The organism is Kitasatospora sp. NPDC056273 (assembly GCF_042268845.1).
Lineage (GTDB): Bacteria > Actinomycetota > Actinomycetes > Streptomycetales > Streptomycetaceae > Kitasatospora.
Window position 1 is genome coordinate 27,557 of the sequence record NZ_JBHJSJ010000008.1, and the last position, 113,458, is coordinate 141,014.

Here is a 113,458-nt window from a genome sequence, read left to right on the forward strand (position 1 = left end):
TTGGGGGGGGGGCCCCCCCCTTGGGTGGCGGTTTGGGGGGTGGCGGGGGGGGGGGCGGCACTCCCCGGGCGCGGGGGGGGGGGGGGCCCCCGGGAGGGGGGGGGCCTGGGCCCCCCGCTGCCCCCGGGGTGAGGAACGGAGGAGGAGAAGAAGAACGAGTCTGACGGGAGCAGGCCCGGCGGCTGCACGGCTCGGCAGCCTCCGGCCTCCCCGCGGGACCACGGGCACCCACCCGGCCGTACGAGCCGATGGCCGGGGTGGGCCCGCCGTCCCGACGAACCCCCGGCCGGGGCCGACAAGCCCCACGGGCGGGTGCGAGGCCTCCCATGGCCTGTGCCCTGCCCCGGGCAAGGCACAGGCCATGGCACGGCACGGGCACGGGCGCGGACCGGCAGAGAGGACGGGGCGCCACCGCTCGGGGTACGAGGTGGGTGGGTGGGTTGTGGGTGCGGTGGACGGTGGACGGTGGGTGGTGGGTGGGGTGGGGGGAGGGGCCCCGGGGAAGAGGGAAGCGAGCAGCATCACAACACTGCGCAGGAAGTCGGCCGAGCCGACTTCCTGCGCAGCAACCACCTGCCCCCACCCCCCACCCTCCCCGGACCAAGCCGCCCAACTCCCCGCAAAGGGAGGCCACTCTCCGCCCCGCCCCACGGAATTCCGAGGGGCACGCAGCAGGGAGCGGGCACAATGGCGTAGAGATGGTCGGCCGTCCGGAACCGGGGGGCCAGGGAATGGAGGCCCGGGGTGAGCGATCTTCCGCGCAAGGCAGTGACCCGCACGGCACGGCTCGCCGCCCTGCCGCTGGGGATAGCCGGTCGCGCCACGCTCGGCCTGGGCAAGCGGATCGGCGGCCGCTCCGCCGAGGTGGTCACCGCCGAGCTCCAACAGGCCACCGCGGACCAGCTGTTCAAGGTCCTCGGCGAACTCAAGGGCGGGGCGATGAAGTTCGGGCAGGTGCTGTCCGTCTTCGAGGCCGCGCTGCCCGAGGAGGTCGCCGGGCCGTACCGGGCGGCGCTCACCAAGCTCCAGGACGCCGCTCCCCCGATGCCCGACGCCAAGGTGCACACCGCGCTCGCCCAGCGGCTCGGTGACGACTGGCGCGGGCTGTTCCGGGAGTTCGACGACCGGCCCGCGGCCGCCGCCTCGATCGGCCAGGTGCACAAGGCGGTCTGGCACGACGGCCGCACGGTCGCCGTCAAGGTGCAGTACCCGGGCGCGGGGGACGCGCTGCTCGCGGACCTCTCGCAGCTGAGCCGGGTGGCCTGGCTGCTGGGCCCGCTGATCCCCGGGCTGGACATCAAGCCGCTGATCACCGAGCTGCGCGAGCGCGTCTCGGAGGAGCTGGACTACGAGCTGGAGGCGCAGGCCCAGCGCCGCCACGCCGAGGAGTTCACGGACGACCCGGACATCGTGGTGCCGGGCGTGGTGGCCCAGGCCGACCAGGTGCTGGTCACCGAGTGGATGGGCGGCACCCCGCTGGCCGAGGTGATCGCGGGCGGCACCCAGGAGGAGCGCGACCGTGCCGGGCAGCTGCTGGCCCGGTTCCTGTTCGCCGGCCCGTCCCGGACCGGCCTGCTGCACGCGGACCCGCACCCGGGCAACTTCCGGCTGCTGAAGGACGACGGCCCGGTGTCGGGCTGGCGGCTGGGCGTGCTGGACTTCGGCACGGTGGACCGCCTGCCCGGCGGGCTGCCGGCCCCGATCGGGGCCTCGCTGCGGATGGCGCTGGCCGGGGACGCGGCGGGCGTGCTCCGGATGCTGCGCGAGGAGGGCTTCGTGAAGCCCTCGGTCCGGCTGGACCCGGACGCGGTGCTGGACTACCTGCTGCCGATCATCGAGCCGGCCGCGGTGGAGAACTTCCACTTCACCCGGACCTGGATGCGGGCCCAGGCGGCCCGGATCGCCGACCCGCGCTCGCCCGCCTACAACCTGGGCAAGCAGCTGAACCTGCCGCCCGCGTACCTGCTGATCCACCGGGTGACGCTGAGCACCATCGGGGTGCTCTGCCAGCTGGGCGCCAAGGCGCCGTTCCGCGCGGAGATGCTGGAGTGGCTGCCCGATTTCGCCGGGCGGCCGTCGGCAGAGCGCGCGGAACCCGCCAACCCCGCCAACCCCGCCACCCCCGCGAAGCCCGTGAAGCCCGCCAGGACCGCCGAACCCGCCCGGGTCCGCAAGGACTGACCCCCACACCGCGACAACGGCCGCAGGCCGCTCCCCCGATGACGGGGAGCGGCCTGCGGCACGACGGGGGTGGTTCAAGGTCCGACGGCGAACCGGCGGCCGGCCGTGGACCGGAGCCGGCGGGGGCCTGTCGAGGACGGGCCCTCCGGGCCGGCGGGGCCCTTCTTCAGCGCTGTATCAGCGCTACATCAGCGCGACGGCGAGCGCCTTGCGGGCGCGCATCGAGGCCCGCTCGGCCCGCTGCCTGAGCTTGCGGGCCCGGGCGACCCGGCTGACGAGCCGTTGGTTCTCGGCCTCGTGCAGCCTGTCTTGCATATGGGCACGGGCCAGGGATTCGTGGAGGAGTTGCATCTCGAGGATCCTGTTCTGGGTCTGACGTTCGGTGGCCTGCTCGGCGCGGGCGGTGGGATCGACGGCGGCGGGGTTCATGTCGTGGTCCTGCTCGTGGTGCTTGCTCGGGGACGTGATGCGGGCTGCGGCGTCGGCCTTGGCGGCGGCGATCCGCACGGATCGGCGGAGGGCGCTGTCCAGCGGGGGCTGCTCTCCCCGGCGGACGACCCTGGCCTCGTGGGCGGGGTTCATGCCATGACCTCGGTCTTGCGCGGACGGCCACGGGGACGCTTGCGCGCCACCACGACGCCCTGGACGAACAGCTCGCCACCCCAGACGCCCCACGGCTCGCGCCGCTCCAGGGCGCCGGCCAGGCAGGCCTCCTTCACCGGGCAGGTGCCGCAGAGCGACTTCGCGTACTCGACGTCGGCCGGCGTCTCCGCGAAGAAGACCTCGGGGTCGAAGGCGCGGCAGGGGATGGGGAGACCGAGGGACTCGGCCTGCTCGATCGAGCTGAGCTGCATGGAAGGAACCTCCGGGGGGTCGGCCTGGTCGGCCTTGGTGATCTGGCTTGTCGGCGGTACGGACGGGGTGGGCGGTGTGATGACCGTGGACACTGTGGGCGTCTTCCTCGTCTTTTCTCAGTGGTTCCGGCCCAGGTGACTGGTGGTGCTGGGCCGGAGGCCCCGGAGGGCCTGGGTGGTCTTGCGTACCGGACAAAACAGAAGGGCCGCGGATCCCGGTGTGACGGGTTCCGCGGCCCTGGAGGTGCCGACCTGAGGCTGGCTCAGGTTCGTTCTCTCCAGGGTTCAGGGCCGCGGAAGGCCTGCATCCGGATGGCCTCGGCGCCCGTGAAGGCGGCCATGGCCTGGTTAATCTGCTGCTCGTTCTGCTTCTGGGCGTTTCCGGCACCGACGACCTGCGCATAGCCGCCATGCATGGCGGCGGCTACTGCTGCCTTCGGTGCCTGGGTCGGTCGCTCGTCGCGCAGGGAGCACGACGTACCGAACGACGCCCAGTCACGGGACAGACCGGTCTCGACAAAGGTGCCTTCGAAGCTCCTGCCGCCCGTGAGGCACAGATCAGTGTGTCCAAGACCACTGACAACGGGAGCGGAGACACCGGTGGTGTCGAGACCCAGACCGGTTCCACCGAGCTCGGCGAGCGCCCGCAGACGGGCGGCACGCAGGGAGGCAGCGACAACGGTCTGGCCAGTCATTTTGGTGATCATGATGTTTCCCACTGTCTTCGCCTCCTCTCGGCGTCTCGCGGAGCCTGGTCTCCCTGGCTCCGAATGTTCGGATGTCTGTCTCGGTAAAGCTCTCGGGCGAGGGGCATCGGCACAGGTTTCACCCCGTGCGACCGCGTCCCCTTGACCGCTCCGGCAGGCTATTGCGCTCCCGGTACGCGGCGCAAACTATTTTTCACGCGAGTTCTTCGGCACGTCACACGACGGGTTCCGAAACCCTCGGAGCGGCCCCTGGGACCGCGCTCGGACCTGCTCAGGCCTGATCGGCCGGACCGCCGTCCTCGACGTCGTCCGGATCCTCCTCGGGCTCCTCCCCCGCACACAACGAGAGCACGGCGGCCCCGTACTTGTCCAGCTTCATCGCGCCGACCCCGGAGATGGCCGCCAGCTCACCGCGGCCGGCGGGCACGTCCTCGGCGATCGCCATCAGCGTGGCGTCGGTGAACACCACGTAGGCCGGCGCGCCCTGCTTCTTCGCCTGCCGGGCCCGCCACTCGCGCAGCCGCTCGTACAGCCCCTCGTCCATCGTGGACGGGCAGCTCTCGCAGCGGCGCAGCTTGCGCTCGACGGCCTCGGTGAGCACCTTGTCGCAGACCCGGCACTTGACCGGTCCGCGGGCCCGCCGCCCGGCGGAGCGCTCGCCGGGCTCGACGCCCCCCCGCCCGCCGCGCGCGCCGGTGCGCGCGCCCGGGGCGGCGGAGCCGGGGCGCAGCCCGTCCAGGAAGCGGGTCGGCTTGCGGCTGGCCCGGCCGCCCGGGGAGCGGGAGAGCGCCCAGGAGAGGCTGAGGTGCTTGCGGGCCCGGGTGACGCCGACGTAGAGGAGGCGGCGTTCCTCCTCGACCTGCTCGTCGGTCTTGGCGTAGATGATCGGCAGGGTGCCCTCGGTGAGGCCGACGAGGAAGACGGCGTCCCATTCGAGGCCCTTGGCGGCGTGCAGCGAGGCGAGCGTGACGCCCTCGACGGCCGGGGCGTGCTGGGCCGCGGCCCGGGCGTCCAGCTCGGCGACGTAGGCGGCGAGGTCGGTGGTCTGGCCGGCCGCGGTGCGGGTGCGCTCGAACTCCTCGGCCAGCCGGACCAGGGCGGCCAGCGACTCCCAGCGGTCCCGGACGGCGCCGGAGCCGGCCGGGGGCTCGGCGGTGAAGCCGCGGGTGGCCAGGACCGCGCGGACCTGGCCGGCCAGGTCGGGGGCGTCGTCGGTGAGCGGGTCGGAGGCGGCCCGGGCGGCGCCGCGCAGCAGCACGCCGGCGTCCCGGACCTCGGGGCGCTCGAAGAACCGTTCCGCGCCCTTGAGCTGGTAGGGCACGCCGAGGTCGGCGAGGGCCTGCTCGTAGACCTCGGACTGGCCGTTGGTGCGGAACAGCACGGCGATCTCGCTGGCGCGCACCCCGGCGGCGAGCAGGTCCTTGATCCGGCGGCCGGTGGTCTCGGCCTCGGTGGGCTCGTCCTCGTACTCGGTGTAGACCGGCTCGGGGCCGGCCTCGCGCTGGGAGACGAGCTCCAGGCGGTGCCGGGCGGCCTCGCCGCGCGCCTGGGCGAGCAGTCCGTTGGCGAGGTGGACGACCTGGGGGGTGGAGCGGTAGTCGCGGACCAGCTTGACCACCGTCGCCTCGGGGTGCCGGGTGCGGAAGTTGAGCAGGTAGTCGGGGGTGGCGCCGGTGAAGGAGTAGATGGTCTGGCTGGCGTCGCCGACGACGCAGAGGCTGGCGCCGCCGTCGGGGCCGGTCCACCGGTCGAGCAGGCGCTGCTGGAGCGGGGAGACGTCCTGGTACTCGTCGACGGTGAAGTGCCGGTACTGGGAGCGGACCTGGTCGGCGATGTCCGGGCGGTCCTCCAGGATGGCGGCGGTGAGCAGCAGGACGTCCTCGAAGTCCATGCTGCCGCGGCGGCTCTTGGCCTCCTCGTAGACGCGGTAGACCTGGGCGGTCTCGGCCGGGTCGCGGGGGGCCTCGCGGCCGGACTTGGCGACGGCCGCGGGGTAGTCCTCGGGGGCGATCTGGGTGACCTTGGCCCATTCGATCTCGGCGGTGAGGTCGCGCAGTTCGGTGCGCTGGACGCGCAGGCCGCAGCGGCCGGCGGCCTCGGCGACGAGCTGGACCTTGCGTTCCAGGAGCTGGGGGACGGGCCCGCCGACGGCGCGCGGCCAGAAGTACTGGAGCTGGCGCAGCGCGGCGGCGTGGAAGGTGCGGGCCTGGACGCCGTCGGCGCCGAGCTGGCGCAGCCGGCCGCGCATCTCGCCGGCGGCGCGGGCGGTGAAGGTGACGGCGAGGACCTGCTGGGGGTGGTAGACGCCGCTGCGCACGCCGTAGGCGATCCGGTGGGTGATGGCGCGGGTCTTGCCGGTGCCGGCGCCGGCCAGGACGCAGACGGGACCGTGCAGGGCGGTGGCGACGGCGCGCTGCTCGGGGTCGAGCCCGGCGAGCACCGCGTCCGGGCCCGTGTCGGCACCGGGGTCGGCCCAGGGGGAGCCGTGGGGGCCGTCGTAGGGGCTGCCGCTCAAGAGGTCTTCCTGCATGCGTTCCATCCTCTCAGCCCGGGGGGACATCGCGGACGGGGTTGTCCACAGGCCCGGTGCGATCGCAGGATGATCACTCCGCGCGACGGTCGACGGCGCTCCGGAATGTCCGCCGCCCGGTGGGCGTTCCTGCCGGTGACCGTACGCCCCCCTCTTTCGAAGGAGCCCCCTCGATGTCCGGCACCGTGACGATGTACAGCACGACCTGGTGTGGGTACTGCAACCGACTCAAGAGCCAGCTGGACCGTGAAGGCATCGGCTACACCGAGATCAACATCGAGGAGGACCCGGCGTCGGCGTCCTTCGTCGAGTCGGTGAACAACGGGAACCAGACCGTCCCGACGGTGCTGGTGACGCCGGTGGGCGGCGGCGAGCGGGTCGTGATGACCAACCCGAGCCTGCTGCAGGTCAAGAAGGCCCTGGCGTCCTGACCCCACCGGGTCCACACCCGCCGGGCGCGAACCCGCCGGGCCCGGGCCCGACCGGCCCCGACCCGGGCCCCGCGGGCCCGGGCCGCCGGGGCCGGCGCGCGCCTCACGGCGCGTCGGCCCGGGCCGGGTCGACGGGCGCGGCGGGCGCGGGCAGGGTGGTGCGGGCGCCGAGGTCGCCGACGCCGTAGACGAGCCGGCTGCGGTCGGCCGAGTAGCGGGTCTCGATGACCCGCACCGGCCCGCGCCGGTCGTAGGTGACGCGGGTCTGCACCATCAGCGGCACGCCGGGGCCGCCCTGGAACCACTGGGCCTCCTCGGGGCCCGGCATCCGCGCGACCAGGTGGTCCACCGCGCCGATCTCGGTGCGTCCGAGGGTGGCGAGCACCGCCTCGTCGCCGCCCTCGACGGGGTCGGGCTCCATCAGCGGGGTGCCGGCGGCGAGGCCGGCCCGGTAGTGGCTCTCCTCGATGGAGTACGGCTCGCGGTCGAGCAGCCGCAGCTGGCGGCGGACCACGATGGCCTCGCCGGGGCGCAGCCCGAGCCGTTCGGCGATGTCCACCCGGGCCCGGACGATCATCATCTCGAAGTCGGTGCCGAGTTCCCGCCCGGCTTCGGCGGCCTCGCCGAGGTAGACGTCGGAGGGCGCGGCGAGGCAGTCGCGCGGCGCGGGGGTCAGGCCGGGACCGTAGGCGCGGTGGTCCAGGACGGGGTGTTCGCGCAGGTACGTGCCCTTGCCCTGGAGGCGGACCAGGCGGCCCTCGTTGACCAGGACGTCGACGGCGAGCCGGACGGTGTTGCGGGCGACGCCGTACTGGCGCTCCAGTTCGCTCTCGACCGGCAGGGCGGCGTCGGCGGTGAACTCGCCCTCGGCGATCCGGCGGCGCAGGTCGGCGGCGAGGCGCTGGTATTTGGGGGATTGGGCGGTGCCCCGGGGGATTGTCACCCTCGTGAATGTAGCGAGCGCGGTGAGCCGGTATCAGCCGTTTCCGGCAATATCGTCCGAGCGGGTTGAATGCGCCCCCGCGCCGACCCCTCCCGGTAGCAGAACTGGCCCGTCCGGATACGAACAGCTGGTCGTGGTGAATTCGGGAAGGGGTTGGAGAGAAAAAGGGGGGCGCATGGAATTGACCACGCGCCCCCCTTTCGTCCTGGATTACCAGCGCGCCGCCGAGGGCAGCGGCTCCCCGTACCAGAGCTCGACCAGGTGCCGGGCGATCGAGATGCCGGACGGCGGCAGGATCTCGCCCGCCTCCATCCCGGCGCGCAGCTCCTCGCGGGAGAACCAGCGCGCCTCGGCCAGCTCCTCGCCGTCCACGGTGATCTCGGTGCCGCCGGGCAGCGCCCGGCCCAGGAAGCCGAGCATCAGGCTGGACGGGAACGGCCAGGGCTGGCTGGCCACGTAGCGCACCTCGCCGACCTTGACGCCCGCCTCCTCGTGCACCTCGCGGGCCACCGCCTGCTCGATCGACTCCCCCGGCTCGACGAAGCCGGCCAGCGTCGACCAGCGGCCCTCCGGCCACAGCGCCTGGCGGCCGAGCAGGCAGCGGTCCTGCTCGTCGGTGATCACCATGATCACCGCCGGGTCGGTGCGCGGGTAGTGCTCGGCCGCGCAGGAGGTGCAGCGCCGCACGTGCCCGGCGCCGGCCTTCTCGGTCGGGTGCCCGCAGCGCGAGCAGAAGCTGTGCAGCCGGTGCCAGTGCTCCAGCGCCACGGCGTGCACCAGCAGCCCGGCGTCCCGGTCGGACAGCAGCCCGCCGACCTCGCGCAGCCCGGCCGGCCGGGCGTCGCCGTCCAGCCGCCCGGGCAGGCTCTCGCCGGCCAGCGCGAAGTACGAGACGCCGTCCTGGTCGGTGCCGAGGAAGTACCGGTCGCCGGTCTGCGGGGCCTCGAAGGAGGGCATCAGCACGAGTTCGGTGCCCTGCGCGGTGTCGACCACGAACGCCTCGCCGCCGGCGATCGGCAGGACCCGGGTGTTCGGGTGGCTCCAGGCGGCCGCCAGCCAGGGCTCGTCGAGGCGGTGCTCGGCCGCCCGGTCCACCCCGGACCGGGCCAGGGCCAGGGGCAACGGGCGCTCGGTCTCAGGCACGGTGCTCACGTCTGTTCCATCCCCACGTGGTGAATCATCCGGATGAGTGATCTGGCTGCCATGGTGCGCGCGGTGGGCGTCATGCCCCCGGCCGGAAGTTCTCGGCCAGGTCGCCCCAGAGGTACGCGGCCGTCTCCACGCCCTTGGCCAGCAGGTCCAGCTCGACCTTCTCGTTGACCGAGTGCCAGCCGTCCGAGGGCACCGAGATGCCGAGGAACAGCACCGGCGCGCCCAGCGCGTCCTGGAGGTCGGCGGCCGGGCCGGAGCCGCCCTCGCGGGTGAAGAGGATCTTCTGCTCGAAGGCCCGCCCCATCGCCCGGACGGTGGACTGGAGCGCCGGGTGGTCCAGCGGGGTCAGGCAGGGCCGGGTCGCGCCGGGGAAGACCAGCTCGTACCGGACGCCCTCGGGCACCCGCCCGGCCACCCAGTCCCGCACCGCCTCGCGGACCTGCTCCACCTCCTGCCCGGCGACCAGCCGGAAGGACAGCTTGAGGTGCGCCGAGGCGGGGACGATGGTCTTGCCGCCGGGGCCGGTGTAGCCGCCCCAGATGCCGTTGACCTCGGCGGTCGGGCGGGCCCAGATCCGCTCCAGGGTGGAGTAGCCGGCCTCGCCGCGGGTGCCGTACGACTTGGCGACCCGCAGCCACTGCTCCTCGTCGAAGGGCAGCTCGGCGAACAGCTCGCGCTCGGTCTCGGTCAGCTCGACGACGCCGTCGTAGAAGCCCGGGATCGCGACCCTGCGGTCGGCGTCGTGCAGGGCGGCGGCCAGCTCGGCCGCGACCTGGGCCGGGTTGGGGACGGCCCCGCCGAAGGAGCCGGAGTGGATGTCGGTGTCCGGCCCGTACAGGTCGATCTGGGCGTCGGCCAGGCCGCGCATGCCGGTGCAGACGGTCGGCGTGGTCGCGGACCACATGCCGGTGTCCGAGATGACGACCACGTCGGCGGCCAGCCGCCCGGCCTCGCGCCGGACCAGGTCGGCGAAGTTCGGCGAGCCGGACTCCTCCTCGCCCTCGATCAGCAGCTTGAGGTTGACGGCCGGCGCGGTGCGGCCGGTGGCGGCCAGGTGGGCGCGCACCCCCAGGGTGTGGAAGAACACCTGGCCCTTGTCGTCGGCGGCGCCGCGCGCGTACAGCCGGCCGTCGACCACGGTCGGGGTGAACGGCTCGGTGTCCCAGCCGTCCTCCCGGGCCGCGGGCTGCACGTCGTGGTGCCCGTAGACCAGGACGGTCGGCGCGGACGGGTCCCCGGAAGGCCACTCGGCGAACACCGCCGGCAGTCCGTCGGTCTCCCACACCTCGGCGACCGGGAAGCCGGTCTCCCCCAGCTTGGCGGCCAGCCACTCGGCCGAGCGCCGCACCTCGCCGGCCCGGGCCGGGTCGGCGGAGACGGAGGGGATGGCCAGCCACTCGGAGAGGTCGGCGAGGAACGTGGCCTGGTGCTGGTCGATGTAGGAGCGGACGACGCTGTCCGGGGTTCTCGTCATACCGACGACTGTAGTTCGCCCGTGCGGGTGCCCGCCCCGGCCGTCCGGCTGCCGGGCGTTCCCGGCTCTGTAACATGCGTCACCCCCGCCGCGACAGGGGTGCGCGACGGGGGTGACGGACGGGTGCGCCGGGCTCAGCCCGAGCGGCGCAGCAGGGTGATCCGCGAGCGGGTCATCACGGCGGCCAGGCCGGCCGCGAGCAGCGGCAGCAGCACCACGGTGGCGGCGATGGTGGGCCACGGGAAGACCACGATCGCCTTGTTGGCCAGCTCGGCGGCGCTCATCCCGGGGTAGCCGCCCGTCGCGGCCTCGACCTTGCGCAGCGCCACCCCCGGCACCACGCCGCAGACCGCGCCGAGTAGGGCGCCCATGGCGGCGATCACCCCGCACTGGAAGCCGGACAGCGAGCGCCGGATGCGGGGTTCGGCGCCGACCGCCGCGAGGGTGGTCAGGTCGCGCTGGGAGTCGGCGGCGGCCAGTCCGGTGGCGATGCCGGCCGCGCCGAGGGCGACGATGGCGGCGAAGACGTTCAGGCCGAGCTGGACCAGTCCGGCCCGGGACTCGTAGCCGCGTTCGATCTTGAGCATCGTGTGGTCGGTGAGCTTGGCCATCGCGCCGTCGGCCTTCTGCTGGGCGCCGTCGGAGGGCATCGCGGCGGGCAGCCAGACCGAGCCGGCCGGAGCGGTGGCGAAGCCGAGCCGGGCCGCGGTGGCCGGGCTGACCACGGCCTGGCCCGGGGCCGGCACCGAGGAGTCGACGAGGACGGCGTCCACGGCGATCTCGGTGGTGACCGGCTTCTCCCGGGAGTTGCCGCTCGAATCGGGGTGGACCGGCAGGGTGTACTGGAGGGCGAGCTTGCCGTCCTTGAGGTACCGGGGGTCGAAGACCACGGCCTTGCCGGCCGCGAGGGCCTGGCCGGCCCCCTGGTCGGTGACGCCGTAGAGGTTGCGCAGCAGGGTGGCGTCGCCGGCGACCAGCGCGGTGTACGGGGTGCTGCGGCGGTTGTCCGACTTGCAGCGCGGGTCCGTCCCCATGATCCGGTAGTGCTCCGCGGGGTCGAGCTCGTTGGTCGGGTCGAGGGCGGGGCAGCGGTCCGCCTTGGGCACCTCGACCCTGATGTAGCCGCAGAAGCTGCCGTCGGGGCAGTTGCCCTTGGGCTCGACGCGCTGGACGTCGGCGCGCTGGCCGAGGTCGGGGATGCTGCGTTCGACGGCCTCGCGCGCCTGCGGCAGCAGCTTGCTGTCGGCGTCGGTCATCCAGCCGCTGCCGAGCATGACGGCCTTGGAGGGCCCGGAGGCGACGTAGTCGCGCCGGTTCTGCTCCTCGTAGCTGGCCATGTAGACGCTGACCGCGACGGAGCCGGCGACGGCGGCCATCACGGCGGCCACGGCGGGCGCGGTGCGGCCGCGGTGGCGCACCGAGTCGCGCAGGGCGAGCCGGGGGCCGAGCGAGAGCCAGCGGCCGAGCCGGCCGAAGAGCCCGACCAGGTAGGGCGTCAGGACGACCATGCCGAGCTCCGCGACGACCGAGCCGCCGAGGACGGCGACGCTGCGGTTGCCGATGCCGCTGGTCGCGCCGAACAGGGCGAGGGCGGCGCCGCCGCCGAGCATCAGCAGACCGAGGACGGCGAGCTTGCGGCTCGGCGGCTTGAGCGTGTCGCGGCCGGTCAGCGCGGCGACGACGTCCTGGCGGGAGGCCTGGACGGCGGGCACGACGGCGGCCAGCAGGCCGGTGACGAGGCCGACCAGGAGGATGCCGAGCAGGTCGAGCGGCTGCAGGTTGAAGTGGCCGAAGCGCTTGCCGGAGTAGTCCTCGGCGCTGGTGCGCAGCAGGGCGACCAGGCCGACGCCCAGGCCGAGGCCGACCAGGGCGCCGGTGACGCCGAGGACGATGCCGCCGCCGAGCACGACCGAGCGGACGTTGGCGCGTTCACCGCCGGCCGCGGCCAGCAGCCCGAGCTGCCGCCGCGAGCGCCGTGCGCCGACGGCGAAGGCGGGGCCCGCGAGGAGGACGATCTCCAGCAGGGCCATGCCGACGACGGTGGCGAGGATGACGACGTCGGTCCGGTTGAGGTAGGAGGTCTCCTCGCCGCCGCGCGACTTCTGCTCGACGTAGTAGGGGACGTCGGCGCGGGCCGGCGGGTCGAGCAGGACGGCGCGGGAGGTCACGGTGAAGCCGTACTCGTTGACCTCCTTGACCTTGTTCCAGTCGAGCGCGGCCCCGGCCGGGAGCTTGACGAGCCAGCGGGAGGTCTCGGTGCCGGCCTCGCGGGCGTTGTCCGTCCTGGTGGTCTTGGCGAGCCGCTCCAGCAGGGTGCCGGGGCGGGCGGTCAGTTCGGTGGCCCGCAGCTCACCGGGGTACTCGTAGACACCGCTGATGGTGAAGGGGGTGGACTCCAGGCCGCGGACGGCGGTCTTGTCGCCGACCTTGAGGCCGGAGCGCTTGAGGAAGTCCGTGGTGACGGCGGCCTCGGTGTCGGCGGCCGGGGCGCGGCCCTGGACCAGGTTCACCCGGCCCCGCCAGACCGGGTCGGTCAGGTCGGCCTCGCCGACCCGGGTGCTGAGCAGGCCCTGGGCGCTGCTCGCGGCGGTGTACGGGCCCGAGAGCTCCGGCACCAGGACGGCGCCGGCCGGGAGCAGCTGGCGGGCCAGCTCGGCGGGGGCGGTGTCCAGGGAGCGCCGCTGGACGGGGGTGTACGCGGGGGCTTCGCCCTCCTTGGCGTCGTCCTTGGGGTCCTTGACGGTGAAGCCCTTGTCGGGGTCCGGCGCCTGCTTGACGGTGGAGCCGGCTTGGACCACGCTCAGCTCGCCGGCGGCCTGGCCGATGAGCCGCGCCACCTGTTCGGTGGGCGTGAGCTCGGCGCTGCGGAAGACGACGTCGGCGCCGGTGACGCCGAGGACGGGCAGGGCGACCATCGCGATGACGAGGGCGCTGCGGCCCTTGGCGCGCAGGGCGTCGCGGCGGGCTATGCGCAGGGCGACCCGCCAGGCGCTGAGCTTCACTCGTCCACCTTCAGGCTGTTGCCGGCGGCGGTGACGAGCAGGCTGGCGGCGTCCTGGCTGACGGACTCGTCGACCATCCGGCCGTCGCGCAGGAAGACGACCCGGTCGGCCCAGGCGGCGTGCCGGGCCTCGTGGGTGACCATCATGGCGGCGGCGCCGGCGTCGCAGCGGGCGCGCAGGACGGCGAGCACGGCTTCGCCGGTGGTGGAGTCGAGGGCGCCGGTGGGCTCGTCGGCGAGGACGAGGCGGCGGTCGCCGATCAGGGCGCGGGCGATGGCGACGCGCTGCTGCTGGCCGCCGGACATGTCGTCGGGGAACCGGTCGGCGAGCTCGGGGATGCCGAGCTCCTCCAGGGCGACGAGGGCCTCGCGGCGGGCGGCGCGGGTGGACAGCCCGTCGAGTTCGCGCGGCAGCGAGATGTTCTCGGCGGCGGTGAGCGCCGGGATCAGGTTGTAGTCCTGGAAGACGTAGCCGACGGAGCGGCGGCGGACCTGGGCGAGCTTCTTGCGGTTGAGGCCGCCGAGGGCGACGCCCTCGACCAGGACCTGGCCGCCGCTCGGGGTGTCCAGGCCGCCGGCCAGGGTGAGCAGGGTCGACTTGCCGGACCCGGAGGGGCCCATGACGGCGACGAACTCGCCGGGGTGGACCTTGAGGTCGACGCCGCGCAGGGCCTGGACCTCGGCGGCGCCGTGGCCGTGGACCCGGGTGACGTTCTCCAGGTGGAGCACCGGCATCTGCCGGGCCTCTTGGGTGTGGGACACGAATTCCCCCCTTGTGCTGGGTGTGGGCTCGGAGTCGGGCCGAGCCTGGTGGTTCGGGTGGCGCGCGGACTCACACGCGCGGACTCAGGCGGTGGGCTCGAGCGGTGGGCTCGAGCGGTGGACTCGGGCGGTGGGCTCAAGCGATGCGCTCGGGCGGTGGGCTCAGGCCCGCAGGCGGCGGCCGCGTTTCGCGGGCGCGCCGTCGTCGCGGGCGGCCTCGGCGGTGCGGGCCTGCAGGAGCTCGGCCTGCTGGGCGAGCCGGGTCTCGCAGTGGTCGAGCCAACGGATCTCCGCTTCGGTCTGGAAGATCAGCTGGTCGAGGACGAGCAGCCAGGCGAGGTCGTTGCTGGCGGAGGGCACCACGCCGGGGCGCTTCTCGCCGGCGAGGGCGCGGCCCTTGAGCCGGGTGTAGTCCTGGAGCGCCTTGATGCTGTGCCGGCGCTGGCCCTGGACGACGGCGGAGACGTCCACTCCGGGGACGGTGACCGCCATGGCGAGCTTGATCGCCAGTTCGTCGCGCGGGGGGTTGGTCCGGGGCACCGGGGTGTCGAACCAGGACCGCAGCTCCTCCCGGCCGGCGTCGGTGGCGGCGTAGAACTGGTGGCCCTCGCCGTCCTCCCCCGCCGGCTCGACCAGCCCGTCGCGCTCCAGTCGCGACAGCGTGGTGTAGACCTGCCCGACGTTGAGCGGCCAGGTGGCGCCGGTGCGCGCCTCGAACTCGGTGCGCAGCTGGTAGCCGTAGCGCGGGCCCTGGTCGAGCAGGGCGAGCAGACCGTGACGGATGGACATACCGAGTATGTATACCCGGTATGCCCTACCGCCTCAAGCCGGGCCCCCCTCCCCCGGGGACCGGGTACCGTCGTGCGGTGTGAGCCAGTTGCGCATCGCCACCTTCAATCTGTTGCACGGACAGCCGCTCGCCCCGGACGGCGCGCCGCGGCCCTACCCGTCCGACCCCGGCGGGCCGTTGGCCGAGGCGGTGGCCGCGCTGGACGCCGACGTGCTGGCGCTCCAGGAGGTGGACCGCCACCAGGCGCGCTCCGGCCTCACCGACCAGGCGGCGGTGGCCGCCGCGGCGATGGGCGCCAAGGACTGGCGCTTCGCCGCCGCGCTGCACGGCCGCCCGGCGCCGGTGGCGGGCTGGGTGCCGGAGCCGTCCGGTCCGGTCGGCCTGCGGGTGTACGGGCCGGACGAGGTCGGCGACGGCGCCGCGCCCTCGTACGGGACGGCGCTGCTGACGAGGCTTCCGGTGCGGCACTGGCGGGCCCGCCGGTTCGCCCCGGCCCCGTTCGGGCTGCCGCTGCGGGTGGCCGGGCGGCGCGGGCTGACCCCGGTGCCGGACGAGCCGCGGGCGGCGCTGGCGGCCGTCCTGGAGGGCGAGCACGGGCCGTTCACCGTGGTGGCGGCGCACCTGTCCTTCGTCCCCGGCTGGAACATGGCGCAGCTGGCCGGCATCCGGCGCTGGATCGCCGACCTGCCCCGGCCGTACCTGGTGCTGGGCGACTTCAACCTGGTCGGCGCCGTGCCGCGGACGGTGCTCGGCGGGGCGACGGCGCTGGAGCGCACCGCGCCGCGGGCGCGGGTGCGCGAGCTGCGGGCGGCCCGGCGGGCCCGGCCCGCGCTGGCCGAGCCGCGCCGGCGCCGGGTGCGCGAGCCGCGGCCGCGCCTGCAGGGCTGGTACGACCTGGCGCGCACGCCGACCTACCCCTCGCACCGGCCCGCGGTGCAGTTCGACCACGTGCTGGCGATCGGTGTGCCGCGGACGGCGGTCGGCCCGGCGGCGGCGCCGCGCGCGGTGGTGTCGGACCACCGCCCGCTGCTGGTCGAGGTGTCCCTGTAGGGCCTCTGGGTCCTCAGTGGCGCGCCAGGACCCCGGCCTGCTGCGGGAGGTGGACGGTGGCCGCGCCCTGGGGCACTCCGGGCCCGAGCGCGGGCGGCGGGTCGAACTGGAGCAGCAGCATGGCCGCGTCGTCGCCGAGCTGGCGCCCGACGTGGCGCACCACGTCCTCGTGCAGGCGCTGCAGGACGTCGGCCGGGCGGCCGGCGGCGCAGCGCGGGAGGCGTTCGGCGAGCGGGTAGAAGACGCCGGCCCGGTCGCGGGCCTCGATCACCCCGTCGGTGAACAGCAGGACCCGGTCCTCGCCCTGGAGCAGCAGCCGGTGCACCGGCGGGCGGACGTCGGCCGGGTCGAGGACGCCCAGCGGCGGTACGGTCTCGGCGAGTTCGAGCGGGCTGACCTCGCCGCCGCGCAGCAGCAGCGGGGCCGGGTGGCCGCAGTTGACGATCTCCGCGGCGCCGTCGGGGCGGACGCCGATCAGCACCAGGGTGACGAACTCCTCCTCCACGCCCGGGTGGTCGTTCTCGTGCAGGGCGCGGTCGAGGCTGACGGCCAGCCAGCCGGCCACCCGGTCCAGGGCGGCCTCCTGGTGGGCGGCCTCGCGGAAGGCGCCGAGCACGGCGGCGGCCGTCTCCACCGCGCCGAGGCCCTTGCCGCGGACGTCCCCGACCACGGCCCGCACCCCGTGCCGGGTGTTGACCACCTCGTAGAGGTCGCCGCCGATCCGGGCGTGCGCGGCGGCGGCCTCGTAGTGGACGGCCGCCCGGACGGTGCCGACCCGTTCGGGGACGGGCCGCAGCAGCACCCGGCGGGCGATCGAGGCGACCAGCTGGGCGTCGGCCAACGCCTGTTCCTGGCGCAGTCTCAGGGTGGCGCTGACCCAGCCGATCGCGGCGACGAGCAGGATCGCGAAGACGCTGGCGGCGTGCACGGATTCGCCGAGCGTGTCGCTGCGGAAGGCCATCAGGAAGGCCGCCGCCTCGGTGCCCAGACCGATGGCGAGCGGGTACCAGGTTCGGCGGCTGACCACGGCGGCCAGCGCGGGTACGGCGGTGAGGGCCGGTTCGACCGTCACCTCGGTGCCGCTGAGGTAGTCGAGGGCGACGATCAGCACCATGCCGATGAACGGCAGCGCCAGCGCCGTCCTCGGCCAGGTGCCGGTCGCGCGCGGAGCGGGCCCCGGTGTCGGCCCGGTGAACCGCTCTCTGATCCATCCGGTCGCGCTCAACTTCGGTCTCTCCAGCAGAAGACGCCGATGCCCGAGGGCACCTGCGGTGATGACTGAGGGTCAGGGAATACGGGCCTCGCTGGCGGCCGGAGCACGGGGGTTGACCGGTTACCGACCCCACAATAGGCGCGAAACGTGCATGACGCACAGGTTTCGGGCACTGGCGTGATGACTTGGATGCTCTGTGTGACTCAATAGTCACTGTTCCCGATCAGGAGCCGTTCCAACTCTTTTCGGTCGGGAAGTCCTGCGGGACGGACGATCCGTCCGCTGCGGACGTACAGGAAGGAAGCCGTGACCTGCTCGGGATCGACGCCCGCGTGCTCGGCCCAGGCCAGCCGGTAGACCGCGAGCTGCAACGGGTCGGCGGTCTCCTCCCGGTGGGTCTTCCAGTCCACCACTTCGTAGCGTGACGCACCACCGGATTCCGACAACGCGTCATCTTCCCGGTAGACCGCGTCGATCCGTCCCCGCACCACCCGTCCCGCCAGCACCAGCTGGAACGGCGCCTCCACCCGGTGGGGCTTGCGCTGCGCGTACGGGGTGCGCAGGAACGCCTCCTTGAGCCGCTCCAGGTCCTGCTCGTCCTCGATGCCGTCGTCGTCGGCGCCGGGCAGCGCGCCGGGCTCGACCAGCAGCAGCGGCTCGATCCGGGACTGCACCCAGGCGTGGAAGCGGGTGCCGCGCCGGGCCGCCGGCTGCGGGGGGCGCGGCATCGGACGGGCCAGCTCGTGCGCGAAGCCGTCCGGGTCGGCGGCGAGGCGCAGCAGCTGGGTGGCGGACAGCGAGGCGGGCAGCGGCACGTCCCGCGCGGTGCGCCGGGAGCGCTCCAACTCGCCCAGCAGCGCGGTCAGATCGCGGTCCCAGGAGGCGACCTGGCGCTGGTCCTCGGAGGTCAGCTCCTCGGCTTCGGGGGCCGCCGCGCCCGCCACCCGCGCGCGCACCACCTCGGCGACCCGGCGGCGGGCGTGCTGGGCGGCCGGGTCCAGCGGCAGCGGCCAGGGGCGCTCGACCGGGGAGGCCAACGCCGGGTTCTCGGCGCCCTTCTCCGGCTGCTCGGCCCAGTGCTCGACCTCACCGGCGCCGGGCCGCTCGCAGTGCTCGCGCAGCCGCTCCAGGAAGTCGGACGGGCCGCGGACGGTCTTCTGGCTCGGCCCCCACCAGTGCCCGGAGGCCAGCAGCAGCGACCGGGGGCGGGTGAACGCCACGTAGCCCAGGCGCAGTTCCTCGACGGCGGAGTGGTCGGCCAGCTCCTTCTTGAACGCCGTCATCGACTTCCCGTTCCACCCGCCGCGCACGTCGGGCAGCGTTTCGGCGTCGCCGCGCAGGGCGTGCGGGAGCACGCGCTTGGTGCTCGTCCAGCGTTCGCGCGGGCTGGATGACGGGAACGCGCCCCGTACCAGGCCGGGGACGGCGACCACGTCCCACTCCAGGCCCTTGGACTTGTGCGCGGTGAGCACCTTCACGGTGTCCTCGCCGCCGGGCAGGCTGCTGTCCAGGCCGCGCTCGTACTCCTGGGCGGCGCGCAGGAAGCCGAGGAAGGCGGCGAGGCCCGGGTCGCCGTCGAGGTCGGCGAAGGAGGCGGCGACGTCCAGGAAGGCGTGCAGGGTCTCCCGCCGCCGGGCGGCCAGGGCCTGTGGGGAGGCGGCGAGTTCGACCTCCAGGCCGGTGACGGACAGCACCCGGTGCAGCACGTCCATCAGCGGGTCGGCGAGCGAGCGGCGCAGGTCGCGCAGCTCGGCGGCGAGCCGGGCGAAGCGCACCCGCGCCTCGGCGGAGAACGGCAGGTCGTCGGGCTTCCCCTCGTCGCCGGCCGAGGCGTCGAGGAAGGTCTCCACCGCGTCGGCCAGCGAGACCACCTCGGTCGGGTCGGCCTCGGCGACGGCCGCGGCCAGCGCCTCGACGCCCTCGGGGTGGTCGGTGCGCACCAGGTCGGCGGCCCGGCGGCCGAGCAGGGCGAGGTCGCGCGGGCCGATCCGCCAGCGCGGGCCGATCAGCAGGCGCACCAGCGCGGCGTTGGCGGTCGGGTCCTGCAGCACCTCGCAGACCGCCACCAGGTCGGCCACCTCGGGCAGCTGCAGCAGCCCGCCGAGGCCGACCACCTCGACCGGCACCTCCCGGGCGACCAGCGCGGCGTGGATGTCCGGGAAGGCCGCGCCGCCGCGGCACAGCACGGCGATCCGGCCGGGCGCGGTGCCGGTGCGCACCAGGTGGGCGATCGAGTCGGCCAGCCAGTCGACCTCCTCGGCGTGGGTGGGCAGCAGCGCCGCGCGCACGTAGCCGTCCCGCTCGGCGCCGGGGGCCGGGCGCAGCGCCTCCACGCCCTCGTGCATCTCCCGCAGCGGGGCGGCGAGTTCGTTGGCGAAGTCGAGCAGGCGGCCGCCGCTGCGGCGGTTCTCGCTGAGCGCGTAGCGGTCGGCGGGGCGGCCGTCGGCCTTCGGGAAGTGCCGGGGGAACTCGTCGAGGTTGGCCACCGAGGCGCCGCGCCAGCCGTAGATCGCCTGGCAGGGGTCGCCGACGGCGGTCACCGGGTGGCCGCTGCCGGTGCCGGCGCCGTCGGAGGGGGCGCCGAACAGGCCGGCGAGCATCAGCCGCTGGGCGACCGAGGTGTCCTGGTACTCGTCCAGCAGCACCACCTTGAACTGGCCGCGCAGCAGCTCGCCGACCTCCGGGCGCTGCTGGGCGAGGCGGGCGGCGGCGGCGATCTGGTCGCCGAAGTCCATCAGCCCGGCGGAGCGCTTGCGGCGCCGGTAGTCCTCGACGAGGCGCAGCAGCTCCAGCCGGGCCCGGGCGGTGGCCGGGACGGCCCGCAGGTCGTCGTTGGTGAGCTTGACGGTGGCGAGGGTGTCCAGCAGCCGCTCGTCGAACTCGCGCAGGGTCTGCGGCTCGACCAGGTGCTCGGCGAGCTCGCCGTCCAGTGCGGTCAGGTCGGCGACCAGGTTGGCGAAGGTGCCGGTGAGGGCGGGGAACGGGCCGCGGGCGGTGCGCAGCACCTTGGCGGCGAGCTGGAAGCGGGTGGCGTCGGCGAGCAGCCGGACGTCCGGCTCGATGCCGATCCGCAGGCCGTGCTCCTTGAGCAGGCGGCCGGCGAAGGCGTGGTAGGTGGAGATCTCCGGGTCGCCGAGCGGCTCGGCGCCGTCCCGGTCGACGACCCCGGCCCGCAGGAGGGAGGCGCGCACCCGCTCGGAGAGCTCGCCGGCGGCCTTGTTGGTGAAGGTGAGGCCGAGCACCTCCTCGGGCCGGACGGCGCCGGAGCCGACCAGCCAGACCACCCGGGCGGCCATCACCGTGGTCTTGCCGGAGCCCGCGCCGGCGACGATCACGGCCGGCTCCAGGGGGGCTGCGACGGCCGCCATCTGCTCCCGGTTGAACGGGATGCCGAGCAGCTCCTTGAGCTGGTCGGGATGGCTGAGCACGGCGGTCACCCCGCAACCGTAACCGGAGCGTCGGACAGGATTCACTCCACGAGCTGCGCCCCGTCGCGCTGGGCGGAGCAGCTGCGGCGGAAGGTGCAGCGGTCGCAGCCGCCGCCGGTCTGCGGGACGAAGCGCTCGGCGAGGACCTTCCCGGCCGCCTCGGCGAGCAGGTTCTCGATCCAGGGCTCGCCCTGCGGCGGCTCCTGGTGCTGCACCTTGGGGGTGTCCTGGGCGGCCTTGGCGGCGGGCTCGCGCAGGTGGACGAGTTCGGCGCCGCCGGTGTCCGGCGGGTGCCCGGGGAAGCCGGGCAGCTCATTGAGGGCGCCGGCCCGGACGGCGAGCTGGTAGACGGCGAGCTGCTTGTGCTCGGGCAGCGACCTGTCGGTGGGTATCTGCTTGCCGGTCTTGAAGTCGACCACGTAGGCGCGCCCGGCGGAGTCCTTCTCCACCCGGTCCATCGAGCCGCGGATGCGCACCGAGACGCCGCCGACGTCGAGGGTGACGTCGAAGCCGTGCTCGGTGGCGACGAGGTCCCGGCCGCGCTCCAGGACGTGCCAGTTGAGGAAGCGCTCCAGGGCGGCGCGGGCCTCGGTCTTCTCCTGCTGGGACTTCCAGGGCGCGTCGAAGGCCAGCGCGTCCCAGACGGTGTCCAGCCGCTCCATGAGCACGGCGAGGTCGGCGGGGGTGCGGCCGGAGCCGACCTCGTCGGCGAGGGCGTGCACCACGTTGCCGAAGCCCTGGGCGGCCGAGCCGGCGCCGCGCGCCTTGACCTCCTTGTCCAGGAACCACTGCAGGGAGCAGCTCTCCAGCTGTTCCAGTCCGCTGCCGGACAGCCGGACGGGCGCGTCGGCGCTGCGCAGCGGCTCGGCGGCGGCGGTCGGGTCGTCCAGGCCCCACCAGCGTTCGGGGCGGGCGGCGGGGACCAGCGGCTGCCCCTCCTCGTCGGTGGCGGCGGCGAGGGTGGCGAGGCGTTCGGCGGCGGCGCGGCGCAGTTCGGGCGAGCGGGCGGGGTCGACGGTGACGGCGCGCAGTTCGGCGACCAGCGCGGCGACGGACAGCGGGCGGCGCGGCCGGTGGGTGACGTCCTCGACGGTGACCGGCGGGGTGCGGCGGACGACCCTGCCGGTCCTGGGGTCGACGTCCTCGCGGTAGAGCTCGCGCAGGAAGCGGGACGGTTCGTCGCCGTCGTCGGCGGGGGCCTTGACGGCGGTGACGATCAGCCGTTCCTTGGCGCGGGTCGCGGCGACGTAGAAGAGCCGGCGCTCCTCGCCGAGCAGCGCGCCCGGGGAGAGCGGTTCGGCGAGGCCGTCGCGGCCGATCCGGTCGGCCTCCAGCAGGGAGCCGCGGCGGCGCAGGTCGGGCCAGAGGCCGTCCTGGACGCCGGCCACCACGACCAGGCGCCACTCCAGGCCCTTGGAGCGGTGGGCGGTCATCAGCCGCACCGCCTCGGGGCGCACGGTCCGGACGGTGAGGGTGTCGGCGGCGATGTCCTGGGCTTCGAGTTCGGCGAGCAGGTCGAGGGCGCTGCGGTGGCCGGTGACCTGTTCCTCGGCGCGGGCGGCGGTCTCGAACAGGGCGCAGAGCGCGTCCAGGTCGCGGTCGGCGTTGCGGCCGGCCGCGCCGCCGCGCAGGGCGGCCCGTTCCAGTCGCTCGCGCCAGCGGCGGCTGCCGTCCCACAGCTCCCAGAGCGCCTCCTCGGCGGTGCAGCCGCCGGCCAGCAGTTCGCGGACCTTGCGCAGCAGGGTGCCGAGGTCGCGGGCGCGGCGGGCGTGCGCGGGGTCGAGGGCGACAAGGCGCTCGGGTTCGGCGAGGGCCTCGCGGATCAGTTCGCCGGCCGGGCGGGGGGCGGCGGCGTGGCCGGGGCCGGGGTCCGTCGTCACGCTCCCGTCGTCCGCCCCGCCCTCGGGGGTCCGGAGGCGGGCCCTGGCCTCGGCGCGCAGCGCGGCGCGTTCCTCCTCGCGCAGGGCGCGGCCGAGGCGGCGCAGGTCGGAGCCGTCGAGGCCGCCGAGCGGGCCGGTGAGCAGGGCGTGCGCCAGGTCGGTGGTGAGCGGGTCGGGGGCGTCCGGGTCGCCCTGCTTGTCGCGGGCGGCCTGTTCGGCGCAGACCCGCAGGGCGAGCAGCAGCTGGGCGACGGCCGGCTCCTCGCGCAGCGGCAGGTCGTCGCCGTCGATCTCCAGCGGGACGCCGGCCGCGCCGAGGGCCCGCCGTACGCCGGGGATGGAGCGGGCGCCGGCCCGGACGAGCACGGCCATCTCGCCCCAGGGCACGCCGTCCTCCAGGTGGGCGCGGCGCAGCAGGTCGGCGATCGAGTCGAGTTCGGCGCCGGGGGTCGGGTAGGTGTAGACCTCGACCCTGCCGCCTTCGCGGGAGGGCAGCAGGGCGCGGTGCTGGGCGAGCTTGTCGGCGGGCAGCCGGCCCATCGGCATCCGGCGGGCGACTTCCCGGGAGGCGGCGAGCAGCAGGGCGCCGGAGCGGCGGGAGACCCGCAGCACCTTGACCTCGGCGGGGCTGCCGTCGGCCTGTCGGAAGGTCTGGGGGAAGTCGAGGATGCCGTTGATGTCGGCGCCGCGGAAGGCGTAGATCGACTGGTCCGGGTCGCCGACCGCGACGAGGTCGCGTCCGCCGCCGGCGAGCCGGCGCAGCAGCCGGACCTGGGAGGGGTCGGTGTCCTGGTACTCGTCGACGAAGACGACGTCGTAGCGCCGCCGCAGCTGCTCGGCGACGTCGGGGCGCTCGGCGAGCAGCACGGCGCGGTGGACGAGTTCGGCGTAGTCGAGGACGCCGCGCAGGTCGAGCACGTCGAGGTAGTCGGCGAGGAAGTGCGCGGCGGCGGCCCAGTCGGGGCGCTGGACGCCCTGGGCGAAGCGCTCGAGTTCGGCCTCGCCGAGGCCGAGTTCGCGGCTGCGGGCGAGGACGGCGCGGACCTCGTCGGCGAAGCCGCGGGTGGTCAGGCAGGCCCGCAGGTCCAGCGGCCAGGCGATCCGGCCGAGGCCGAGCTTGGCGTCCTCGGCGCCGCCGGCCAGCAGTTCGCGGACCATGACGTCCTGTTCGGGGCCGGAGAGCAGCCGCAGCGGCTCGGCGTAGTCCTCCGGGTCCTGGTGGGCGCGCAGCAGGGCGTAGCAGTAGGAGTGGAAGGTGGTGGCCTGGGGGGCGGCGGCGGTGCCGCCGAGCCGTCCGGACATCCGGTCGCGCAGTTCCGTCGCGGCCTTGCGGCTGAAGGTGAGGACGAGGATCCGCTCGGGGTCGGTGCCGTCCTCGATCCGCCGGGCGACCGCCTCGACCAGGGTGGTGGTCTTGCCGGTGCCCGGCCCGGCCAGCACCAGCAGCGGCCCGCCGGGGTGCTCGACCACGGCGCGCTGGTAGGCGTCCAGCACGGGTGGGTCGGGCTGGACGAGCGGGCTGCGCACGAGCCGGTACGGGGAGGTCACGAACGGGTCCTGGGGTCGAACAGGGGGCATGGCGGGGCGGGCCCGCGTCGGACCCGCCCGTATCGAGCCTACGGTCCCGCGCTGTCAGTCCGGTCCGTGCGGCGGCCGTCGGTCAAGCCCCCCTAGGGAATCGGCCGACCGTCCCAGCGGGCCCGCTTGAGGTCGACCCGGGGCGGGTCGGCGAGTTCGCGCAGCGGGGTGCCCTCCTCGCCGTAGTGGTCGAGGGCGCGGTGCTCGTGCCCGGGCAGCAGCCGGCCGTCCGCGCGGACGACCCGCCACCAGGGCACCGGGCCGCCGTACAGGGCCATCACCCGGCCGACCTGTCGGGGGCCGCCCTGGCCGAGGTACTCGGCGACGTCGCCGTAGGTCATCACCCGGCCGGGTGGAATCCGCTCGGTCAGGTCGAGCACCAGTTCGGCGAACGGCGGCAGGGCGTCCGGAGGGCCGTCGTGTGTTGCGTCCGTCACCTGCGGCATTCTTCCCTACGGGGGCGCGCCCGCGGCCCCGTCCGTACGATCCGCCGCGCCCGATCCGCCCCCTGTCCCGCACGGGGCGCCGGGGCATGCCACCATCTTCCGGGGCGGTGAGTGGTGATACGAGGACAAGACCAGATGACCGGGACGGCTGACGTGGGCGTGGACAAGGACTCCGACGAGTCCGCTGCCGCCGTGCCGTCGGCGCCCGGGAGCGGGGGCGAGGGCCGGCCCGAACCCGGGCCGACGCCGGAAGTCTCCCTGATCAAGGACCGGACGATCAAGACCCCCGCACCCGCGAAGACCCCCGAGCAGCCCGGCCCGCCCCCGGCCGAGACCACCGGCGCCCCGGCGCCCGCGGCCCCCGCCGCCCCGCCCGGGGAGCCCGAGCCGCCGGACGAGGCCCCGCACCTGGACGTCGACGAGCCGCTGCTCGCCGCCCGCGCGCACCGCCCGTCCGACCTGATCCGCTTCCTGGCCGGCGTCCTCGGGATCGTCGCCGTCTTCGTGCTGGCCGGCATCGCCACCTCGACCACCACCGGCATCGAGCAGGACATCGCCTCCAACGCACCGCACTTCTCCGCGGTGTTCTCCACCATCACCGGCCTGCTCTCCAGCGTCGCGGTGCTCGCCGTGCCGCTGGCCTTCGCGGTCGAGCGGCTGATCAAACGCGACGGCCTGCGGGTCGCCGACGGCGTGCTCGCCTCGGTGCTGGCGTACGGCGTCTCGCTCGGCATCGACTGGTGGGTGGCCGAAGGCGCCTCCGACCACATCCGGGACGCGCTGACCCAGCTGCCGCTGGACAGCACCGGCACCCTCACCGACCCGGTGCACGGCTACCTCGCCCCGGTGATCGCCTACATGACCGCCGTCGGCATGTCGAGCAGACCGCGCTGGCGGGTCGCCCTGTGGGTGGTGGTGGTCTTCAGCGGGGTCACCGAGCTGCTCGGCGGCTACACCACCCCGCTGTCGCTGCTGCTCACCGTGCTGACCGGCTGGTCCGTCGCGTACGGCACGCTGTACGCGATCGGCTCGCCCAACATCCGGCCCACCGGCCAGCACCTGATGATCGGCCTGCGCAAGGTCGGCTTCACCCCGGCCGGTGCCATGCGCGCCCCCGACGCCCCCGGCGGCACCCGCCGCTACCAGGTCACCCAGCAGGGCGGCCCCCCGCTGGACGTGCACATCATCGACCGCGAGCAGCAGGCCTCCGGCTTCTTCTACCGGGCCTGGCGGCGGCTGCGGCTGCGCTCGGTGGCGGTGCGCCGCAGCCCCCAGTCGCTGCGCCAGGCGCTGGAGCAGGAGGCCCTGATCGCGTACGCGGCGGCCGCCTCGGGCGCCCGCGCGCCGCAGCTGGTCGCCACCTCCGAGCTCGGCCCGGACGCCGCGATCCTGGTCTACGAGAACGTCGAGGGCCGCACCCTGGACGAGCTGGCCGACGAGGAGGTCACCGACCCGGTGATGGCCTCGATCTGGCAGTCGGTGACCGCCCTGCACGAGCGCCGGATCGCCCACCGCCGGCTCACCGGCGAGTCCCTGCTGGTGGTGGACGGGCGGACCGGCTGCCTGGTCAACCTCTCCGGCGGCGACATCGCCGCCACCGACCTGACCCTGCGGATCGACGTCGCCCAGCTGCTCACCACCTTCGCCCTGCGGATCGGCCCGGAGCGCGCCGTCGCCACCGCCAACGCGGTGCTCGGCGCCGAGCGGGTGGCGCAGGCGCTGCCGCTGCTCCAGCCGGTCGGGATGAGCCGCTCCACCCGGGTCGACCTCGCCAAGCTCACCAAGGAGCGCAAGGCCGCCGCCCGGGCCAGGGCGCTGGAGCAGGTCGCGGCCGGCGAGCGCACCCAGGAGCAGGCCGAGGAGGACATCGCGGCGGCCGGCGAGGACCTGCTGAGCCGCATCCGCGGCCAGATCCTCCAGATCGCCCCCGAGGCCCCGATGGCCCCGGCCAAACTGGAACGGCTGAAGCCGAAGAGCCTGATCATGGTGATCGCGCTCACCTTCGCCGCCTACCTGGCCCTGACCACCATCAAGCCGGCCCAGCTGAAGCTCTCCCAGATGAACTGGGCCTGGGCCGCGGCCGCCCTGCTCGCCGCCGCCTTCAGCTACGTCGCCGCCGCGATGAGCCTGACCGGCTTCGTGCCCGAGAAGCTGCCGTTCCGGCGCACCGTCGCCGCCCAGCTGGCCGGCTCCTTCGTCAAGCTGGTCGCCCCCGCCGCGATCGGCGGCATCGCGCTCAACACCCGCTACCTGCAGAAGGCCGGCATCCGCTCCGGCCAGGCGGTGGCCTCGGTCGGCGCCTCCCAGCTGGCCGGCCTGGCCGGGCACCTGCTGCTGCTGTTCAGCTTCGGCCTGATCACCGGCAGCCAGACCAACGGGGACCTCTCCGCCTCCCGCGCGGTGATCATCGGCGTGCTGACCGCCGCCGTGCTCGCCCTGGTGGTGGCCGCCGTCGCGCCGCTGCGCCGGTTCGTGCTGGGCCGGCTGCGCTCGCTGTTCTTCGGCGTGGTGCCGCGGATGCTCGACCTGATGCAGACGCCCAGCAAGCTGGTCACCGGCTTCGGCGGCATCCTGCTGCTGACCCTCTCCTTCACCGCCTGCCTGGACTTCTCGGTGCAGGCCTTCGGCGGCGACGTCAGCTTCTCGGCCGTCGCGGTGGTCTTCCTGACCGCCAACGCGGCCGGCTCGGCGATCCCCACCCCCGGCGGCATCGGCCCGGTCGAGGTCGCCCTGATCGGCGCCCTGACCGTCGCGGACGTCTCCCCCGCGGTCGCCACCCCGGCGGTCTTCCTCTACCGGGCGCTCACCTTCTGGCTACCGGTGCTGCCGGGCTGGATCTCCTACAACGTGCTCCAGCGCAGGAACGCGCTCTGAGCCGCCCCCGGACACGGGGAAGGGCCCGCCGGTCACCTTGGGAATCCAAGGCGCGGCGGGCCCTTCCCCGTGCGCGTCCTAGTAGACCGGCTTGTGCGGCTCGATCTGGTTCACCCAGCCGAGCACGCCGCCGCCCAGGTGGACGGCGTTGCCGAAGCCCGCGGCCTTGACCACGGCCAGCACCTCGGCCGAGCGCACGCCCGACTTGCAGTGCAGCACGATCTTCCGGTCCTGCGGCAGCTTCTCCAGCGCGTCGCCCATCAGGAACTCGTTCTTCGGGATCAGCACCGCGCCGGGGATGTTGACGATCTCGTACTCGCCGGGCTCGCGGACGTCGATGAGGTAGATGTCCTCCTTGTCGTCCTGCCACTGCTTGAGCTGCTGCGAGGTGATGGTCGAACCGGCGGCGGCGGCCTGCGCCTCCTCCGACACGACGCCGCAGAAGGCCTCGTAGTCGATCAGCTCGGTGACCGTCGGGTTCTCACCGCAGACGGCGCAGTTCGGGTCCTTGCGGACCTTCACCTGGCGGTAGTTCATCTCCAGGGCGTCGTAGATCATCAGCCGGCCGAGCAGCGGCTCGCCGATGCCGGCCAGCAGCTTGATCGCCTCGTTGACCTGGATCGAGCCGATGGACGCGCACAGCACGCCCAGCACGCCGCCCTCGGCGCAGGAGGGGACCATGCCCGGCGGCGGGGCCTCCGGGTACAGGCAGCGGTAGCAGGGGCCGTGCTCGGCCCAGAACACGCTGGCCTGGCCGTCGAAGCGGTAGATCGAGCCCCACACGTACGGCTTGCCCAGCAGCACCGCGGCGTCGTTCACCAGGTAGCGGGTGGCGAAGTTGTCGGTGCCGTCGACGATCAGGTCGTAGCCGGCGAAGATCTCCATGACGTTGGAGTTGTCGAGGCGCTCCTCGTGCAGCACCACGTTCACGTACGGGTTGATCTCCTTGACCGAGTCGCGGGCCGACTCGGCCTTGGAGCGGCCGACGTCCGACTGCCCGTGGATCACCTGGCGCTGCAGGTTCGACTCGTCGACCACGTCGAACTCGACGATGCCCAGCGTGCCGACACCGGCGGCGGCCAGGTACAGCAGGGCCGGCGAGCCGAGTCCGCCGGCGCCGACGCACAGCACCTTGGCGTTCTTCAGCCGCTTCTGCCCCGCCATGCCCACGTCCGGGATGATCAGGTGGCGGGAGTACCGGCGGACCTCGTCAACGGTGAGCTCGGCGGCCGGCTCGACCAGGGGTGGCAACGACACGGGGACTCCGATGGGTCTTGTTCGGGTGGCCAGGGCCAGCCTCGCTGCGGGTTGCTGCTCCGCCACTCGGGTGGCTGTCTAGGCCAACAGTGTCACGCGCCCCCGGTATTCCGAGACAGCCCGTCCGATGGGCGAGACGGGCGGCACCGGATCGTGGAACCCGCGACCGGGCCCCCGGAAGGCGCCCCGGGCCCGTGGTTGACGGGCCCGGGGCGCCGCGCGGGAGGCGCTCACACCCGGCAGGCCGTCTCCAGCCAGACGTCGCCCAGCGACTCCTCCAGCGGCACCTGCGTCCGCCATCCGAGACGGTCCCGGGCGGTGCGCACGTCCGCCTGCCGCCACGGCACCGGCTCGCCCGGCACCGCCCGGCCCTCCGGCCGGTGCCCCTCCGGCCGGTGCCCGGGCAGGTGGTGGCCCGGCAGGTGGTCACCGCCCGCCCCGACGGCCTGCGCGGGCAGCAGGACCGGCCGGTTCTCCTCGACGATCTGCCCCTCGAAGCCCGAGGCCCGCACCAGCAGCTGGGCCGCGTCCCGGGCCCGGACGGCGTGCCCGCTGCCGATGTTGACCACCCCGGTGGCGGCCGACACCGCGGCCGCCTGGATGGCCCGCGCGACGTCCCGGACGTCCACGAAGTCCCGGAACCCGGACAGGTCCGGCATCCGCACCTGGTGCTCGTCCCGCTCCAGCGCCCGCCGCAGGCCCTCGGCCAGCCGCCCGAACAGCGAGGCGGTCGGCGCCCCCGGGCCCACCACGTCGAAGACCCGCAGCACCGCCGCGTCCAGCCCGGAGGCCAGCACCAGCTCCGTCCCGGCCAGCTTGGACACCCCGTACGGGCCGACCGGCCGCGGCTCGGCCTGCTCGGAGACCGGCACCCCGCCGGGCACCGGCCCGTACTCGGCGGCCGAGCCGACGTGCACCAGCCTGGCCGGCTCCCGGCAGCGCCGGATGGCCTCGCAGACCGTCGCGACGGCCAGCGTGTTCGACCGGATCAGGGTGCGCGAGCTGCCGTAGGTGGCGCCCGCGCAGTTGATCACCACCTGCGGCGCGACCGCGTCCAGGAACCGGGCCAGCGCGCCCGGGCTCCCGGTGGTCAGGTCGAAGCGGATGTCGGCCGAGTCGCGTCGGCCGAGCACCGTCACCTGCAACTCCTGGTCCATCAGCAGACGATCGGTGACCCGGCGGCCGATGAAGCCGTCGGCGCCCAGCAGCAGCACCCTCATCGGGGGCGTCCTTCCACGAAGCCAGCTCGGGACGACCTGGCGGAACGGATTCAACGAAGTTCAACGAACGGGACGGGAGCGGGAACCGTGAACCGGGCCCCGACAAACGTCGAACGGGGGGTGGCGAACGGGCGGACGGCGCTCACCGGTGCGAGCCGGCCCGGCCGAGCACCGCCCCGGCGTACGCCAGCAGCGCCGCCGCGACGGTGCCGCCGCCGAGCAGCCAGGCCTCCGGGCCGGAGCGCCCCAGGGCGAGCGGGCCGAGCACCGCGGCGGCCCCGGCCGACGCCCCCGCCGCGGCCGCCACCGGCCGGCCGCACCGCGCCAGCAGCACCGGCAGCACCACCAGCAGGCCCAGCACGCCCTGCGCCGCCCACTGGGCGGGGCCGGCCCGCTCGGCCGCCAGGTGCAGCAGCCCGCCGCCGTGGCCCGGCCCGGGACGCGGGGCGACGACGGCCAGCACCGCCAGCGCGGCGAAGCTCAGCACCCCGAGCACCGCCAGGTGCAGGGCCAGCGCGACCGGGAGCACCGGCCGCATCCGGGCCCGGAACTCCGCCAGGGTGCCCGCCGCGCCCAGGTGGCCGCGGCCGAGCTGCCGGTACCAACGGGCCGTCCGCTCGGCCGACCCGGCCGACACCGCCGCCGCCAGCACCAGCGCGACGGCCAGCGGGCGGTCCCCGCCCGGCAGGGCCGGCGGGAGCAGCAGCAGCGCGGCCAGGCCCAGCCCGTGGCCCAGCGCCGCCGGCCGCAGCCGGGAGCCGGGGTACGGCCGGAGCGCCGGCCCGGGCCCCAGCACCCCGGGCCCGGCGCAGGGCGGGCCGGGCTCGGCCGGGGCCGGTGCGGTCAGCGCGGGCAGCAGCACCAGCGGGACGGCGGCGGGCAGCAGCACCGGCCAGCGCGGGCCGAGCGCGGCCGCCCCCGCGCAGGGCAGCGCGGCCAGCGCGGCGGCGGTCAGCGCGGCCCGGGCCGCGGCCCCGCCCGACCGCGGCTGCGCGGGCCCGGGCGGCGGCGGGCGGCGCGGCACCCGGGCGTACAGCTCCTCGGCCAGCGAGAACAGGTCGGCGTGCCGGCAGCGGGCGGCGGCGTCCTGGCCGAGCCCGGCCTCCTCCAGCCCGGCGGCGATCTCCAGCGGGTCGACGGCGCGCTCGCACAGCTCCCGGTGCTCCGCCATCACCTCGCGCACCGGGTCCGCGCTGCCGCCGGGCAGGGGGCCGCCGGACATCAGCGGGCCTCCGCGAGTTCGGCCGGCCGCACGCCCTCGGCCGCCGTGTCCGCGTCCCGCGCGCCGCCGTCCGGCGGGGTGCCGCCGCGCGGGCCGTCGGCCAGCCAGTACTCGGCGGGGCGGGCGAAGGGGCGCGGCGCCGGGACGCCCTCGCCGCCGCCCCCGCCGCCGGGGAAGGCCGGGTACTGCGAGACCAGCTCCAGGTAGATCTCCCGGAAGGCGCCGATCACCGGCTCCACGGCGAAGCGTTCCTGCGCCCGCAGCCGCCCGGCCAGACCGAGCCGGCCCCGCCGCTCCTCGTCGCGCAGCAGTGCCAGGCAGGCGCCCGCCAGGGCGCGCGGATCGCGGGCGGGCACCAGCAGCCCGGTCGGCCCGACCACCTCGCGGGCCACCCCGACATCGGTGGCGACCACCGCCCGGCCGCTCAGCAGCGCGTCGGCGAGCAGCCGGGGGCTGCGCTGGGAGAGTCCCGAGAAGACCGCCACCGTGCCCGACTCCCAGGCCCCGGCCAGCGAGCGGGGCCGCCCCGCGAACTCCACCGCGGGCGCCACTCCCAGCCGCTCGGCCACCGCCGCGCAGTGCGCCCGGTAGCCGGGCGCCGCCTCCTCGCCGTACACCACCAGCCGGGCGCCGGGCAGGTCGGCGCGGACCCGGGCGAAGGCGTGCAGCGCCAGCTCCGGGTCCCGGCCCGGCTCCAGCGCGCCCGCCCACACCAGGGTCGGCGCCGCGGGTTCCGGCCCGGCGGCCGGGCGGTCCACCGCCGGGGTGCCCTCGTACACCACCCGGGTGCGCGCCGGATCGGCCCCGCAGCGGCGCTGCCACTGCTGGTCGTGGGCGCTGCCCGGGGTGAGTATCGCGGCCCGCCGGTACGTCTCCTCGGTGAGCGCCCGGAAGAAGGACAGCAGCAGGGCGCGGACCGGCCACCGGTACGGCGCCTCGCGGTAGCCGAGGTACTGCTCGCGCAGGTGCAGGCCGTGCTCGGTGACCACGAACGGCACCCCGTGCAGGTGCCGGGCCACCAGGGCGGGCAGCGCGGCCGGGCCGCCGCCGACCACGTGGCACAGGTCGACCGCGCCGAGGCCGCCGGGGCCGGTGCCGTACCAGGGCGCGGACAGCGGGCGCAGGCACTGTTCCAGCAGGTCCGCCGCGACCAGCACGTCGCAGACCAGCGGCTGCCCGGCCGAGGTGTCCGCGCCGGGCAGCCGCCAGGTCCGCTCCAGCAGCCGGCGGGCGTGCGCGGAGGCCAGGAAGGCGGGCAGCGTGCCGTCCTCCCGGGCGAGCGCGGCGAGCCGGTACAGCCCGGGCCCGAAGCCCGCTCTCTCCCCGGGCAGCACCAGGGCCCGCACCAGCTGTTCGTACGCCCCGGCGTACCGGCGTCTGCGCGGCGCGCGCGGTGCCCGGCCGCCCGGCCGGCGCCCCCACAGCGCCAGCTCGTACGCGTCGCGCCAGGCGGGCGACAGCCGCTCCGCCGCGCCCGGCTGTTCCGGGCCGGTGAGCAGGTACCGCTCGAACCCGTGCTCCGGCAGGCCCTCGGCGAGCCGGTCGCACCAGCCTCCGGTACCACGGCGGGGATGCGGACGGGCACCCTCGGTGAGCAGGGCAACGCGCACGGGAGACCTCCGGGGCAGAGCGGATTCGCTGGGCGGGACCACGGACGGACCGACGGGTGCCCGGGCGGCCCGGGCAGTGGCCCGGGGTGCCCCCGTACGGCGGCGGGGACGGTCGGGGCCGGGGAGTCCGGTCGGCCGGGGCCGGCGCCGCGGTGCCTCCGGGCGGCCCGCCGGCGGCCCGGTCGCGGACGCGCCGCGTTCCGTTCCCCCGGGCGCCCGCTCCGGCGGTCGGGCCCGACCCGCCGGGACCTCGGCCGCGACCGCCCTCCGGTTCCTCCGGCGGCCGCGACTCCCCCACACCTGTTCGGTCCGACAGCAGAAAGGTAGGACCGGCCCGGGCCGATCCATCGGTCACATGCCTGCCTGCCACCTGATCGAGTGAACCGACGTGACCTCGACCGGGACCAGGGCGTTACCGGGCGGTATGCGCGGCCGCCCGCGCGGCCCCGCCCGGGCGCGCGGTCGGCCCGCCACGGCACGCGCTCAGCCCCTGGTCCGCGCCCGGCCCGCCGTGTGCGCCCGGGCCGTGGTCCGCGCTCAGCCCGCGGTGTGCGCGATCAGCTCCCGCACCGCGCGGGCGACCTCGTCGGGGTGCTCCATCATCGCCACGTGCCCGGACTCCGGCAGCACCAGCAGCCGGGCGTCCGGGAAGGCCGCGCAGGCGCGGCGGGCCGAGCGGTAGGAGACCAGCTTGTCGCGCAGCCCGTACACCAGCAGCACCGGCGCCTCGACCCGCTCGGCCTGCCGCCACAGCGCCTGGTCGCCGCGCTCGGTGTACGCCGAGACGATGCCGCGGGCCGAGCCGACCAGCGCCTGCATCGCGTGCGGCACCTCCAGCCGGCGCCGGTACTCGGCCACCGCCTCGGCCCGGGCCGCCGGGCTCAGACTGCCCGGGTCGCCGTAGACCAGCCGCAGCAGGTCCTCGGTGGCCGCCTCGGCGTCGCGCCCGCCCGCGGACAGCCGGCGCAGCACCGCGGGCACCCCGGGCACCGCGAGCAGGGCGGTCGGCCAGGCGGAGTGCTGCGGGGGCAGCTCGGGCAGGGCCGGGGAGACCAGGGTGAGGCTGCGCACCAGGTCCGGGCGCAGCGCCGCCAGCCGGACGGCGACCGCGCCGCCCAGCGAGTTGCCGAACAGGTGGACCGGGCCGCGGCCGGAGGCCTCCAGGTAGCCGATCACCGCGCGGACGTGGCCGGAGACGGTGAGGTTGCCGTCGGTGGGCGGGTGGGAGCGGCCGAAGCCGGGCAGGTCCACGGCCTCGCCGTCGACCTGCCCGCCGAGCCGGTCCATCAGGGCCTCCCAGTTGGCGGCCGAGCCGCCGAGGCCGTGCACGAAGAGCCCGGGCTCGCGCCCGTCGGCGGCGCCGTCGACGGCGGGTCGGTGCACCGCGAGCACCGCGCCGGGGACCTCGACCGTACGTACCTGCTGCTCAGCGCTGCTCATGGTGGACGATGGTAATGAGCCCGCCCCGGGAACCCCGGGGTGGTCCGGCCGCCGGCCGCCTCCGTTCCACCACTGCCGAGGCCGAGGTCAGCGCCGTATTGTGGGCTCCTGACAACCAGGCCGATCGTCTTTTCTCGCCTTCGCCGAACGCGGACGCGGTTACCGAAAAGTAGAATCGGCCATCTTGCCAGCCGCGAACAGACCCCGAAGTGAGGAGCGCCGTGACGGCCATCCAGGAGGCGCAGGAGCGCCCGCGCGGTGCCCGCCTGCCGCGAAGCGCCCGCCGTGAACAACTGCTCGGTGCCGCCCAGGAGGTGTTCGTCGCGCAGGGCTACCACGCGGCCGCCATGGACGACATCGCCGACCGCGCCGGGGTGAGCAAGCCGGTGCTCTACCAGCACTTCCCCGGGAAGCTGGAGCTGTACCTGGCGCTGCTGGACAAGCACTGCGACGCCCTGGTCGAGTCGACCCGCGAGGCGCTGTCGGCGACCACCGACAACAAGCAGCGGGTGGCCAACACCATGGAGGCGTACTTCAACTACGTCTCCAGCGAGTCCGGCGCCTTCCGGCTGGTCTTCGAGTCGGACCTGACCAACGAGCCGGCCGTGCGCGAGCGGGTCGAGCGGGCCTCCGAGGCGAGCGCGACGCTCGTCAGCAAGGTGATCCAGGAGGACACCGACCTGCCGGAGGCGGAGTCCAAGCTGCTCGCCGCCGGGGTCTGCGGCCTGGCCCAGATCACCGCCCGGTACTGGCTGTCGCAGGGCCTGGCGATCCCCCGCGACGAGGCGGTCCGGCTGGTCGCCAGCCTGTCCTGGCGCGGTCTGAAGGGCTTCCCGATGCACCCGGGCGAGCAGTCCGGCGAGGGCACCGCCCACCAGGGCTGATCCGCCGACCTTCGCCGGGCCGGGGATCCGGTGCTCTATGGTGAAGCCGTACGGCACGGTCGCCGCGAACGCTTGTCCCAGGCGGTCCGGTGCCCGTGCGTGGAGGCTGCAACCCCGGAGGGACGGAAGCCGTGGAGGTCAAGATCGGCGTGCAGAACGCGCCCCGCGAGATCGTGATCGAGAGCTCGCAGACTGCCGATGAGGTCCAGAGCGCGGTCGCGAAGGCGCTGGAGGGCTCGGAGAAGATCTTCGCGCTGTCCGACGAGCACGGCCGTCGCATCATCGTCCCGGCCGAGCGCCTGGCGTACGTGGAGATCGGCGAGTCGGCCGCCCGCAAGGTCGGCTTCGGCACCGCCTGAGGCGCCGCAGCACAGCATCGTCCGGTGCCCCGTTCCCGCGAGGGAGCGGGGCACCGTCGTGTCCGGGGGCCGCTGTGGCCCGTGGGGCTCCGTCGCGTGTACGAGCGGGTGGGGCGGGGTACGGCGAGGGTGCGGCGCCGGTGCCGCACGCCCGTCCCCCCGGGAGGCAGCCTTGCTGGTCGAGTCGATCGTCTTCGCCCTCGTCGGCCTGGTCACGGGCGGCACGGCCCTGCTGGCCCGCCCGGCGTACTTCCGGGCCGCCCGGGCCCTGGTCCTGGGCACCGCGCTGGCGGCGGCGCTGGTCGGCGGGGTGGTCGCGCACTTCAGCGTGGACGGCCGCCAGCCCGCGGTGTCCGTCGCGGCCGCGGCGGTGGCCTCGGGCGTGCTCACCTCGCTGCTGGCCCGGCCGGACCTCGCGGCGGGGCGCGCCCCGGCCCACCGGCACCACCCGCACCGGCCCGGCACCCACCGCGCGGCGCGGCGGCACCGGGCGGCCTGAGGGTCGCGGGCCGCTAGGAGGCCAGGCCGAGGGCGGCCATCCGCTTGGTGTGCGCCTCGGTGATCCGGTTGAACATCTTGCCGACCTCGACCAGGTCGAAGCCCTGCACCTGGACGCCGCCGACCAGCAGGTTGGACAGCGCGTCACGCTCGGCGACCACCCGCTGGGCCTGGCTGAGCGCCTCGCCCATCAGCCGCCGGCCCCACAGGGCGAGCCGGCCGCCGGCCCGCGGGTCGGCCTCGATCGCCTGGCGGACCTTGTCGACGGCGAACTGGGCGTGGCCGGTGTCGGACATGACGCTCAGCACCAGGTCGCGGGTGTCGTCGTCCAGCCGGACGGCCACCTCGCGGTAGAAGTCGGTCGCGATGGCGTCGCCGACGTAGGCCTTGACCAGGCCCTCCAGCCAGTCCGAGGGCGCCGTCATCCGGTGGAACAGCTCCAGCGGCTCGACGAACGGCCGCATCGCCTCCTGCGGGTCGGCGCCGACCTCGGCGAGCCGGTCGTGCAGCCGCTGGTAGTGCTGGAACTCGGCGGAGGCCATCCGGGCCAGCGCCGCCTTGTCGGCGAGATCGGGCGCCAGCTTGGCGTCCTCGGCGAGCCGCTCGAAGGCGCTCAGCTCGCCGTACGCGAGCGCGCCGAGCAGGTCGAGCACCGCCGCCCGGTAGCCGGGGTCGGCCGAGCACGCGGCCCAGTCCCCGATCGAGCCGGCCGCCGCGTCCTGCGTCTCACCATGGGTCTCCATGACCCGCAACTTTAGTCCCGCCCGCCTGTCCGCCCCACCACCAGGCACACCCGGGTGACCGCCCGGACCGGCCGCTCCGGTGGCAGTTGCCGGGGGCAATGTCAGACGCGTCACGTGTTCGAGTCGTCGCCTGACTGTATGGTGGTACGGAGCCCGTCGTGTTCGCATGGTGTCACCGCCGTCTCGGTACCCCGCGCGAACCCTCCGTAGCGGCACCGTCCAACCGGACGTGTCCGCACCGGTGGCACGGGTACTCACGTACGCGGATGCCCGGTCGGAGAGCCGATCGGCTCCGACCATGGCTTGGACCTCAAGCCTTGGCACCGCATCAGTGGCCGAGCGAGGGCCGCCGAGACCACGCCCCGAGGCGGAGGTCCCGCGCAGGTCCCTCACGGGAATCCTCCCCGACGCCGCCGGCGACGCGCCCCGCACCGGGCAGCGCGCACCGGCCGGCCGCAGGGACCGGCGCGGTTGTGCGTCCGCGCAGCTGTACCAGGGCCGTCCAGGCCCGTAGACAGCCGCGCGGCTGCCCGCCCGCCGCTCGCTCTCGGCCCTTTCGAAAACGGAAGAGGCAGCACCCTGTCCACCACCGCTGAACCCATCAAGACGACCTTCCGGGACCTGGGGATCCTCCCGGAGACCGCCGAGGCACTCGAGTCCGTCGGCATCGTCCACCCCTTCCCCATCCAGGAGATGACCCTCCCGGTCGCGCTGACCGGCCACGACGTCATCGGCCAGGCCAAGACCGGCACCGGCAAGACCCTCGGCTTCGGCCTCCCGCTGATCGAGCGGGCCATCGTGCGCGCCGACGTGGACGCCGGCCGGGCGACCGAGGAGCAGCTCTCCGACTTCCCGCAGGCGCTGATCGTCGTCCCGACGCGCGAGCTCTGCACCCAGGTCACCAACGACCTGCAGACCGCCGGCAAGGTCCGCAACGTCCGCGTGCTCGCGGTCTACGGCGGCCGGGCGTACGAGCCGCAGGTCGAGGCGCTCAACAAGGGCGTCGACATCGTCGTCGGCACCCCGGGCCGTCTGCTGGACCTCGCCGGGCAGAAGAAGCTGAACCTGTCGAAGGTCCGCGCGCTGGTCCTGGACGAGGCCGACGAGATGCTCGACCTGGGCTTCCTGCCCGACGTCGAGAAGATCATCACCATGCTGCCGGCCAAGCGGCAGACCCTGCTGTTCTCGGCCACCATGCCGGGCCAGGTCATCAGCCTCGCCCGCCGGTACATGAGCCAGCCGACCCACATCCGGGCCGCCGCCCCGGACGACACCGGCGCGACCGTCGCCAACATCGAGCAGCACATCTTCCGTGCGCACTCGCTGGACAAGGTCGAGATGGTCTCGCGCATCCTGCAGGCCGACGGCCGCGGGCTGGCGATGATCTTCTGCCGCACCAAGCGCACCGCCGCCGACGTCTCCGACCAGCTGACCCAGCGCGGCTTCGCGGCCGGCGCGGTCCACGGCGACCTCGGCCAGGGCGCCCGCGAGCAGGCCCTGCGGGCCTTCCGCAACGGCAAGGTCGACGTGCTGGTCTGCACCGACGTCGCGGCCCGCGGCATCGACGTCGAGGGCGTCACCCACGTCATCAACTACCAGTGCCCCGAGGACGAGAAGACCTACCTGCACCGGATCGGCCGCACCGGCCGGGCCGGCGCCTCCGGCACCGCCGTCACCCTGGTCGACTGGGACGACATCCCGCGCTGGCAGCTCATCAACAAGGCGCTGGACCTGTCGTTCAACGACCCGGAGGAGACCTACTCCACCTCGGCGCACCTGTACGAGCTGCTGAAGATCGCGCCGGGCACCAAGGGCATCCTGCCGCGCTCGGAGCGCACCCGCGCCGGGCTGAACGCGGAGGAGGTCGAGGACCTCGGCGAGACCGGTGGACGCGGTGCCCGCGCGCCCCGCGGCGGTCGCGGTGGGCGCGGCGGCCAGGGCGGCTCGGACCGTCCGGGCGCCGGCTCCGGCTCCGACCGTCCGGGCTCCGGCGCGGCCGAGGCCGAGGAGCAGAAGCCGCGCCGCAACCGTGAGCGCCGCCGCACCCGTCGGGGCGCGGCAGTCGGCACCGAGGGCGAGGCCGTCGCCGGCGTGACCGAGGCCGCCGCGGCGGCTCCGGCCGTCGAGGGCGCCGAGGGCGAGGCCGCGCCGCGCCGTCGCCGCCGCCGCTCGCGCGGCGGTGCCGCCGCTGCCGAGGCCGTGGCGGCGGTCGAGACGACTCCGGTCGCCGAGGCCGTCGTGGCCGAGGCCGTGGCGGTCGTCGAGGCCGCCGTCGAGGCGATCGCGGAGGCTCCGGCCCCGGCGAAGAAGGCCACCCGCACCCGGACCCGCAAGCCGAAGGCGGAGGCCGTCGAGGCCGTCGAGACCGCCGCCCCGGTCGTCGAGGCGGCTCCGGTCGCCGAGGCGGCCGCCGAGGCTCCGGCCCCGGCCAAGAAGGCCACCCGGGCCCGCAAGCCGAAGGCGGAGGCCGTCGAGGCCGCCGCCCCGGTCGCCGAGGCCACCGAGGCTCCGGCCCCGGTGAAGAAGGCCACCCGCGCCCGGAAGCCGAAGGCCGAGGCCGTCGAGGCGGCTCCGGTCGCCGAGGCCGCCGCCGAGGCTCCCGCCCCGGCCAAGAAGGCGACCCGGGCCCGCAAGCCGAAGGCCGTCGCCGAGACCGCCCCGGAGGCCCCGGTCGCCGAGGCCGCCACCGAGGTCCCGGCCCCGCGCAAGCGCACCCGCACCCGCAAGGCGGCGGCGCCCGTGGAGGCCACCCCGGAGAGCTGACACCCCCGTGTCTCCCCCGAGGGGGCGGGTCAGGCCACCCGGCCCGGCCCGCCCCCTCGGGCGTTCCGCCCGCCTCCTAAGCTCGGGGGCGTCGGGGAGCGCCGACAGGACAGCAGGGAGAGCAGCCCATGAGCACGCCGCCGTTTCTGACGCTGCCCGGGTGCGCGCGGGCCGAGCGGCTGGTGACCGGGCGCGGGGAGTTCGCGGCGCTGCGGGCGGAGCCGGCCGGGCCGGTGCGCGGCTCGGCGCTGCTGGTGCCGGGGTTCACCGGCAGCAAGGAGGACTTCATCGCGCTGCTGGAGCCGCTGGCGGCCGCCGGGTACCGGGTGACGGCCGTGGACCAGCGCGGGCAGTACCAGACCGGCGGTCCGGACGATCCGGCGGCGTACGCCGTCGGGGCGCTCGGCGCGGACGTACGGGCGCTCACCGGGGTGCTGGCGGCCGAGGCCGGGGGCGCCCCGCCGCACCTGCTGGGGCACTCCTTCGGCGGCCAGGTGGTGCGCGAGGCGGTGCTCGCCGCGGCCGCGGAGGGCCCGCTGCCCTGGCGGTCGCTGACCCTGGTGTCCACCGGCCCGGGCGCGATCGACCCGGCCGAGGCGGTCCGCACCGGGCTGCTGCTGGACGCCCTGCGGGGGATGGACCTGGAGCAGATCTGGCAGGTCATGCGGCAGCTGGAGGCGGAGAGCGGGCAGCCGCGGCCGAGCCTGGAGCCGGCCGTCGCGGAGTTCCTGCACCGCCGCTGGCTGGCCAACGTGCCGCGGGCGCTGTCCGTCACCGGCGCCCACCTGGTGGCCGCGCCGGACCGGGTGGCGGAGCTGGCCGCCGCCACCGCCGGGCTGCCGGTGCTGGTGCTGTCCGGGGTGCGGGACCACGCCTGGCCGGTCCCGGAGCAGACCGCGATGGCCGAGCGCCTGGGCGCCCGCCGGGTGGTGGTCGCGGACGCCGGCCACTCCCCCAACGCCGAGCAGCCGGCTGCCACGGCCGGGGCGCTGGCCGCGTTCTGGGCCTGACCGACGCGGTCGGGGCCGCGCCGGTTCCCCCGGTCCGCCGAAAGTGGTCTGTACCACTTCTTCAAGTTCGATCGGCTTCAACACAGGACAAAATTCGTTAGTTACGGTAATCTTTGATTCTGTCCGGGAATCATCGCCGGCCTCCACCGCGGCACCGATCACCCGAAACCTGGACTTTACGGACGGGCAACGGCCCGGTAGCACCGCCACGACACCGTGGTGCACGAGGCACTGGACGCACCAGGCAAGCAGGGGGAGCCCTTGCCGCAGCAGACCGCCACACGCGCGACGACCCGCCCGATCCGGCCTCACCTCCGGATCCGCAAGACCCCGAGAGAGCTGATACCGACTCAGCCGCCCCCGCCCCGCCCCGCGGGGCCAGGAAAGGAGACGCCCATGACGAAGACCATGCGCTTCGAGATCGTCCGACTCGACGAGACCAACGGCTCCGCCGCCGACCGCCAGATCGCCGACGCCGCCACCGTGCGCGAGGTCGTCCAGGCCGCCGCCCGCACCGGCGAGCGCCTGCTCATCCGTCCGTGCCCGACCGTCTGACCCGGCGCGGCGCCTCCGACCGGGAGGCCTCACCCGCCGCCGACGAGCCGGGAGCGTCCGATCCGGACGTTCCGATACCCGACTGACGCCCCGTCACCGCATTCGCCGATGACGGGGCGTCAGTGTTTCCGGGGTCGACGCCCCGGACGTTTGCCGCCGCCCGGGACGGGACATCCCCCAACGGGAACCGCCCGTGCCACGCCCACCCGGCGCCGGTCCGGGCGCCCGCCACCGACAGGTGCCGCCGAGCCCTCCGTACGGGTGATCGTCCTTGACGCGGCGGTCCGGAGGGAGGAGCGTTGACGGCTATGAGGGGCGAGCCCAGCTGCCCGAGGTGCGCCGGTCGGGTCCGCGCCCCCGGTCTGTTCTCAGACACCTGGCAGTGCGACCGGCACGGAGCCGTGCACCCGATGCAGCCCGTGCTGCCCCCGAGTGTGGAGGCCCTCGGCGTCGCCGTCGCCCGCTCCCAGGTCCCGGTCTGGCTGCCCTGGCCGCTCCCGGTCGGCTGGCTCTACACCGGCATCGCCCACGTCGGCGACGACGTCTCGGGCGCCCGGGCCACCGCCGTCGCCTGCTCCGGGCCCGCGCCGCTCGGCGGCTTCGGCGAGCTGGTGCTGGTCGCCGAGGAGCTGGGGGTCGGCCTCGGCGCCCGCTACGCGGGCCTGTCCGGGCCGGACCCGGGCGACTCCGTCGGCCTCTACAAGCCCGCCGACGCCAAGCTGCTGGCCGCCGGCCGGCCCACCCCGATGTTCCACGTCCCGGACGCCCCGGCCGACCGCGCGGTGTTCGTCGGCGAGGCCCGCGGGCTCTGGCTCTGGGCGGTCGCCTGGCCCGAGCAGTCCGCGCTGGTGATGTACGACGAGCTGGTGCTGACCGACCTGCGCGAGGCCGGCGCCGAACTGGACCTGCTGCCCTGCGGGGCGCTCTCCCCCCGGCTCCTCGGCTGACGGCCAGGGCCTAGGCCTATCCTGGGCGGCACCCACGAGCCTCCAGGAGCCCGATCCGTGCGCATCGACCTGCACGCCCACAGCAACGCCTCCGACGGCACCGACAGCCCGGCCGAGCTGGTCGCGGCGGCCGTCGCCGCGGGCCTCGACGTGGTGGCGCTGACCGACCACGACACCGTGGCCGGCCACGCCGAGGCCGCCGGGGCGGTGCGCGCACTGCCCGCGGGCAGCCGGCTGACCGTCGTCCCGGGCGCCGAGCTGTCCTGCGCCGTGGACGGCATCAGCCTGCACCTGCTGGCGTACCTGTTCGACCCGGAGGAGCCGGAGTTCGCGCGCGAGCGGGACCTGGTGCGCACCGACCGGTTCCGGCGCGGGCGGGCGATCGTGGAGCGCTGCCGGGAGCTCGGCGCGGAGATCAGCTGGGAGCAGGTGCGGCGGATCGCCGGGGCCGGCTCGGTCGGCCGGCCGCACATCGCCAGCGCGCTGGTCGAGGCCGGCGTGGTCGCCACCGTCTCGGACGCCTTCACCGCCGACTGGCTGGCCAACGGCGGGCGGGCGGACGTCCGCAAGCACGAGACCGACCCGGTCACGGCGGTCCGGCTGGTCCGGGCGGCCGGCGGGGTGCCGGTGTTCGCCCACCCCGGCGCGGTCAAGCGCGGCCGGACGGTCTCCGACCAGGTGATCGCCGACCTCGCGGCGGCCGGACTGGCCGGGCTGGAGGTCGACCACACCGACCACGACGAGGAGACCAGGGAGCGGCTGCGCGGCCTGGCCGGCGAACTCGGCCTGCTGGTCACCGGCTCCAGCGACTACCACGGCACCCGCAAGACCGTACGGCTCGGCGAGCACACCACCGACCCGGAGGTGTACGGGGCGCTGCTGGCGCAGGCGACCGGCGCGAAGCCGATCGAGCGCTGAGCGGACGCGAACGAACGCGAACGCCGGGCCAGGGGATCATGAGTCCCTTGGCCCGGCGTTCGGAGTTTCGGAGTACGGCCGGGCGGCGGTCAGTCCAGCCGGACGCCGCGTCGGCCCGGGTCGCGCAGGTCGGCGCCCTGGTCGAGCCAGCGCTCCTGGAGCGCGGCCGCGCCGTGCACCCGCTTCCAGCCCGCCTCGTTGGGCGTCATCGGCAGCAGCGGCAGGAAGCGGACCGGGTCGGCCGGCTCGGCCAGCTCCAGGTCCTCGACCAGGCCGCCCGGTTCGGCCGCGAGCACCGAGGTGAAGGGCGCGCCGTCCCAGAGCGGCGAGCCGAGGTCCAACGAGCCGCCCGGGGCCACCACCAGGCCCTCGACCTGCGGGGTGGCGGCGAAGGTGGCCAGGGTGCGCAGCACGCTGTCGCGCCCGCCCCGGACTGTCAGCACCAGTTCGACGCGCGGGCCGCGGACCTGGTCGGCGACCGGCGCGGTCGGGTCGGCCATCGGCGCGGCGGACATGCCGAGCGTCGCGTAGCGCACCAGGCCCTCGGCGTCCGGGCCGAAGCGCAGCACCTCGATCCGGTCGGCGCCGAGGAAGGTGACCGCGGCGCGGCCGCCCGGTTCGCCGAAGGTGGAGATCAGCCGGGCCTCGACGGCGGCCAGCACCGCCTCCCGGGTGAGCTCCGGGGAGCTGCCGCCGTGGGGGTCGCCGAAGAGCGGGAAGTCGTGCGCCATGCCGGTGAGCGTAACCCCCGGGGGTTCGCGGGCCGCGTGCGGGCGGGCCGGAGGCGGTGCGACGGCGGTGCGGCGGGGCGCCGTGGCGGGACAACGGCCGGGCGGGGCAAGGATCCCGTAAAGCCTTCGGAAACCTCCGGGAACCCCTCGGCCTCGACGCCCGGTCAGATGTTAGGGTGAGCGACTGGCCACCGGGATCGTTCGTCCCGGGGCGGCGGCGCGAAGGAGGTGGTTGCGGTGGATACCGGCCGACCATGCAGTACCGGCAGCTCTGCCCGGCCCCGACTTCCCCGTACCCCGCGCCCCGCAGGCCCAACCGGCTGAATCAGCCGCGGTAGCCCCGGGCACAGGCCCCACGGCGGACGGACCGGCCGGGAGAGCACTTTCATCCCCCGTTTCACCGGTGTTCTCCGCCGTCGTACCGCGGCCGAACGTTTTTCCTTCCGCGCGGCCGCGCGACGGTTCCTGCCTCTGGGAGCCTGCCATGTCGATGATCAACAGCCTGCGCGCCGCCGTCCGCACCAACCGCCGCCGGGGCGCGGCCGGCGTCTACGCCGTCCTGCCCGAGGACGCCGGTTCGGCGGTCGTGGACTGCGCGGTCTACCAGCACGGCAAGCGCAGGGGCGAGACGTGCAGCCCGCGCGAGGCCGCCCACCGGGTCAAGGCTGCCCACCAACTCCCCGAGGGCGAGGGCTCGTTCAGCTGGATCGGGCTGCACGAGCCGACCGAGGCCGAGTTCGAGGGGATCGCCCAGCGCTTCGGCCTGCACCCGCTCGCGGTCGAGGACGCGGTGCACGCGCACCAGCGGCCCAAGGTCGAGCGCTACGACGACGTGCTGTTCGCCGTCTTCAAGACCATCCGCTACGTCGAGCACGACCAGCTCACGCCCACCAGCGAGGTGGTGGAGACCGGCGAGCTGATGGTCTTCGCCGGCCGGGACTTCGTGATCACCGTCCGGCACGGCGGCCACGGCTCGTTGCAGGAGCTGCGCCACCGGCTGGAGGCCGACGCGGACGAGGCCGGGCTGCTCTCCAAGGGCCCGGCGGCGGTGCTGCACGCGATCGCCGACCACGTCGTGGACAACTACCTGCTGGTCGCCGAGCGGCTCCAGAACGACGTGGACGAGATCGAGTACGGCGTCTTCTCGGCCAAGGGCGGGCGCAGCGCCGACGTCGGCCGGGTCTACCAACTCAAGCGCGAGGTACTGGAGTTCAAGCGTGCCGTGGCACCGCTGCTGCGCCCGATGCAGCAGCTGTCCGAGCCGCTCCAGCGGCTGGTCGACCCGGACATCCAGAAGTACTTCCGGGACGTCGCCGACCACCTGGCCCGGGTCGCCGAGCAGGTGCACGGCTTCGACGAGCTGCTGAACTCGCTGCTCCAGGCGAACCTGGCGCAGGTCTCGGTGGCGCAGAACGAGGACATGCGCAAGATCACCGCCTGGGCGGCGATCTTCGCGGTGCCCACCATGATCACCGGCGTCTACGGCATGAACTTCGAGTACATGCCGGAGCTGCACCACAAGTACGGCTACCCGACGGTGCTCGGCGCGATCGTGCTGATCTGCTTCGGGATGTACCGGGGCTTCCGCCGCAACGGCTGGCTCTGACCGCGCCGGCGTCGGCACCCGGGCCCCGCCAAGGGCGGTACCCCCGGCCGGGGCCGGCGGTCAGCGCCGCCCGCCGCGGGCCACCAGGACCAGCCCGAGCAGGATCAGCACCACCGCCGGGTAGGCGGCCGCCGGCGGCCACTGGCCCAGCCAGAGGGCGGCGATCAGCGCCGCGCCCGGCGTCTCCAGCAGGATCGCGGTCGAGGTGACGGACGGCCCGAGGCTGCGCACCACGCGGTTGCTCAGCGAGTGGCCGAGCAGCTGGGCGGCGACCATCAGCAGCACGATCTGCCACCACACCCCGGCCGGCCACCCGGCCAGCGGCGTGCCGGCGACCAGGCAGATCCCCAGCAGCACCACGGCCGTGGTGGCGTAGCAGACCAGGGTGTACGCGGTGGTGCTGACGGTCTTGCGGACCTCGGCGCCCAGCAGCATGTACCCGGCCGCGGCCAGGCCGGCGGCGAGCGCGAGCGCGTCGCCGAGCAGCGCGCGCGGGGAGAGCGAGAGGTCGACGCCGGTCAGCACCAGCACCCCGGCGAAGGCGACGACCGTGCCGAGCCAGACCAGCCGCGGCGCCCGGACGCCCATCAGCCGCATCAGCAGGATGGTCCACAGCGGGGTGGTGGTGACCAGGGCGGTGGCCGAGGCCACCGAGGTCATCCGCAGGCTGGGCATCCAGAGCGCGAAGTGCACGGCGAGCAGCGCCCCGGCGGCCACCGCGAGCAGCAGCGCCCGCCGGCCGATCCCGCGCAGTTCGGCGCGGTGGCGCAGCAGCGCGTACGGGCCGAGGACGCCGACCGACATGACGTTGCGCCAGAGGGCGATCGCCAGCGCGGGCGCGGCGGTGGCGCTGATCAGCGGGCCGGACAGCGAGATGCCGCCGATCGAGACGGCGAGCAGCAGCAGGTCGAGGGTGGGCAGCGGGTGCGCCGGCCCCGGGTCGGCGGTCGCGGGGGCGGCGGAGGGGGCGGTCGCGGGCCGGGCGGCGGGCACGGCGCTCCTTGCTGGTCGCGGGGGTGGGGCGGTCATACGGTAAGGCCCGTGGCGGCGCAATGGAACTGTCGCCCGGAGGCTGAGACACCCGGTGGACGCCGAAAGCCGTACGCTGTCCGCCATGGACCGTACGCCCGCCGCCGCGACCGCCGACGACTTCCTCGACCGGGCCCTGCTGGAGGAGGCCGCGAAGAAGTCCGGCCTGCTCTGGGTGCGCGCGGACGGGCAGGAGCAGGCCCGGCCGCTGTGGCACGCCTGGCACGACGGCGCGGTCGTGGTGGTCGGCGGGGGCGCCGAGCAGCCGCTGCACGGCCTGGAGCCCGGCGCCGGGGCCGTGGTCACCGTCCGCAGCAAGGACAAGGGCGGCCGGCTGACCGGCTGGAGCGCCCGGGTGGTCGAACCCGCCCCGGGCAGCGAGGCCTGGCTGGGCGCCGTCGAGGAGCTCAAGGGCAAGCGGCTGAACGCGCCCGACACCGACGCCATCACCGAGCGCTGGGCCCGCGAGTGCCGGGTGCTGCGGCTGGAGCCGACCGGCCCGCTCACCGAGCACCCCGGGGCGATGCCGGACGGCTCGCACGCCGCCCAGCCGATGCCCACCCCGGCCACCACCCGGCTGCCGATCCCGGCCGGCCTGCCCAAACTGCTGTTCAAGCGCCGTTAAAGGTTCACGCCCAGGACGTGTCCGGCGGCTACCGTGCCTCCCGGCCGGGCCCGGAGCACGCGGGTAGCCTTGGCCGCGAGTGCGCCCCCGGCGCACCCGGTACGGCGTCGAGCGAGTCGAGGGAGTCCATGGCAGGGCCAGGCACCCGGGTCTTCATCTCCCATCTGTCCGCCATCGCGGTGTTCGACCCGAACGGCGACCAGGTCGGGCGGGTCCGGGACGTGGTCGTGTCGCTGCGGCTCGGCGGCCGCCCGCCGCGCGTGCTCGGCCTGGTGGTCGAGGTGGTCGGCCGGCGCCGGATCTTCCTGCCGATGACCCGGGTGACCAGCCTGGAGTCCGGCCAGGTGCTCACCACCGGCGTGATCAACCTGCGCCGCTTCGAGCAGCGCCCCTCCGAGACCCTGGTGCTCGCCGAGCTGCTGGACCGCACCGTCACCTGGTCCAAGACCGCCGAGGACGTCACCGTGCTGGACGTCGGCATGGTGCAGACCCGGCTGCGCGAGTGGGAGATCAGCAAGGTCTTCGTCCAGGTCGGCCGGGCCGGCCGGCTGCGCAAGGGCAAGGGCGAGCGGCTCACCCTGGACTGGCAGGACGTCACCGGCTTCTCGCTGCCCGAGCAGGACCAGGGCGCGGCCAACCTGCTCGCCACCTTCGAGCAGCTGCGCCCCGCCGACCTCGCCAGCGTGCTGCACCACCTGTCCGCCAAGCGCCGGGCCGAGGTCGCCGCCGCCCTCGACGACGAGCGGCTGGCCGACGTCCTGGAGGAGCTGCCCGAGGACGACCAGGTCGAGATCATCGGCAAGCTCCAGGAGGAGCGCGCCGCCGACGTCCTGGAGGCGATGGACCCGGACGACGCCGCCGACCTGCTCTCCGAGCTGCCCGGCGACGAGGCCGAGCGGCTGCTCCAGCTGATGGAGCCGGACGAGGCCGCGCCGGTGCGCCGCCTGCTGACGTACGAGGAGGACACCGCCGGCGGTCTGATGACCACCGAGCCGATCGTGCTGGAGCCGGACGCGACGGTCGCCGAGGCGCTGGCCCGGGTCCGGGTCAGCGACCACAAGCCCGCGCTGGCCGCGCAGGTCTTCGTCTGCCGCCCGCCGAACGAGACCCCGACCGGCCGCTACCTGGGCACCGTGCACTTCCAGCGGCTGCTGCGCGAGCCCCCGTACGTCCTGGTCGGCTCGCTGGTCGACGACGACCTGGACCCGCTGCCGCCGGACACCCCGCTGTCGCTGATCACCAGCTACCTGGCGACCTACAACCTGGTCGCCGCGCCGGTCGTCGACGACGCGGACCACCTGCTCGGCGCGGTGACCGTCGACGATGTGCTCGACCACCTGCTGCCGGACGACTGGCGCGACGCCGCGCTGCACGCCCACGACGAGGTCCGCGACGACGAGACGGAAGGGGTGACCGATGGACGGTGACCGCAGCGGACGGTCGAACGACTCCGCACGCCGGCGCCTCCAGGGCGAACTGCGCCAGCTGCGACAGCTGCGCGAGCTGCGCACCCGCGAGGGCGCCCGGGACCGGCGTGCGGAGACCGCGCCGATCACCGGCACCGGCCGCGCCCGGCTCGACCAGCCGCGCACCGCCCGGCCCGGCCTGCTCACGCTGCCCTCCTACGACCCGGAGGCCTTCGGCGTCCTGTCCGAGCGGATCGCCCGCTTCCTCGGCACCGGGCGGTTCATCGTCTGGATGACGGTGGTGGTCGTCGTCTGGATAGCGTGGAACACCCTGCTGCCGATGTCCGTGCGCTTCGACGAGTACCCGTTCATCTTCCTGACCCTGGCGCTGTCCCTGCAGGCCTCGTACGCGGCCCCGCTGATCCTGCTGGCGCAGAACCGGCAGGACAACCGGGACCGCGTCAACATGGAGCAGGACCGCGCCCGCAGCGACCGCAACATCGCCGACACCGAGTACCTGACCCGCGAGGTCGCGGCCCTCCGGCACGGGCTCGGCGAGGTCGCCACCCGGGCCTTCATCACTTCTGAACTGGGCAGCATCCGGTCCGAACTCCAGTCCCTGCTCAAGGAGATCGACGAACGCCGGGAGGCCCCCGAGCCGCTGTGACCCGCGGCACGCTACCGACCGGTTAACGACTTCGCCGGGCGCCGTACCATCAAGGCATGGCCAACGAGACAGAGGTCGCGGCCGGCGTCACGGAGGAGTCCGTACGCCAGGCGCTGGCGACCGTCAACGACCCGGAGATCAACCGCCCGATCACCGAGATCGGCATGGTGAAATCGGTCGGGATCGCCGAGGGCGGCGTGGTGAGCGTCGCGGTCTACCTGACGGTCTCCGGCTGCCCGATGCGCGACACCATCGTCACCCGGGTGCGCGAGGCGGTCGGGAAGGTCCCCGGCGTGACCGGCGTCGAGGTCGAGCTCGACGTGATGAGCGACGAGCAGCGCAAGGAGCTGTCCCAGCTGCTGCGCGGCGGCGCCCCCGAGCGGGAGATCCCGTTCGCCAAGCCGGGCACGCTGACCCGGGTCTACGCCGTCGCCTCCGGCAAGGGCGGCGTCGGCAAGTCCTCGGTGACCGTCAACCTGGCGGCCGCGATGGCCGCCGACGGCCTGAAGGTCGCCGTGGTGGACGCCGACATCTACGGCCACAGCGTGCCGCGCATGCTGGGCGTCGAGGGCCGGCCGACCCAGGTCCAGGACATGATCATGCCGCCGCAGGCGAACGGCGTGAAGGTCATCTCGATCGGCATGTTCACCCCGGGCAACGCCCCGGTGGTCTGGCGCGGCCCGATGCTGCACCGCGCGCTCCAGCAGTTCCTCGCCGACGTGTACTGGGGCGACCTGGACGTGCTGCTGCTGGACCTGCCGCCCGGCACCGGCGACATCGCCATCTCGGTGGCCCAGCTGGTCCCCAACGCGGAGATCCTGATCGTCACCACCCCGCAGATGGCCGCCGCCGAGGTGGCCGAGCGGGCCGGCACCATCGCGGTGCAGACCCACCAGAAGATCGTCGGCGTGATCGAGAACATGTCCGGCATGCCGTGCCCGCACTGCGACGAGATGATCGACGTCTTCGGCACCGGCGGCGGCCAGACCGTCGCGGACGCGCTCACCCGCACCGTCGGCGCGACCGTCCCGGTGCTCGGCTCGATCCCGATCGACGTGCGGCTGCGCGAGGGCGGCGACGACGGCCGCCCGGTCGTGCTCGCCGCGCCCGACTCCCCGGCCGGCGTCGCCCTGCGCGCGGTGGCCGGCAAGCTCGGCGGCCGCCAGCGCGGGCTGTCCGGGATGTCGCTGGGCCTGACGCCCAGGAACAAGTTCTGAGACGGTGACGACGAAGGGCCGGGTGGTCGGACCAGACCACCCGGCCCTTCGCCGTACCGCCGCGGGCCCTACGGCCGGGTGTAGGCGGTCAGGTCCGGGACGGTGGAGAAGCCGAGGCCGTACGCGCTGACGCCGCGGCCGTAGGCGCCGAGCAGGACGCCGGGGGCCTCGCCGGCCAGCACCCAGCCGTACTCGGACTCGCGGTAGCGGAAGGGCTGCGGCAGGCCGTTGACCGGCAGGCTGAGGGTGGACCAGCCCGGGCCGGCCAGGTCGTCGGCGAGGTCCCAGGCGAGGCTGCTCTGCTGGTCCAGCCAGTCCTGGCGCAGCGCCCGGTCCAGCTGCCCGGGCCAGGTGCCGGCGAGCAGGCCGGAGCCGGCCAGCCAGGCGGCGGAGGAGGCGGAGGTCGCCTCCAGGGTGCCGGTGTTGTCGGCGCTGCGGCGGCTGTCCCGGCGGGCCACGGTGACCACGACGGCGAACTTCCGCACGTCGCGCGGCTCGTACCGCTGGGCCGGCTCCTCGCCGTGGCCGAGCGAGCCGTAGTCGACGCTGCCCGCGGTGCGGGGGCCGGCGCCGGCCTGCACCAGGAAGCGACGGCCGGTCCAGCCCTCGTCCAACCCGTACCAGGGGAAGTCTGCGGACAGGTAGGGCACCAGCGGGTCCGCCGGGCCCGCCTGTCCGCCGACCACCGGGCCGCCGGCCGTGGCCGTCGCCCCTCCCGCCTGACTCGTCGCGTCCATCCCCGGGCCTCCTCAAACACACGTTTGCCTGCCGTGGCGCGCTCCCATGGTGGCGTACCGCGGCGCTCCCCGGGGCCGTTCCGGGTCCGCGACGGGGCGCGGTGTGACGGACGGCTCAGCGGGAGCAATCAGCACAATAGCGGCGCACACGCCACCGCCCCGCTCAGCCGGGTGGCCGGGCGGGGCGGTGGCGCGGCGCCGGGGCGCCGTACGCGGGGTCGGTCAGGTGGCGTCGGGGTCGAACGGGGGGCGCTCGCCGGGGGCCAGCGGGGCGCCGGCGGAGGCGGGGGCGGAGGCCGGCGCGGACTTCTCGAAGCTGACGCTGCCGCTGCGGCCGTTGACCGGGGCCGCGGGCTTGTCGTCCAGGACGGAGCGGATGTCCAGCGAGTCCTTCATCCCCTTGAGGCCCAGCGGGTCCTCCTCGCCGCCCATGAGCTGCTTGCGGACGAAGGTCTTGGGGTTCAGGTCCTCGAACTCGAAGTCCTGGAAATCGGGGCCCAGCTCGCTGCGGATGTCCTCCTTCGCGTTGTCGGCGAAGGAACGGATCTTCCGGACGACGTTCATGGTGTCCTGGATCAGCTTCGGCAGTTTGTCCGGACCGAAGATGATGATGGCCATCACGACGAGGGTCAGCACCTCCAGCCCGCTCACGTCGCTGAACACCTTTGGCTCCCTAGCTCGTCGGACGACGGTTCCTACAGGGTAATGGCCACCGGCGAGTCCCTGGTCCACGCTGGGATGAAGCCGTGGTAAAGACCTGCCGGTGGCCGAGGCCGTCCGGACGGGGGATCGAGCGCGCGTCCCGGGTCCGTCGAGGGTTGTTCTAGCGGGTCTGCTGGCGCTGTGCCACGGCGCCCCCGGGGTAGCGCTCCGGGGAGCCCGGCGGGGTCGCGTCGCGGGTCGCGGCGACCGGGCGGCCGGGGAAGTCCACCGGGACCTGGGCGTTCATCGGGACGAGGCCGCCGCCGCGTCCGGTGCCGGAGCCGGGCGGGCTGACGGTGGTGCCGTGGCGCTCCTCGCCCTGCGTGCTGAGCCCGCCGACACCGCCGAGCGTCACCGCGGCGACGGAGAAGGCGCCCGCGGCGGCGAACACCAGCCGGCGGCCCCGCGCGGGCGGGCGGACGACGGCCGCGGAGGACTGCGGACGGGCGGGGGCGGCGGTGGGCTCGGGGCGGGCGGAGCGCCGGCCCATCAGCGGCCGCAGCACCGCGCCGCGCCCGAAGGCGCGCGGGTCGACCCCGGGCAGCGGCGTGTCCGCGCCGAGCGCGCCGGCGCCGAAGGAGGCCCCGGCACCGCGGCCGAAGGAGCCGCCGTCGAGCCGGCTGCCGCCGAGCGTCCCGGCGGCGGCGACCCCGCCGCCGGGCAGGTCGTCGTCGTCATCGCGGCGGCCGCGGCCGGCCGGCCAGTCGCCGTCCGCCGGGGCGTCCTCGGGAAGGCCGCCGACGGCCATCAGGCGGGCCATCAGCGCGGAGGACGGGCCGGGCGTGCCGGTGCGGGTCAGCATGTGCTTGACGGCGCGGGCCTCGTCGACCTCGGCGAGGCAGTGCGGGCAGGTCGCCAGGTGGGCCTGGACGCGGTCGCGCGAGTCGTGGCCGAGCTCGCCGTCCAGGAAGGCGGAGAGGCGCTCGCCGAGGTGGTGGTCCTCGGCGGGTGCGGCGGGGCGGACGGGAAGCGCGTGCAGCGCCGTGTCCGCGGGCAGTGCCACCGCGGGCAGCACGGGCTCACCGGGTTCGTCGCCTCCGCGACGGCCCGGCAGGGCCCAGCCCCGTCGGTTCGGGGACCGGTCGGAGGCGTCCGACCGACCCGAACCGGACCGGCTGGTGCCGCTCACGACCGCCTCCGTCCGCGCCCACCGGGCGCGACCGCGGCCTCGACCGCTCCGACGCCGACCGGCACCGGCTCCTCCGAGCCGCCGCGGCGCTCCCGGCCGGGGGCCGAGCCGGGGGCGCGGTGCTTGAGCGCGGCGCGCAGGTGCGAGCGGCCGCGGTGGATGCGGCTGCGGACGGTGCCGAGCTTGACGCCCAGCGTGGCGGCGATCTCCTCGTAGGACAGGCCCTCGATGTCGCAGAGCACCACCGCGGCGCGGAACTCCGGCGCCAGGGTGTCCAAGGCCTGCTGCACGTCCGCGTCGAAGTGGGTGTCGCTGAAGTGCTGGGCCGGGCTCGGCTCGCGGGAGGCGAGCCGCTCGGCCGCGTCCTCGCCGAGCGCGTCGAAGCGGATGCGCTGGCGGCGGCGGACCATGTCCAGGAAGAGGTTGGTGGTGATCCGGTGCAGCCAGCCCTCGAACGTGCCGGGGGTGTACGTGGACAGCGAACGGAACACCCGGACGAAGACCTCCTGGGTGAGGTCCTCGGCGTCGTGCTGGTTGCCCGTCAGGCGGTAGGCGAGCCGGTAGACGCGGGCGCTGTGCGCCTCGACGATCTCCTCCCAGCTGGGCGGAGTCCAGGTCTGCGCGTCGGGACCCTCGGTGAAGGTCGCGAGGGCGGGGGCCTCGGTGGCGCCGCCGGCCGGCGTCGCGGCCACGGGCTGGTCCAGGTCGGAGTGCGCAGGCTGGTTCATCACGGGCTTCGGCGTACGGGCTGACGCGGTGCCGCGGGAGTGCCGCCGCACAGGGACGTCGCCCTCGGCCACACCTCCTCGGTCGGCTCTTCTGCCCAGCAGGGCCACCACCATATCCACCTCACCCGTCAAGCCCGGATAAAAGTGCCCGGGAGGTCTTCCGCACCCGGTCCGTCCTGACAACGGCCCGCCGCCGTACGCGGTTCCCGGTCGGCCAGTAATCTGTGCCAGGAAATATCGACATCCTTCGGCACCGGGCCTCGCCCGGGGCTCCGAAAGAGGCAGCCATCAGCGAGTTCGGGCCCGCGCACGCGGCCCTCGCCGACACCTACGTGAGCGAGGACGCCGTGCTGACCTACGCCCGGGCGCAGTCCGCGCGGACCGGGATACGGGCGATCGGACCGAGCGGCGGGGCCTGCCTGCGGCTGCTGGCCGCCGCGCTGGACGCCAAGGCGGTGGCCGAGATCGGCACCGGCACCGGGGTGTCCGGGGTCTACCTGCTGCGCGGAATGCGGCCGGACGGCGTGCTCACCACGGTCGACTCCGAGCCGGTGCGCCAGCAGCTGGCCCGCGAGGCGTACCAGGCGGCCGGGTTCGCGGCCAACCGCTCCCGGTTCATACCGGGCCGAGCGCTGGAGGTGCTGCCCCGGCTCGCCGACGGCCAGTACGACCTGGTGTTCTGCGACGGCGACCCGGTCGAGTCCTGCGAGTACCTGCGGGAGGCGCTGCGGCTGCTGCGGCCGGGCGGGATGGTCTGCTTCGAGGGCGTCTTCCAGGAGGGCCGGCTGGCCGAGCCGGAGCTCCAGGACCCGCAGACCGGCGCGGTCCGGGACCTGGTCCGGGACGTGCGGGAGAGCGAGGCCCTGCTGCCGGCGCTGCTGCCGGTGTCGGACGGGCTGCTCTGCGCCGTCAAGCGCTGAACGTCAAGCGCTGAGCGTCACGCGCTGAGCGTCACGCGCCGAGCCCGGCGCCCCTTCGGGCCCGGGCCCGGGAAAACGTGCGGACCCGGGCCGACATGACGTCGAACCCGGGCCCGGCAGCACATCTCCAGGAGATGGCGAGCACCTGCTGCGGTCAGCCGCAGGCCTTCTTCAGGGCCTCGCCGAGGGCCTGGGCCTCGTCCGGCGTGAGCTCCACCACAAGGCGTCCGCCGCCTTCGAGCGGAACGCGCATGATGATGCCCCGTCCCTCTTTGGTGACTTCGAGCGGGCCGTCACCCGTCCGCGGCTTCATGGCCGCCATGCTCGTTCCCCTTCCTGCAACCGCTCAGCTACGCACCGGCAGTCCGTCCACCGCCGGTATCGAACGCATTGATCGGAAGCCATTATCCCGCATGCCACGGGCTGATGACCAACATCACTCTCGGTGCAACCACGACCGGACCGCCCCCAACCGCCGCAAACCACGTCATAAGCCCCGGCGTGGCGGTGGTGCGGACACCGCCCGAAGGTGCGATACCTCACACTCCCCAGGCCCCCGCGTGCTCCGGCATCCTGACACACACGACCGACAACGCCTCGATCCCGGGAGCCCTCACCCATGTCCGATTCCGTGCTGTACGAGCTGGACGGCGGCCTGGCCGTCATCACCATCAACCGCCCGGAGGCGATGAACGCGCTCGACGTCGCCACCAAGGTCGCGCTGCGCGACGCCGTGACCGCCGCGGCCGCGGACCCGGCGGTGCGGGCCGTCCTGCTCACCGGAGCGGGCGAGCGGGCGTTCTGCGTCGGACAGGACCTGAACGAGCACCTGGCCATGCTGAAGCGGGCCGAGGAGACCGGCGAGGGCGCGCTGCGGACCGTCGGCGAGCACTACAACCCGCTGGTGCGGGCGCTGGCCGGGATGCGCAAGCCGACCGTCGCCGCGGTCGGCGGGGTCGCGGCCGGGGCCGGCGCCTCGCTCGCCTTCGCCTGCGACTTCCGCGTCCTGTCCGACCGGGCCGGCTTCAACACCGCCTTCGCCGGGATCGGGCTGACGGCCGACTCGGGCGCCTCCTGGACGCTGCCCCGGCTGGTCGGGCACGCCAGGGCCACCGAGCTGCTGATGCTGCCCCGCACGGTCAAGGCCGCCGAGGCCGCCGTGCTGGGCCTGGCCACCAGGGTGGTGCCGGCCGGGGAACTCGCCGCCACCGCACGGGCCTTCGCCCGCGAGCTGGCCGAGGGCCCGACCGTCGCCTACGGCGCCATCAAGGAGTCGCTGGCCTACGGCGCCTCCCACTCGCTGGACGAACTCCTCGACAAGGAGGACGAGTTGCAGACGCTGGCCGGCGACAGCGAGGACCACCGGATCGCGGTGCGCGCCTTCATCGCCAAGGAGAAGCCGACGTACCTGGGCCGCTAGGGCCGGTGTCCGGGTCCGGGCCGGCCGGCCCGGACCCGCCCGGTCAGCCCTTGGCGCCGGTGCGGACGTGGCAGTCCGCCAGGTGGTCGTCGACCAGCCCGCAGGCCTGCATCAGGGCGTACGCGGTGGTCGGGCCGACGAAGCGGAAGCCCGCCTTCTTCAGCGCCTTCGCCAGCGCCGCCGACTCCGGCGTGACGGCCGGCACCTCGCCCATCGTGCGGGGGGCCGGCCGGCCCGGTTCGGCGGCGAACTGCCAGATCAGCGCGTCCAGGCCGCCCGCCAGGTCGCGGGCGACCCGCGCGTTGGCGATCGCCGCCTCGATCTTGGCCCGGTTGCGGATGATGCCGGCGTCGGCGAGCAGGCGCTCCTTGTCCGCCTCGCCGAACTCGGCGACCTCGGCGATCCGGAAGCCCGCGAACGCGGCCCGGAAGCCCTCGCGGCGGCGCAGGATGGTCAGCCAGGACAGGCCGGACTGGAAGGCCTCCAGGCAGACCCGCTCGAACAGCGCGTCGTCGCCGTGCACCGGGCGGCCCCACTCGGTGTCGTGGTAGACCCGGTAGTCGTCGGTGGAGTCGCCCCAGCCGCAGCGGCGCAGGCCGTCCGCGCCGAGCACCGCGCCCCCGGTCGGGTCGGTCACTTCTCCGTCCCCGGCTTCGCGTCCTCGGGGGCGTGCTCCCCGGCCGGCTGCTTGGCGAGCACCACGGCCGGCTCGACCACCTGGGCGAACTGCTCCAGGCCGGGCAGCGGTTCGGCCGCCGGGTCGGGGGCGCTGGTCGCCTCGACGGCGCCGCGCAGGTGGGCGGCGGCCTCCAGCTCGGCGATCCGCGCGTCGCGGTAGGCGAGTTCGGCGCCGAGGCGGTCCAGGACGTCGTCCACCTCGTCCATCCGGTAGCCGCGCAGCGCCATCGGCAGGCGCAGCTCGTCCACGTCCGCCCGGCCCAGCGGGCGGTCCTGCGGCAGCCGCGCGGAGATCCGGTCCGGTGCCGCCTCCGGCATCGAGCCGCCCCCGCCGAGCGCCACCAGGGCGGCACCGCCGACCACCACGGCCATGGCGACCACGATCACCCAGAACACGAGCTGTCCTCCCGAACTCCCGGCCGGTCCGCTATGTGGTGGCAGGCAACCACACTGATCATGACAGCATGGTCCCTTAGTGAGGCCGGGGGCCATCATCGCACCCGCAGGAGCTCTGGAGGAGACATCGGTGGCACTGCGCCTGGGACCGCGGGAATTCGGTGACGACGAGCTGGTGATCATGGCGATCGTCAACCGGACGCCGGACTCGTTCTTCGACAAGGGCGCGACCTTCGCCGACGAGGCCGCCTTCGCCGCCGCGGACCGCGCGATGGCCGAGGGCGCGGCGATCCTGGACATCGGCGGGGTGAAGGCCGGGCCGGGCGACGAGGTCACGGTCGAGGAGGAGCTGCGGCGCACCGTGCCCTTCGTGGCCGAGCTGCGCAAGCGCCACCCCGAGGCGGTGATCAGCGTGGACACCTGGCGGCACGAGGTCGGCGAGGCGGTCTGCGAGGTGGGCGCGGACCTGCTGAACGACGCCTGGGGCGGCGTGGACCCGAGGCTCGCCGAGGTGGCCGCCCGGTACGACGCCGGGCTGGTCTGCACCCACGCGGGCGGCGCCGAGCCCCGTACCCGGCCGCACCGGGTCGGGTACGAGGACGTGATGGCGGACATCCTGCGGGTGACCGTGGGGCTCGCCGAGCGCGCGGTGGAGCTGGGCGTGCGGCGGGACGCGGTGGTCATCGACCCGGGGCACGACTTCGGCAAGAACACCCGGCACTCGCTGGAGGCCACCCGGCGGCTGCCGGAGATGACCGCGACCGGCTTCCCGGTGCTGGTCTCGCTCTCCAACAAGGACTTCGTCGGCGAGACCCTGGACCGGCCGGTGAACGAGCGGCTGCTCGGCACCCTGGCCACCACCGCGGTCTCGGCCTGGCTGGGCGCGCGGGTCTACCGGGTGCACCAGGTCGCGGAGACCCGCCAGGTGCTGGACATGGTCGCCTCGATCCGGGGCACCCGCCCCCCGGCGGTCGCCCGCCGGGGGCTGGCGTGAACCCTCCTGTCGGCGCTCGGCTCGCCTCCGGGGCGCTCGGACCCGGTGCCGACGTTCGTCGCTCCGGCGCTCGTCCCTCGCTTGTCGCTCCGCGCTTTCGGCACCGGCGCGACCCTTCGGCTCGCTCGCGCTAGATCTCGTTCGCGGGCCGGCGGGCGTCGGCGAGGATCTTCATGACCTCGTCGATCTCGTCGGTGATGTGGAACAGCTCCAGGTCGTGCGGGGCCGCCTTGCCCTGCGCGACCAGGGTGTCCTTCAGCCACTCGTAGAGGCCGCCCCAGTAGGCGCTGCCGTAGAGGATCACCGGGAAGCGGGTGACCTTCTTCGTCTGCACCAGAGTGAGCGCCTCGAACAGCTCGTCCAGCGTGCCGAGGCCGCCGGGCAGGACCACGAAGCCCTGCGCGTACTTCACGAACATCGTCTTGCGGACGAAGAAGTAGCGGAAGTTCAGCCCGAGGTCGACGAACTCGTTGAGGCCCTGCTCGAAGGGCAGCTCGATGCCGAGCCCGACGCTGAGGCCGCCCGCCTCGGAGGCGCCGCGGTTGGCAGCCTCCATCGCGCCCGGGCCGCCGCCGGTGATCACCGCGTAGCCGGCCTCGGCGAGGGCCCGGCCGATGGCCACGCCCGCCTGGTACTCGGGCGAGTCGACCGGGGTCCGGGCGGAGCCGAAGACACTGATCGCGGGCGGGAGTTCGGCGAGGGCGCCGAAGCCCTCGACGAACTCCGAGGTGATCCGCAGGACCCGCCACGGGTCGGTGTGCAGCCAGTCGGTCGGACCGGTGGTGTCCAGCAGGCGCTGGTCCGTGGTGCTCGTACCGACCTGGTCCCGGCGCACCAGCACCGGGCCCTTCTGCTTCTCGGGCCAGGCCTTCTTCTTCCGCGGCGCACCGACCTGCTCGGGGCCGTGGCCGTAGTGCTTCTCGTCTCCTGTGCCTGTCATGACGAAACCCTACGCCCGCCCTCCCCCGTTTTCAGGCAACGGGGGAAGGTCGGTTGAGTATCCGGAAGGTGGCGTTCGACTGCTGATCGGACGAGCGTCGCCGGCAGCGGCTCAGCTGGTCAGCCAGGCGCGCATCCGGTCCTCGACCTCGGCGATGGCGCTCAGCGAGCAGTACTCCTCGCGCTTGTGCGCCAGGTTCGGGTCGCCGGGGCCGTAGTTGACCGCCGGGACGCCGAGCGCGCTGAACCGGGCGACGTCGGTCCAGCCGAACTTGGCCCGGGCCTGGCCGCCGGTGGCCTCCAGGAAGGCCTGGGCGGCCGGCTGGGAGAGCCCGGGCAGGGCGCCCACGGCGAAGTCGGTGACGGTCAGCTCGAAGCCGTCGAAGACCTCGCGCACGTGCTTCTCCGCGTCCACCTCGTCGCGGTCCGGCGCGTAGCGGAAGTTGACCGTGACGACGCACTCGTCCGGGATCACGTTGCCGGCCACGCCGCCGTCGATCCGGACCGCGTTCAGGCCCTCGCGGTACTCCAGGCCGTCGATCTCCACCCGGCGCGGCTGGTAGTTCTCCAGCCGGGTGAGCACCTCGGCGGCGTGGTGGATGGCGTTGTCCCCGAGCCAGCTGCGGGCCGAGTGGGCGCGCACGCCGGTCAGCCGCACCTGCGCCCGCAGGGTGCCCTGGCAGCCGCCCTCGACCATGCCGCCGCTGGGCTCCATCAGCACCGCGAAGTCACCGGCCAGCCACTCCGGGTGGTCCTTGGCCAGGTGGCCGAGGCCGTTGCGGGAGGCCTCCACCTCCTCGCAGTCGTAGAAGACGAAGGTGAGGTCGCGGTTGGGCTCGGGCACCGTGGCGGCGAGGCGCAGTTGCACGGCCACGCCGGACTTCATGTCCGTGGTGCCGCAGCCGTGGAGCAGGTCGCCCTCGACCCACGAGGGGAGGTTGTCGGCGATCGGCACGGTGTCCAGGTGGCCGGCCAGGACGACGCGCTCGGCCCGGCCCAGGTTCGTCCGGGCCACCACGTTGTTGCCGTGACGGTCCACGGTGAGGTGCGGGTAGCCGCGCAGCGCGGTCTCGATGGCGTCGGCGAGCGCCTGCTCGTCGCCGCTCACCGAGGGGATGTCGACGAGCCGGGCGGTCAGCGTGCCGCCGTCGAGAGTGAGGTCCAGGGGCGTCGGGTTCGAGCTGCTCATGGGAGCCAGCCTAATCCGCGGCCAGGTCCGGCCGGTGCGGCGGTCCGCGACGCGGACCGGGGCCGCCTCGGTCGGCGCGCCCCTCGGCTCCCGGAGGCGAGTGGGCGGGTGACGGCAACCGGAAGGCGCCGCACATCCGTCCGAGTGGGTACGGTGTCGGATCAAGGTGCAGGCGCGAGAGGGGCGACGGTGGCCAGGAGAAGGAGCAGCGAAGAGCTGGGCGACGAAGAGGAGCCCACTCGCCGCCGCGGGCCGCTTCGCGCCCTGCTGATGGTGATCGTCGGGCTGCTCGGCCTGGCCATGGTCGCCGGCCTGGCCGTGGTCGGGATCTGGTGGTTCGGTTTCAAGCCCGGCGCGTCCGAGGAGTGCTCGGTGAAGACGGCGGCCGGGAACGGCACGCTGGAGCTGCCGCAGGCCGCCAACGCCGCGACGATCGCCGCGGTGGCGCGTTCGCGCGGGCTGCCGGACCGGGCCACCACGATCTCGCTGGCGACCGCCATGCAGGAGTCCAAGCTGCGCAACCTCGCGGGCGGCGACCGGGACTCGATCGGCCTCTTCCAGCAGCGGCCGTCGATGGGCTGGGGCACCCCGGCGCAGATCTCGGACCCGGTGTACGCGACCAACAAGTTCCTGGACGGCCTGGTCAAGGTCCCGGGCTACACCCGGATGCCGCTGACCGACGCCGCGCAGACGGTGCAGAAGAGCGGTTACCCGCAGGCCTACGCCAAGCACGAGACCAAGGCGACCCTGCTCACCTCGGCGCTGGCCGGCCGGGAGCCCGCCTCGTTCTCCTGCGTGGTGCACGACTACGCCAAGCCGGACCCGGCGGACTCCGCCTCGGCCGCGCCGGGCGCCACCCCGGGCGCCACCGCGGCCCCGGCCGCCGCGCCGGACCGGGCCCAGGTGCTGTCCGACCGGGTGCGCCGGGAGTTCGGCCGCACGGTGACCCCGGCGACCGGCTACACCTCGACCATCAAGGGCGCCGAGAACGCCGTCTCGCTGACCCCGGACCCGGCCACCGCCGCCCTGACCTCCTCGCCGGACGCGGGGGCGGCGGACGGCGGGGTGAGCGCCGAGCGGGCGAGCGGCTGGGAGGTCGCCCACTGGGCGGTCGCCCAGGCCCAGCAGCTGGGCATCGCGACGGTCGCCTACGACGGGAAGATCTGGCGCAAGTCCAAGTCCGAGGACGGCTGGCAGAACCAGACCTCGGGCACCTCGACCAAGCTCGTCCAGGTCACGCTGGCCCCGGCCGACAAGAGTTGACGCACTGGTGTTCGGGTTGCCGCCGGACGGGTGATTCCGGTCAACCCCGATGGACCGGCTGGCCGCTCCGGCGAACCCGGTTGGAGAACCGTCACTCCCCTTGACCGGGGCGGTTCGACGGCGTCCGACCGGGCCGGTCGGGCAGCGCTGTTGTGGTCGTACGATCCGATGGTCGGCCAGGAAGATTCCTTGCGTCGGCCGAAACCTTCTGGCTTCTCAAGCGGTAACAACGTCGTCCGCCCGGTCGTCCACGCCCGGTCCTTTGGCGGACGGGACGGACCCAGACCCCTTCGAGGAGCCCCATGTCTCACCCCCTCACGCGCCGGATCGCCCAGGCCGCGCTCGTCGTGGCCGCCGGAGCGACCCCGCTTCTCGCGGCCGGCTCCGCGTCCGCCCTGGGCGGGGACGCCCTGCTGCCCAAGAGCGACCTCGCGGCACCGCTGGGCCAGCTGGCCAACACCGACACCGGTTCCACCCTCCAGCACACCACCCACCAGCTCGGCCAGGCCGCCGGGACCACGGGTGCGGCCACCGTCGCCGCCGGCGTACCGGCCTCCGCCGACGCCGCCGGAAACATCGTCGCCCAGCAGCTGCCCGAGGCCAACGAGAAGGCCGGCTCGCTGACCGCCCCGGTCGACCAGACCGCGGCGACCGCGGGCCAGCTCTCCTCGGTCACCCCGAAGGTCGCCTCGTCCCTGGCCGGCAAGCTCGGCGAGGCCGTCACCGGCAAGAGCGCGGAGACCCGCAGCGCCACCGCCAGCACCGGCCCGCTCGGCGGACTCACCCAGGCGGGCTCGGTCACCCAGGCCGTGCCCGGCGCCGAGACGCTCACCGGCGCCGTCCCCGGCGGCACCGCCGTCGCCGACGCGCTGCCGGTCGGCGCGGTGCAGCGCGCGCTGCCGCTCGGCTCGGTCGAGCACGCCCTGCCGGCCGAGCTGCCCGCCACCGACGTGCTCGGCCTGGCCGAGCACGGGTCGGCCAACCGCCTCGGCGGTGCCGACCTCGGCGCGAACAGCCCGCTGTCCGGCCTCACCGGCGCGCTCGGCCCGCTCGGCGGCCTGCTGGGCGGCCTGGGCGGCGGCAACCTGAGCGGCGGCAGCCTCAGCGGCCTGCCGCTGTAACCGACGCCGCCGCGCAACCCCCGGCTCGGGGAGAACCCCGAAGGGGGCCGGTGTCCGTGACACCGGCCCCCTTCGCCGTACGGTCGCCCGCTACGGTCGGCGCGCCGAGCTCGGCGCGGTCGCGGTCAGCTCGCCGCGCCCAGCCGCTCCACGGCCGCGGCGACCCGCTCGTCGGTCGCCGTGAACGCGACCCGCACGAAGCGGTCGCCGGCCGGCCCGTAGAAGTCGCCGGGCGCCACCAGGATGCCCAGCCCGGCCAGTTCGGCCACGGTCTCCCAGCACGGGCGGTCCTGGGTCGCCCACAGGTAGAGGCTCGCCTCGGAGTGCTCGATCCGGAAGCCGTACGCCTCCAGCGCCGCCCGCAGCGCCGAGCGCCGGGCCGCGTACCGCTCGCGCTGCTCGGCCACGTGGGCGTCGTCCGCGAGCGCGGCGACCGTCGCCGCCTGGACCGGCGCCGGCACGATCATGCCGCCGTGCTTGCGCACCTCCAGCAGCTCCCTGACCACCACCGGGTCGCCCGCCACGAAGGAGGCGCGGTAGCCGGCCAGGTTGGAGCGCTTGGAGAGCGAGTGGACGGCCAACAGGCCCTCGTGGCCGTCGCCGCAGACGTCCGGGTGCAGGACGGAGACCGGCTCGGCCTCCCAGCCCAGCTCCAGGTAGCACTCGTCGCTGACCAGCAGCGCCCCGTGCTCCCTTGCCCACTCGACGGCCCGGCGCAGCTCGTCCGCGCCCAGCACCCGACCGGTCGGGTTGGACGGCGAGTTCACCCAGAGCAGGCGCACCCGGGAGCCGTCCAGCTCGTCCACCGAGTCGTACTCGACCGGCTCGGCGCCGCACAGCCGGGCGCCCACCTCGTAGGTCGGGTAGGCCAGGCGCGGGTAGGCGACCTGGTCGCCGGGGCCGAGGCCGAGCTGGGTCGGCAGCCAGGCCACCAGCTCCTTGGAGCCGACGGTCGGGAGCACGGCCTGCGGGCCGGTCTCCGCGCCGAGGCGGCGGTGCAGCCAGTCGGCGATCGCCTCGCGCAGCTCCAGCGGGCCCCAGACGGTCGGGTAGCCGGGGGTGTCGGTGTGCGCGGCCAGCGCCTTCTGGATCACCTCGGGGACCGGGTCCACCGGGGTGCCGACGGAGAAGTCGCAGAGCCCGCCGGGGTGGGCCAGGGCGGTCGCCTTGTACGGCTCCAGCTTGTCCCAGGGGAAGACGGGGAGCTTGTCCGAAACGCGGCGCGCCGCCCCCGGGTGACCCGGGAACGGCGCGCGCGTGCTGTTGGTACTCACAGCTGTTGTGCCACCGATCGTCAGTGGTCGGCGTTCTGCGGCGGCAGAGCGGCGATGAACGGGTGGTCACGCTCGATCAGACCGAGCTTGGAGGCGCCGCCGGGGGAACCCAGGTCGTCGAAGAACTCGACGTTCGCCTTGTAGTAGTCCTTCCACTCCTCCGGAGTGTCGTCCTCGTAGAAGATCGCCTCGACCGGGCAGACCGGCTCGCACGCGCCACAGTCGACACACTCATCCGGGTGGATGTAGAGCGATCGCTCGCCCTCGTAGATGCAGTCAACCGGGCACTCTTCGATGCACGCCTTGTCCTTCACGTCGACACAAGGCTGCGCGATGACGTAGGTCACGCTGTCGTTCCTCCTCGGAAGGGCCTGGTGGCCCGTTCTGTTCTGCTGCCGTGCGCGGTGAGCGCGGCGTCGTCGATGCCCGCCCCTAGTATCGCGGGTCGGAGACCGCAAATGCACAGGAGGTGGCCAGATGGCGACGCACGACCCGGTCGGCGACCGTCCGGAAGTCCGGATAGACCGCTCTGACGTGGGACGACGCGTGTCCGTCCGCCGCCTCGCGGAGTTCGTGGACGACCGGCCGGTGTTCCGGGATTCGATCGGCGTGCTCACATCGTGGGACGATCATGGGTTGACGATCGCCCCTCGAACCGGCGATCCGGTGTTCTTGCCGGAGAAGCTGCTGGTCGCAGGCAAGACCGTGCCGCCGTTCCCGGCCCGGCGCGTCCCGTTGCCGGTCACCGCGCCGGTCGAACTGCAGCGGATCGCGGGCCGCGGCTGGCCGGCCGTCGAGCAGGAGCCGCTCGGCGAGTGGACGCTGCGCGCCGCCGCCGGGTTCACCCGGCGGGCCAACTCCGTCCAGGCGCTCGGGGACCCGGGACTGCCGCTGCCCCGGGCGCTGGCGGCCGTCCGCGCCTGGTACGCGGCGCGCGGACTGCCCGCGTACGTCGAGGTGATCTCCCCCGGCTCGCCCCCGGCGCTGGTCGCCGAACTCGACCGGCTCGGCGCCGGGTACGCGCCCACCCTGGTCCGCACCGCCCCGCTGGCCGGGCTCGCCCGGGCCGGCGCCGGGCACGACAGGGTGCGCCTCGCACGGACCGCGGACGACCGGTGGCTGTCGGTGTACCGGCGGGTGAGCGGCGACCCGGCGGTGGAGGAGGCGGCCCGGCGGGTGCTGCACGGCGGGCCCTCGGTCTGGTTCGCCACCGTGCCGGGCGCCCCCGGGCAGCCGCCGCTGGCGATCGGACGCTGCGTCATCGAGGGCGCCTGGGCCTGCTTCGGCGCGATCGAGGTCCAGCCGTACGCCCGGCGGGCCGGACTGGCGACGACGGTCATGGCGGTGCTCGCCTCGCGCGCGGCCGAGGAGGGGGCGAGCGGCGGCTACCTCCAGGTCGAGGCGGAGAACGCGGGGGCGATCGCGCTCTATGACGGACTCGGCTTCACGACCAGTCACACTTACCACTACGCGCTCCTCCCCCAGGGGTAGCCGCCAGGCCGTACCGTCCGTCCGTTCGTCCGATCGCCCGCCCGATCGTCCGTCCGCCGCCTTGTCCGTCCGCCGTACGAAAGCCGTCGCCGTCACCGTGACCGAGCAGAGCAGAGACCGCTTCCGGACCGCCGCCCGCGCCGAGCAGCCCGACCCGGTGCTGCTGTGCCTGCTCGCCGCCGCCGAGCACGGCATGGTGCCCGACCCCGGCGACCCCGGCGAACCGCCGGGCGTGGACGCGCTGCTCGCCGCCTGCGAGGCCGCGTTCGAGCGGCACGCGGCGGCGGTCCGGACGGCCGTCGCCGAGCGGGCGCCGACCGGGCCGGAGGAGACCGCCGCCCTGCTCGCCGCGGTGCTCGGCGGGCGGGAGCGCTTCCACGGGCGGCAGTCGGACTACCGGCGGCTGGAGTCCTCGCTGCTGCCCGAGGTGCTGCGGCGCCGGCGCGGGCTGCCGATCACGCTCTCCCTGGTGTGGATGGCGGTCGGCCGGCGGGCCGGGCTGACCGTCCACGGCATCGCGCTGCCCGGCCACTTCATCGTCGCGGTGGGCGGCCCGGCCGGCGGCGAGGACTACGTCCTGGCCGACCCGTTCCACGGCGGGCGGCTGCTCGACCCGGCGGACGTCGAACGGCTGGTCGCCGCCGCCGGGGCGGAGTTCACCCCCGCCCTGCTCACCCCGGCCCAGCCGCTGGAGGTCGTGCTGCGGGTGCTCGGCAACATCCGGCTCTGGGCCGCCGACCGCCCCGAGCACGCCCGCACCCAGCTCTGGGCCACCGAACTCGCCCTGCTGCTGCCCCGGCACCCCGCCCAGCTGCGCCTGGAACGGGCCGAACTCCTCGTCCGCACCGGGGACTTCCTCGGCGGCTCGGCGGAGATGGACGCCTACGCGCAGATCCTCGACGCCTTCGACCCGGACACCGCCGCCAAGGTCCGGCAGGAGGCCCGGGCGGCCCGGCACCGGCTCAACTGACCCCCGTCTGCGGGCCGACGCCGGGGGCTTGAAGACGGGCCCTACAGCCAGCCCTTCTCCCGGGCGATCCGGACCGCCTCGGTGCGGTTGCGGGCCTCGGTCTTCTGGATCGCCATCGACAGGTAGTTGCGCACCGTCCCCTCGGACAGGTGCAGCCGCCGGGCGATGTCCGCGTTCACCGCACCGTCGGCCGCCGCGCCCAGCACGTCCCGCTCGCGCGGGGTCAGCGGGTTGGCGCCCTCGGCCAGCGCGGCGGCGGCCAGCGCCGGGTCGATCACCCGCTCGCCGCGCAGCACCCGGCGGATCGCCTCCGCCAGCTCGGCGGCCGGCGCGTCCTTCACCAGGAACGCGTCCGCGCCCGACTCCATCGCCCGGCGCAGGTAGCCGGGCCGGCCGAAGGTCGTCGCGATGACCACCTTGGTCCGGGGCGCCCGGTCGCGCAGCTCGGCGGCCGCCTCGATGCCCGTCATCCCCGGCATCTCGATGTCCAGCACGGCGACCTGCACGTCGTTCGCGAGCACCGCCGCCGCCACCTCGTCCCCGCGGCCGACCTGCGCGACGACGTCGATGTCCCCCTCCAGCCCGAGTAGCGCGGCCAGCGCCTCCCGGACCATCCCCTGGTCCTCGGCGAGCAGCACGCGGATCGAGGCCCCGCTGTCAGTGTCGTTCATGGCCACGACCTTAGAGGGCCGCGGGCTTGCGTCTCCGGTAAGGGGAGAGTCCAGAGTGGTCCCCATGGACGGCAGCGAAACGCTCTACCCGATCGGCGACCTCGCCCGGCGCACCGGACTCACCGTCAAGACCATCCGGTTCTACGCCGACACCGGCCTCGTCCCGCCCACCGGGCGCAGCGCCGCCGGCTACCGGCTGTACGACGTGCACGCCCTCGCCCGACTGGACCTCGTCCGCACCCTGCGCGAACTCGGGCTCGACCTGCCCGCGATCCGCCGGGTGCTGGAACGGGAGGCCCCGCTGCACGAGGTGGCCGCCGCACACGCCGAGGCGCTGGAGGTGCAGATCCGCACCCTCCGGCTGCGCCGGGCGGTGCTGCTCGCCGTCGCCCAACGCGCTTCCACACCCGAGGAGATGGGACTCATGCACAAGCTCGCCAAACTCTCCGACGCCGAACGCCGGCGCCTGGTCCACGACTTCGTCGACGAGGCCTTCGGCGGCCTGGACGCCAACCCCGAGTTCGTCGCCATGATGCGCTCCGCCATGCCCGAACTGCCGGACGAGCCACGGACGGAGCAGGTCGAGGCCTGGGTCGAACTCGGCGAACTCGTCCAGGACCCGGACTTCCGCGCGGCCGTCCGGAGGATGGCCGAACAGCAGGCCGCCGAACGGGCCGAGGGCGACCGCGGCGGGCTGCACCACGCGCTCACCGAGACCGTACGGTCCGTGGTCGGTGCGGCGCTGGCCGCCGGCACCGACCCCGCCTCCCCCGCGGCCGACCCCGTCCTCGACGCCCTCACCGCCGCCTACGCCGAGACCTTCGGCCGCCCCGACGACGCCGGGTTGCGGCGCTGGCTGCTCGACCGCCTGGAGACCGCCGACGACCCGCGCGCCGAGCGCTACTGGCAACTGCTGGCGGTCATCAACGGCTGGCCCGTCCCGGAGAGCCTCACCGGGGTATTCCGGTGGTTCACCGGGGCGCTGCGGGCCAGACTGGCGCAATGATCACCCTGGAACCCCTGCGCCCCGACCACGCCGAGGCCCTGCTGGCCTTCGAACGCGCCAACCGCGCGTACTTCGCCCGCAGCATCCCGGACCGCGGCGACGCCTACTTCACCGGCTTCGCGGACCGCCACGCCGCCCTCCTCGCCGAACAGGCCGAGGGCACCTGCCGGTTCCACGTGGTGCTCGACGCGGCCGGCGGGCTGGTCGGCCGCGCCAACCTCGTCGACCTCGCCGACGGCAGCGCCGAACTCGGCTACCGGATCGCCGAGTCGGCCGCCGGCCGCGGCGTCGCGAAGGCCGCCGTCGCCGAGGCCTGCCGCCTCGCGGCCACCGCCTACGGCCTGACCGTCCTGACCGCCGTCACCACCGTCGACAACCCCGCCTCCCAGGCCGTCCTCGCCCGCAACGGCTTCGCGCTCAGCCACCGGTTCCTCCTCGCCGACCGCCCCGCCCTCGCCTACCGCCGTCCCCTGGGCGACCTCGGCTGAGCGCGGGCCCGGCGCAGGCTGAAGGCCGGGCCGCCGTCCCGCTACGGCAGCCAGCGGCGGGCGGCCTCGACGCTGTCGGCGGGGCTGGTGTTGAAGGCGACGGCCGCCTGCGGGGCGTGACGGCGGACCAGGTTGACGACCGCCTCGAAGAACGGCAGCGCCGGTTCGGGCTTGCGGATGCCGCCGCCGATGACGACGACGTCCCAGCGGCGCCCGGCGAGGGCCGCCACGACGGCGGGTTCGGCGGTGTCGTCGGGGGCGACCAGGGTCACGGCGGCGTCGATGCCGTGCTCGGTGAAGCGGGCGAGTTCGGCGTCGAGGAGGGCCCGCACCGCGTCGCCGTCCACGCCGGGGACGGTGTGCGGGTCGAAGCCGAGGATGAGAACGGTGGGCATGCCCGGTACGACGCTCACTCCGGCCGCCCGGGTTCCCCGCCGAGGTAGCGGGCGGCGTCGACGAGGGTGAGCTTGGGGTCGGTCCAGGAGCAGACCTCCAGCCAGGAGAGCCGGCCGTCCTCGGCGAAGAGCAGGATCTCGCCGTCGGAGCCGATCGCCGCCTCGGCGACCACCTCCGAGCGGGCGCCGTCCTGGACGCCGGCGAACAGGGCGGTGCTGCAGCCGCACCGGCAGCGGGACTCGACGCGCAGGTGCGGGACCTGGGCGCGCAGGGGGTGGCCCTCGGGGAGGAGGAAGTCGAGGACCCGGGCGACGTCGCTGGGGAGGAGGGTCATGGGCGCCTGCGCAATCGTGTGGTGAGGACGGACAGTTCTTCGATCCGGAGGAGGTGGGCGAGCAGGAGGTAGCCGACGGCGAGGGCGGCGGCGGCCGGCAGGAGGCCGTACCGGGTGGCCCACCAGGCGCCCGCGGCGGCCGGCAGGGCGGCCAGCAGCGGCTTCCCGTGGGCTCCCAGGACCCGCAGCGGCCCGAGCCGCCGGCGCAGCAGCAGGGCGGCGGCCGCGCAGGTGAGCAGGAACGACGCCCCGTAGCAGCCGGCCATCCCGGTGACGGCCCAGCGCAGCGGCAGCAGCCGGTGGCAGAGCACCGCCCCCAGCGCCGTGGCGGCGACCGGCAGCAGGTTGAGCAGGAAGGGCGTACGGCTGTCGCCGAGCGCGTAGAAGACGCGGGTCAGCGCGTAGCCGGCGGAGTACAGGACCAGGCCGGGCGCGAAGGCGGTCAGCATCCCGGCGATGGCCCGTACGTCGTCGGCGCCGGTGCTCCCGTGCCCGAAGGCGAGCGCGCACAGCTGCGGTGCGAGGACCGCGAACGCGCAGGCCGCCGGGACGGTGACCACCGCGATGGTGCGGACGGTGCGGGCGAGCAGCGCGCGGACGGCCCGCGGGGAGTCGGCGGCGGCGGTGAGCGCGGGAACGACCGCCGTCACCACCGACACCGTGACCACCCCGTGCGGCACGATCCACAGCAGGTACGCGCTGCTGTACGCGGTGTACCCGACGCCCGGCAGCCCGGCCTCGGCGGCCCGCGCGCCGACGGAGGTCGACAGCCGGGTCACCACCCAGTAGCCCACCTGGTCGCCGAGCACCAGCAGCAGCGTCCACCCGGCGGCCCGCAGCGGCTCGCCGAGCCCGGCCTGCCGCCAGTCCCAGCGCGGCCGGGGCCGCACGCCGGCGGCCCGCAGGCAGGGCAGCAGCACCAGGCTCTGCGCCACCACCCCGGCCGTCGTACCGGCCCCGAGCACGGTCACGTCGGCCGTGGAGAAGGACCGTTGGCCGAGGTACCCGGCGAACACCCCGATCACCACCAGGTTGTTGAGCACCGGCGCCCAGGCCATCGGCGCGAACCGCTGCCGGGCGTTGAGGAGTTGGCCGAGCACCGTGAACAGCCCGTAGAAGAACACCTGCGGCAGGCACAGGTACGCCAGCAGCACCGTCCGGTCCAACTGCGCACCGCCGTACGCGGTGTAGGCCCGCACGAGGTACGGCGCGCCCGGCACCACCACCGCCGTCAGCACCAGCAGGGTGACCACCAGCACCGTCACCAGCCGGTCGACGTGCGCCGCCCCGCCGTCCGCCGACTCCTTGGCGGCGCGCACCAGGTGGGGCACCAGCGCGGTGTTCAGGGCGCCACCGATCAGCAGCACGAACAGCAGGTTGGGCACCGTGTTGGCCACGTTGTACCCGTCCGCGAGCAGCCCCGAGCCGAGGACCGCCACCAGCAGTGCCGAGCGGACGAAGCCGGTGGCCCGGGAGACCACCGTCCCGGCCGCCATCACCAGGCTGGGCGGCGGCGTGCGGCGCGGCCGCCGGTGGCGGGCGGGCCCCGGCGGACCGGGCAGCGGAGGGCGGGGCAACGGAGGACCCTCCAGTACGGTCATCCGCCGGCACCTCCCGTGTCAGGCACCGACTCGAACTGATCGGCGGAAACGGCGAGAGCATGCACCCGCGCCCCTGAAGCGGGGCTGAGAAAGCTGAAGACGGCTTAAGGAACGGATCCGGCGCCGGTGGCATCCTGATCCGCATGGAGATTCTGGTGGTGGAGGACGACGCCCAGGTCGCGGCGGCCGTACGGCGCGGCCTGGAGGTCGAGGGCTACACCGTCGACCTCGCCCCGGACGGCCTCACCGGCCTGCGGCTGGCCCAGCGGCACGCCTACCGGGCGATCGTGCTCGACATCATGCTGCCCGGCCTGAACGGCTACAAGGTGTGCGAGGCACTGCGCGCCGACGGCGTCACCACCCCGATCCTGATGCTGACCGCCAAGGACGGCGAGTACGACGAGGCCGAGGGCCTGGACACCGGCGCCGACGACTACCTCACCAAGCCGTTCTCCTACCTGGTCTTCCTGGCCCGGCTGCGCGCGCTGATCCGCCGCAGCCAGACGCCGGGCCCGCTGCTGCGGGTCGGGGACCTGTGGCTGGACCCGGCGGGCCGCCGCTGCGGCCGGGGCGGCGCCGAGATCACCCTCACCGAGCGGGAGTTCGCCGTCCTGCGCTGCCTGGCCGAGCACCCCGGCGAGGTGCTGTCCAAGCGCCGGATCGTCGACGAGGTGTGGGACATCGCCTTCGACGGCGAGGAGTCCATCGTCGAGGTGTACGTCAGCATGCTGCGCCGCAAGGTGGACGCGCCGTTCGGCGTCCGTTCGATCACCACCGTGCGCGGCGTCGGCTACCGGCTGGAGGCCTGACCGGTGCCCGGCAGGCTCTCCACCCGGCTGCGCACCTCGCTGGCGGCCGGCCTGGCCGCGCTGCTGCTGCTCGGCGTCGGCGCCTGGTGGCTGCGCGGCCACATGTACGACGCCCAGCTGGAGGCGGCCGAGGCGGACGCCCAGGCCCAGGCCCGCGAGATCAGCAGCGGCTACAAGCACGGCCAGCAGCTCGCGGACTACGGGCGGCTGCCGTACCTCGTGCTGGACAGCGACGGCCGGGTGCTGACCATGGGCGGCCCGCTGACCACCCAGCACCTGGCCGGGGACCCGCCCGCCGCCGTACCGAAGCTCGCGCCGGACGACTGGCAGTCGGTCCAGCGGGTCGCCATCGGCCCGGCCGGGGAGGCCGCCGCCAACCGCTACTCGGGGCGCACCTTCACCGCGCTGGGCAGCTGGAGCCCGCTGCTGCGGCAGAACGACGAGAACGGCCAGCCGGTCAAGCCGGTGGTCGGCCCGTTCACCGTGTACGTGCTGGCCACCCCGTTCGCCGCCGAGGCCTCGCTGCACACCATCGACCCGGTGCTGCAGGTGGGCGTGCCGACCGCCGCGCTGCTGGTCGCGCTGACGGCCTGGGCGGCGACCAGCCGGGCGCTGCGCCCGGTGGAGGCGATCCGCGCCGAACTGGCCGAGATCGGCGAGCACCGGCTGGACCGGCGCGTCCCGGTGCCGCCCGCCGGCGACGAGCTCACCCGGATGGCCCGGACCACCAACGCCACCCTGGACCGGCTGGAGCGCTCGGCCGTGCAGCAGCAGCGCTTCGTCGCGGACGCCTCGCACGAGCTGCGCAGCCCGATCGCCGCACTGCGCACCAATCTGGAGGTGTCGCTGGCGCACCCCGACCGCACCGACTGGCCGGCCACCACCCGGGAGGCGCTCACCTCGGTCGAGCGGCTCCAGCAGCTCACCGAGGACCTGCTGTTCCTGGCCCGGGGCGCGCACCCGGCGACGGCCGGCCGGCTCACCACCGTCGACCTGTCCGCCGTGCTGCGCGAGCTCGCCGACCAGTACCGCCCCGGCCTCGGCGCCCGGCTCGCCCTGCGGGTGGACGCGCCCGAGGCGGTGCCGGTGCGCGGCAGCCGCATCCGGCTGCACCGGCTGGTGCGCAACCTGCTGGACAACGCCCGGCGGCACGCGTCCGCCGAGGTGGTGCTGTCCGCGCGGCGGACCGCGCACGGCTGCGTCCTGGAGGTCCGGGACGACGGCCCGGGCGTGCCGCCCGAGGACCGCGAGCGGATCTTCGAGCCGTTCACCCGGCTCGACGAGGCCCGCAGCCGGGACTCCGGCGGCAGCGGCCTGGGTCTGGCCATCGCCGCGGACATCGCCACGCGGCACGGCGGCACCCTGCGGGTCGCCCACGCCCCGCGCGGCGCCCGCTTCGTACTGGAGCTCCCCCCGGCCTGAGGGCCTGCGCGGCAGCCCTAAAGAGGCTTCGACACGGGCGCCGGCGCCGCAGTGGGCGCCGTCCGCAGCGGCACCGAGGCCCGCAGCCGGAAGCCCCGCCCGCGCTCCCCCGGCCCGGTCTCCAGTCGCCCGCCGACCAGCGCCAGCCGCTCCTCCAGCCCGGACAGCCCGTTGCCCGGCTGGGACTTGCCCGGCCCGCGCCCGTTGTCGACGATCTCCAGGACGGCGTAGCGCTCGCCGCTCGCCTCCCAGCTCTCGTCCGCCGTGACCGTGCAGACGGTGGCGCCCTCGCCGTGCCGGACGACGTTGGTCACGGCCTCGCGCAGCGCCCAGGCCAGCGCGCCCGTCTCCTCCTCGGCCAGCGACGGCCAGGCGTCCACCAGCTCCGGCGCGGCCTCCAGCCGGACCTGCGCGGCGGCCAGCGCGGTACGGGCGGCGGCCAGTTCCACCGGCAGGGTCGGCCGGCGGAAGCCGGTCACCGCCTCCCGGACGTCGATCAGCGACTGCCGGGCGACCTGCTCGATGTCGGCGACCTGCGCCCGCGCCGCCTCGTCCTTGCCCGCGTCCATGAACCGCCCGGCCAGCTCGCTCTTCAGGGTGATCAGCGACAGCGAGTGCCCGAGCAGGTCGTGCAGGTCGCGGGCCATCCGCAGCCGCTCCTCGGAGGCGGCCAGGTGCGCGACGGCGGCCCGGGCCTCGCGCAGCTCCTTCATGGTGGCGACCAGCCGCTGCAGCCCGGTCATCGCGACGCCGGAGAGGAAGGCGCTGAGCGCGAAGGTGGTGATGTTGTCGTTGCCCGCCCCGATCGCCGCCCCGACCACGGCGGTGAGCACGGCCATGGCGATCAGCACGCGCAGCGCGTACCGGGCCGGCGTGATGATGGCGACGCACACCGAGGCGTAGATGAACAGCGTCAGGAAGGCGGAGCCGAGGACGACCGAGGTGGCGACGGCCAGCGCGACCATCGTCGTGACGATCGCCAGGCAGGCCCGCGGCCGCATCCCGGCCTGCGAGCGGAAGATCACCAGCAGCACGTAGGCGCCCACGAACCCGGCCAGGCAGCACCAGCCGAGCACCGTCCCGGCCGTGTTGTGGGCGCCGCTCAGCAGGTCGCCGGCCGGGTAGGCCAGGTAGAGCATCCACAGCAGCATCCAGGCGACCTTGACCAGCAGCTGCCGCCTGGTCTCCACCGGGGAGCCGGGCACGTTCATGAAGGAGGCGCGCGCCGCTCCCGCCTCCGGCGGTTCGTCGGTGCGGTGGGTCCGGCGCGCGTCACTCATGCCGGTCATCATGCCTGGCGGGTGTCGCGGCGGTACAGCGCCGCCGCGGCGGCGGCGAACACCACGAGGAAGCCGGCCAGCCCGGCGACCGCGACGGTGTCCAGGGAGTGCCCGGGCCGGGTGAAGCCGGCCAGTTGGTTGTACAGGTACACCGGGTTGAACCGGGCGAACTTCTCCAGCGAGCCGCTCACCGGGAACCAGGTGCCGCCGAGCAGGGCCATCGCCATGTAGGTGATCATCACGATCGGCTGCACCGCGTCCGGCGCGGCCGCGTACCCGAGCGCCACCCCGAGCGCGGCGAAGACGAAGCTGCCCAGCCAGAGCGCGGCCGTCAGTCCGGCCCACTGCGGCACGGTCAGCGAGACCCCCTGGCTCGCGCCGACCGCGAAGACCACCAGGATCGCCGGCAGCGTGGTGACCGCGGTCGCCGCGATCTTGCCGACGGTGTACGCCCGGCCGGGCAGCGCGGTCAGCCGCAGCTGGCGCACCCAGCCGCTCTTGCGCTCCAGCGAGATCCGCTGCGCGCTGCCGGTCAGCACCGCGCCGACGGCGCCGAAGGTGGCCATCGAGACCATGAAGTAGGTCTTCACCGGCAGGCCGCCGGCCAGCTGGGTGGAGCCGTAGGCGTTGATGAAGAAGAAGTACATCAGCGCCGGGTAGGCGATGGTGAAGAGCAGGTAGCGCCGGTTGCGCAGGGTCCGCAGGATCTCCAGCTTGATCAGGGTGGTCATCGCACGCTCTCCTTGTCGGCGCTCCGCTCGTCGGTGCTCTGCTCGTCGGTGCTCTGCTCGTCGGCGCGCCGGGCGCCGTCCTGGCGGTCCAGTTCACCGGTGATGGTCAGGAAGGCCTGCTCCAGGCCCACGCCGGCCACCTCCAGCCCGCGCGGGTACAGCCCCGCCCGGTAGATCCCGGCCGCGGTGGCGTCGGCGTCCGCGGTCCGGATCCGCACCGTCCGCACCCCCGGGACCCGCGCGGTGACGTCCAGCGACTGCACGCCGGGCAGGGTGCGCAGCACGGACTCCTCGAACCCGCCGTCCGCGTCGTGGAGTTCGAAGGCGATCCGGCGGGCGCCGGCCCGCGCCTTGATCTCCGCCGAGCTGCCGTCGGCGATCAGCCGGCCGCGGTGCAGCACCAGGACGCGGTCGGCGATCGAGTCGGCCTCCTCCAGGTAGTGGGTGGCGAACAGCACCGTGCGCCCGGCGTCGGCCTGGGCGCGCATGCTCGCCCAGAACGACTGCCGCACGCTGACGTCCATGCCGGTGGTGGGCTCGTCCAGCACGATCAGGTCGTTGTCGCCCGCGATGGCCAGGGCGAAGCGGACCCGCTGCTCCTGGCCGCCGGACAGCTTGTCGACCCGGCGCTCCGCGAACTCGGTGATCCCGGCGTCGGTCAGCACCTCCGTGACCGACCGGCCGCGCGGGTGCACGTCGCAGGCGAGCTGCACCAGCTCGCGCACCTTGACGTCGGACATCAGCCCGCCGCTCTGCAGCATCGCGCCGACCCGGCCGTCCTCGATCGCGGCCCGCGGGGCGCCGCCGAACAGGGTCACGCTGCCCCGGTCGGGCTCGCGCAGGCCGAGCAGCAGGTCCAGGCTGGTGGACTTCCCGGCACCGTTCGGCCCGAGCAGGGCGACGGTCTCGCCCGGTCGGAGCACGAGGTCCAGTCCGTCCACGGCGCGCACCCGCCCGTAGCTCTTGCCCACGCCGCGGAAGGCGGCCACCTCGGTAACCATTGCCCGGCTCCTCTTCCCTGACGGTGTCACGCTCGTGGTGTCACGACCGGTGCTGTTCGCACCACCTCAGAGTCCCGCGCGGGCGGGTGGCGGCGGCAGTGTCCGCCGTCGTGCCTTCGGCATGACGGATGTCATGCCGGCGGCCGGTACCCCCGTCAGGGGCACCGGCCGCCGAAAGCGCTGGTCAGACGGGTGTCACACGCCCAGCGAGCGCTTCACGAAGTCGACCTGGAGCAGCAGCAGGTTCTCCGCGACCTCCTCCTGCGGGGTCATGTGGGTGACGCCGGACAGCGGCAGCACGGTGTGCGGACGCCCGGCGGCGAGCAGCGCCGAGGACAGCCGCAGGGTGTGCGCGGCCACCACGTTGTCGTCCGCCAGCCCGTGGATGATCATCAGCGGGCGCTCCAGCCCGGCCGCGTACCCGCTCAGCGAGTTGGCGGCGTACACCTCGGGCCGCTCGGCCGGGTCGCCCAGGTAGCGCTCGGTGTAGTGGGTGTCGTACAGCTCCCAGTCGGTCACCGGCGCCCCGGCCACCGCCGCGTGGAAGACGTCCGGGCGGCGCAGCACGGCGAGCGCGGAGAGGTAGCCGCCGTACGACCAGCCGCGGACGGCGACCCGGTCGAGGTCCAGCGGGAACTCCTCGGCGAGCGCCCGCAGCGCCTCCACCTGGTCGTCCAGGGTGGCCCCGGCGAAGTCGAAGGCGATCGACTTCTCCCAGGCCGGCCCGCGCCCGGGGGTGCCGCGCCCGTCGGCGACCACCACCGCGAAGCCCTGGTCGGCGAACCACTGCGAGTTGAGGTGCGGGTTGTGCGCCTGGAGGACGCGCTGGCCGTGCGGGCCGCCGTACGGGTCCATCAGGACGGGCAGCAGGCCGTCCCGCTCGCGGTCGTAGCCGGTGGGCAGGAAGACGGCGGACGGGATGCGGCGCTCGCCGGCGAAGCGGAAGACCGGGCGGGCGGTGATGGCCGGGGTCTCGGCGTACGAGGCGATGGTGGCGACGTCGTCGACCGCCAGGCCCTCGGGCAGGTCCCGGGCGACGGTGACCAGGGTGCCGGGCAGGTCGGGCTCGGCGGTGGCCCGGACGGTGATCCCGCCGCCGTGCACCGCGCTGGTGACGGAGGTGAACGGCCGGCCGTTGGCGGACTCCCAGCCCAGCCGCGTGCCGTCGTGGCTGATCCGGCCGACGCCGATCCAGCCCGGCTCGGGGTCGGTCTCCTCGGCGCCGCCGGCGGCGCTGAAGAACACCTCCCGCTCGGTGACCGCGACGACCGAGCGGACGTGCAGGTCGGCCCCGGTCACGGCGCGGTCGCCGATCACCAGCGCCCGCACTCCCCCCTCGTCGGAGATCCGGACCAGCTTGCCGTCCGGGGTCCAGGCCGGTGTGCCCTGGAACAGCTCCAGCCAGGCGCCGTCCTTCTCCTCGTGCAGCACCTCGGTGGCGCCGGTGGCCGTGTCCAGGCCGAGGATCCGCTGGCCGCGCTGGTCGCGGGTCTGGACCAGGAGCAGCGGCACGCCGCCCTTCGACCAGTGCACCCGGCCCAGGTACGGGTAGGCCTCGCGGTCCCAGACCACCTCGGTGCGCCCGCCGTACAGGTCGAGCAGCCAGAGCCCGACCTCCGCGTTGGCGCCGCCGGCCGCCGGGTAGGCGACCTCGGCGGGCTCGCGGTCCGGGTTCGCCGGGTCGGCGATCCACCAGCGGCGCACCGGGCTGTCGTCGGCGCGCTCGACCAGCAGCCGGTCGCTGTCCGGGGACCACCAGAAGCCGCGGTCGCGGTCCATCTCCTCCTGGGCGATGAACTCGGCCTGGCCCCAGGTGACGTTCGGGCCGTCCGGCTCGGCGAGCACCCGGTCGCCGCCGCCGTCGGTGCGGGTCAGCCGCAGCTCGCCGGCGGCGTTGGCGTACGCGACGTGGGCGCCGTCAGGCGACGGGCGCGGATCCAACAGCGGGCCCTCGGCGGGCAGTTCGGCGGTGGCGCCGGTGCCGAGGTCGGCGGTGAACAGCCGGCCGGAGAGGGCGAAGGCGGCCAGCGCGCCGGACGCGTCCAGGGCGTAGCCGACGATGCCGGCCGAGCCCTCGCGGCTGCGCTCGCGGCGGGCCTTCTCGGCCGGCGACAGGTCCTCCCCGCCGCCGCCGAGCAGCGCGGCCGGGTCGGCGGCGACCCGCTCCTCGCCGGTGGCGGTGTCGAGGGTCCAGAGCAGGTTGGCCCGGTCGCGGCCCGAGCCGGAGCGGAGGAAGACGACCCGCGAGCCGTCGGGCGCGACGGAGAAGGAGCGGGGCGCGCCGACGGTGTAGCGCAGGGTCCGCGCGTACTGCCGTGGGAAGGTGTCGGCAGGGGTGTGGGAGGTCATGGCACCAGACCTTATGACGCCGGACCACCACCCCCGGGCGTGCACTGATCACTCGTTCGGAGCATCGTCGGCAAGTACGCCCCAAAGGGGTCCAAACCGCCTCCGACCGGCCCATGCGCCCCTCGGATGCCACGATGCCCCGGCGCGCGTGGCCTCACCGAGGGTAATGCCACCCTTACCCATCGGGTATGACTTGTCGCGCGAGCGGCCGTCCGGCCCCGTCCCGGACCGCGGTCGCCCGCAGCCCCCAGTCCCGCACCGTCCCTCGCCGCCTCCCCGGAGGCGGCGTGCCCGAGAAGGGGTGTGAGCCGACATGGCCATGAACATCTCCGCCGCCGTGCTGATGCTGGTCATCGTGGTGATCCTGATCCGCCGGTCCGGCCTGAAGCTGGCGCACGCGATCGTCTGCGCGCTGCTCGGCTTCTACCTGGCCTCCAGCTCGATCGCCCCGTCGATCAGCCAGGTCACCAGCAACCTCGCCGGAATGATCAACGGCCTGAGGCTCTGACCGCGCCACGGCGGTCGTTAGGCTTCACCCCATGACCGCGACTACCGGCCGCCGCCTCCTCCTGGTCCACGCGCACCCCGACGACGAGTCGATCGGCAACGGGGCCACCATGGCCCGGTACGCCGCCGAGGGCGCCCGGGTCACGCTGGTGACCTGCACCCTCGGCGAGGGCGGCGAGGTGATCCCCCCGGAGCTGGCCCACCTGACGGCCGATCGGGACGACACCCTCGGCGCGTACCGGATCGGCGAGCTGACCGAGGCGATGAGCGCCCTCGGCGTGTCCGACTTCCGCTTCCTCGGCGGCCCGGGGCGCTACCGCGACTCCGGGATGATGGGCGTGCCCGAGAACGACGTGCCCGGCTGCTTCTGGCAGGCGGACGTCGACGAGGCGGCCGGCCACCTGGTCGCGGTGGTCCGCGAGGTGCGCCCGCAGGTGCTGGTCACGTACGACCCGGACGGCGGCTACGGGCACCCGGACCACATCCAGGCGCACCGGGTCGCGATGCGCGCGTACGAGCTGGCCGCCGACCCGGCGCACCGGCCGGAGCTGGGCCCGGCCTGGCGGATCGCCAAGGTGTACTGGAACCGGATGCCCTGCTCGGTGATCGAGGCCGGGCTCGCCGAGGCCGCCGCCAAGGCGTCCTTCCCGGGTGTCGCGCAGCCCGCCGACGTCCCCGGCGTGGTCGACGACGAGGTGGTCACCACCGTGCTGGACGGCGCCGCGCAGGCGGGGCGCAAGACCGCCGCGATGACCGCCCACGCCACCCAGATCACCGTGGACGGCGCCTTCTTCGCGCTCTCCAACGACCTGGCCCAGCCGCTGTTCACCACCGAGTACTACCAGTTGGTGCGCGGCCAGGCCGGGCCGGGCGAGCCGGAGGACGACCTGTTCGCCGGCCTCGCGCCCGACGCCGCGCCCGCCGAGGAGGGCACCCGATGAGCAAGCCCGCCGCCCGGCCGACCCGCCGCCCGCTCGCCGCCGCCGTGCTCGGCACCCGCGAGGAGCGGCTGGCCGAGCCCCAGCCCCCGCGCGCCGCCCGGATCGCCGCCTACGCCCTGTTCTTCCTGCTGGGCGTCGCGGTGTCGGTCTGCGGATCCTTTGTGCAGGCCCTGTGGCCGCCGGTGGGGGTCCTGTTGGCGCTCGCCGCGACCGCCGCCACCTTCTACGCCGGCCTGCGGGTCACCGGCACCCGGCTCGGCGCGGGCGCGCCCGCGGCAGGCTGGTTCCTGGCGATGCTGCTGCTGATGGTGCCCCGGCCCGAGGGCGACAACGTGCTGTGGTCCAACGCCACCTCACTGGCCTGGCTGTTCGCCGGCTCGGTGCTGGGCGTGATCTGCGCCACCCTGCCCACTCGCACCAGCTGGTTCCCCGGGGTGCCCGGCCCCCCGCGCTGACCCCGGTCGTGCACGGCGTACCGTACCGCGTACGACGCGCAGTCAGGAGCGTACGGCCTTACTCTCATACCGGAGGAACCGGACGTATCAGGATCTGTCCGAAGCCGTTCGCCGCTCTGTTCTTCCCAGTATGGTGGTCCCGCAGAACGCCGTACCCGACCGCCGCCCGCCCCCGTCAAGGCCCGGCGACCACGAACCGCGGTCGCGCCGCACGGCCCGCCCGCGAACCCGGAGCAGAGCAGCATTGAGCAGCCGCGAATCTGACAACGCCCACCCGACGCCCCGGCGCACGGGTCCGGACGCCTACCCGTCGGGCACCCCGCCCTACGGCACACCGGGGCTCCCCGGCGGCGACCGGGCGGACGCCGGACCGGGCGCCGCGTCGGGCGGCGAGGACGACGGTCCGAAGACCGAGACCACCCTGACCACCCGGGTCCGGATCAACATCCCCGGCTCGCGTCCGATCCCGCCGGTCGTCGTCCGCAGCGCCGTCAAGAACGAGGACGGCCCCGGCGATGACGCCCCGGCGGCGGCCGCCGCCGAACCGGGCGGCCCGCGGCACCGTTCCGCGCCGACCTCGCCCGTCCTCGGTGTGATGGAGGACGGCGGCCGCCAGGCCGCCCCGCCGAACCTGCCGCCGGAGTGGCAGATCCCGCCGATCCCGCCGGCCACCTCCGAGTCGGAGTCCACCGGCGCCTGGTTCCGGCCGCGTCAGAAGAAGGCCCCGGTCGCCGAGCCCGCCCCGGCCGCCGTGCCCGCGGCCGTGCCGGCCGGTGCCGCCGGAGCGGCGGAGGCCCTGGCCGTGCCGGGCGCCGTCGCCGAGCCGCGCCCGCAGGGTGCCCACCCGGCCGCGGGCCAGGCCGCCCGCGCCAACGGCGCCCCGAACGGCCGCCCGGTGCCCGCCCAGGGCAAGCAGCCGCGCCCGGCCGCGCCCGCCGCGCCGTTCCAGGCCGAGGCCCCGGTGGAGGAGCCCGGCGTGTACGAGGCCGCCGCCCCCTTCACGCCGGTCGCCGATCCCTTCGCCCCGGTCGCCGACCCGTTCGCGCCGACCGCCGACCCGTTCGTCGCACCGGTCGCCGACCCGTTCGGCACCTCCGTCCCCGACGCCGGCCCGCAGGGCGGCCTCCCCCGGCGGGGCGGCGGCCAGCGGAACCGTCAGCAGCCGGGCGGGCAGCAGCTCGACGACCGGGCGGGCGGCCCGCGCCAGTCCGGTCCGCGCAACGACTTCCAGGCGAACGGCCACCCGGCCCCCGCACCGCACCCGCAGGCCGGACCGGCCGGCGAGCCGGGCCCGGAGGACACCTCGGTCGACGGCTTCGCGCCGATCCGCGACACCACCCCGCCGCCCGCCGCGATACCCGGCCTGCCCCGGAACGGCGCCCCGCACGGCGCCGACGGCCGTCCGCAGCCGGGCCTGTTCGCCTCGGCCCCGACCGGCACCGACCCGTTCGCCGCCCAGCGCCCGACCGCTCCCGGCCAGGACGCCCCCGCCACCCCGGCGGGCCCCGGCGCCCTCTTCCCGGGCGCTCCCGGCGGCGCCCCGCAGCCCGGCGACCCGGAGGCCACCGCGGTCACCCCGCTGCCGGCCCCCGGCCCCCGGCCCGAGGCCGCCACGGACACCAAGGGCGGCAAGGGCAAGGGCGGCAAGGGTGGAAAGGGCAGCAAGGACGCCAAGGGCGACAAGGCCGCCCCCGCGCCGGCCCCCGCCAAGGCGAAGGCCGAGCCCGCCGCCCCCGCCAAGGCCAAGCGCGGCGGAGCCGGCAAGAAGCTGGTCAAGCTGGGCGTCTACGGCGGCGTCGCGGTGCTGTTCCTCGGCGCGGCCGCGTACGGCACCGGCCTGATGCTCAACCAGTCCGACGTCCCCAAGGGCACCGTGGTGCTCGGCGCCGAGATCGGCGGCAGCAGCCGCGACCAGGCGATCCACCAGCTGGACGAGTCGGTCGGCAAGGCCGGCCAGCAGCCACTCAAGCTGAAGATCGGCGACCAGGCCGTGGACCTCGACCCGGCGGTCGCCGGGCTGAGCTTCGACACCACCGCCACCGTGGACGGCCTGGCCCAGCACAGCTACAACCCGGTCGACGTCATCAAGTCGCTCCAGGGCGGCGCCAAGGCCGTCGCCCCGGAGGTCAAGGTCGACAAGGCCAAGCTCCGGGCCGCCCTGGACACCCTCGCGGCCGGCTCCGGCCAGGGCCTCCAGGAGGGCTACATCAAGTTCGGCGACGTCAACGGCGAGCCGATCGTCGTGCCCGGCCGGGCCGGGCAGGCGGTGGAGTCGGCGAGCGCCCTGGAGGCGATCGAGCAGGCCTACCGCGACCGCGCCGACGGCAAGCCCGACCAGCCGATCGCCCTCGCCGTCACGGCCGCCCAGCCGAAGATCTCCACCCAGGCCCTCCAGGCCGCCGCCGACAGCCTCGGCAAGCAGATCGCCGCGGGCAAGGTGCACGTCGTGGCCGGCGCGAAGACCTGGGACTTCGGCCCCAAGACCGCGGCCAAGGCGCTCACGCTCGTCCCGGACGCCTCCGGCAAGATCGTGCCCAAGTGGGACCTCGACGCGCTCGCCGCCCAGCTGGGCACCGCGTTCGACAAGGTGAAGGTCAAGAAGAACGGCCAGGTCGCCGCGATCACCCCGCAGGACGTCGCGGACGGCATCACCTCGGTGTTCGACAAGACCGGCGACAAGGACCGCACCTTCAAGTTCGTGGTCTGACCCGTCCGCGGTCGGACACCCGCACGGTCGGGCGCGTCCGCCCCCGACGAACCCGCGCCCACGGGGGGCGGGCCCGCATCCGGGCCCGCCCCTCGACAACGCCCCCTCCCGGTCAGCAAGATGTGACGCCACACCATCCGCCACATCCACCCCGGGAGCACGCCGATGCACCGCCGCCTCCAGCGCCACGGGACGGCCCTGCTCGCCGGTCTCACCGCCCTCACGCTCTCGCTGGCGCTCTGCTCCTGCACCGCCGTCCAGGGCGGCGGCGACGCGCTGCCCTCCGGCACCACAGCGCCCAAGCTGACCGCGATCGACATCAACCCGCACGACCGGGCCCGACTGCGCCAGGGCGGCACCCTGAACCTGGCGATCGCCCAGTTCTCCCGCCAGTGGTCGCCGATCCACGCCGACGGCAGCGAGTCCTCGACCGTCATGGTCAGCAAGCCGCTGCTGCCGACCTTCTTCCGCTCGGACGCCGCCGGCACCCAGACGCCCAACCCCGCCTACCTGCAGGAGGCGCACGCCGAGCTCAGGGACGGCCGGCAGGTGGTCACCTGGACGCTCAACCCGAAGGCCCACTGGTCCGACGGCACCCCGATCACCTGGCGCGACATCGAGGCCAACTGGCGCGCCCTGAACGGGAAGGACCCGGCCTACAAGGCCTCCAGCAGCACCGGCTTCGAGCTGGTCTCGGCGGTCGAGCGCGGCAAGGACGACTACCAGGCCGTGATGACCTTCGACCGCCCGTTCTCCGAGTGGCAGTCGATGTTCAACAGCGCCGGCAACGCCCCGCTGCTGCCGGCCAGTAGGGTCTCCACCCCGGAGCTGTTCAACAGCTCCTACCTGGACGGGTTCCCGGTCAGCGCCGGCCCGTTCAAGGTCGAGCAGCTGGACCGCGCCACCCAGACCGTCACGCTGGTCGCCGACCCCTCCTGGTGGGGCGACAAGCCCGTGCTGGACCGGATCGTCTTCCACGCGATGCTGCCCGACGCGATGCCCGCCGCCTTCGCCCAGGGCCGGATCGACCTCGTCAACAACGGCCCGGACGTGGCCGGTTACCAGGTCATCAGGAACACCAAGGGCGCCGTGGTGCGCCGGGCCGGCGGCCCGGACTTCCGCCAGCTCACCCTGAACGCCCGCACCCCGGCGCTCAGCGACGCGACCGTGCGCCAGGCCGTCTTCCAGGCGATCAACCGGGACGTGGTGATCCGCGCCGACCTCAACGGCCTGGACTGGCCCGCCGTCCCGCTCAACAACCACCTGCTGGTCACCAACCAGAACGGCTACCGGGACAACTCCCTGGGCCTGGCCCGCTACGACCCCGCCGAGGCCGCCCGCAAGCTGGACGCGGCCGGCTGGAAGCTGGACGGCGACGTACGGAAGAAGGACGGCCGCGAGCTGAACCTGCGGATGGTCGTCCCGGCCGGCGTCACCCCGGCCCAGAGCGAGGCCGCCAACGCCACCGCCATGCTCAAGGACGTCGGCATCAAGGTGACCACGGTGACCGCCCCCGCCAACGAGTTCTTCGACCGGTACGTCAACCGCGACGACTTCGACATCGCCGCCTACTCGCTGATCGGCACCCCCTTCCCGGCCAGCGGCAACCGCGCCAACTTCGTCCAGAGCGGCGGCACCAACCACGTCGGCGCGGGCAGCCCGGCGGTGGACGCCGCACTCGACCGGGCCGCCGCCGCGGCCGACGCGGGCACCGCCTCCGAGGCGATCAACCAGGCCGACGGCGAGCTCTGGAAGGTGGCCGGCGTCCTGCCGCTCTACCAGCGCCCGCAGCTGTACGGGGCCCGCGCCGACCTCGCCAACATCGGCGCGCAGGGCCTGTCCGACATCGTCTGGGAGAACGTCGGCTTCGTGAAGTAGCGGGTGGACGGGCTCAGCCGTGCAGCGTCTCGCGCCAGTAGTGGCAGGCGCTGCGGCGGCCCGCCAGCTCCGTCCCGTACTCGCTGGTGACCGGTGTCAGCGCCGGGAGTTCGGTGCGGCAGCGGTCCTGCGCCCGGTCGCAGCGCGGGTTGAAGGCGCAGCCCTCCGGCAGGCTCAGCAGGCTCGGCGGCAAGCCCTTGATCGCGTGCAGGTTCTGGCCCTTCTGGTCGAGCCGGGGGATCGAGTCCAGCAGGCCCCGGGTGTACGGGTGCGCGGGCCGGGCGTACAACTCCCTTACCGGGGCGGTCTCCACGATCCGGCCCGCGTACATCACCGCGATCTTGTCCGCGACGTCCGCCACCACGCCCAGGTCGTGGGTGATCAGGATCAGTCCCATGTTGTACTCGGCCTGCAAGTCGGCGAGCAGGTCCATCACCTGGGCCTGCACCGTCACGTCCAGCGCCGTGGTCGGCTCGTCCGCGATGATCAGGTCCGGCTCCAGCGCCAGCGCCATCGCGATCATGATGCGCTGGCGCATCCCGCCGGAGAACTGGTGCGGGAAGTCCCCGACGCGCTGCCTGGCGGCCGGGATGCGCACCCGGTCCATCAGCTCGACGGCCTTCTCCTTCGCCTCCTTGCGGGACACCCCCCGGTGCGCCCGGAACATCTCGCCGAGCTGGTAGCCCACGCTGAGCACCGGGTTCAGCGCCGACAGCGCGTCCTGGAAGATCATCGCGATGTGCCCGCCCCGGATGGACCGCCGGGCGGCCGTGCCCATGGTCAGCAGGTCCTCGCCGCGGAACAGGATCCGCCCCGCGGTGATCCGCCCCGGCGGCATGTCCAGGATGCCCATGACCGCCTGCGCCGTCACCGACTTGCCCGAGCCGGATTCCCCCAGCACCGCCAGCGTCTCCCCCGCCGCGACGGAGTAGCTCACCCCGTTCACCGCCTTGGCGACCCCGTCCCGGGTGTGGAACTCCACGTGCAGGTCGTCGACCTCCAGCAGCGGCGTCCCGGGCTCCACGCTCCCCCGGCCACCGCCGATCACCTCCACCGCGTCCATCAGAGCCGCCCTCCTCAGCACCGCGGCACCCACCGCTGGGCGCAGAGCAACTATCAGGGAAGGGAGGGTACTTGGCGAGCCTGCGGCAGATCTCTTTTCCGTCACGGGAAAGGGCGCGCCCCCACCTGCGAGGACGCGCCCTGGTAAGGGGGCGGTGTCAGCCGGACTCCCGCTCGACGCCCCGCTCCGCGGCGAAGTGGCACGCCGAGTCGTGCCGCGCCGCGTCGCCCAGCCAGGACGGCGCGACCAGCAGCGGCTCCTCGACCTCGCACCGCTGCTGCGCCTTCCAGCAGCGGGTGCGGAAGCGGCAGCCGGACGGCGGGTTGGCCGGCGAGGGCACGTCGCCGGTGAGCACGATCCGGTCCCGCGTCTCCCGCGCCGTCGGGTCCGGCACCGGCACCGCCGAGAGCAGCGCCTGGGTGTACGGGTGGGTCGCGTGGTCGTAGATCTCCGCGTCACTGCCGATCTCGACCATCTTCCCCAGGTACATCACCCCGACCCGGTCGGAGATGTGCCGGACGATCGAGAGGTCGTGCGCGATGAACATGTACGACAGGTTGAAGTCACCCTGCAGCTGCTCCAGCAGGTTGATCACCTGCGCCTGCACCGAGACGTCCAGCGCGGAGACCGGCTCGTCGCAGATGATGACCTCCGGCTTGAGCGCCAACCCCCGGGCGATGCCGATGCGTTGGCGCTGCCCGCCGGAGAACTGGTGCGGGTAGCGGTTGATGTACTCGGGGTTGAGCCCGACCACGTCCAGCAGGTCCTGGACGGCCTTGCGGCGGTCCCCCTTGGGCGCCACCTCGGGGTGGATCTCGAACGGTTCGCCGATGATGTCGCCGACCGTCATGCGCGGGTTGAGCGAGGTGTACGGGTCCTGGAACACCATCTGGATGTTCCGCCGGACGGCCTTCAGTCCCGCCCCGGAGAGCCGGGAGATCTCCTCCCCCTTGTAGCGGACCGATCCCGAGGTGGCCGGCTCCAGGTTCATCAGCACCTTGGCCAGCGTGGACTTCCCGCAGCCGGACTCGCCGACGATGCCGAGCGTCTCACCGTGCATCAGGTCGAAGGTGACCCCGTCGACCGCCTTCACCGCCCCGACCTGCCGCCGGAGGATGATGCCCTTGGTGAGCGGGAAGTGCTTGACCAGGTCCCGGACTTCGAGGATCGGCTCGCCGCGCGGCACCTCCCGCGCGAGGGCGACCTCCTCCGGCACCACCGCGCCCAGTGCGCTGGACCCGTTAACGGTCATGGAGGGTCTCCTTCCAGAAGAAGCAGGCGCTGCCGCGCCCCTCCAACGGCGTCCCGTCCTCCTCGGCGACCGGGAACAGCTCCGGCACCTCGGCCCGGCAGACGTCCTGGGCGCGCGGGCAGCGCGGGTTGAAGGCGCAACCCGGGGGGATGCGCAGCAGGTTGGGCGGCAGGCCCTTGATCGCGTAGAGCTCCTGGCCCTTCTGGTCGAGCCGGGGGATCGAGTCCAGCAGGCCCCGGGTGTACGGGTGCGCGGGCCGGGCGTACAGCTCGTGCACCGGGGCGGTCTCCACGATCCGGCCCGCGTACATCACCGCGATCTTGTCCGCGACGTCGGCGACCACGCCGAGGTCGTGGGTGATCAGGATCAGCCCCATGTTGTACTCGGCCTGCAACTCGGCCAGCAGGTCCATCACCTGGGCCTGCACCGTCACGTCCAGCGCCGTGGTCGGCTCGTCCGCGATGATCAGGTCCGGCTCCAGCGCCAGCGCCATCGCGATCATGATCCGCTGCCGCATGCCCCCGGAGAACTGGTGCGGATAGTCGTTCACCCGCTCCTTGGCGGCCGGGATGCGCACCCGGTCCATCAGCTCGACGGCCTTGTCCCGCGCCTCCTTGCGGGACACCCCCCGGTGCGCCCGGAACATCTCGCCGAGCTGGTAGCCCACGCTGAGCACCGGGTTCAGCGCCGACAGCGCGTCCTGGAAGATCATCGCGATCTTCTGGCCGCGGATCCGGCGCCGCTCCTCCTTGCCCATCCTGAGCATGTCCTGGCCCCGGTAGAGGATCTCGCCGCGCGGGATCCGGGCCGGCGGCATGTCCAGGATGCCCATGACCGCCTGCGCCGTCACCGACTTGCCCGAGCCGGACTCCCCCAGCACCGCCAGCGTCTCCCCCGCCGCGACGGAGTAGCTCACCCCGTTCACCGCCTTGGCGACCCCGTCCCGGGTGGCGAACTCGACGTGCAGGTCCCGGACGTCGAGCAGCGGCCCCTGGTACGGCGCCTTCCGCTCGTGCCCGGTGGTGTCCACCGTTGTACTCACGATGCGCTCCCCTCGCTCAGCGAAGCTTCGGATCGAGGGCGTCGCGCACCGCGTCGCCCAGCATGATGAAGGCCAGCACGGTGATCGAGAGCGCCGCGGCCGGGAAGAACAGCACGTACGGCGCCGTCCGGATCACCTTCTGGGCGGAGGAGATGTCGATGCCCCAGGAGATGGTCGGGTCCTGAAGACCGATGCCGAGGAAGCTCAGCGTCGCCTCGGTGGCGATGTAGCCGCCGAGCGCGATCGTCGCCACCACGATCACCGGGGCGATCGCGTTCGGCAGGATGTGCCGGAACATCAGCCGGCCCGTCCCGGCGCCGAGCGCCCGGCCGGCCACCACGTAGTCGGCCTGCTTGACGGTCAGCACCGCCCCGCGCATCACGCGGGCGATCTGGGTCCAGCCGAGCACGCCCAGCGCGATGACCACGCTCCACACCGTGCGGGTGGCGAAGGCGTTCAGCAGCACCAGCGCGCCGAGCAGCAGCGGGATGCCGAAGAAGATGTCGGTGATCCGGGAGAGCAGCGCGTCGACCCAGCCGCCGAAGAAGCCGGCCACCATCCCGGTCAGCCCGCCGAGCAGGGTGACGGCGGCGGTCACGAAGATGCCGACGGTGATCGAGGCGCGGGCGCCGTACACCACCCGGGCGTAGATGGACCGGCCCTGGGCGTCGTACCCGAACCAGCCGGCCCCGAAGACGTCGCCCCAGTTCGGCCGCCTGAGGTAGTCGTTCACCAGGTCGGCCTTGCGCGGGTCCGCGGAAGTGAACGCCCAGGGGAAGACCGCCATCACCACCAGCAGCACGATCAGCACCGCCGAGATCAGGAAGATCGGCCGCCGGCGCAGGTCCCGCCAGGCGTCGGCCCACAGGCTGCGGGCCTCCTCCCGCTTCACCACGTCCGGTTCGACTAACGTCTCCTGCTCGACCGCCATGCCCTGCTCGCCCGCGTAGTCGAGGCGCGAGACCCCGGGCTTGGGGTGCGGCTCGTACGAGTCCTCGTCGTGGATGTCAGGCATAGCGGATCCTCGGGTCCAGGACCGCGTAGAGCAGGTCGACGAGCAGGCTGGCGACCAGGTAGATGATCACCAGGACGGTCACGATGCCGACCACGGTGGGGCCCTCCTTCTGGTTGACCGCCCGGTACAGGACGTTGCCGATGCCCTGCACGTTGAAGACGCCCTCGGTGACGATCGCCCCGCCCATCAGCGCGCCGAGGTCGGTGCCGAGGAAGGTGATCACCGGGATCAGCGAGTTGCGCAGCAGGTGGCGGGAGATGATGGTGCGCCGGGGCAGGCCCTTGGCGACCGCGGTGCGCATGTAGTCGGCCCGCAGGTTCTCGCCGATCGACGTCCGGGTGAGCCGGGCCACGTACGCGAGCGAGAGCGAGCCCAGGACGACGGCCGGCAGCACCAGTTGGGTCAGGTCGTAGCTGTCCTGCACCGTCGGGGTGACCCAGCCCAGGTTGGTGGCGAACACCGTCTGGGCGATGTAGGCCAGCACGAAGACCGGGATCGAGATCACCACCAGGGTGAAGACCAGCACCAGGGTGTCCGCGACGCTGCCGCGCCGCAGGCCGGAGACCAGGCCGAGGGCCAGGCCCGCGATCATCTCGAAGACGAAGGCCATCAGGGCGAGCCGGATGGTGACCGGGAAGGCGTCCGCCATGATGTCGGTGACCGGACGGCCGGTGAAGCTGGTGCCGAAGTCCCCCTGGAAGAGGTTCCCCATGTAGTGCAGGTACTGCTTCCAGAGCGGCTGGTCCAGGTAGTACGTGTGCTTGATGCTGGCGACCACGGCCGGGTCGGCGGCCTTCTCCCCGAACAGCGCCGCCACCGGGTCGCCGGGCAGCGTGTAGACCATCAGGAAGATCAGCAGCGTGGTGCCGAAGAACACCGGGATCATCTGCAGCACCCGACGCAGCACGTAACTGCCCATCCGAGCCTCCTTCCTAGGTGTCCGACTGGGTGCCCGGCCGACCGGACCGGTCGGCCGAGAGACCGCGCCCCGCCCTCCGTGCGGGGAGGGCGGGGCCGGCGCGAGGGCTCGGGGCTCAGCCCTTGACCTCGACCTGGGTCCAGGCCGGGTTGCCGAAGGAGTCGAACTTCACGTTCTGCACCTTGGTCGAGTAGCCCGAGTTGGTGCGGTAGTACCAGAGCGGGATGGCGGGCATCCCGCTCGGCAGCACGGCCTCGGCCTGCTGGTAGCCGGTCACCGTGTCGGCGACGCTGGCGGCCTCGTCGGCCCTGGTGGCCGCGTCGTCGAACTGCGGGTTGCTGTAGCCGAAGTCGTTGGACGCGGCACCGGTGCGGTAGACGTCGGCCAGGAAGTTGGCGTTCAGCGGGTAGTCCTGCACCCAGCCGGTGCGGAAGGCGCCGTTGAGGGTGTGCCCGGTGATCGCGGCCCGCGCGGTCTTGAAGTCGGGCTTCGGGTCGCCCAGGCAGTCGACCCCGGTGTTCTGCCGGATCGAGTTGCAGACCGCGTCGACCCACTCCTTGTGGCCGCCGTCCGCGTTGTAGGTGATCAGCAGCTTGTTGCCGGGGACGCCGCCGCCCTCCTGGATCAGCTGCTTGGCCTTGGCCGCGTCGAACGTGCAGAACTCGCCGCAGGCGCCGTCCTTGTAGCCCTCGACGCCCTCGGCCACCCAGGCGGTGGCGGGCTTGCGGGAGCCCTGGAGCACCGTCTTGGTGATGGTGGCACGGTCGATCGCCATCGACAGGCCCTGGCGCACCTTCGCCTTGTCCGGCGACGCCCAGTCGGCCTGGTAGAGCGTGAAGCCGATGTTCTGGATGGCGCCCTGCGGCGCGTCCACCGCCCGGTCCCCGAGGTCGCTCTTGTACGTGGCCAGCGCGGACGGCGGCACCTGGTCCATCACGTCCAGGTTGTTGGACTGGAGGTCCGCGTAGGCGGCCTCGGACGTGGTGTACATCTTGAAGACGATGCCGCCGTTCTTCGGCTTGTCCACGCCCTGGTAGTCCGGGAAGGACTTGGTCACCACGTTGTTGTTGTGCGACCAGCTGACGAACTGGTACGGGCCGTTGCCCACCGGCTTCTGCCCGTACCCGGCCGGGTCCTTGAAGAAGCCCTCGGGCAGCGGGGAGAAGGCGATGTAGCCGAGCTTGTACTCGAAGTACGAGACCTTGTGGCTCAGCTTGACGGTGAAGTGCAGCTCGTCGGTGACGGTCAGCCCGGACATCTTGTCCGCGGTGGGCTGGCCGGAGGTCGGGTGGACGTCCTGGTAGCCCTCGATGTCGGAGAACCAGGAGCTGTTGATCTGGTTGTTGGCCGGGCTGGCGCCCCAGTTCCAGGCGTCGACGAAGTTCTGGGCGTGCACCGGGGTGCCGTCGTGGAACTTCCAGCCGTCCTTCAGCGTGATGTCGAAGGTCTGCGAGTCACTGGTGTCGATCTTGTCGGCGACCTGCATCCGGATCTTGGCGTTGCTCGGGTCGTAGTCGACCAGCCCCTTGAAGAGGTTCTGGATGATGCGACCGCCGCCGACCTCGTTCGCGTTGGCCGGCTGCAACGGGTTCTGCGGCTCGTTGCTCTGGTAGCTGAAGGACTTGCCGGCGTCCGACGAACCGCTGCCCCCTCCGCCGCTACTGCTGCTGCAGCCGGTGGCCACCAGGGCCACGGAGGTCGCAACGGCGAGGACCCAACGAGCACGGGCGGCTACGGGCATGGAGGTCCCTCCTCAGGGTGTGTTTCGCATCACACCCCATGAGAAGCGCGCCCCGGCGACGGCGCGCGTCAGGTGCACCCGGACGGGTGCGGTGACCCCCTGCCGAGTTGACGCGGCGCCGGATCGACGCGGCGCCGGATCGACAGAATGCGGAAAGGGCCCGCGGCGCGAACGCCACGGGCCCTTCCTGCGACTACCGGGGGGATCAGGCCGCGGCCTGCTCCCGGACCTCGGGGAAGTGGCAGGCCGACTCGTGGGCGGCCGCGCCCTCCAGCAGCGAGGGGACCGCGAGCAGCGGGACCTCCTCGGAGCACCGCTCCTCCGCCTTCCAGCAGCGGGTGCGGAAGCGGCAGCCGGACGGCGGGTTGGCCGGCGAGGGGATGTCCCCGGTGAGGATGATCCGCTCGCGGGACTCGCGCGCCGTCGGGTCCGGCACCGGCACCGCGGAGAGCAGCGCCTGGGTGTACGGGTGGGTGGCGTTCTCGTAGATCTCCTCGTCCGAGCCGATCTCGACCATCTTGCCCAGGTACATCACGCCGACGCGGTCGGAGATGTGCCGGACGATGGAGAGGTCGTGCGCGATGAACATGTAGGAGAGGCCGAACTCGCCCTGCAGCTGCTCCAGCAGGTTGATCACCTGCGCCTGGACGGACACGTCCAGCGCGGAGACCGGCTCGTCGCAGATGATGATCTCGGGCTTGAGCGCGAGGCCGCGGGCGATGCCGATGCGCTGGCGCTGGCCGCCGGAGAACTGGTGCGGGTACCGGTTGATGTACTCCGGGTTCAGACCCACGACGTCCAGCAGGTCCTGGACGGCCTTGCGGCGGTCGCCCTTGGGCGCCACCTCGGGGTGGATCTCGAACGGCTCGCCGATGATGTCGCCGACCGTCATGCGCGGGTTGAGCGAGGTGTAGGGGTCCTGGAACACCATCTGGATGTTCCGGCGGACGGCCTTCAGGGCGGCGCCCTGCAGGGTGGAGATGTCCTCGCCCTTGAACAGCACCTGGCCGGAGGTGGCCCGCTCCAGGTTCATCAGCACCTTGGCCAGCGTGGACTTGCCACAGCCGGACTCGCCGACGATCCCGAGCGTCTCGCCCTTCTTCAGCTCGAAGGAGATGCCGTCGACCGCCTTGACCGCGCCGACCTGCTTCTTGAAGAGGATGCCCTGGGTCAGCGGGTAGTGCTTGACCAGGTCCTTGACCTCCAGGATGTTCTCAGCCATGGAGGGTCTCCTTCCAGAGGTGGCACGCGCTGCGGCGGCCGGTGAGCTCCTTGCCGTCCTTGTCCGTGACGTGGTGCAGCGCCGGGATCTCGGTGCGGCACAGGTCGGTGGCGACGTCGCAGCGGGGGTTGAACGCGCAGCCGGTCGGAACCTTCAGCAGGTTCGGGGGCAGGCCCTTGATCGCGTACAGCTCCTGGCCCTTCTGGTCCAGGCGCGGGATGGAGCGGAGCAGGCCCTTGGTGTACGGGTGCGCGGGGTTCGCGTACAGCTCGTGCACCGGGGCGGTCTCCACGATCCGGCCCGCGTACATCACGGCGATCTTGTCCGCGACGTCGGCGACCACGCCGAGGTCGTGGGTGATCAGGATCAGGCCCATGTTGTACTCGGCCTGCAGCTCGGCGAGCAGGTCCATCACCTGGGCCTGGACGGTCACGTCCAGGGCGGTGGTGGGCTCGTCCGCGATGATCAGGTCGGGCTGGAGCGACAGCGCCATCGCGATCATGATGCGCTGGCGCATGCCGCCGGAGAACTGGTGCGGGTAGTCGTTCACCCGCTCCCGGGCGGCGGGGATGCGCACCCGGTCCATCAGCTCGATGGCCTTCTCCTTCGCCTCCTTGCGGGAGGCGCCCTGGTGCACGCGGAACATCTCGCCGAGCTGGTAGCCGACGGAGAGCACCGGGTTCAGCGCGGACAGCGCGTCCTGGAAGATCATCGCGATCTTCCGGCCGCGGATCCGGCGCCGCTCCTCGTTGCTCATCGTGAGCATGTCCTTGCCGCGGTACAGGATCTGGCCCTGGGTCACCTTGCCCGGGGGCATGTCCAGGATGCCCATGATGGTCTGCGCCGTCACGGACTTGCCGGAGCCGGACTCGCCGAGCACGGCGAGCGTCTCGCCGGCCGCGACGGAGTAGTTGACGCCGTTCACGGCCTTGGCGACACCGTCCCGGGTGTGGAACTCCACGTGGAGGTCCTTCACCTCGAGAAGAGGAGTGCCAACTTCGAGACGGTCGTTCTTCTGGTCGTTCTCGATCACGGTGGTCATCGGGGTCGTCACCTCTTCTCTCAGCGGAGCTTCGGGTCGAGGGCGTCGCGCACCGCGTCGCCGAGCATGATGAACGCGAGCACGGTAAGGCTCAGCATTCCGGCGGGGAAGAACAGGGCGAACGGAGCCGTACGGATCACCTTCTGGGCCGAGTTGATGTCGATGCCCCAGGAGATGGTCGGGTCCTGAAGACCGATGCCGAGGAAGCTCAGCGTCGCCTCGGTGGCGATGTAGCCGCCGAGCGCGATGGTCGCGACGACGATCACCGGGGCGACCGCGTTCGGCAGGATGTGCTTGAACATGATCCGCCAGGTGCCGGCGCCGAGCGCCTTGGCGGCCGTCACGAAGTCGGCCTGCTTGACCGTGATCACCGAGCCGCGCATGACACGGGTCATCTGGGTCCAGCCCAGGGCGACCAGCGCGAAGACCACGCTCCACACGGTGCGCGAGGTGAAGGCGTTCAGGACCACCAGCGAGCCGAGCAGCAGCGGGATGCCGAAGAAGATGTCGGTGACGCGGGAGATGATCGTGTCGACCCAGCCGCCGAAGTAGCCGGCCACCATGCCGGCCAGGCCGCCGAGGATGGTCACACCCAGGGTGACGCAGATGCCGACGATGATCGAGGCGCGGGCGCCGTAGACGACGCGGGCGTAGATGCTGCGGCCCTGGAGGTCGTAGCCGAACCAGTCCGCCTGGAACAGGTGGCCGTAGTTCGGCTTCGTCAGGTAGTGGTTGCGCAGGTCGCCGGCCCGCGGGTCCACCGAGGTGAACAGACCGGGGGCGATCGCGATGACGATCAGCAGCAGGATCAGCACGGCGGAGATCACGAAGATCGGCTTGCGCCGCAGGTCGTGCCACGCGTCGGAGCCGAGGCTGCGGGGCTTCTCGGGCTTGGCGGCCGCGGTGGCGGCGCGCTGCGCCGGGATGTCCCCGGCGGTCTTCTTCTCGGTCAGGTCAGGCATAACGGATCCTCGGGTCCAGGACCGCGTAAAGCAGGTCGACGAGCAGGCCGGCGGCCAGGTAGACGATCACCAGGAAGGCGACGAAGCCGGAGACCGTCGCGCCCTCCTTCATGTTGATCGCTTGGAAGAGCGCGTGGCCCACACCCTGGACGTTGAAGATGCCCTCGGTGACGATCGCCCCGCCCATCAGCGCACCGAGGTCGGTGCCGAGGAAGGTGACCACCGGGATCAGCGAGTTGCGCAGCAGGTGGGTACCGATCACCTTGCGCCGCGGCAGGCCCTTGGCCACCGCGGTGCGGACGTAGTCCGCCTTGATGTTCTCGGCGATGGAGGTACGGGTGAGGCGCGCGACGTAGGCCAGCGAGAGCGAGCCGAGCACCACGGCCGGCAGCACCAGCTGGGTGATGTCGTTGCTGTCCTGGACCGTCGGGGTGACCCACTTCAGGTTCTGCCCGAAGACCGTCTGGAAGATGAAGCCGAGCACCGGGACCGGGATCGAGATCAGCAGCAGGGTCATGACCAGGGCGCCCTTGTCGAAGAGCTTGCCGCGGCGCAGACCGGCGTACAGGCCGATCCCGATGCCGAGCACGATCTCGATGAGGAACGCGAACAGCGCCAGCCGGACCGTGACCGGCAGCGCCTCGGTGATCTTGTCGATGACCGGACGCTGGTCCAGGCCGATGCCGAAGTCACCGGTGAACAGCTTCCCCATGTAGCTGAGGTACTGCTGCAGCAGCGGCTTGTCGAAGCCCTGCTGGTGCCTCAGGGCGGCAACCTGCACCGGGTCCGGCGCCTTGTCGCCCCACAACGCTGCGACCGGGTCACCGGGCAGCAAGTGCACCATGAAAAAGATGAGTGCGGTCGTTCCGAGGAACACCGGGATCATCTGGAGCAGTCGCCTTGCGACAAAGCGCCCCATCGTGCCTCCATGTATGACTCTGCCGGGCCCGTCAACCCGGCAAGAGATAAGTCGGCGTGCCAACGGCCGGTGCCAGTCCTCGCCCTTGTGGGGATGGACGGGCACCGGCCGTTGTCACCGGGTCAGGCGGTGCCGACCGATTACTTCTTCTTCTTGACCTCGACGTCGGTGTAGACCGGGTCGCCGAAGGAGTTGAACTTCACGTTCTGGACGTTCTTGGAGTAGCCGGAGCTGGTCTTGTAGTACCAGAGCGGGATGGCCGGCATGTCCTTGGCCAGAACGGCCTCGGCCTGCTGGTAGAGCTCCGCGGTCTTCTCGACCGTGGTGGCGGCGTCCGCCTCCTTCGACAGCTTGTCGAACTCCGGGCTGGAGTAGCTGCCGTCGTTGGCCGCGGCACCGGTGCCGTAGACGTCGCGCAGGAAGTTGGCGTTCAGCGGGTAGTCCTGCACCCAGCCGGTACGCATCATGCTCTGGACCTGCTTGTTGGTGACCAGGTCACGCGAGGTCTTGAAGTCCGGCTTCGGGTCACCGAGGCACTCGACGCCGACCGACTGGCGGATCGAGTTGCAGACCGCGTCCACCCACTCCTTGTGGCTGCCGTCGGAGTTGTACAGGATGGTGATCTTGCCGCCGGGAACGCCGCCGCCCTCGGTGATGAGCTGCTTGGCCTTCTCCGGGTTGAACTTGCAGGCGTCGCCGCAGGTGCCGGCCTTGTAGCCCATGACGCCGGGCGCCACGAACGAGTCGGCGGGGATGCGGTTGCCGTTCAGCACGGTCTTGGTGATGGTGTCGCGGTCGATCGCCATCGAGAGGCCCTGACGGACCTTCTCCTTGCCCTGCGCGTTCCAGTCGCCCTGGTACAGCGCGAAGGAGATGTTCTGGATGGCGCCCTGCGGCTGGTCGACCGCGCGCTTGCCCAGGTCGTCCTTGTACTTCGGCAGGTCGGTCGAGTCGACCTGGTCCAGGACGTCCAGGGTGTCGGACATCAGGTCCTTGTACGCGGCCTCACCGGCGGTGTAGTTCCGGAAGACGACGCCGCCGTTCTTCGGCTTGTCGATGCCCGTGTACTTGTCGTAGGCGGCCAGCGTGATGGCCTTGTTGTGCTCCCACGAGACGAACTTGTAGGGGCCGTTGCCGACCGGCTTCTGGCCGTAGCCGGCCGGGTCGGTGAAGAAGCCCTCGGGCAGCGGGAAGAAGGCCGAGTAGCCGAGCTTGTACGTGAAGTACGAGACCGGGGTGGACAGTTCGATCGTGAAGTGGGTGTCGTCGACGACCTTCAGACCGGACATCTCGGTGGCCGTCGGGTCACCCTTGTCCTTGTCCGGGTGGACCGCGTCGTAGCCGACGATGTCGGAGAACCAGTCCGAGTTGATCTGGTTGTTCTTCGGGTTGGCCGACCAGTTCCAGGAGCTCACGAAGGACTTGGCGGTGACCGGGGTGCCGTCGTGGAAGGTCCAACCGGACTTCAGCGTGACGGTGTAGTTCTTGGCGTCGGTGGTCTCGATCTTGTCGGCCACCTGGTTGCGCAGCGCACCGGTCGCGGGGTCGTAGTCGACGAGGCCCTTGAAGAGCTGCTTGACGATACGGCCGCCCTGGTTCTCCATGGCGTTGGCCGGCTGGAGCGGGCGCTGCGGCTCCGCGCTCTGGTAGCTGAAGCTGGCGCCCGGGTCGACCGCAGCGCTGTCGGAGCTGCCCCCGGAGGAGTCGCTGCTGCTGCACGCAGTCGCAGCGAGGGCGACAGCAACAGCTGCGACAACCCACTTGGCCTGGCTCGCACCGCGCATCGGTGTGCCTCCTGAATTCGACGTTGCAACGAGGAGGGCACTGCGGAACGGTTCCCACCGGACCCGCTGTGCCGTCCGCGCTCGTGGTTTCGGCGCGCACCCCTGCGCGTTCACCCTTGACCCGAGCCTGACTGCACCCACTATCCGTCACGCACGGACACGAAAGTGACCAGTGACGATCTCAATTAGGTCACATGAACAGTCGGTAAGTTTCGAAAACCGGACATTTGAGACATAGCCAGACAGGCACCAAACGGACAGTCGTCACGGATGACGAACTGTCACGTCCGCTCAGCGGACACCTGGGTGTGATGAGCGCTATTCCGTGAATAGCGGCCCCGACAACTTGGAGTAGTTGAAAAAGTTCGCCCCCCTCTCCATGGGAAAGGGGGGCGAATCATTCCGGCCAATGGCCGTTCAGTGCGTCCGGATCACGCCTTCTTGGCGCGCGAGGCGGTGCGACCGCGGTCCTTCTGGTCGAGGACGACCTTACGGATGCGAACCGTCTCCGGGGTCACCTCGATGCACTCGTCCTCGCGGCAGAACTCCAGCGACTGCTCCAGCGAGAGCTTGCGCGGCGGGACGATCGACTCGGCCACGTCGGCGTTCGCCGAGCGCATGTTGGTGAGCTTCTTCTCCTTGGTGATGTTCACGTCCATGTCGTCGGCACGCGAGTTCTCACCGACGATCATGCCCTCGTACACCTCGGTGCCCGGCTCGCAGAAGAGCACGCCGCGCTCCTGCAGGTTGGTCATCGCGAAGGCGGTGACCACACCGGCCCGGTCGGCGACCAGCGAACCGTTGTTGCGGGTGGTCAGGTTGCCGAACCACGGCTCGTGACCCTCGTGGATCGAGTGCGCGATGCCGGTGCCGCGGGTGTTGGTGAGGAACTCGGTACGGAAGCCGATCAGGCCGCGGGACGGCACGACGAACTCCATCCGGACCCAGCCCGAGCCGTGGTTGGACATGTTGTCCATCCGGCCCTTGCGGATGCCCATGAGCTGGGTGACGGCACCCATGTGCTCCTCGGGCACGTCCACCGTGAGGCGCTCGACGGGCTCGTGGGTCTTGCCGTTGACCTGCTTGGTGACCACCTGCGGCTTGCCGACGGTCAGCTCGAAGCCCTCGCGGCGCATGGTCTCGATCAGGATGGCCAGCGCCAGCTCACCGCGGCCCTGCACCTCCCAGGCGTCCGGACGCTCGGTGTCGAGCACGCGCAGCGAGACGTTGCCGATCAGCTCGCGGTCCAGGCGGTCCTTCACCTGGCGGGCGGTGACCTTGCGGTCCACCTTGACGCCGGCCTTGGCGTCCGCGCCCTTGCCGCTGCCGCCACGGCCGACCAGCGGCGAGGTGTTGGTGCCGATGGTCATCGAGATGGCCGGCTCGTCCACCGTGATCAGCGGCAGCGCGATCGGGTTCTCCGGGTCGGCCAGGGTCTCGCCGATCATGATCTCGCCGATGCCGGCGACGGCGCAGATGTCACCGGGGCCGGCCACCTCGGCCGGCTTGCGGGTGAGCGCCTCGGTCATCAGCAGCTCGGAGATGCGGACGTTCTGGATCGAGCCGTCACGCTTGATCCAGGCCACGGTCTGGCCCTTGCGCAGCTCGCCCTGCTCGACGCGGAGCAGCGCGATGCGGCCGAGGAAGTTGTCGGCGTCCAGGTTGGTGACGTGGGCCTGGAGCGGGGCGTCCTCGTCGTAGCTGGGGGCCGGGACGTGCTCCAGCAGGGTGGAGAAGAAGGGCTCCAGGCTGGTGCTGTCGGCCGGGACGGTGCCGTTCTCCGGCTTGGTCAGCGAGGCGACGCCGTCACGGGCGCAGGCGTAGACGATCGGGAACTCGATCTGGTCCTCGTCCGCGTCCAGGTCCAGGAACAGGTCGTAGGTCTCGTTGATGACCTCGTCGATCCGGGAGTCCGGACGGTCGGTCTTGTTGATGCAGAGGATGACGGGCAGGCGGGCGGTGAGCGCCTTGCGGAGCACGAACCGGGTCTGCGGCAGCGGGCCTTCGGAGGCGTCGACCAGGAGGACGACCGCGTCCACCATCGACAGACCGCGCTCGACCTCGCCACCGAAGTCGGCGTGGCCCGGGGTGTCGATGATGTTGATGGTGATCGGCGCGCCACCATCCTTGGGGTGGTACTTGACCGCGGTGTTCTTCGCGAGAATGGTGATGCCCTTCTCGCGCTCCAGGTCGTTGGAGTCCATCATCCGGTCATCGAGCTGCTGGTGGGCTGCGAAGGCGCCGGCCTGCTTGAGCATGGCGTCGACCAGCGTGGTCTTGCCGTGGTCGACGTGGGCGACGATGGCGACGTTACGGATGTCGTTGCGCGTGGGCATGCCTAGCGGATTCTCCCGGAATCGTGGGTTACGGCGCCCGGCCGCGAGACGCGCACTTGCGGCCCTTTCGGCCGCTGCCACCCGTTCCGCCTGCTACTACCGGTCCACCCGCCGGGCATATCGACATGCCTCGGCTTCCTCCTATCGTACGGGGAAGCGCCCAGGTGAGCAGAAACGAGCAGGTCGCAGGGGATCAAGATCACAGGCGGATCACACGGCGCCCACCCGGCGACCGGGCTCCGGCCCCCTTCCGTTCGTGCTCCGACGGCCCGGCCCACGCACCGGGCGGACGCCCCCGGAGCGGTCTCCGGGAGGCGTCCGCCTACGCCGTGCGCCGCCCCGCCGGGGAAGCCCTACCCGCCCCAGCCCACGTCCTGGAAGCGCGGCCACCCGAAGCCGTACGCGCCCGCGCCGACCACCCCGGTCCGGACCCCGACCAGCTCCGGCCGCTGGTAGAGCGGCACCGAGTGCCCGAGCTGCCAGATCCGTACGTCCGCCTCCTGGAGCAGGTCGAGCCGGGCCGCCGGGTCCGGTTCGGCGGCCGCCCGGTCGAACAGCCGGTCGATCTCCTCGGTGCCGCCGCGGCCGAAGTTGCCGCCCGGGTCCGGCACGCCGTCGGGGTCCGGCCGGGGCTTGGCGTAGGCGGGGCGCTGTTCGCTCGCCGGGCTGGGGCCGACCGGCCGGGAGAAGAGCGCGAGGTCGTAGTCCCCGGCCGCCAGGTGCTCCCCGACGAAGGACTCGGCGGGCACGGGCACCTGCCGCACCGCGATCCCGGCGTCCCCGAGGCCGGCGGTGAGCGCGTCGGCGGTGCGCTTGGCGGTCGCCGAACCGGCCGGGAGCAGCAGCGAGAGGGAGAGCGGCTTGCCGCCCCTGCTCCGGACGCCCCCGCCGGTGGGCCGCATCCAGCCCGCCTCGTCCAGCAGCAGGCCCGGGTCCGCCTGGTCGACCGCGCCGCTGTTGTCCCGGTAGCCCTCCTGGTCGCCGGCGAGCAGGTGGCTGCCCAGCGGTGCGGCGGGCAGGCCGAGCGGGGTGAGCGCGGCGGCGGCGATCCGCTGCCGGTCGACGGCCCGGGTGAGGGCCCGGCGCACCAGCGGGTCGGTCAGCGGGGCGCGCTCGGCGTTGAGGGTGAGCTGGGTGAGCGAGGCCGCGGCGGCCCGGTGCACGGTGACGCCGGGCAGCGACTCGGCCCGCCGCAGCGCCAGCGCCGCCGACTCGGGCGCGGCCTCGGGCGGCGGCGCGACGGAGGGTGAGGCGGAGGCGGGAGCGGAGGAGGCATCGGCGGCCGGGGCCGGCACCGCCCGGTCCACCGCCGCGGTGAGCGGGGCGACGTCCAGCCGGTCCTGGTCCAGCGCGTCCAGCCGCTGCTCGGGCGGCGAGGCGAGGAAGTCGATCCGGTCGGCCTTCGCCGGCTCGCCCCACCAGAGCGGGTTGCGCACCACGGTGACCGTCCCGCCCTCGGCGTCGTACCGGGAGAGGGTGTACGGCCCGGCGCTCGGCCGGTCGCCGCCGGTCAGCGCCCGGTCGAAGTCGGCCGGGGTGGCCGTCTCGGCGGCCGGGTAGAGCGGCCCGAACAGCGAGCGCCACTCCGCGTACGGCCGCCGGAAGGTCACCCGCACCTCGTGCGGGTCGGCGCCCGGGGCGACCGACTCGACGGCGTCGTACCCGGCCGCCCGCCCGCCCCGGTACGCGGGGTCCAGGCCGGACAGCGCGGTCCGCTGGGCGTCGAGGTCGGCGGCCGAGACCGGGGTGCCGTCGCTCCAGACGGCGCGCGGGTTCAGCCGGTACGTCACCACCTGCGGCGACTGCCCGGGCGGGGTGGACTCGGCGCCCTCCAGGTAGTCCGGGTCGGGGGCGAGCCGGCCGTGCTCGTCGGGCCGGAACAGCGAGGGGTACAGCGCGTGGGCGAGCAGCGCCGAGTCGGCGGTCGCCGCGCCCTGGTAGACGTTCAGCGTGGCCGGGACGCGGTCGAGGGCCCAGCGCAGCGTGCCGCCGTCCCGGACGGCGGCGCGGTCGACCGGCCCGACGTCCCCGGTGGTGGCGGTGGGCTCGGCCGGGGCGGGCACGGCGGCGGGGGTGCGGGCGGGGCCCGGGTCGTCGGTGCAGCCGCCGAGACCGGCGGCGAGCAGCAGCGCGGCGGCTGCGGCGGTGAGCTGGCGGACGCGCATGGCGGCCATCGAACGCCGCCCCGGGCGCCCGGCCCGTGCCGACACGGCGGGCGGCCGGGCGACTGCACCCGTCCGGCCCACCGCTCCGGGCCGTTACAGCCCGAGCTCGAACCAGACGATCTTGCCCTTGGGCGTGCGCCGGCTGCCCCAGCGCTCGGCCAGCAGGCTGACCAGCTGCAGGCCGCGCCCGCCCTCGTCGGTCTCCTGCGCGCGCCGCTGCCGGGGCTGCGCGTAGCCGTCGTCCCAGACCTCGCAGACCAGGCCGCGCTCGCGCAGCAGCCGCAGCCGGATCTCGCCCCGCCCGTGCTTGAGCGCGTTGGTGACCAGCTCGCTGACCAGCAGCTCGGTGGTGTCGACCAGCTCGTCCAGCCCCCGGGCGAGCAGCCAGCTGCACGCCAGCTCGCGGGCCTTGGCCACCGAGGTGGGCTCGGGCGGCAGGAACCAGTTGCCGACGGCGTCCTCGGGGAAGGCGTGCACCTTGGCCATCAGCAGGGCGATGTCGTCCTCGCCGTGGTGCGGGTTGAGCTCGCCGAGCACGTGGTCGCAGAGGTCCTCCAGCCCCTTGCCCCCGTCGGAGAGCGCGGAGCGGAAGGCCCGCAGGCCCTCGTCCAGCTGGTGCTTGCGGCTCTCCACCAGGCCGTCGGTGTAGAGCGCGAGCACGGCGCCGTCCGGGAGGGTCAGCTCGACCTCCTCGAAGGGCTCGCCGCCGACGCCGAGCGGCAGGCCGGGCGGCACGTCGAGCATCCGGGAGCTCTCGCCGGGGCTGAGCAGGACGGGCGGCAGGTGGCCGGCGTTGGCGAAGACGCAGCGGCGGGTGACGGCGTCGTAGACCGCGTAGACGCAGGTCGCCAGGTAGACCTCGCGGGCCTCCTCGTCGGCCGTCGAGGTGAGCCGCCCGTACGGGGTGGGCGGGCCGGCCGGCACCGAGTCGTCGCCGAGGCCGCGGGCGATCTCGTCCAGGGCGCCGAGCACCTCGGCGGGGTCGAGGTCGAGCATCGCCAGGGTGCGGACGGCGGTGCGCAGCTGGCCCATCGCGACGGCGGCGCGCAGTCCGCGGCCCATCACGTCGCCGATGACCAGCGCGGTGCGGTTGCCGGGCAGCGGAATGACGTCGAACCAGTCGCCGCCGACCTCGGTGTTGTTGTTGCTGGGCAGGTAGCGGCAGGCGATCTCCAGGCCGCTGGCGGCCGGGTTGCCCGGGGGCAGCAGGCTGCGCTGGAGGATCAGCGCCCGCTCGTGCTCGCGCCGGTAGAGCCGGGCGTTGTCGATGCAGACGGCGGCGCGGGCGACCAGTTCCTCGGCGATCGCGACGTCGCGGGCGTCGAAGGGCTCGCTGCCGATCGCCCGGGAGAGCTGGACGAGGCCGAGCACCTGGTCGCGGGCGACCAGCGGGACGATCAGGGTGGAGCGCAGCAGCGGGTCGCGCCCGGGCTCGGGGACGACGCTGCGGCCGGTGCGCAGCGCCCGGGCGTGCGGGGAGCGGCGCGGGTAGCAGAGGGTGCCGCCGGCCTCGGCGATCGGCAGGCCGGTGACCGAGCCGAGCACCGAGGAGGCGCCGCCGACCACGCTGGAGACGGCGACCCGGCGCAGTTCGCCGCTGCCGTCGGTGAGCACGGTGTCGCCGAGCCGGCCGGCGCTGGGCACGGTCTCGCCGGAGAGCAGCGCGGTGTAGAGGTCGACGGTCGCGAGGTCGCAGAACGGCGGGACGACGACGTCCAGCAGTTCCTTGGCGGTGGTCTCCAGGTCGAGCGTGGAGCCGATGTGCGCGCTGGCCTCGTTGAGCAGGGCCAGGTTGCGGCGCACCCCGTCGGCCTCGCGCTCGGCGACGTGCCGGCTGGTGACGTCGGAGACCTGCCCGGCGACGCCCATGGTCTGCCCGGCGGAGCCGTTCAGGCGGTACAGCGAGACGGCCCAGAGCCGGTTGCCCTCGCGGGTCGGGACGGCGCCGTGGAAGCGCAGGTCGAAGACGGGCTCGCCGGTGGCCACGACCTTGCGCAGGGCGGCGGTGAGCCGGTCGGCCTCGGACGGCGGGAAGAGGTCGTGCGGGGTGAGGCCCTCGAGGTCGGTGGGGACCAGTCCCATCCCGGAGGCGAAGGCGTCGTTGACCCGCTGCAGCCGCAGCCGGTCGTCGAACAGCACGAAGCCGGTGGGCGTCTGCCCGAAGACGGCCTCGGAGGCGGCCAGGTCGGTCTCGATCCGGCGCAGCCGCCCGAGGTCGACGGCCAGGCAGGTGGCGCCCGCGGTGGGCAGGGCGCTGTCGGGCATCAGGTAGAGCTCGGCGAGGCCCTCGCCGCCGTCGGCGTCCCGGTACGGGGTGGTGCCGACCCACTCCTCGCCCGCCAGGGTGCGCTCCAGCCGGGCCCGGCCGCGCTGCCAGAGCTCGCGGGGGACGAAGGTGGTGACCGGGTCGGCGCCGACGGCCTCGGCGGCCGGGATGCCGAAGAACTCGGCGGCGCGCTCGCTCCACTGGCTGATCCGCCCGTCGGGGCCGATCGCGAAGGTGGCGACCCGGATGTAGTCGTAGATCGAGCCGGGGTCGCCGGCGCCCCAGGCGCGGTCCTCGGCGACGGGGTGGTGGCCGCGCCCGGCGACCGCGCCGTCCGGTACGGACAGGTGCGCGGAACCGGCCTGCCCGGGTACAGCGGCATGACCGCTGCTGCTCGGCGACACGCTCCGCGCCGGAGTGCTGTTCAACGGACCGACCCCTCCAACCCGCGACCGTCCGGATGTCGAGAAGACCGAGTATTCATCATCGAGGGGTACGTTCACACGCCCTCAACATCACAACATCAGATCGGGCGAAGGTTTTTGTCCTACCGCCCGCGCAACCACAATGCCACGCTCGCGCCCCCTTCCGGAGCGCGCGCTCCCCCTGAGCGCCCGATGGCATATGCGACCCCGCTCCCCTGCTGTTCGTTCCGCTCACGATCCATCGGGCTCACTACCCGGCAGCGCCTGCTCGAACCAGACCACCTTGCCGATGCCCTCGGCCCGGGCGCCCCAGCGCAGTGCCAGCCGGTGGACCAGCTCCAGACCGCGCCCGCCCTCGTCGGCCTCGGCCGCGTGCCGCTCCCGGGGCGGGTCGGGCAGCGGGTCGGAGATCTCGACCAGCAGCGTCTCACCGAGCGTCAGCCGCACCCCGATGGGGGCGCTGGCGTACCGGATGGCGTTCGTGACCAGCTCACTGACCAGCAGCTCGGCGGTGTCGGTGAGCTCCTCGACGCCCCACTCGACGAGGGTGGCGCGGACCAGCCGGCGGGCCCGGGAGACGGCGGTGGGCTCGGCCGGCAGGGTCCAGCCCACCGTCGGGGTGCCGGCCTGGCCGTGGCCGAGCCGGGCCAGCAGCAGCGCGACGTCGTCCGGCTCCCGGCCCTGCTCCATGGTGTCCAGCACCGCCTCGCAGGCGGCCTGGATGGAGGCGTGCGGCCCCTGGAGCACGGTGACCAGCCGGCCGAGGCCGACGTCCAGGTCCTTGTCCCGGGACTCGACCAGGCCGTCGGTGCACAGCGCCAGCAGGCTGCCCTCGGGGATCTTCAGTTCGACCGACTCGAACGGGACTCCGCCCACCCCGAGCGGGGCACCGGAGGGCAGGTCGAGGATGCGGCCGGCGCCGCCGGGCAGCGGGCCGCCGGTGCGGGTCGGCTCCGCGGCGTCCTCGCCCGGCACCACCAGCACCGGCGGGATGTGCCCGGCCTTGGCGACGGTGAGCCGGGCCGTCGCCGGGTCGAAGACCGCGTAGACGCAGGTGGCCAGCAGCGCCTCGTCCGGGCCCTGGGCGAGGTCGTCGGCCAGCTCGTGGACGTGCCGCAGCAGGACGTCCGGCGGCAGGTCGAGGGCGGCCAGCACCCGGACGGCGGTGCGCAGCCGCCCCATCGTGGCGGCGGCCCGCAGGCCGTGGCCCATCACGTCGCCGACCACCAGCGCGGTGCGGTCGCCGGGCAGCGGGATGACGTCGAACCAGTCGCCGCCGACCTCGGTGCCGCTGCTGCCGGGCACGTACCGGTAGGCGACCTCGACGCCGGTGGGCTGCGGGACCTGCTGCGGGAGCAGGGTGCGCTGGAGGGTGAGCGCGGCGGTGCGCTCGCGGGCGTAGAGGCGGGCGTTGTCCAGCGAGCTGCCGGCCCGGTCGGCCAGTTCGACGGTGAAGGCCAGGTCGTCCCGGTCGAAGCCCTCGCGGTAGCCGGCCCGGCTGACCAGCAGCAGGCCGATCACGATGCCGCGGGCGCGCAGCGGCACGACCAGCATCGAGTGCACGCCCAGGTCCCGGGCGGCCTGCATCTTCGGGTCTCCGGGGTAGGTGACGTCGTCCAACTGGTCGGCGCCGGACAGCAGCTCGGGCACGCCGGTGCGCAGCACCCGGCCGCAGACCGACTCCTCGGCGAAGGTGATCCGGGCGCCGCGGCGCAGCATCACGTCCACCTCGGGGCCGTCCTGGACGGAGGCGGTGCCGAGCTGGAGCAGCGAGGTGCGCCGGTCGTGGCCGTGCCGGGGCAGGTCGTCACCGTGCGCGACGGCCTGGAGCAGGACCACCGCCGAGTGGTCGGTCAGCCGGGGGACGACCGAGCCGGCCAGCTCCTGGGCGATCCGGGAGGCGTCCAGCAGGTCGCCGACCCGGGAGCCGAACTCGTTGAGCAGCGAGAGCCGGCGCCGGGCGTGCTCGACCTTGGCGACCGCCCGGTAGCGCTCGGTCACGTCCATCACGGTGCCGGAGATGCCGAGCACCCGGCCGGAGCGGTCCGTCATCCGGCTGTAGGAGATCGAGCGGTAGCCGGCCCGGGTGGTGACCGGGGAGGCCAGGGTGACGTCGATGACCGGCTCGCCGGTGGCCAGCACCTGGCGCTGGATGGCGGTGATCTCGTCGGCGGCCCGCTCCGGCAGGGTCTCGCCGGTGGTGCGGCCGACGTGGTCGTCCGGGGCGACGCCGTTCATCTCGGCGAGGGTCCGGTTGACGGCCGTGTAGCGCAGGCCGGTGTCCATGATGGCGATGCCCAGCGGGGACTGCTCGAACAGCGCGTCGCGCACCGCGAGGTCCCGCTCGACGGCCTGGACGGCGGCCGCCTCGGCCATGTTGACCTGGAGGAACGGGGTGCCGTCGCCGTCCACCAGGAGGGAGATCCGGGCGTCCACGGCGACCGGGGCGCCGTCCCGGTCGCGCAGCTCGGCGTAGCCGGCCCAGCGGCCGTGCCGCAGGGCGTCCTGGATCGCGCCCCGGATCCGGGCGACCTGCTCCCGGTCGGGGATCAGCTCGTCGATCCGGCGGCCGACCAGCAGCTCGTTCGGCCAGCCGAGCAGCTCCTCGGCGGCGGGGCTCCAGAGCACCACCCGGCCCGCGGTGTCCAGGATCGCGATGGCGACCTTGAGCATGTCCAGCAGGCTGCCGCCGGCGGGCGTGCCGGGGGTGCCCGGGGCATCGGCCGGCCCACCGGGGAACGGCCGGGCGGGGCGTCCGCGCAGGCCGCCCCGGGTGCCCGGCTCGGCCACCGCCAGGGTCGGCGCCGGCTGGTCGGGCCGTACGGTGTCGGGCCGCGCGGTGTCGGGGGCCTCGACGGTGCCCCGGCGGCGGGCGGCCGACGACTGGGGGGCGGCCGGACGGGCGGCGCGGCGCAGTCGGGCGCGGGCGGCGGCGCTCCCCGCGGAGCCTGCCCGCCGCTCTCCCCCGCCGCCGTTCCCGGTACTCGACACCGACGGGGCCTCCGGCTCTGGTCGGGATCGGCGTCGCCGGCTGGGGACGGCTCACCGATGGTGACGAATAGTGCCGAAAAGTGACATACCCAGCAGCATCCAGGCTATCCCGGCCCCCGGGTCGTCTTGTCCGATTGACCTACCCGGCGGACTGCGCGTCGCCCACCGCCGACGCGCTGTCGGCGGCGCCCGCCGGGGCGCCCGCGAGCAGCCGGGCGACGTGCGGCAGCACGTCACGGTCGTGGTCGATCCAGTCCACGGCGTCCAGCTCGTCCGGGCCCAGCCAGCGCAGCGCGTCGTGGTCCTGCAGTGCGCGCGGCTCGCCGGACAGCAATTCGGCGGCCCAGAAGCGCAGCTCCAGGCCGGGGCGCACGGCCCACGCGCCCGGCAGCCGGACCAGCGCACGCGCCCGGACGCCGAGCTCCTCCAGCAGCTCCCGCTCCAGCGCCTGCGCCTCGGTCTCCCCCGGCTCGGCCTTCCCGCCGGGGAACTCCCACCGGCCGGCCACCGCCTCGGGCGCGCTGCGCCGGGCGGCGAGCACCCGGCCGCGGTGGACCAGCGCACCGCCGACCACGATCCGGGGCGGAGCGGCGGCGGGGGCGGCGGGGGCGGGGTCGTGGGTCGCGTCCATGGGCCCGACCCTACGGTCTGCCGTCGGGCCCGGGCGTTCGCGGAGGGCCCAGGTGCTGCGGAGGGTTCGGGGCCGCGGAGGGCTCAGGCGTTGCGGACCGTCCCGTCCGCCGGTTCGGGCCGGGCCGCCTCCCCGTCCTCCTCGACCCAGTACAGCTGCTTGTGGCCGCGGGCCTCGAACTCGGCGGCCAGCCGCCGGGCCTCCGCCCGGTCGAGGTCCTTGGCGACCAGGAAGCGGTTGCCGTTGTCGTCCTGCCGCATCACCCGGTGGGTACCCATGGCCGGAGGGTACCGGGGGCTCCCGCGGGCCGGCCCGCCCCGGGGCGGACGGGCTGGTCCCCGGCTCGCGTGGGGGTCGGGCCGGGGACGTGCCCACGACCGTACGGTCGGCGGGTTACCGGCAGGTACGGGCCCGGTCAACGGCCGGTAACCGCGCCTCCGGACGGCTCAGACCCGCAGGTCGGGCGCCTGCTCCCCGGTCGACAGGTCCAGCCCGCGGCGGATCTCCAGGGCCGTCGGCGTCGTCCTGGCCTCCAGCGCCCTGGCCTTGCGGAGGTCGCCCGCCAGGTCGGTGCCGGAGGCCGCGGCGTCCCAGGCCGCGGCCGCCTGCGACTTGGCCTCGGCCAGCTTGGCGATCCTCGGCTGGACGTCGGCCGGCCAGGCCACCCCCGTCCTGGCCAGCACCGCCGCCTGGGTGCGGGAGGCGGAGGCCACCCGGCGCGCCCAGGCCCGGTAGTCGGCCTCGGCCTCGGCGACCTCCCGCTCCGGCTGGTCCAGGTAGTCGTCGTTGAAGGTCCGGGCGGCCTCCAGGTAGGCCAGCTGGGGCGCGGTCAGGTGGCTGCGGTCGGTGCGGACGGTGCCCCGGTGCCGGTCCTCGCGGTCCTCGTAGGCGCAGGTCACGTACCGCGAGCCGGACGCCCAGTTCTTCTCGGTCGGGTAGAGGTAGACGTCCTCCATGCCGTCGGGGACGGCCCACTGGTCGAGCGCGTAGCCGCTCAGCACCTGGCGGCACAGCCGGCCGGCCGACTCGCGGGCCGCGCGCTCGCCCGGGTAGGCGCCGGCGCCGAGCAGGAGGTCGGCGGTGCCCGCCACCTCGCCGTGGTGCGGCTCGGTGCAGGCCACCCGGTGCACCCAGTACACCGTCTCGTCGCCGCCCCCGTCCGCCGTCGACCCGCCCTGGGGGGAGTCGTAGCAGTCGCCGGCCTTGAGGTCGGACCAGTGCACCGAGCCGGCCGGCGCCTTCGGGGGCAGGCCGGAGCGGCCGGCCCGCGCCGAGCTGAAGTCGGCCGCGCCGAGCAGCAGGGCCATCAGCACCGTGCCGATCGTGCCGAGCACCAGGCCGGTCACCGCCATGCCGGAGCCGCGCTCCTTGCGGCGGTTGATCTGGACCAGCGCGAGGACGCCGAACACCAGGGCCACCGGGGCCACCAGGAGCAGGCCGGTGACCAGGGAGCCGACGGCGAAGCCGTTGGTGGGGGCGGGGCCGGGGACGAACCCGGGGCCGACGAACCCGGGGCCGACGAACCCGGGGCCTGGCGCGCCGGCCGGGCCCTGGCCGGGGGCCGGGGCGTACGGGTGGCCGGGCTGGAAGCCGGACTGGGCGGCGGGGGTGACGGAGGCCCAGCCGCCGGCGGGCAGCGGGTGCGGCGGCTGGGGCGGGGCGGCCGACGGCGGGACGGCCTGCGGGGCCGGGGCCGGGGCGGCGGACGGGCCGGCGGAGAGGTCGGGGGCGGCCCAGGGGTCGGCGGGGGCGGCGGGGGCGGTGGGGCCCACCGGCTCGGCGGCGCTCGCGGGCTCGGCCGGGTTCGTCGGCTCGGCCGGGTTCGTCGGCTCGGCCGGGCTCGTGGGCTCGACCGGCCCCGCTGGCTCGGCGGCGGCCTTGCGGAAGTCCACCCGGGGGTCCTGACCGGCCGTCGGCGCCTCCGTCGCGTCCGTACCACCCGCGCCAGCATCCGCGCCCGTACCCGCGTCGGTTCCCGTGGCCGCGGACGGCTCCGGCTCCGGCCCCGGGACGGGCGGCTCGGACTCAGGCTTGGACACGTGGACTCCCCCAACCCACCGGGGCGGGCATCGGCTCGGCGCTCGGCACCATGGCTCCGCGCCACGGCTCGGACCCGAACGGACCCTCACGGGCCCGATCTGAACGGTCGCGCGACTTTACCCGATCTTTCCGAACACCTGCCCGACCTTTCCGGGCCGCCCTCCGCCCGCTCAGCCGCGGGCCAGCACCTCCCCGTGCAGCATCGAGAACCAGCCGTCCCCGGCGGCGCTCCACTCCCGCCAGCCGTCCGCGATCCGCTCCGGCTCGTCCTGCTCCGCGAAGCCCAGCCCGACCGCCGTCCGGCCCAGCGCGGTGCCCGTCACCCGGTCCGCCCACATCCCGCCCCACCAGGCGCGCTGCTCGGGCGTCGCGAACGTCCAGGTGGAGGAGCTCGCGGTGACCTCGGTGAAGCCGGCCGCGCGGGCCCAGGACAGCAGCCGCCGGCCGGCGTCCGGCTCGCCGCCGTTGGCGCGGGCGGTCCGCCGGTACAGCTCCAGCCACCGGTCCAGCGCGGGCGCCTCCGGGAACCAGGTCATGGAGGCGTAGTCGACATCGCGGACCGCGACCACGCCGCCCGGCGCCGTCACCCTCCGCAGCTCGCGCAGCGCGGCCACCGGGTCGGCCACGTGCTGGAGCACCTGGTGGGCGTGCACCACGTCGAACTCGCCGTCCCGGTACGGCAGCCGGTGCACGTCGGCGCACTCGAAGGCGACGTTGGACAGCCCCCGCCCGGCGACGTGTCCGGCGGCCTGCTCCAGCACCTCGGCGGAGGCGTCCACCGCGACCACCCGCCCCTGCGGGCCGACCAGCGCGGCCAGGTCCGCGGTGATCGTGCCGGGACCGCAGCCGACGTCCAACAGGGCCTGGCCGGGCCGCAGTTCGGGCAGCAGGTAGCCGGCCGAGTCGGCGGCGGTGCGGGAGCGGTGCGAGCGCAGCACGGCCTCCTGATGGCCGTGGGTGTAGACGGCGGCGGGCTGCGGTCCGGTCATGAGGTCCCCCCTGGGCGCGGTCGGCCGCGGTGCTCCGCGACACCTCCGACGCTACTCCTCGTCCCGGATGGCGAGAAGATCCGTCTCGCATTCCGGTCGCCGTGGGCCGGGGCCGCACCCGGCCGCCGTACCGTGGAGGCGCCCCCGACAGAACGGTCCCCGCCCATGCCCGGCCCGCGCCCCTACGTCCTGCTGAGCGCCGCCGTCTCGCTCGACGGCCACCTCGACGACGCCTCCCCCGACCGGCTGCTGCTCTCCAACGCCGCCGACTTCGACCGGGTCGACGAGGAGCGCGCCGCCGCCGACGCCGTCCTGGTCGGCGGCAACACGCTGCGCGCCGACAACCCCCGGCTGCTGGTCAACGACCCCGGGCGCCGGGCCGCCCGGCTGGCGGCCGGCCGGCCCGAGTACCCGCTGAAGGTGACGCTCAGCGCGAGCGGCGAACTCGACGCCGGCCTGCGGTTCTGGCACACCGGCGGCGCCCGGCTCGCCTACACCACGGAGGCCGGGGCGGCGGTGCTGCGCCCCCGGCTGGACGGGCTGGCCGAGGTGGTCGCGCTGGGCGACGCGGTGGACCTCGGCGCGGTGCTGGACGACTTGGGCGCCCGCGGGGTGCGCCGGCTGATGGTCGAGGGCGGCGGGGGCGTGCACACCCAGTTCCTGGCCCAGGGCCTGGCGGACGAGCTCCAGCTGGCCGTCGCCCCGCTGCTTGTCGGCCAGGCCGACGCGCCCCGGTTCGTCCGCCCGGCCGCGTTCCCGGGCGGTCCGGCCCGACGGATGCGACTGCTGGAGGCACGTACCGTGGGCGACGTCGTCCTGCTCAGGTACGCCCCGAAGGAGCCCGCGCCGTGACCCAGTCCGCCCCCACCGACCTCGACCACCTGCGCCGGGCCGTCGAGCTCTCCCGCCGCTGCCCGCCGTCCGAGACGGCCTTCTCGGTCGGCGCGGTGATCGTCGGCGCCGACGGCACGGTGCTGGCGGAGGGCTACAGCCGGGAGGCGGACCCGCACGACCACGCCGAGGAGGCGGCACTGGCCAAGCTCCCGGCGGGCGACCCGCGGCTGCGCGGGGCGACCGTCTACAGCTCGCTGGAGCCCTGCGGGCAGCGCGCCTCGCGGCCGATGCCGTGCGCCCGGCTGCTCCTCGCGGCGGGCGTGCCGCGGGTGGTGGTCGCCTGGCGCGAGCCGGACCTGTTCGTCACCGACTGCCAGGGCACCGCGCTGCTGACGGCGGCCGGGGTCGAGGTGGTGGAGCTGTCGGAGCTGGCCGAGGAGGCCCGGGCGGTCAATGCCCACCTGCTCGGATGATCTTTTGTATCATCGAGAAACAAAGAGCTCGCATTCTCCGGCTCTCCCGTCGCCACACTCCCCGAGGAGCCGCCCCATGACCGCTGCCCCCGTCCGGCTGACCGCCCGCGCCCTCCTCCTGGACATGGACGGCACCCTCGTCAACTCCGACGCCGTGGTCGAGCGCTGCTTCAGCCGCTGGGCCGAGCGGAACGGCCTGGACCCCGCCGAGGTGCTCGCCGTCGCCCACGGCCGCCAGGGCCACGCGACCATGGCCCTCCTGCTGCCCGACCGCCCGGCCGAGCTCAACCTGGCCGACAACGAGCGGATCCTCGCCGAGGAGCGCGCCGACACCGAGGGCGTCGTCCCGGTGCCCGGCGCCGCCGCCTTCCTCGCCTCGCTGACCGGCCTCCCGCACGCCCTGGTCACCTCCGCCGACCTGCCGCTCGCCCGGATCCGGATGACCGCCGCCGGGCTCCCGATGCCGTCCGTCCTGGTCACCGCCGAGTCCGTCGGCGCCAGCAAGCCCGACCCCGAGGGCTTCCTCAAGGGCGCCGCCGACCTCGGCTTCGCCCCCGCCGACTGCCTCGCCTTCGAGGACTCCGGCGCCGGCATCGCCGCCGCCAGGGCCGCCGGCGTCCGCGTCGTCGGCGTCGGCCCGCGCGCCCTCCCCCACCACCCGGACGCCCACGCCGACACCCTCACCACCGTCACCGTCACCGCCGCCCCCGACGGCCTCCTCACCGTCACCGTCGGCTGACCCCGGAAACACCGCACCGCCCGGGCCCCGTACGAACACGGGGCCCGGGCGGTCCGGGTACGCGGCGGCGGCCGGCCGTC

General features: G+C 74.2%; 94 protein-coding genes and 1 pseudogene. 35 read left to right on the forward strand and 60 right to left on the reverse strand.

All coding sequences use genetic code 11. The annotated features are described in order from the left end of the window. Positions 1 to 744: 744 nt before the first annotated feature. On the forward strand, positions 745 to 2,181 hold the full coding sequence (locus ACFCY1_RS09815; RefSeq protein WP_375874121.1) for an ABC1 kinase family protein: 1,437 nt from the start codon (positions 745 to 747) through the stop codon (positions 2,179 to 2,181). 183 nt (positions 2,182 to 2,364) lie between these two features. Here ACFCY1_RS09815 and ACFCY1_RS09820 read toward each other — a convergent pair whose 3' ends face one another. The 4 genes from ACFCY1_RS09820 to ACFCY1_RS09835 all read right to left on the reverse strand — a co-directional run bounded on the left by ACFCY1_RS09820 (position 2,365) and on the right by ACFCY1_RS09835 (position 6,182). Further along, positions 2,365 to 2,763 (reverse strand): hypothetical protein, encoded by a 399-nt coding sequence (locus ACFCY1_RS09820; RefSeq protein ID WP_063780373.1) that lies wholly within the window; start codon positions 2,761 to 2,763, stop codon positions 2,365 to 2,367. After that, positions 2,760 to 3,128, reverse strand: a complete 369-nt coding sequence (locus tag ACFCY1_RS09825) for a WhiB family transcriptional regulator (protein WP_369808359.1) — start codon at positions 3,126 to 3,128, stop codon at positions 2,760 to 2,762. The genes ACFCY1_RS09820 and ACFCY1_RS09825 overlap by 4 nt, the downstream gene beginning before the upstream one ends. 170 nt (positions 3,129 to 3,298) lie before the next feature. Beyond that, the gene (locus ACFCY1_RS09830) at positions 3,299 to 3,742 is read right to left on the reverse strand and encodes a hypothetical protein (protein ID WP_375874122.1); all 444 of its coding nucleotides are present in this window, start codon (positions 3,740 to 3,742) and stop codon (positions 3,299 to 3,301) included. Positions 3,743 to 4,013: 271 nt separating this feature from the next. Next, positions 4,014 to 6,182: an ATP-dependent DNA helicase UvrD2 gene (locus ACFCY1_RS09835; protein WP_259316914.1), complete on the reverse strand. Its 2,169-nt coding sequence runs from the start codon at positions 6,180 to 6,182 to the stop codon at positions 4,014 to 4,016. 263 nt (positions 6,183 to 6,445) lie between these two features. Between ACFCY1_RS09835 and ACFCY1_RS09840 the strand changes: the two genes are divergently transcribed. Beyond that, positions 6,446 to 6,703 carry a mycoredoxin gene (locus ACFCY1_RS09840; RefSeq protein WP_049660517.1) on the forward strand — a complete coding sequence of 86 codons (258 nt, stop codon included), beginning with the start codon at positions 6,446 to 6,448 and terminating at the stop codon, positions 6,701 to 6,703. A 103-nt stretch (positions 6,704 to 6,806) separates the two neighbouring features. Here the strand turns inward: ACFCY1_RS09840 and ACFCY1_RS09845 are convergent, their stop codons facing one another. The 6 genes from ACFCY1_RS09845 to ACFCY1_RS09870 form a co-directional block, all read right to left on the reverse strand. Next, positions 6,807 to 7,646: a GntR family transcriptional regulator gene (locus ACFCY1_RS09845; protein ID WP_074001394.1), complete on the reverse strand. Its 840-nt coding sequence runs from the start codon at positions 7,644 to 7,646 to the stop codon at positions 6,807 to 6,809. A gap of 210 nt (positions 7,647 to 7,856) precedes the next feature. Next, the gene (gene nudC / locus ACFCY1_RS09850; protein ID WP_049656848.1) at positions 7,857 to 8,798 is read right to left on the reverse strand and encodes an NAD(+) diphosphatase; all 942 of its coding nucleotides are present in this window, start codon (positions 8,796 to 8,798) and stop codon (positions 7,857 to 7,859) included. Positions 8,799 to 8,868: 70 nt separating this feature from the next. Continuing rightward, a complete protein-coding gene (locus ACFCY1_RS09855; protein ID WP_375874123.1) occupies positions 8,869 to 10,272 on the reverse strand; it encodes a dipeptidase in 1,404 nt (467 codons plus the stop codon). 134 nt (positions 10,273 to 10,406) lie between these two features. Continuing rightward, positions 10,407 to 13,274, reverse strand: coding sequence for an FtsX-like permease family protein (locus tag ACFCY1_RS09860; RefSeq protein ID WP_375874124.1), 2,868 nt, complete (start codon positions 13,272 to 13,274; stop codon positions 10,407 to 10,409). Then, positions 13,271 to 14,008, reverse strand: a complete 738-nt coding sequence (locus tag ACFCY1_RS09865) for an ABC transporter ATP-binding protein (RefSeq protein WP_375874192.1) — start codon at positions 14,006 to 14,008, stop codon at positions 13,271 to 13,273. Before ACFCY1_RS09865 ends, ACFCY1_RS09860 begins: the two co-directional genes overlap by 4 nt. 189 nt (positions 14,009 to 14,197) lie before the next feature. Then, positions 14,198 to 14,824 (reverse strand): PadR family transcriptional regulator, encoded by a 627-nt coding sequence (locus tag ACFCY1_RS09870; RefSeq protein WP_049656855.1) that lies wholly within the window; start codon positions 14,822 to 14,824, stop codon positions 14,198 to 14,200. Positions 14,825 to 14,903: 79 nt separating this feature from the next. Here ACFCY1_RS09870 and ACFCY1_RS09875 point away from each other — a divergent pair, with 79 nt between their 5' ends. Then, entirely contained in the window at positions 14,904 to 15,875 is a 972-nt protein-coding gene (locus ACFCY1_RS09875; protein ID WP_375874125.1) for an endonuclease/exonuclease/phosphatase family protein, read from the forward strand. 13 nt (positions 15,876 to 15,888) lie between these two features. Here the strand turns inward: ACFCY1_RS09875 and ACFCY1_RS09880 are convergent, their stop codons facing one another. The 4 genes from ACFCY1_RS09880 to ACFCY1_RS09895 form a co-directional block, all read right to left on the reverse strand. Beyond that, the gene (locus ACFCY1_RS09880) at positions 15,889 to 17,100 is read right to left on the reverse strand and encodes a PP2C family protein-serine/threonine phosphatase (RefSeq protein ID WP_375874126.1); all 1,212 of its coding nucleotides are present in this window, start codon (positions 17,098 to 17,100) and stop codon (positions 15,889 to 15,891) included. 191 nt (positions 17,101 to 17,291) lie between these two features. Then, positions 17,292 to 20,525 (reverse strand): UvrD-helicase domain-containing protein, encoded by a 3,234-nt coding sequence (locus ACFCY1_RS09885; protein WP_375874127.1) that lies wholly within the window; start codon positions 20,523 to 20,525, stop codon positions 17,292 to 17,294. Positions 20,526 to 20,557: 32 nt separating this feature from the next. After that, the gene (locus ACFCY1_RS09890; RefSeq protein WP_375874128.1) at positions 20,558 to 23,974 is read right to left on the reverse strand and encodes an ATP-dependent helicase; all 3,417 of its coding nucleotides are present in this window, start codon (positions 23,972 to 23,974) and stop codon (positions 20,558 to 20,560) included. A 92-nt stretch (positions 23,975 to 24,066) separates the two neighbouring features. Next, a complete protein-coding gene (locus tag ACFCY1_RS09895; protein WP_049657293.1) occupies positions 24,067 to 24,420 on the reverse strand; it encodes an MGMT family protein in 354 nt (117 codons plus the stop codon). Positions 24,421 to 24,555: 135 nt separating this feature from the next. Between ACFCY1_RS09895 and ACFCY1_RS09900 the strand changes: the two genes are divergently transcribed. Next, complete coding sequence (locus ACFCY1_RS09900) at positions 24,556 to 27,294, forward strand: lysylphosphatidylglycerol synthase transmembrane domain-containing protein (protein WP_234348593.1); 2,739 nt, start codon at positions 24,556 to 24,558, stop codon at positions 27,292 to 27,294. Between the two features lie 78 nt (positions 27,295 to 27,372). Here the strand turns inward: ACFCY1_RS09900 and moeZ are convergent, their stop codons facing one another. The 5 genes from moeZ to ACFCY1_RS09925 all read right to left on the reverse strand — a co-directional run bounded on the left by moeZ (position 27,373) and on the right by ACFCY1_RS09925 (position 34,043). Next, positions 27,373 to 28,551 (reverse strand): adenylyltransferase/sulfurtransferase MoeZ, encoded by a 1,179-nt coding sequence (moeZ, locus tag ACFCY1_RS09905; protein WP_074001386.1) that lies wholly within the window; start codon positions 28,549 to 28,551, stop codon positions 27,373 to 27,375. A 230-nt stretch (positions 28,552 to 28,781) separates the two neighbouring features. After that, positions 28,782 to 29,771, reverse strand: a complete 990-nt coding sequence (locus ACFCY1_RS09910; protein WP_049657289.1) for an NAD(P)-dependent oxidoreductase — start codon at positions 29,769 to 29,771, stop codon at positions 28,782 to 28,784. 142 nt (positions 29,772 to 29,913) lie between these two features. Then, the gene (locus ACFCY1_RS09915) at positions 29,914 to 30,993 is read right to left on the reverse strand and encodes a hypothetical protein (RefSeq protein WP_375874129.1); all 1,080 of its coding nucleotides are present in this window, start codon (positions 30,991 to 30,993) and stop codon (positions 29,914 to 29,916) included. Beyond that, entirely contained in the window at positions 30,993 to 32,603 is a 1,611-nt protein-coding gene (locus tag ACFCY1_RS09920; RefSeq protein WP_375874130.1) for a DUF3492 domain-containing protein, read from the reverse strand. Before ACFCY1_RS09920 ends, ACFCY1_RS09915 begins: the two co-directional genes overlap by 1 nt. 537 nt (positions 32,604 to 33,140) lie before the next feature. Then, positions 33,141 to 34,043, reverse strand: coding sequence for an alpha/beta fold hydrolase (locus tag ACFCY1_RS09925; RefSeq protein WP_117489448.1), 903 nt, complete (start codon positions 34,041 to 34,043; stop codon positions 33,141 to 33,143). Between the two features lie 221 nt (positions 34,044 to 34,264). Between ACFCY1_RS09925 and ACFCY1_RS09930 the strand changes: the two genes are divergently transcribed. From ACFCY1_RS09930 to ACFCY1_RS09940, 3 genes are all read left to right on the forward strand, one after another. Continuing rightward, positions 34,265 to 34,927, forward strand: a complete 663-nt coding sequence (locus tag ACFCY1_RS09930; protein ID WP_049660673.1) for a TetR/AcrR family transcriptional regulator — start codon at positions 34,265 to 34,267, stop codon at positions 34,925 to 34,927. Between the two features lie 131 nt (positions 34,928 to 35,058). Further along, complete coding sequence (locus tag ACFCY1_RS09935; protein WP_049660675.1) at positions 35,059 to 35,286, forward strand: DUF3107 domain-containing protein; 228 nt, start codon at positions 35,059 to 35,061, stop codon at positions 35,284 to 35,286. Positions 35,287 to 35,458: 172 nt separating this feature from the next. Continuing rightward, positions 35,459 to 35,785 carry a hypothetical protein gene (locus ACFCY1_RS09940; RefSeq protein WP_074001381.1) on the forward strand — a complete coding sequence of 109 codons (327 nt, stop codon included), beginning with the start codon at positions 35,459 to 35,461 and terminating at the stop codon, positions 35,783 to 35,785. A 13-nt stretch (positions 35,786 to 35,798) separates the two neighbouring features. On the opposite strand, the gene ACFCY1_RS09945 is transcribed toward ACFCY1_RS09940, so the two are convergent. Continuing rightward, on the reverse strand, positions 35,799 to 36,527 hold the full coding sequence (locus tag ACFCY1_RS09945) for a ferritin-like fold-containing protein (protein WP_049660234.1): 729 nt from the start codon (positions 36,525 to 36,527) through the stop codon (positions 35,799 to 35,801). Between the two features lie 693 nt (positions 36,528 to 37,220). On the opposite strand from ACFCY1_RS09945, the gene ACFCY1_RS09950 reads away from it, so the two are divergent. The 5 genes from ACFCY1_RS09950 (at position 37,221) to ACFCY1_RS09970 (ending at position 42,720) form a co-directional block, all read left to right on the forward strand. After that, a complete protein-coding gene (locus tag ACFCY1_RS09950) occupies positions 37,221 to 39,290 on the forward strand; it encodes a DEAD/DEAH box helicase (protein WP_375874131.1) in 2,070 nt (689 codons plus the stop codon). A gap of 128 nt (positions 39,291 to 39,418) precedes the next feature. Then, complete coding sequence (locus ACFCY1_RS09955) at positions 39,419 to 40,300, forward strand: alpha/beta fold hydrolase (RefSeq protein ID WP_049654106.1); 882 nt, start codon at positions 39,419 to 39,421, stop codon at positions 40,298 to 40,300. Between the two features lie 396 nt (positions 40,301 to 40,696). Then, positions 40,697 to 40,855, forward strand: coding sequence for a hypothetical protein (locus ACFCY1_RS09960; protein ID WP_158077673.1), 159 nt, complete (start codon positions 40,697 to 40,699; stop codon positions 40,853 to 40,855). Positions 40,856 to 41,163: 308 nt separating this feature from the next. Continuing rightward, positions 41,164 to 41,802: a DUF6758 family protein gene (locus tag ACFCY1_RS09965; protein ID WP_063780222.1), complete on the forward strand. Its 639-nt coding sequence runs from the start codon at positions 41,164 to 41,166 to the stop codon at positions 41,800 to 41,802. A gap of 57 nt (positions 41,803 to 41,859) precedes the next feature. After that, positions 41,860 to 42,720, forward strand: a complete 861-nt coding sequence (locus tag ACFCY1_RS09970) for a PHP domain-containing protein (RefSeq protein WP_375874132.1) — start codon at positions 41,860 to 41,862, stop codon at positions 42,718 to 42,720. Between the two features lie 89 nt (positions 42,721 to 42,809). On the opposite strand, the gene ACFCY1_RS09975 is transcribed toward ACFCY1_RS09970, so the two are convergent. Continuing rightward, entirely contained in the window at positions 42,810 to 43,451 is a 642-nt protein-coding gene (locus tag ACFCY1_RS09975; RefSeq protein WP_079271871.1) for a suppressor of fused domain protein, read from the reverse strand. 484 nt (positions 43,452 to 43,935) lie between these two features. Between ACFCY1_RS09975 and corA the strand changes: the two genes are divergently transcribed. After that, a complete protein-coding gene (gene corA / locus ACFCY1_RS09980) occupies positions 43,936 to 45,057 on the forward strand; it encodes a magnesium/cobalt transporter CorA (RefSeq protein WP_049654109.1) in 1,122 nt (373 codons plus the stop codon). A gap of 60 nt (positions 45,058 to 45,117) precedes the next feature. On the opposite strand, the gene ACFCY1_RS09985 is transcribed toward corA, so the two are convergent. Continuing rightward, positions 45,118 to 46,086, reverse strand: a complete 969-nt coding sequence (locus ACFCY1_RS09985) for a DMT family transporter (protein WP_049654111.1) — start codon at positions 46,084 to 46,086, stop codon at positions 45,118 to 45,120. Positions 46,087 to 46,171: 85 nt separating this feature from the next. On the opposite strand from ACFCY1_RS09985, the gene ACFCY1_RS09990 reads away from it, so the two are divergent. From ACFCY1_RS09990 to ACFCY1_RS10005, 4 genes are all read left to right on the forward strand, one after another. After that, positions 46,172 to 46,711 carry a hypothetical protein gene (locus tag ACFCY1_RS09990; RefSeq protein ID WP_049654123.1) on the forward strand — a complete coding sequence of 180 codons (540 nt, stop codon included), beginning with the start codon at positions 46,172 to 46,174 and terminating at the stop codon, positions 46,709 to 46,711. Positions 46,712 to 46,839: 128 nt separating this feature from the next. Next, positions 46,840 to 48,138: a magnesium transporter MgtE N-terminal domain-containing protein gene (locus tag ACFCY1_RS09995; protein WP_049654112.1), complete on the forward strand. Its 1,299-nt coding sequence runs from the start codon at positions 46,840 to 46,842 to the stop codon at positions 48,136 to 48,138. Next, positions 48,128 to 48,784, forward strand: a complete 657-nt coding sequence (locus tag ACFCY1_RS10000; protein ID WP_375874133.1) for a DUF1003 domain-containing protein — start codon at positions 48,128 to 48,130, stop codon at positions 48,782 to 48,784. Before ACFCY1_RS09995 ends, ACFCY1_RS10000 begins: the two co-directional genes overlap by 11 nt. 56 nt (positions 48,785 to 48,840) lie before the next feature. Continuing rightward, positions 48,841 to 50,001, forward strand: coding sequence for an Mrp/NBP35 family ATP-binding protein (locus ACFCY1_RS10005; RefSeq protein WP_049654113.1), 1,161 nt, complete (start codon positions 48,841 to 48,843; stop codon positions 49,999 to 50,001). 68 nt (positions 50,002 to 50,069) lie between these two features. Here the strand turns inward: ACFCY1_RS10005 and ACFCY1_RS10010 are convergent, their stop codons facing one another. The 4 genes from ACFCY1_RS10010 to sigE form a co-directional block, all read right to left on the reverse strand. Continuing rightward, a complete protein-coding gene (locus ACFCY1_RS10010; protein ID WP_049654115.1) occupies positions 50,070 to 50,738 on the reverse strand; it encodes a hypothetical protein in 669 nt (222 codons plus the stop codon). A 222-nt stretch (positions 50,739 to 50,960) separates the two neighbouring features. Continuing rightward, the gene (locus tag ACFCY1_RS10015; RefSeq protein ID WP_375874134.1) at positions 50,961 to 51,401 is read right to left on the reverse strand and encodes a sec-independent translocase; all 441 of its coding nucleotides are present in this window, start codon (positions 51,399 to 51,401) and stop codon (positions 50,961 to 50,963) included. 160 nt (positions 51,402 to 51,561) lie between these two features. Beyond that, entirely contained in the window at positions 51,562 to 52,443 is an 882-nt protein-coding gene (locus ACFCY1_RS10020) for a zf-HC2 domain-containing protein (protein WP_375874135.1), read from the reverse strand. 122 nt (positions 52,444 to 52,565) lie between these two features. Then, positions 52,566 to 53,297, reverse strand: coding sequence for an RNA polymerase sigma factor SigE (sigE, locus tag ACFCY1_RS10025; RefSeq protein ID WP_049655634.1), 732 nt, complete (start codon positions 53,295 to 53,297; stop codon positions 52,566 to 52,568). 287 nt (positions 53,298 to 53,584) lie between these two features. Here sigE and ACFCY1_RS10030 point away from each other — a divergent pair, with 287 nt between their 5' ends. Beyond that, positions 53,585 to 54,217 (forward strand): O-methyltransferase, encoded by a 633-nt coding sequence (locus tag ACFCY1_RS10030; protein ID WP_049655642.1) that lies wholly within the window; start codon positions 53,585 to 53,587, stop codon positions 54,215 to 54,217. A gap of 154 nt (positions 54,218 to 54,371) precedes the next feature. Here ACFCY1_RS10030 and ACFCY1_RS10035 read toward each other — a convergent pair whose 3' ends face one another. Next, positions 54,372 to 54,539 carry a DUF3117 domain-containing protein gene (locus tag ACFCY1_RS10035; RefSeq protein ID WP_074001376.1) on the reverse strand — a complete coding sequence of 56 codons (168 nt, stop codon included), beginning with the start codon at positions 54,537 to 54,539 and terminating at the stop codon, positions 54,372 to 54,374. A gap of 297 nt (positions 54,540 to 54,836) precedes the next feature. Here ACFCY1_RS10035 and ACFCY1_RS10040 point away from each other — a divergent pair, with 297 nt between their 5' ends. Further along, complete coding sequence (locus tag ACFCY1_RS10040; protein WP_375874136.1) at positions 54,837 to 55,637, forward strand: enoyl-CoA hydratase-related protein; 801 nt, start codon at positions 54,837 to 54,839, stop codon at positions 55,635 to 55,637. A 43-nt stretch (positions 55,638 to 55,680) separates the two neighbouring features. Here the strand turns inward: ACFCY1_RS10040 and ACFCY1_RS10045 are convergent, their stop codons facing one another. Next, on the reverse strand, positions 55,681 to 56,274 hold the full coding sequence (locus tag ACFCY1_RS10045; RefSeq protein ID WP_375874137.1) for a DNA-3-methyladenine glycosylase I: 594 nt from the start codon (positions 56,272 to 56,274) through the stop codon (positions 55,681 to 55,683). Further along, on the reverse strand, positions 56,271 to 56,711 hold the full coding sequence (locus tag ACFCY1_RS10050) for a DivIVA domain-containing protein (protein WP_063780265.1): 441 nt from the start codon (positions 56,709 to 56,711) through the stop codon (positions 56,271 to 56,273). The genes ACFCY1_RS10045 and ACFCY1_RS10050 overlap by 4 nt, the downstream gene beginning before the upstream one ends. Before the next feature lie 181 nt (positions 56,712 to 56,892). On the opposite strand from ACFCY1_RS10050, the gene folP reads away from it, so the two are divergent. Next, entirely contained in the window at positions 56,893 to 57,705 is an 813-nt protein-coding gene (gene folP, locus ACFCY1_RS10055; protein ID WP_074001558.1) for a dihydropteroate synthase, read from the forward strand. Between the two features lie 130 nt (positions 57,706 to 57,835). On the opposite strand, the gene ACFCY1_RS10060 is transcribed toward folP, so the two are convergent. After that, positions 57,836 to 58,645 (reverse strand): TIGR00730 family Rossman fold protein, encoded by an 810-nt coding sequence (locus ACFCY1_RS10060; RefSeq protein WP_049655631.1) that lies wholly within the window; start codon positions 58,643 to 58,645, stop codon positions 57,836 to 57,838. 111 nt (positions 58,646 to 58,756) lie between these two features. Further along, the gene (gene dapE, locus ACFCY1_RS10065; protein WP_375874138.1) at positions 58,757 to 59,833 is read right to left on the reverse strand and encodes a succinyl-diaminopimelate desuccinylase; all 1,077 of its coding nucleotides are present in this window, start codon (positions 59,831 to 59,833) and stop codon (positions 58,757 to 58,759) included. A 189-nt stretch (positions 59,834 to 60,022) separates the two neighbouring features. Between dapE and ACFCY1_RS10070 the strand changes: the two genes are divergently transcribed. Next, positions 60,023 to 61,096 (forward strand): hypothetical protein, encoded by a 1,074-nt coding sequence (locus tag ACFCY1_RS10070; protein WP_181970669.1) that lies wholly within the window; start codon positions 60,023 to 60,025, stop codon positions 61,094 to 61,096. 302 nt (positions 61,097 to 61,398) lie between these two features. Further along, positions 61,399 to 62,217: a hypothetical protein gene (locus ACFCY1_RS10075; RefSeq protein WP_375874139.1), complete on the forward strand. Its 819-nt coding sequence runs from the start codon at positions 61,399 to 61,401 to the stop codon at positions 62,215 to 62,217. Positions 62,218 to 62,342: 125 nt separating this feature from the next. On the opposite strand, the gene dapC is transcribed toward ACFCY1_RS10075, so the two are convergent. Together dapC and fdxA are read right to left on the reverse strand one after the other, a co-directional pair. Then, positions 62,343 to 63,491: a succinyldiaminopimelate transaminase gene (gene dapC / locus ACFCY1_RS10080; protein ID WP_049660349.1), complete on the reverse strand. Its 1,149-nt coding sequence runs from the start codon at positions 63,489 to 63,491 to the stop codon at positions 62,343 to 62,345. 20 nt (positions 63,492 to 63,511) lie between these two features. Next, positions 63,512 to 63,838 (reverse strand): ferredoxin, encoded by a 327-nt coding sequence (gene fdxA / locus ACFCY1_RS10085; RefSeq protein WP_030061559.1) that lies wholly within the window; start codon positions 63,836 to 63,838, stop codon positions 63,512 to 63,514. Between the two features lie 289 nt (positions 63,839 to 64,127). Between fdxA and ACFCY1_RS10090 the strand changes: the two genes are divergently transcribed. Then, positions 64,128 to 64,982 (forward strand): GNAT family N-acetyltransferase, encoded by an 855-nt coding sequence (locus ACFCY1_RS10090; RefSeq protein WP_375874140.1) that lies wholly within the window; start codon positions 64,128 to 64,130, stop codon positions 64,980 to 64,982. Positions 64,983 to 65,079: 97 nt separating this feature from the next. Continuing rightward, positions 65,080 to 65,952: a transglutaminase-like domain-containing protein gene (locus tag ACFCY1_RS10095; protein ID WP_074001369.1), complete on the forward strand. Its 873-nt coding sequence runs from the start codon at positions 65,080 to 65,082 to the stop codon at positions 65,950 to 65,952. Positions 65,953 to 65,993: 41 nt separating this feature from the next. On the opposite strand, the gene ACFCY1_RS10100 is transcribed toward ACFCY1_RS10095, so the two are convergent. Next, the gene (locus tag ACFCY1_RS10100; protein ID WP_375874141.1) at positions 65,994 to 66,623 is read right to left on the reverse strand and encodes a response regulator; all 630 of its coding nucleotides are present in this window, start codon (positions 66,621 to 66,623) and stop codon (positions 65,994 to 65,996) included. Positions 66,624 to 66,687: 64 nt separating this feature from the next. On the opposite strand from ACFCY1_RS10100, the gene ACFCY1_RS10105 reads away from it, so the two are divergent. Together ACFCY1_RS10105 and ACFCY1_RS10110 are read left to right on the forward strand one after the other, a co-directional pair. Beyond that, positions 66,688 to 67,629: a MerR family transcriptional regulator gene (locus ACFCY1_RS10105; RefSeq protein ID WP_375874142.1), complete on the forward strand. Its 942-nt coding sequence runs from the start codon at positions 66,688 to 66,690 to the stop codon at positions 67,627 to 67,629. Continuing rightward, on the forward strand, positions 67,626 to 68,117 hold the full coding sequence (locus ACFCY1_RS10110; RefSeq protein WP_375874143.1) for a GNAT family N-acetyltransferase: 492 nt from the start codon (positions 67,626 to 67,628) through the stop codon (positions 68,115 to 68,117). The genes ACFCY1_RS10105 and ACFCY1_RS10110 overlap by 4 nt, the downstream gene beginning before the upstream one ends. Positions 68,118 to 68,158: 41 nt before the next feature. Here ACFCY1_RS10110 and ACFCY1_RS10115 read toward each other — a convergent pair whose 3' ends face one another. From ACFCY1_RS10115 to murJ, 3 genes are read right to left on the reverse strand one after another with little or no spacing between them, the layout of a single operon-like run. After that, positions 68,159 to 68,512, reverse strand: a complete 354-nt coding sequence (locus ACFCY1_RS10115) for a hypothetical protein (RefSeq protein WP_117489428.1) — start codon at positions 68,510 to 68,512, stop codon at positions 68,159 to 68,161. A gap of 14 nt (positions 68,513 to 68,526) precedes the next feature. After that, positions 68,527 to 68,847, reverse strand: a complete 321-nt coding sequence (locus ACFCY1_RS10120; protein WP_049657348.1) for a hypothetical protein — start codon at positions 68,845 to 68,847, stop codon at positions 68,527 to 68,529. After that, complete coding sequence (murJ, locus tag ACFCY1_RS10125; RefSeq protein WP_375874144.1) at positions 68,844 to 70,448, reverse strand: murein biosynthesis integral membrane protein MurJ; 1,605 nt, start codon at positions 70,446 to 70,448, stop codon at positions 68,844 to 68,846. The genes ACFCY1_RS10120 and murJ overlap by 4 nt, the downstream gene beginning before the upstream one ends. Positions 70,449 to 70,591: 143 nt before the next feature. Between murJ and ACFCY1_RS10130 the strand changes: the two genes are divergently transcribed. Together ACFCY1_RS10130 and ACFCY1_RS10135 are read left to right on the forward strand one after the other, a co-directional pair. Next, a complete protein-coding gene (locus tag ACFCY1_RS10130; RefSeq protein WP_049657347.1) occupies positions 70,592 to 71,257 on the forward strand; it encodes a response regulator transcription factor in 666 nt (221 codons plus the stop codon). A 3-nt stretch (positions 71,258 to 71,260) separates the two neighbouring features. Further along, a complete protein-coding gene (locus tag ACFCY1_RS10135; protein ID WP_375874145.1) occupies positions 71,261 to 72,679 on the forward strand; it encodes a sensor histidine kinase in 1,419 nt (472 codons plus the stop codon). Positions 72,680 to 72,696: 17 nt separating this feature from the next. On the opposite strand, the gene ACFCY1_RS10140 is transcribed toward ACFCY1_RS10135, so the two are convergent. The 4 genes from ACFCY1_RS10140 to ACFCY1_RS10155 form a co-directional block, all read right to left on the reverse strand. Beyond that, positions 72,697 to 73,959, reverse strand: coding sequence for a sensor histidine kinase (locus ACFCY1_RS10140; protein WP_375874146.1), 1,263 nt, complete (start codon positions 73,957 to 73,959; stop codon positions 72,697 to 72,699). 8 nt (positions 73,960 to 73,967) lie between these two features. Beyond that, positions 73,968 to 74,690 (reverse strand): ABC transporter permease, encoded by a 723-nt coding sequence (locus tag ACFCY1_RS10145; RefSeq protein WP_049658004.1) that lies wholly within the window; start codon positions 74,688 to 74,690, stop codon positions 73,968 to 73,970. Next, complete coding sequence (locus tag ACFCY1_RS10150) at positions 74,687 to 75,691, reverse strand: ABC transporter ATP-binding protein (protein ID WP_375874147.1); 1,005 nt, start codon at positions 75,689 to 75,691, stop codon at positions 74,687 to 74,689. Before ACFCY1_RS10150 ends, ACFCY1_RS10145 begins: the two co-directional genes overlap by 4 nt. A 195-nt stretch (positions 75,692 to 75,886) precedes the next feature. Beyond that, a complete protein-coding gene (locus ACFCY1_RS10155; RefSeq protein ID WP_375874148.1) occupies positions 75,887 to 78,040 on the reverse strand; it encodes a prolyl oligopeptidase family serine peptidase in 2,154 nt (717 codons plus the stop codon). A gap of 313 nt (positions 78,041 to 78,353) precedes the next feature. Between ACFCY1_RS10155 and ACFCY1_RS10160 the strand changes: the two genes are divergently transcribed. From ACFCY1_RS10160 to ACFCY1_RS10180, 5 genes are all read left to right on the forward strand, one after another. Then, positions 78,354 to 78,548, forward strand: a complete 195-nt coding sequence (locus ACFCY1_RS10160) for a DUF2304 family protein (RefSeq protein WP_049658010.1) — start codon at positions 78,354 to 78,356, stop codon at positions 78,546 to 78,548. Positions 78,549 to 78,579: 31 nt separating this feature from the next. Next, positions 78,580 to 79,488 carry an N-acetyl-1-D-myo-inositol-2-amino-2-deoxy-alpha-D-glucopyranoside deacetylase gene (mshB, locus tag ACFCY1_RS10165; RefSeq protein ID WP_049658011.1) on the forward strand — a complete coding sequence of 303 codons (909 nt, stop codon included), beginning with the start codon at positions 78,580 to 78,582 and terminating at the stop codon, positions 79,486 to 79,488. Next, a complete protein-coding gene (locus tag ACFCY1_RS10170; RefSeq protein ID WP_220450057.1) occupies positions 79,485 to 79,943 on the forward strand; it encodes a DUF6113 family protein in 459 nt (152 codons plus the stop codon). Before mshB ends, ACFCY1_RS10170 begins: the two co-directional genes overlap by 4 nt. Positions 79,944 to 80,187: 244 nt before the next feature. After that, positions 80,188 to 82,650, forward strand: coding sequence for a peptidoglycan binding domain-containing protein (locus ACFCY1_RS10175; protein ID WP_375874149.1), 2,463 nt, complete (start codon positions 80,188 to 80,190; stop codon positions 82,648 to 82,650). A 165-nt stretch (positions 82,651 to 82,815) separates the two neighbouring features. Continuing rightward, positions 82,816 to 84,528 (forward strand): ABC transporter family substrate-binding protein, encoded by a 1,713-nt coding sequence (locus ACFCY1_RS10180; protein WP_375874150.1) that lies wholly within the window; start codon positions 82,816 to 82,818, stop codon positions 84,526 to 84,528. Between the two features lie 13 nt (positions 84,529 to 84,541). On the opposite strand, the gene ACFCY1_RS10185 is transcribed toward ACFCY1_RS10180, so the two are convergent. The 19 genes from ACFCY1_RS10185 to ACFCY1_RS10275 all read right to left on the reverse strand — a co-directional run bounded on the left by ACFCY1_RS10185 (position 84,542) and on the right by ACFCY1_RS10275 (position 111,332). After that, positions 84,542 to 85,591, reverse strand: a complete 1,050-nt coding sequence (locus ACFCY1_RS10185; protein ID WP_074001357.1) for an ABC transporter ATP-binding protein — start codon at positions 85,589 to 85,591, stop codon at positions 84,542 to 84,544. Between the two features lie 157 nt (positions 85,592 to 85,748). Next, entirely contained in the window at positions 85,749 to 86,843 is a 1,095-nt protein-coding gene (locus tag ACFCY1_RS10190) for an ABC transporter ATP-binding protein (protein WP_074001356.1), read from the reverse strand. After that, entirely contained in the window at positions 86,833 to 87,885 is a 1,053-nt protein-coding gene (locus tag ACFCY1_RS10195; protein WP_375874151.1) for an ABC transporter ATP-binding protein, read from the reverse strand. Before ACFCY1_RS10195 ends, ACFCY1_RS10190 begins: the two co-directional genes overlap by 11 nt. Before the next feature lie 16 nt (positions 87,886 to 87,901). After that, positions 87,902 to 88,816, reverse strand: coding sequence for an ABC transporter permease (locus ACFCY1_RS10200; protein WP_074001556.1), 915 nt, complete (start codon positions 88,814 to 88,816; stop codon positions 87,902 to 87,904). Positions 88,817 to 88,892: 76 nt separating this feature from the next. Then, on the reverse strand, positions 88,893 to 89,819 hold the full coding sequence (locus ACFCY1_RS10205; RefSeq protein WP_049654864.1) for an ABC transporter permease: 927 nt from the start codon (positions 89,817 to 89,819) through the stop codon (positions 88,893 to 88,895). Between the two features lie 115 nt (positions 89,820 to 89,934). Then, on the reverse strand, positions 89,935 to 91,560 hold the full coding sequence (locus tag ACFCY1_RS10210) for an ABC transporter substrate-binding protein (protein ID WP_049654867.1): 1,626 nt from the start codon (positions 91,558 to 91,560) through the stop codon (positions 89,935 to 89,937). Positions 91,561 to 91,765: 205 nt separating this feature from the next. Then, positions 91,766 to 92,782, reverse strand: a complete 1,017-nt coding sequence (locus tag ACFCY1_RS10215; RefSeq protein WP_074001353.1) for an ABC transporter ATP-binding protein — start codon at positions 92,780 to 92,782, stop codon at positions 91,766 to 91,768. Continuing rightward, the gene (locus tag ACFCY1_RS10220; protein ID WP_074001352.1) at positions 92,775 to 93,824 is read right to left on the reverse strand and encodes an ABC transporter ATP-binding protein; all 1,050 of its coding nucleotides are present in this window, start codon (positions 93,822 to 93,824) and stop codon (positions 92,775 to 92,777) included. Before ACFCY1_RS10220 ends, ACFCY1_RS10215 begins: the two co-directional genes overlap by 8 nt. 20 nt (positions 93,825 to 93,844) lie before the next feature. Next, the gene (locus ACFCY1_RS10225; RefSeq protein WP_375874152.1) at positions 93,845 to 94,786 is read right to left on the reverse strand and encodes an ABC transporter permease; all 942 of its coding nucleotides are present in this window, start codon (positions 94,784 to 94,786) and stop codon (positions 93,845 to 93,847) included. Further along, complete coding sequence (locus ACFCY1_RS10230; protein ID WP_074001350.1) at positions 94,779 to 95,705, reverse strand: ABC transporter permease; 927 nt, start codon at positions 95,703 to 95,705, stop codon at positions 94,779 to 94,781. The genes ACFCY1_RS10225 and ACFCY1_RS10230 overlap by 8 nt, the downstream gene beginning before the upstream one ends. Before the next feature lie 140 nt (positions 95,706 to 95,845). Continuing rightward, positions 95,846 to 97,489, reverse strand: coding sequence for an ABC transporter substrate-binding protein (locus tag ACFCY1_RS10235; RefSeq protein WP_074001349.1), 1,644 nt, complete (start codon positions 97,487 to 97,489; stop codon positions 95,846 to 95,848). A gap of 431 nt (positions 97,490 to 97,920) precedes the next feature. Further along, entirely contained in the window at positions 97,921 to 99,825 is a 1,905-nt protein-coding gene (typA, locus tag ACFCY1_RS10240) for a translational GTPase TypA (RefSeq protein ID WP_049654883.1), read from the reverse strand. A 353-nt stretch (positions 99,826 to 100,178) separates the two neighbouring features. After that, positions 100,179 to 101,990 carry an ABC transporter family substrate-binding protein gene (locus ACFCY1_RS10245; RefSeq protein ID WP_375874153.1) on the reverse strand — a complete coding sequence of 604 codons (1,812 nt, stop codon included), beginning with the start codon at positions 101,988 to 101,990 and terminating at the stop codon, positions 100,179 to 100,181. A gap of 93 nt (positions 101,991 to 102,083) precedes the next feature. Then, on the reverse strand, positions 102,084 to 104,684 hold the full coding sequence (locus ACFCY1_RS10250; RefSeq protein WP_375874154.1) for a SpoIIE family protein phosphatase: 2,601 nt from the start codon (positions 104,682 to 104,684) through the stop codon (positions 102,084 to 102,086). A 228-nt stretch (positions 104,685 to 104,912) separates the two neighbouring features. Beyond that, a complete protein-coding gene (locus tag ACFCY1_RS10255; protein WP_375874155.1) occupies positions 104,913 to 107,672 on the reverse strand; it encodes a SpoIIE family protein phosphatase in 2,760 nt (919 codons plus the stop codon). 139 nt (positions 107,673 to 107,811) lie between these two features. Then, on the reverse strand, positions 107,812 to 108,303 hold the full coding sequence (locus tag ACFCY1_RS10260) for an NUDIX domain-containing protein (protein ID WP_375874156.1): 492 nt from the start codon (positions 108,301 to 108,303) through the stop codon (positions 107,812 to 107,814). An 83-nt stretch (positions 108,304 to 108,386) separates the two neighbouring features. Continuing rightward, entirely contained in the window at positions 108,387 to 108,581 is a 195-nt protein-coding gene (locus tag ACFCY1_RS10265; RefSeq protein ID WP_049660479.1) for a hypothetical protein, read from the reverse strand. A gap of 168 nt (positions 108,582 to 108,749) precedes the next feature. After that, positions 108,750 to 110,342, reverse strand: coding sequence for a DUF4190 domain-containing protein (locus ACFCY1_RS10270; protein ID WP_375874157.1), 1,593 nt, complete (start codon positions 110,340 to 110,342; stop codon positions 108,750 to 108,752). A gap of 171 nt (positions 110,343 to 110,513) precedes the next feature. Continuing rightward, positions 110,514 to 111,332: a methyltransferase domain-containing protein gene (locus tag ACFCY1_RS10275; RefSeq protein WP_375874158.1), complete on the reverse strand. Its 819-nt coding sequence runs from the start codon at positions 111,330 to 111,332 to the stop codon at positions 110,514 to 110,516. Positions 111,333 to 111,497: 165 nt separating this feature from the next. Here ACFCY1_RS10275 and ACFCY1_RS10280 point away from each other — a divergent pair. Both ACFCY1_RS10280 and ACFCY1_RS10285 read left to right on the forward strand, forming a co-directional pair. Next, positions 111,498 to 112,639 (forward strand): annotated as a pseudogene (locus tag ACFCY1_RS10280) (dihydrofolate reductase family protein). A gap of 76 nt (positions 112,640 to 112,715) precedes the next feature. Next, positions 112,716 to 113,378 carry an HAD-IA family hydrolase gene (locus ACFCY1_RS10285; RefSeq protein WP_375874159.1) on the forward strand — a complete coding sequence of 221 codons (663 nt, stop codon included), beginning with the start codon at positions 112,716 to 112,718 and terminating at the stop codon, positions 113,376 to 113,378. The last annotated feature ends 80 nt before the right edge of the window (positions 113,379 to 113,458 follow it).

Coding starts and splice junctions, on each gene's coding strand:
- ACFCY1_RS09985 (WP_049654111.1), bottom strand. CDS start 46,086: ATGACCGCCCCACCCCCGCGACCAGCAAGGAGCGCCGTGCCCGCCGCC.
- typA (WP_049654883.1), bottom strand. CDS start 99,825: ATGCCCACGCGCAACGACATCCGTAACGTCGCCATCGTCGCCCACGTC.
- ACFCY1_RS10265 (WP_049660479.1), bottom strand. CDS start 108,581: ATGGGTACCCACCGGGTGATGCGGCAGGACGACAACGGCAACCGCTTC.
- mshB (WP_049658011.1), top strand. CDS start 78,580: ATGACCGCGACTACCGGCCGCCGCCTCCTCCTGGTCCACGCGCACCCC.
- ACFCY1_RS09870 (WP_049656855.1), bottom strand. CDS start 14,824: ATGTCCATCCGTCACGGTCTGCTCGCCCTGCTCGACCAGGGCCCGCGC.
- dapE (WP_375874138.1), bottom strand. CDS start 59,833: ATGAGCAGCTCGAACCCGACGCCCCTGGACCTCACTCTCGACGGCGGC.
- ACFCY1_RS10170 (WP_220450057.1), top strand. CDS start 79,485: ATGAGCAAGCCCGCCGCCCGGCCGACCCGCCGCCCGCTCGCCGCCGCC.
- ACFCY1_RS10160 (WP_049658010.1), top strand. CDS start 78,354: ATGGCCATGAACATCTCCGCCGCCGTGCTGATGCTGGTCATCGTGGTG.
- ACFCY1_RS10060 (WP_049655631.1), bottom strand. CDS start 58,645: ATGACAGGCACAGGAGACGAGAAGCACTACGGCCACGGCCCCGAGCAG.
- ACFCY1_RS09855 (WP_375874123.1), bottom strand. CDS start 10,272: ATGACGAGAACCCCGGACAGCGTCGTCCGCTCCTACATCGACCAGCAC.
- ACFCY1_RS09910 (WP_049657289.1), bottom strand. CDS start 29,771: ATGAGGGTGCTGCTGCTGGGCGCCGACGGCTTCATCGGCCGCCGGGTC.
- ACFCY1_RS10000 (WP_375874133.1), top strand. CDS start 48,128: ATGGACGGTGACCGCAGCGGACGGTCGAACGACTCCGCACGCCGGCGC.
- ACFCY1_RS09865 (WP_375874192.1), bottom strand. CDS start 14,008: ATGCCGGTGCTCCACCTGGAGAACGTCACCCGGGTCCACGGCCACGGC.
- ACFCY1_RS10260 (WP_375874156.1), bottom strand. CDS start 108,303: ATGGACGCGACCCACGACCCCGCCCCCGCCGCCCCCGCCGCCGCTCCG.
- murJ (WP_375874144.1), bottom strand. CDS start 70,448: ATGACCGTACTGGAGGGTCCTCCGTTGCCCCGCCCTCCGCTGCCCGGT.
- ACFCY1_RS10275 (WP_375874158.1), bottom strand. CDS start 111,332: ATGACCGGACCGCAGCCCGCCGCCGTCTACACCCACGGCCATCAGGAG.
- ACFCY1_RS10185 (WP_074001357.1), bottom strand. CDS start 85,591: ATGGACGCGGTGGAGGTGATCGGCGGTGGCCGGGGGAGCGTGGAGCCC.
- ACFCY1_RS10220 (WP_074001352.1), bottom strand. CDS start 93,824: ATGACCACCGTGATCGAGAACGACCAGAAGAACGACCGTCTCGAAGTT.
- ACFCY1_RS10285 (WP_375874159.1), top strand. CDS start 112,716: ATGACCGCTGCCCCCGTCCGGCTGACCGCCCGCGCCCTCCTCCTGGAC.
- ACFCY1_RS10115 (WP_117489428.1), bottom strand. CDS start 68,512: ATGCCCACCGTTCTCATCCTCGGCTTCGACCCGCACACCGTCCCCGGC.
- ACFCY1_RS09955 (WP_049654106.1), top strand. CDS start 39,419: ATGAGCACGCCGCCGTTTCTGACGCTGCCCGGGTGCGCGCGGGCCGAG.
- ACFCY1_RS09995 (WP_049654112.1), top strand. CDS start 46,840: ATGGCAGGGCCAGGCACCCGGGTCTTCATCTCCCATCTGTCCGCCATC.
- ACFCY1_RS10190 (WP_074001356.1), bottom strand. CDS start 86,843: ATGACCGTTAACGGGTCCAGCGCACTGGGCGCGGTGGTGCCGGAGGAG.
- ACFCY1_RS10245 (WP_375874153.1), bottom strand. CDS start 101,990: ATGCGCGTCCGCCAGCTCACCGCCGCAGCCGCCGCGCTGCTGCTCGCC.
- ACFCY1_RS09945 (WP_049660234.1), bottom strand. CDS start 36,527: ATGGAGACCCATGGTGAGACGCAGGACGCGGCGGCCGGCTCGATCGGG.
- ACFCY1_RS09925 (WP_117489448.1), bottom strand. CDS start 34,043: ATGAGCAGCGCTGAGCAGCAGGTACGTACGGTCGAGGTCCCCGGCGCG.
- ACFCY1_RS10105 (WP_375874142.1), top strand. CDS start 66,688: ATGGACGGCAGCGAAACGCTCTACCCGATCGGCGACCTCGCCCGGCGC.
- ACFCY1_RS10075 (WP_375874139.1), top strand. CDS start 61,399: ATGTCTCACCCCCTCACGCGCCGGATCGCCCAGGCCGCGCTCGTCGTG.
- ACFCY1_RS09950 (WP_375874131.1), top strand. CDS start 37,221: ATGACCCTCCCGGTCGCGCTGACCGGCCACGACGTCATCGGCCAGGCC.
- ACFCY1_RS10130 (WP_049657347.1), top strand. CDS start 70,592: ATGGAGATTCTGGTGGTGGAGGACGACGCCCAGGTCGCGGCGGCCGTA.
- ACFCY1_RS10035 (WP_074001376.1), bottom strand. CDS start 54,539: ATGGCGGCCATGAAGCCGCGGACGGGTGACGGCCCGCTCGAAGTCACC.
- ACFCY1_RS10100 (WP_375874141.1), bottom strand. CDS start 66,623: ATGAACGACACTGACAGCGGGGCCTCGATCCGCGTGCTGCTCGCCGAG.
- ACFCY1_RS10150 (WP_375874147.1), bottom strand. CDS start 75,691: ATGGTTACCGAGGTGGCCGCCTTCCGCGGCGTGGGCAAGAGCTACGGG.
- ACFCY1_RS09975 (WP_079271871.1), bottom strand. CDS start 43,451: ATGGCGCACGACTTCCCGCTCTTCGGCGACCCCCACGGCGGCAGCTCC.
- ACFCY1_RS10205 (WP_049654864.1), bottom strand. CDS start 89,819: ATGGGCAGTTACGTGCTGCGTCGGGTGCTGCAGATGATCCCGGTGTTC.
- ACFCY1_RS09840 (WP_049660517.1), top strand. CDS start 6,446: ATGTCCGGCACCGTGACGATGTACAGCACGACCTGGTGTGGGTACTGC.
- ACFCY1_RS10215 (WP_074001353.1), bottom strand. CDS start 92,782: ATGGCTGAGAACATCCTGGAGGTCAAGGACCTGGTCAAGCACTACCCG.
- ACFCY1_RS10145 (WP_049658004.1), bottom strand. CDS start 74,690: ATGACCACCCTGATCAAGCTGGAGATCCTGCGGACCCTGCGCAACCGG.
- ACFCY1_RS10200 (WP_074001556.1), bottom strand. CDS start 88,816: ATGGCGGTCGAGCAGGAGACGTTAGTCGAACCGGACGTGGTGAAGCGG.
- ACFCY1_RS09965 (WP_063780222.1), top strand. CDS start 41,164: ATGAGGGGCGAGCCCAGCTGCCCGAGGTGCGCCGGTCGGGTCCGCGCC.
- ACFCY1_RS09915 (WP_375874129.1), bottom strand. CDS start 30,993: ATGTCCGGCGGCCCCCTGCCCGGCGGCAGCGCGGACCCGGTGCGCGAG.
- ACFCY1_RS10155 (WP_375874148.1), bottom strand. CDS start 78,040: ATGACCTCCCACACCCCTGCCGACACCTTCCCACGGCAGTACGCGCGG.
- ACFCY1_RS09895 (WP_049657293.1), bottom strand. CDS start 24,420: ATGCCGCAGGTGACGGACGCAACACACGACGGCCCTCCGGACGCCCTG.
- ACFCY1_RS09830 (WP_375874122.1), bottom strand. CDS start 3,742: ATGATCACCAAAATGACTGGCCAGACCGTTGTCGCTGCCTCCCTGCGT.
- ACFCY1_RS09820 (WP_063780373.1), bottom strand. CDS start 2,763: ATGAACCCCGCCCACGAGGCCAGGGTCGTCCGCCGGGGAGAGCAGCCC.
- corA (WP_049654109.1), top strand. CDS start 43,936: ATGTCGATGATCAACAGCCTGCGCGCCGCCGTCCGCACCAACCGCCGC.
- ACFCY1_RS09990 (WP_049654123.1), top strand. CDS start 46,172: ATGGACCGTACGCCCGCCGCCGCGACCGCCGACGACTTCCTCGACCGG.
- ACFCY1_RS10210 (WP_049654867.1), bottom strand. CDS start 91,560: ATGCCCGTAGCCGCCCGTGCTCGTTGGGTCCTCGCCGTTGCGACCTCC.
- ACFCY1_RS09900 (WP_234348593.1), top strand. CDS start 24,556: ATGACCGGGACGGCTGACGTGGGCGTGGACAAGGACTCCGACGAGTCC.
- folP (WP_074001558.1), top strand. CDS start 56,893: ATGGCGATCGTCAACCGGACGCCGGACTCGTTCTTCGACAAGGGCGCG.
- ACFCY1_RS10110 (WP_375874143.1), top strand. CDS start 67,626: ATGATCACCCTGGAACCCCTGCGCCCCGACCACGCCGAGGCCCTGCTG.
- ACFCY1_RS10010 (WP_049654115.1), bottom strand. CDS start 50,738: ATGGACGCGACGAGTCAGGCGGGAGGGGCGACGGCCACGGCCGGCGGC.
- ACFCY1_RS10225 (WP_375874152.1), bottom strand. CDS start 94,786: ATGCCTGACCTGACCGAGAAGAAGACCGCCGGGGACATCCCGGCGCAG.
- ACFCY1_RS10120 (WP_049657348.1), bottom strand. CDS start 68,847: ATGACCCTCCTCCCCAGCGACGTCGCCCGGGTCCTCGACTTCCTCCTC.
- ACFCY1_RS09960 (WP_158077673.1), top strand. CDS start 40,697: ATGACGAAGACCATGCGCTTCGAGATCGTCCGACTCGACGAGACCAAC.
- ACFCY1_RS10230 (WP_074001350.1), bottom strand. CDS start 95,705: ATGGGGCGCTTTGTCGCAAGGCGACTGCTCCAGATGATCCCGGTGTTC.
- ACFCY1_RS09890 (WP_375874128.1), bottom strand. CDS start 23,974: ATGCCCCCTGTTCGACCCCAGGACCCGTTCGTGACCTCCCCGTACCGG.
- ACFCY1_RS10235 (WP_074001349.1), bottom strand. CDS start 97,489: ATGCGCGGTGCGAGCCAGGCCAAGTGGGTTGTCGCAGCTGTTGCTGTC.
- ACFCY1_RS10040 (WP_375874136.1), top strand. CDS start 54,837: ATGTCCGATTCCGTGCTGTACGAGCTGGACGGCGGCCTGGCCGTCATC.
- ACFCY1_RS10140 (WP_375874146.1), bottom strand. CDS start 73,959: ATGAGTGACGCGCGCCGGACCCACCGCACCGACGAACCGCCGGAGGCG.
- ACFCY1_RS10005 (WP_049654113.1), top strand. CDS start 48,841: ATGGCCAACGAGACAGAGGTCGCGGCCGGCGTCACGGAGGAGTCCGTA.
- ACFCY1_RS10180 (WP_375874150.1), top strand. CDS start 82,816: ATGCACCGCCGCCTCCAGCGCCACGGGACGGCCCTGCTCGCCGGTCTC.
- sigE (WP_049655634.1), bottom strand. CDS start 53,297: ATGAACCAGCCTGCGCACTCCGACCTGGACCAGCCCGTGGCCGCGACG.